The sequence below is a fragment of the Brevibacterium sp. FME37 genome, from assembly GCF_014897485.1.
Lineage (GTDB): Bacteria > Actinomycetota > Actinomycetes > Actinomycetales > Brevibacteriaceae > Brevibacterium.
Genome location: NZ_JABUYE010000006.1, coordinates 1 through 115,343, shown reverse-complemented (window position 1 = coordinate 115,343; position 115,343 = coordinate 1). Strand labels below are relative to the sequence as shown.

At 62.7% G+C, this 115,343-nt stretch carries 98 protein-coding genes (1 of these 98 running past the window's edge); 38 read left to right on the top strand and 60 right to left on the bottom strand.

All coding sequences use genetic code 11. The features are described from left to right. On the bottom strand, positions 1 to 466 hold the 5' portion of the coding sequence (bioB, locus tag INT29_RS09235; RefSeq protein WP_374701029.1) for a biotin synthase BioB. It extends 788 nt beyond the left edge of the window; 466 of the gene's 1,254 nt are visible here — the first part of the coding sequence; it begins with the start codon at positions 464 to 466; its stop codon lies beyond the left edge, outside the window. A 300-nt stretch (positions 467 to 766) separates the two neighbouring features. Between bioB and INT29_RS09230 the strand changes: the two genes are divergently transcribed. Then, positions 767 to 1,387, top strand: coding sequence for a hypothetical protein (locus INT29_RS09230; RefSeq protein WP_226841796.1), 621 nt, complete (start codon positions 767 to 769; stop codon positions 1,385 to 1,387). Between the two features lie 33 nt (positions 1,388 to 1,420). On the opposite strand, the gene INT29_RS09225 is transcribed toward INT29_RS09230, so the two are convergent. Beyond that, the gene (locus INT29_RS09225) at positions 1,421 to 2,956 is read right to left on the bottom strand and encodes a GMC family oxidoreductase (RefSeq protein ID WP_193071455.1); all 1,536 of its coding nucleotides are present in this window, start codon (positions 2,954 to 2,956) and stop codon (positions 1,421 to 1,423) included. 48 nt (positions 2,957 to 3,004) lie between these two features. After that, complete coding sequence (locus INT29_RS09220; RefSeq protein WP_101573129.1) at positions 3,005 to 4,771, bottom strand: aldehyde dehydrogenase family protein; 1,767 nt, start codon at positions 4,769 to 4,771, stop codon at positions 3,005 to 3,007. Between the two features lie 174 nt (positions 4,772 to 4,945). On the opposite strand from INT29_RS09220, the gene INT29_RS09215 reads away from it, so the two are divergent. Next, positions 4,946 to 6,097 (top strand): PucR family transcriptional regulator, encoded by a 1,152-nt coding sequence (locus INT29_RS09215; RefSeq protein WP_193071454.1) that lies wholly within the window; start codon positions 4,946 to 4,948, stop codon positions 6,095 to 6,097. Positions 6,098 to 6,172: 75 nt separating this feature from the next. Here INT29_RS09215 and deoC read toward each other — a convergent pair whose 3' ends face one another. The 7 genes from deoC to INT29_RS09180 form a co-directional block, all read right to left on the bottom strand. Then, positions 6,173 to 6,826, bottom strand: coding sequence for a deoxyribose-phosphate aldolase (gene deoC / locus INT29_RS09210; RefSeq protein ID WP_101573072.1), 654 nt, complete (start codon positions 6,824 to 6,826; stop codon positions 6,173 to 6,175). A 44-nt stretch (positions 6,827 to 6,870) separates the two neighbouring features. Then, positions 6,871 to 8,160: a thymidine phosphorylase gene (locus INT29_RS09205; RefSeq protein ID WP_193071453.1), complete on the bottom strand. Its 1,290-nt coding sequence runs from the start codon at positions 8,158 to 8,160 to the stop codon at positions 6,871 to 6,873. Between the two features lie 99 nt (positions 8,161 to 8,259). After that, positions 8,260 to 8,754 (bottom strand): cytidine deaminase, encoded by a 495-nt coding sequence (locus INT29_RS09200; RefSeq protein ID WP_193071452.1) that lies wholly within the window; start codon positions 8,752 to 8,754, stop codon positions 8,260 to 8,262. Positions 8,755 to 8,782: 28 nt separating this feature from the next. Next, a complete protein-coding gene (locus INT29_RS09195; RefSeq protein ID WP_193071451.1) occupies positions 8,783 to 10,081 on the bottom strand; it encodes an ABC transporter permease in 1,299 nt (432 codons plus the stop codon). 1 nt (position 10,082) lies between these two features. Next, complete coding sequence (locus INT29_RS09190) at positions 10,083 to 11,315, bottom strand: ABC transporter permease (RefSeq protein ID WP_193071450.1); 1,233 nt, start codon at positions 11,313 to 11,315, stop codon at positions 10,083 to 10,085. Then, entirely contained in the window at positions 11,312 to 12,910 is a 1,599-nt protein-coding gene (locus INT29_RS09185) for an ABC transporter ATP-binding protein (protein WP_193071449.1), read from the bottom strand. Before INT29_RS09185 ends, INT29_RS09190 begins: the two co-directional genes overlap by 4 nt. Positions 12,911 to 12,984: 74 nt before the next feature. After that, positions 12,985 to 14,052 carry a BMP family lipoprotein gene (locus tag INT29_RS09180; protein ID WP_257930183.1) on the bottom strand — a complete coding sequence of 356 codons (1,068 nt, stop codon included), beginning with the start codon at positions 14,050 to 14,052 and terminating at the stop codon, positions 12,985 to 12,987. 325 nt (positions 14,053 to 14,377) lie between these two features. On the opposite strand from INT29_RS09180, the gene INT29_RS09175 reads away from it, so the two are divergent. Together INT29_RS09175 and INT29_RS09170 are read left to right on the top strand one after the other, a co-directional pair. Further along, positions 14,378 to 16,237, top strand: a complete 1,860-nt coding sequence (locus INT29_RS09175) for an ABC-F family ATP-binding cassette domain-containing protein (protein WP_101573085.1) — start codon at positions 14,378 to 14,380, stop codon at positions 16,235 to 16,237. 45 nt (positions 16,238 to 16,282) lie between these two features. Further along, the gene (locus tag INT29_RS09170; RefSeq protein WP_101573087.1) at positions 16,283 to 16,627 is read left to right on the top strand and encodes a TraR/DksA family transcriptional regulator; all 345 of its coding nucleotides are present in this window, start codon (positions 16,283 to 16,285) and stop codon (positions 16,625 to 16,627) included. A 10-nt stretch (positions 16,628 to 16,637) separates the two neighbouring features. Here the strand turns inward: INT29_RS09170 and INT29_RS09165 are convergent, their stop codons facing one another. Beyond that, positions 16,638 to 17,306: a response regulator gene (locus tag INT29_RS09165; protein ID WP_101573089.1), complete on the bottom strand. Its 669-nt coding sequence runs from the start codon at positions 17,304 to 17,306 to the stop codon at positions 16,638 to 16,640. A gap of 11 nt (positions 17,307 to 17,317) precedes the next feature. Continuing rightward, a complete protein-coding gene (locus tag INT29_RS09160) occupies positions 17,318 to 18,517 on the bottom strand; it encodes a sensor histidine kinase (protein ID WP_193071448.1) in 1,200 nt (399 codons plus the stop codon). 273 nt (positions 18,518 to 18,790) lie between these two features. Between INT29_RS09160 and INT29_RS09155 the strand changes: the two genes are divergently transcribed. The 3 genes from INT29_RS09155 to INT29_RS09145 are packed head-to-tail and all read left to right on the top strand — an operon-like array spanning position 18,791 to position 20,903. After that, positions 18,791 to 19,711 carry an ABC transporter ATP-binding protein gene (locus tag INT29_RS09155; RefSeq protein WP_101573133.1) on the top strand — a complete coding sequence of 307 codons (921 nt, stop codon included), beginning with the start codon at positions 18,791 to 18,793 and terminating at the stop codon, positions 19,709 to 19,711. Continuing rightward, positions 19,708 to 20,520, top strand: a complete 813-nt coding sequence (locus tag INT29_RS09150; RefSeq protein WP_193071447.1) for a hypothetical protein — start codon at positions 19,708 to 19,710, stop codon at positions 20,518 to 20,520. The genes INT29_RS09155 and INT29_RS09150 overlap by 4 nt, the downstream gene beginning before the upstream one ends. 35 nt (positions 20,521 to 20,555) lie before the next feature. Further along, on the top strand, positions 20,556 to 20,903 hold the full coding sequence (locus INT29_RS09145; protein ID WP_101573095.1) for a hypothetical protein: 348 nt from the start codon (positions 20,556 to 20,558) through the stop codon (positions 20,901 to 20,903). A gap of 91 nt (positions 20,904 to 20,994) precedes the next feature. Here INT29_RS09145 and INT29_RS09140 read toward each other — a convergent pair whose 3' ends face one another. Then, complete coding sequence (locus INT29_RS09140; protein ID WP_101573097.1) at positions 20,995 to 21,837, bottom strand: isocitrate lyase/PEP mutase family protein; 843 nt, start codon at positions 21,835 to 21,837, stop codon at positions 20,995 to 20,997. A 423-nt stretch (positions 21,838 to 22,260) separates the two neighbouring features. On the opposite strand from INT29_RS09140, the gene INT29_RS09135 reads away from it, so the two are divergent. The 7 genes from INT29_RS09135 to INT29_RS09105 all read left to right on the top strand — a co-directional run bounded on the left by INT29_RS09135 (position 22,261) and on the right by INT29_RS09105 (position 28,827). Further along, positions 22,261 to 22,659, top strand: coding sequence for a hypothetical protein (locus INT29_RS09135; RefSeq protein WP_101573099.1), 399 nt, complete (start codon positions 22,261 to 22,263; stop codon positions 22,657 to 22,659). After that, positions 22,647 to 23,627, top strand: a complete 981-nt coding sequence (locus tag INT29_RS09130) for an ABC transporter ATP-binding protein (protein WP_257930184.1) — start codon at positions 22,647 to 22,649, stop codon at positions 23,625 to 23,627. The genes INT29_RS09135 and INT29_RS09130 overlap by 13 nt, the downstream gene beginning before the upstream one ends. Then, positions 23,624 to 24,412 carry a hypothetical protein gene (locus tag INT29_RS09125; RefSeq protein ID WP_193071446.1) on the top strand — a complete coding sequence of 263 codons (789 nt, stop codon included), beginning with the start codon at positions 23,624 to 23,626 and terminating at the stop codon, positions 24,410 to 24,412. Before INT29_RS09130 ends, INT29_RS09125 begins: the two co-directional genes overlap by 4 nt. Before the next feature lie 116 nt (positions 24,413 to 24,528). Continuing rightward, positions 24,529 to 25,695, top strand: a complete 1,167-nt coding sequence (locus INT29_RS09120) for a sensor histidine kinase (protein WP_193071445.1) — start codon at positions 24,529 to 24,531, stop codon at positions 25,693 to 25,695. Continuing rightward, positions 25,695 to 26,357, top strand: a complete 663-nt coding sequence (locus INT29_RS09115; RefSeq protein WP_101575001.1) for a response regulator — start codon at positions 25,695 to 25,697, stop codon at positions 26,355 to 26,357. The genes INT29_RS09120 and INT29_RS09115 overlap by 1 nt, the downstream gene beginning before the upstream one ends. A 141-nt stretch (positions 26,358 to 26,498) precedes the next feature. Beyond that, the gene (locus INT29_RS09110; protein ID WP_101575006.1) at positions 26,499 to 27,530 is read left to right on the top strand and encodes an acyltransferase family protein; all 1,032 of its coding nucleotides are present in this window, start codon (positions 26,499 to 26,501) and stop codon (positions 27,528 to 27,530) included. A 250-nt stretch (positions 27,531 to 27,780) separates the two neighbouring features. Next, positions 27,781 to 28,827, top strand: a complete 1,047-nt coding sequence (locus INT29_RS09105) for a homocysteine S-methyltransferase family protein (protein ID WP_193071444.1) — start codon at positions 27,781 to 27,783, stop codon at positions 28,825 to 28,827. Positions 28,828 to 29,103: 276 nt separating this feature from the next. Here INT29_RS09105 and INT29_RS09100 read toward each other — a convergent pair whose 3' ends face one another. After that, positions 29,104 to 30,246: an alanine--glyoxylate aminotransferase family protein gene (locus INT29_RS09100; protein WP_193071443.1), complete on the bottom strand. Its 1,143-nt coding sequence runs from the start codon at positions 30,244 to 30,246 to the stop codon at positions 29,104 to 29,106. Positions 30,247 to 30,332: 86 nt separating this feature from the next. Continuing rightward, positions 30,333 to 31,826, bottom strand: coding sequence for an NADP-dependent phosphogluconate dehydrogenase (gene gndA, locus INT29_RS09095; protein WP_193071442.1), 1,494 nt, complete (start codon positions 31,824 to 31,826; stop codon positions 30,333 to 30,335). A gap of 142 nt (positions 31,827 to 31,968) precedes the next feature. On the opposite strand from gndA, the gene INT29_RS09090 reads away from it, so the two are divergent. Next, a complete protein-coding gene (locus tag INT29_RS09090; protein WP_226841794.1) occupies positions 31,969 to 32,499 on the top strand; it encodes a gluconokinase in 531 nt (176 codons plus the stop codon). A gap of 51 nt (positions 32,500 to 32,550) precedes the next feature. After that, positions 32,551 to 33,954 carry a GntP family permease gene (locus INT29_RS09085; protein WP_180959113.1) on the top strand — a complete coding sequence of 468 codons (1,404 nt, stop codon included), beginning with the start codon at positions 32,551 to 32,553 and terminating at the stop codon, positions 33,952 to 33,954. A gap of 28 nt (positions 33,955 to 33,982) precedes the next feature. On the opposite strand, the gene INT29_RS09080 is transcribed toward INT29_RS09085, so the two are convergent. Genes INT29_RS09080 through rsmA form a run of 3 tightly spaced genes read right to left on the bottom strand, consistent with a single transcriptional unit; the run spans position 33,983 to position 36,605 of the window. After that, positions 33,983 to 34,759: a FadR/GntR family transcriptional regulator gene (locus INT29_RS09080; RefSeq protein ID WP_226841792.1), complete on the bottom strand. Its 777-nt coding sequence runs from the start codon at positions 34,757 to 34,759 to the stop codon at positions 33,983 to 33,985. Further along, positions 34,759 to 35,709, bottom strand: coding sequence for a 4-(cytidine 5'-diphospho)-2-C-methyl-D-erythritol kinase (locus INT29_RS09075; protein WP_193071441.1), 951 nt, complete (start codon positions 35,707 to 35,709; stop codon positions 34,759 to 34,761). The genes INT29_RS09080 and INT29_RS09075 overlap by 1 nt, the downstream gene beginning before the upstream one ends. Next, positions 35,706 to 36,605: a 16S rRNA (adenine(1518)-N(6)/adenine(1519)-N(6))-dimethyltransferase RsmA gene (gene rsmA, locus INT29_RS09070; protein ID WP_101574995.1), complete on the bottom strand. Its 900-nt coding sequence runs from the start codon at positions 36,603 to 36,605 to the stop codon at positions 35,706 to 35,708. Before rsmA ends, INT29_RS09075 begins: the two co-directional genes overlap by 4 nt. A gap of 196 nt (positions 36,606 to 36,801) precedes the next feature. Here rsmA and INT29_RS09065 point away from each other — a divergent pair, with 196 nt between their 5' ends. From INT29_RS09065 to INT29_RS09055, 3 genes are all read left to right on the top strand, one after another. Then, positions 36,802 to 38,073: a class I SAM-dependent methyltransferase gene (locus INT29_RS09065; protein ID WP_101574994.1), complete on the top strand. Its 1,272-nt coding sequence runs from the start codon at positions 36,802 to 36,804 to the stop codon at positions 38,071 to 38,073. A gap of 51 nt (positions 38,074 to 38,124) precedes the next feature. Then, positions 38,125 to 38,961: a sulfurtransferase gene (locus INT29_RS09060; protein WP_193071440.1), complete on the top strand. Its 837-nt coding sequence runs from the start codon at positions 38,125 to 38,127 to the stop codon at positions 38,959 to 38,961. A 653-nt stretch (positions 38,962 to 39,614) separates the two neighbouring features. Beyond that, a complete protein-coding gene (locus INT29_RS09055; RefSeq protein WP_193071439.1) occupies positions 39,615 to 40,490 on the top strand; it encodes a C40 family peptidase in 876 nt (291 codons plus the stop codon). A gap of 117 nt (positions 40,491 to 40,607) precedes the next feature. Here INT29_RS09055 and INT29_RS09050 read toward each other — a convergent pair whose 3' ends face one another. The 5 genes from INT29_RS09050 to INT29_RS09030 form a co-directional block, all read right to left on the bottom strand. Beyond that, entirely contained in the window at positions 40,608 to 42,242 is a 1,635-nt protein-coding gene (locus INT29_RS09050) for a glycoside hydrolase family 3 N-terminal domain-containing protein (protein WP_193071438.1), read from the bottom strand. Between the two features lie 82 nt (positions 42,243 to 42,324). Continuing rightward, a complete protein-coding gene (locus INT29_RS09045; RefSeq protein ID WP_193071437.1) occupies positions 42,325 to 43,905 on the bottom strand; it encodes a mannitol dehydrogenase family protein in 1,581 nt (526 codons plus the stop codon). Positions 43,906 to 43,954: 49 nt separating this feature from the next. Next, positions 43,955 to 44,908: a carbohydrate ABC transporter permease gene (locus INT29_RS09040; protein ID WP_101574990.1), complete on the bottom strand. Its 954-nt coding sequence runs from the start codon at positions 44,906 to 44,908 to the stop codon at positions 43,955 to 43,957. Then, positions 44,905 to 45,855, bottom strand: coding sequence for a carbohydrate ABC transporter permease (locus tag INT29_RS09035; protein ID WP_101575002.1), 951 nt, complete (start codon positions 45,853 to 45,855; stop codon positions 44,905 to 44,907). The genes INT29_RS09040 and INT29_RS09035 overlap by 4 nt, the downstream gene beginning before the upstream one ends. A gap of 89 nt (positions 45,856 to 45,944) precedes the next feature. Further along, entirely contained in the window at positions 45,945 to 47,303 is a 1,359-nt protein-coding gene (locus INT29_RS09030) for an ABC transporter substrate-binding protein (RefSeq protein WP_101574989.1), read from the bottom strand. A 173-nt stretch (positions 47,304 to 47,476) separates the two neighbouring features. Here INT29_RS09030 and INT29_RS09025 point away from each other — a divergent pair, with 173 nt between their 5' ends. The 4 genes from INT29_RS09025 to INT29_RS09010 all read left to right on the top strand — a co-directional run bounded on the left by INT29_RS09025 (position 47,477) and on the right by INT29_RS09010 (position 52,371). Then, the gene (locus INT29_RS09025; protein ID WP_101574988.1) at positions 47,477 to 48,466 is read left to right on the top strand and encodes a sugar-binding transcriptional regulator; all 990 of its coding nucleotides are present in this window, start codon (positions 47,477 to 47,479) and stop codon (positions 48,464 to 48,466) included. After that, the gene (gene xylB, locus INT29_RS09020) at positions 48,463 to 50,076 is read left to right on the top strand and encodes a xylulokinase (RefSeq protein WP_193071436.1); all 1,614 of its coding nucleotides are present in this window, start codon (positions 48,463 to 48,465) and stop codon (positions 50,074 to 50,076) included. Before INT29_RS09025 ends, xylB begins: the two co-directional genes overlap by 4 nt. A gap of 8 nt (positions 50,077 to 50,084) precedes the next feature. Next, positions 50,085 to 51,182 (top strand): ABC transporter ATP-binding protein, encoded by a 1,098-nt coding sequence (locus INT29_RS09015; RefSeq protein ID WP_193071435.1) that lies wholly within the window; start codon positions 50,085 to 50,087, stop codon positions 51,180 to 51,182. A 61-nt stretch (positions 51,183 to 51,243) separates the two neighbouring features. After that, positions 51,244 to 52,371 (top strand): glutamate--cysteine ligase, encoded by a 1,128-nt coding sequence (locus tag INT29_RS09010; protein ID WP_193071434.1) that lies wholly within the window; start codon positions 51,244 to 51,246, stop codon positions 52,369 to 52,371. 206 nt (positions 52,372 to 52,577) lie between these two features. Here INT29_RS09010 and INT29_RS09005 read toward each other — a convergent pair whose 3' ends face one another. The 9 genes from INT29_RS09005 to INT29_RS08965 form a co-directional block, all read right to left on the bottom strand. Next, a complete protein-coding gene (locus tag INT29_RS09005; protein ID WP_180959051.1) occupies positions 52,578 to 53,165 on the bottom strand; it encodes an NUDIX domain-containing protein in 588 nt (195 codons plus the stop codon). Further along, complete coding sequence (tsaD, locus tag INT29_RS09000; protein ID WP_193071433.1) at positions 53,152 to 54,231, bottom strand: tRNA (adenosine(37)-N6)-threonylcarbamoyltransferase complex transferase subunit TsaD; 1,080 nt, start codon at positions 54,229 to 54,231, stop codon at positions 53,152 to 53,154. The genes INT29_RS09005 and tsaD overlap by 14 nt, the downstream gene beginning before the upstream one ends. Continuing rightward, complete coding sequence (locus tag INT29_RS08995) at positions 54,228 to 54,857, bottom strand: hypothetical protein (protein ID WP_101574118.1); 630 nt, start codon at positions 54,855 to 54,857, stop codon at positions 54,228 to 54,230. Before INT29_RS08995 ends, tsaD begins: the two co-directional genes overlap by 4 nt. Next, positions 54,854 to 55,792, bottom strand: a complete 939-nt coding sequence (locus tag INT29_RS08990) for an aldo/keto reductase (protein WP_257930238.1) — start codon at positions 55,790 to 55,792, stop codon at positions 54,854 to 54,856. The genes INT29_RS08995 and INT29_RS08990 overlap by 4 nt, the downstream gene beginning before the upstream one ends. A gap of 150 nt (positions 55,793 to 55,942) precedes the next feature. Further along, positions 55,943 to 58,249, bottom strand: coding sequence for an HtaA domain-containing protein (locus INT29_RS08985; protein ID WP_193071432.1), 2,307 nt, complete (start codon positions 58,247 to 58,249; stop codon positions 55,943 to 55,945). Between the two features lie 89 nt (positions 58,250 to 58,338). Then, positions 58,339 to 59,688: a hypothetical protein gene (locus INT29_RS08980; protein ID WP_193071431.1), complete on the bottom strand. Its 1,350-nt coding sequence runs from the start codon at positions 59,686 to 59,688 to the stop codon at positions 58,339 to 58,341. Between the two features lie 2 nt (positions 59,689 to 59,690). After that, positions 59,691 to 60,536 carry a heme ABC transporter ATP-binding protein gene (locus INT29_RS08975; protein ID WP_193071430.1) on the bottom strand — a complete coding sequence of 282 codons (846 nt, stop codon included), beginning with the start codon at positions 60,534 to 60,536 and terminating at the stop codon, positions 59,691 to 59,693. Then, a complete protein-coding gene (locus tag INT29_RS08970; protein ID WP_193071429.1) occupies positions 60,533 to 61,699 on the bottom strand; it encodes a FecCD family ABC transporter permease in 1,167 nt (388 codons plus the stop codon). Before INT29_RS08970 ends, INT29_RS08975 begins: the two co-directional genes overlap by 4 nt. Further along, complete coding sequence (locus INT29_RS08965) at positions 61,699 to 62,883, bottom strand: heme/hemin ABC transporter substrate-binding protein (protein ID WP_319020869.1); 1,185 nt, start codon at positions 62,881 to 62,883, stop codon at positions 61,699 to 61,701. The genes INT29_RS08970 and INT29_RS08965 overlap by 1 nt, the downstream gene beginning before the upstream one ends. Positions 62,884 to 63,170: 287 nt before the next feature. On the opposite strand from INT29_RS08965, the gene INT29_RS08960 reads away from it, so the two are divergent. Then, a complete protein-coding gene (locus INT29_RS08960; protein WP_193071428.1) occupies positions 63,171 to 65,630 on the top strand; it encodes an LPXTG cell wall anchor domain-containing protein in 2,460 nt (819 codons plus the stop codon). Between the two features lie 141 nt (positions 65,631 to 65,771). Further along, positions 65,772 to 66,434, top strand: a complete 663-nt coding sequence (locus tag INT29_RS08955; protein WP_193071427.1) for a heme oxygenase (biliverdin-producing) — start codon at positions 65,772 to 65,774, stop codon at positions 66,432 to 66,434. A 28-nt stretch (positions 66,435 to 66,462) separates the two neighbouring features. On the opposite strand, the gene INT29_RS08950 is transcribed toward INT29_RS08955, so the two are convergent. From INT29_RS08950 to INT29_RS08925, 6 genes are read right to left on the bottom strand one after another with little or no spacing between them, the layout of a single operon-like run. Next, positions 66,463 to 66,924 (bottom strand): GNAT family N-acetyltransferase, encoded by a 462-nt coding sequence (locus tag INT29_RS08950; RefSeq protein ID WP_193071426.1) that lies wholly within the window; start codon positions 66,922 to 66,924, stop codon positions 66,463 to 66,465. A gap of 22 nt (positions 66,925 to 66,946) precedes the next feature. Next, the gene (gene tsaB / locus INT29_RS08945) at positions 66,947 to 67,630 is read right to left on the bottom strand and encodes a tRNA (adenosine(37)-N6)-threonylcarbamoyltransferase complex dimerization subunit type 1 TsaB (RefSeq protein WP_193071425.1); all 684 of its coding nucleotides are present in this window, start codon (positions 67,628 to 67,630) and stop codon (positions 66,947 to 66,949) included. After that, a complete protein-coding gene (tsaE, locus tag INT29_RS08940) occupies positions 67,627 to 68,277 on the bottom strand; it encodes a tRNA (adenosine(37)-N6)-threonylcarbamoyltransferase complex ATPase subunit type 1 TsaE (protein ID WP_193071507.1) in 651 nt (216 codons plus the stop codon). The genes tsaB and tsaE overlap by 4 nt, the downstream gene beginning before the upstream one ends. Beyond that, positions 68,277 to 69,503: an alanine racemase gene (gene alr, locus INT29_RS08935; protein WP_101574124.1), complete on the bottom strand. Its 1,227-nt coding sequence runs from the start codon at positions 69,501 to 69,503 to the stop codon at positions 68,277 to 68,279. Before alr ends, tsaE begins: the two co-directional genes overlap by 1 nt. Before the next feature lie 49 nt (positions 69,504 to 69,552). Then, positions 69,553 to 71,196 carry an NAD(P)H-hydrate dehydratase gene (locus tag INT29_RS08930; RefSeq protein ID WP_101574125.1) on the bottom strand — a complete coding sequence of 548 codons (1,644 nt, stop codon included), beginning with the start codon at positions 71,194 to 71,196 and terminating at the stop codon, positions 69,553 to 69,555. 10 nt (positions 71,197 to 71,206) lie between these two features. After that, complete coding sequence (locus INT29_RS08925) at positions 71,207 to 72,496, bottom strand: M20 metallopeptidase family protein (RefSeq protein WP_226841790.1); 1,290 nt, start codon at positions 72,494 to 72,496, stop codon at positions 71,207 to 71,209. Between the two features lie 54 nt (positions 72,497 to 72,550). Between INT29_RS08925 and INT29_RS08920 the strand changes: the two genes are divergently transcribed. After that, a complete protein-coding gene (locus tag INT29_RS08920) occupies positions 72,551 to 73,180 on the top strand; it encodes a GNAT family N-acetyltransferase (RefSeq protein ID WP_226841788.1) in 630 nt (209 codons plus the stop codon). 86 nt (positions 73,181 to 73,266) lie between these two features. Here the strand turns inward: INT29_RS08920 and INT29_RS08915 are convergent, their stop codons facing one another. Both INT29_RS08915 and glmS read right to left on the bottom strand, forming a co-directional pair. Next, entirely contained in the window at positions 73,267 to 73,737 is a 471-nt protein-coding gene (locus tag INT29_RS08915; protein ID WP_193071424.1) for a holo-ACP synthase, read from the bottom strand. A 75-nt stretch (positions 73,738 to 73,812) separates the two neighbouring features. After that, positions 73,813 to 75,687 (bottom strand): glutamine--fructose-6-phosphate transaminase (isomerizing), encoded by a 1,875-nt coding sequence (glmS, locus tag INT29_RS08910; RefSeq protein WP_101574127.1) that lies wholly within the window; start codon positions 75,685 to 75,687, stop codon positions 73,813 to 73,815. Positions 75,688 to 75,776: 89 nt separating this feature from the next. Between glmS and coaA the strand changes: the two genes are divergently transcribed. Together coaA and INT29_RS08900 are read left to right on the top strand one after the other, a co-directional pair. Continuing rightward, positions 75,777 to 76,814: a type I pantothenate kinase gene (gene coaA / locus INT29_RS08905; protein ID WP_101574128.1), complete on the top strand. Its 1,038-nt coding sequence runs from the start codon at positions 75,777 to 75,779 to the stop codon at positions 76,812 to 76,814. A 267-nt stretch (positions 76,815 to 77,081) separates the two neighbouring features. After that, positions 77,082 to 78,944, top strand: a complete 1,863-nt coding sequence (locus INT29_RS08900) for an ABC transporter ATP-binding protein (protein WP_193071423.1) — start codon at positions 77,082 to 77,084, stop codon at positions 78,942 to 78,944. A 316-nt stretch (positions 78,945 to 79,260) separates the two neighbouring features. On the opposite strand, the gene INT29_RS08895 is transcribed toward INT29_RS08900, so the two are convergent. The 4 genes from INT29_RS08895 to rplM all read right to left on the bottom strand — a co-directional run bounded on the left by INT29_RS08895 (position 79,261) and on the right by rplM (position 83,313). Then, positions 79,261 to 80,328 (bottom strand): hypothetical protein, encoded by a 1,068-nt coding sequence (locus tag INT29_RS08895; protein ID WP_193071422.1) that lies wholly within the window; start codon positions 80,326 to 80,328, stop codon positions 79,261 to 79,263. Positions 80,329 to 80,704: 376 nt separating this feature from the next. Continuing rightward, the gene (glmM, locus tag INT29_RS08890) at positions 80,705 to 82,057 is read right to left on the bottom strand and encodes a phosphoglucosamine mutase (protein ID WP_193071421.1); all 1,353 of its coding nucleotides are present in this window, start codon (positions 82,055 to 82,057) and stop codon (positions 80,705 to 80,707) included. Positions 82,058 to 82,318: 261 nt separating this feature from the next. After that, positions 82,319 to 82,834, bottom strand: coding sequence for a 30S ribosomal protein S9 (rpsI, locus tag INT29_RS08885; RefSeq protein WP_101574132.1), 516 nt, complete (start codon positions 82,832 to 82,834; stop codon positions 82,319 to 82,321). 35 nt (positions 82,835 to 82,869) lie between these two features. Beyond that, positions 82,870 to 83,313 (bottom strand): 50S ribosomal protein L13, encoded by a 444-nt coding sequence (rplM, locus tag INT29_RS08880; protein WP_101574133.1) that lies wholly within the window; start codon positions 83,311 to 83,313, stop codon positions 82,870 to 82,872. 316 nt (positions 83,314 to 83,629) lie between these two features. Here rplM and INT29_RS08875 point away from each other — a divergent pair, with 316 nt between their 5' ends. Then, positions 83,630 to 86,308 (top strand): hypothetical protein, encoded by a 2,679-nt coding sequence (locus INT29_RS08875; protein ID WP_193071420.1) that lies wholly within the window; start codon positions 83,630 to 83,632, stop codon positions 86,306 to 86,308. Next, a complete protein-coding gene (locus INT29_RS08870; protein WP_193071419.1) occupies positions 86,305 to 88,512 on the top strand; it encodes a hypothetical protein in 2,208 nt (735 codons plus the stop codon). Before INT29_RS08875 ends, INT29_RS08870 begins: the two co-directional genes overlap by 4 nt. Positions 88,513 to 88,525: 13 nt before the next feature. Here INT29_RS08870 and INT29_RS08865 read toward each other — a convergent pair whose 3' ends face one another. From INT29_RS08865 to INT29_RS08855, 3 genes are all read right to left on the bottom strand, one after another. Beyond that, on the bottom strand, positions 88,526 to 91,099 hold the full coding sequence (locus INT29_RS08865; protein WP_193071418.1) for a bifunctional metallophosphatase/5'-nucleotidase: 2,574 nt from the start codon (positions 91,097 to 91,099) through the stop codon (positions 88,526 to 88,528). A gap of 188 nt (positions 91,100 to 91,287) precedes the next feature. Then, positions 91,288 to 92,142 carry a tRNA pseudouridine(38-40) synthase TruA gene (gene truA, locus INT29_RS08860; protein ID WP_193071417.1) on the bottom strand — a complete coding sequence of 285 codons (855 nt, stop codon included), beginning with the start codon at positions 92,140 to 92,142 and terminating at the stop codon, positions 91,288 to 91,290. Beyond that, on the bottom strand, positions 92,139 to 92,750 hold the full coding sequence (locus INT29_RS08855) for a LemA family protein (protein WP_193071416.1): 612 nt from the start codon (positions 92,748 to 92,750) through the stop codon (positions 92,139 to 92,141). Before INT29_RS08855 ends, truA begins: the two co-directional genes overlap by 4 nt. 257 nt (positions 92,751 to 93,007) lie before the next feature. Between INT29_RS08855 and INT29_RS08850 the strand changes: the two genes are divergently transcribed. Beyond that, positions 93,008 to 94,162, top strand: a complete 1,155-nt coding sequence (locus INT29_RS08850; RefSeq protein ID WP_319020867.1) for a glycosyltransferase family 1 protein — start codon at positions 93,008 to 93,010, stop codon at positions 94,160 to 94,162. Between the two features lie 16 nt (positions 94,163 to 94,178). Here the strand turns inward: INT29_RS08850 and INT29_RS08845 are convergent, their stop codons facing one another. Then, the gene (locus INT29_RS08845) at positions 94,179 to 94,742 is read right to left on the bottom strand and encodes a cysteine hydrolase family protein (RefSeq protein ID WP_101574138.1); all 564 of its coding nucleotides are present in this window, start codon (positions 94,740 to 94,742) and stop codon (positions 94,179 to 94,181) included. A 238-nt stretch (positions 94,743 to 94,980) separates the two neighbouring features. On the opposite strand from INT29_RS08845, the gene INT29_RS08840 reads away from it, so the two are divergent. Next, positions 94,981 to 95,178, top strand: coding sequence for a hypothetical protein (locus INT29_RS08840; protein ID WP_193071415.1), 198 nt, complete (start codon positions 94,981 to 94,983; stop codon positions 95,176 to 95,178). Beyond that, positions 95,178 to 96,092 (top strand): hypothetical protein, encoded by a 915-nt coding sequence (locus INT29_RS08835; protein WP_193071414.1) that lies wholly within the window; start codon positions 95,178 to 95,180, stop codon positions 96,090 to 96,092. The genes INT29_RS08840 and INT29_RS08835 overlap by 1 nt, the downstream gene beginning before the upstream one ends. Before the next feature lie 14 nt (positions 96,093 to 96,106). Here INT29_RS08835 and INT29_RS08830 read toward each other — a convergent pair whose 3' ends face one another. The 8 genes from INT29_RS08830 to INT29_RS08795 form a co-directional block, all read right to left on the bottom strand. Further along, the gene (locus INT29_RS08830) at positions 96,107 to 96,745 is read right to left on the bottom strand and encodes an energy-coupling factor transporter transmembrane component T family protein (protein ID WP_226841786.1); all 639 of its coding nucleotides are present in this window, start codon (positions 96,743 to 96,745) and stop codon (positions 96,107 to 96,109) included. Further along, positions 96,742 to 97,512, bottom strand: a complete 771-nt coding sequence (locus tag INT29_RS08825) for an energy-coupling factor ABC transporter ATP-binding protein (RefSeq protein WP_193071413.1) — start codon at positions 97,510 to 97,512, stop codon at positions 96,742 to 96,744. The genes INT29_RS08830 and INT29_RS08825 overlap by 4 nt, the downstream gene beginning before the upstream one ends. After that, positions 97,509 to 98,210, bottom strand: coding sequence for a biotin transporter BioY (locus INT29_RS08820; RefSeq protein ID WP_193071412.1), 702 nt, complete (start codon positions 98,208 to 98,210; stop codon positions 97,509 to 97,511). Before INT29_RS08820 ends, INT29_RS08825 begins: the two co-directional genes overlap by 4 nt. 93 nt (positions 98,211 to 98,303) lie before the next feature. Further along, on the bottom strand, positions 98,304 to 99,884 hold the full coding sequence (gene guaA / locus INT29_RS08815; RefSeq protein ID WP_101574143.1) for a glutamine-hydrolyzing GMP synthase: 1,581 nt from the start codon (positions 99,882 to 99,884) through the stop codon (positions 98,304 to 98,306). A 44-nt stretch (positions 99,885 to 99,928) separates the two neighbouring features. Then, on the bottom strand, positions 99,929 to 100,366 hold the full coding sequence (locus INT29_RS08810) for a DUF3817 domain-containing protein (RefSeq protein ID WP_101574144.1): 438 nt from the start codon (positions 100,364 to 100,366) through the stop codon (positions 99,929 to 99,931). After that, positions 100,363 to 101,373, bottom strand: coding sequence for an SURF1 family protein (locus INT29_RS08805; RefSeq protein WP_193071411.1), 1,011 nt, complete (start codon positions 101,371 to 101,373; stop codon positions 100,363 to 100,365). Before INT29_RS08805 ends, INT29_RS08810 begins: the two co-directional genes overlap by 4 nt. A gap of 31 nt (positions 101,374 to 101,404) precedes the next feature. Further along, entirely contained in the window at positions 101,405 to 102,538 is a 1,134-nt protein-coding gene (locus INT29_RS08800; RefSeq protein ID WP_101574146.1) for a GuaB3 family IMP dehydrogenase-related protein, read from the bottom strand. A 151-nt stretch (positions 102,539 to 102,689) separates the two neighbouring features. After that, entirely contained in the window at positions 102,690 to 103,592 is a 903-nt protein-coding gene (locus INT29_RS08795; protein WP_193071410.1) for a LysR family transcriptional regulator, read from the bottom strand. Between the two features lie 226 nt (positions 103,593 to 103,818). Here INT29_RS08795 and INT29_RS08790 point away from each other — a divergent pair, with 226 nt between their 5' ends. Then, a complete protein-coding gene (locus tag INT29_RS08790) occupies positions 103,819 to 104,589 on the top strand; it encodes a LysE family translocator (RefSeq protein WP_193071409.1) in 771 nt (256 codons plus the stop codon). Between the two features lie 134 nt (positions 104,590 to 104,723). Here the strand turns inward: INT29_RS08790 and INT29_RS08785 are convergent, their stop codons facing one another. The 3 genes from INT29_RS08785 to panB form a co-directional block, all read right to left on the bottom strand. After that, positions 104,724 to 106,373, bottom strand: a complete 1,650-nt coding sequence (locus INT29_RS08785; protein ID WP_264298568.1) for a mechanosensitive ion channel — start codon at positions 106,371 to 106,373, stop codon at positions 104,724 to 104,726. 360 nt (positions 106,374 to 106,733) lie between these two features. After that, the gene (panC, locus tag INT29_RS08780; protein ID WP_101574149.1) at positions 106,734 to 107,585 is read right to left on the bottom strand and encodes a pantoate--beta-alanine ligase; all 852 of its coding nucleotides are present in this window, start codon (positions 107,583 to 107,585) and stop codon (positions 106,734 to 106,736) included. Further along, entirely contained in the window at positions 107,585 to 108,550 is a 966-nt protein-coding gene (gene panB, locus INT29_RS08775; RefSeq protein ID WP_374701037.1) for a 3-methyl-2-oxobutanoate hydroxymethyltransferase, read from the bottom strand. Before panB ends, panC begins: the two co-directional genes overlap by 1 nt. 263 nt (positions 108,551 to 108,813) lie before the next feature. Here panB and nadA point away from each other — a divergent pair, with 263 nt between their 5' ends. From nadA to INT29_RS08755, 4 genes are read left to right on the top strand one after another with little or no spacing between them, the layout of a single operon-like run. After that, positions 108,814 to 110,097 (top strand): quinolinate synthase NadA, encoded by a 1,284-nt coding sequence (gene nadA, locus INT29_RS08770; protein ID WP_193071408.1) that lies wholly within the window; start codon positions 108,814 to 108,816, stop codon positions 110,095 to 110,097. A 7-nt stretch (positions 110,098 to 110,104) separates the two neighbouring features. Then, a complete protein-coding gene (nadB, locus tag INT29_RS08765) occupies positions 110,105 to 111,892 on the top strand; it encodes an L-aspartate oxidase (protein WP_193071407.1) in 1,788 nt (595 codons plus the stop codon). Then, complete coding sequence (nadC, locus tag INT29_RS08760) at positions 111,886 to 112,839, top strand: carboxylating nicotinate-nucleotide diphosphorylase (protein ID WP_193071406.1); 954 nt, start codon at positions 111,886 to 111,888, stop codon at positions 112,837 to 112,839. The genes nadB and nadC overlap by 7 nt, the downstream gene beginning before the upstream one ends. Before the next feature lies 1 nt (position 112,840). Next, a complete protein-coding gene (locus INT29_RS08755; protein WP_101574153.1) occupies positions 112,841 to 114,055 on the top strand; it encodes a cysteine desulfurase family protein in 1,215 nt (404 codons plus the stop codon). Positions 114,056 to 114,276: 221 nt separating this feature from the next. Here INT29_RS08755 and INT29_RS08750 read toward each other — a convergent pair. Next, positions 114,277 to 115,343 (bottom strand): HNH endonuclease signature motif containing protein (locus INT29_RS08750; protein WP_193071405.1); only part of this gene is annotated, 1,067 nt, incomplete at its 5' end.

Here is a 115,343-nt window from a genome sequence, read left to right as displayed (position 1 = left end):
GCTGCGCCTGGCCATCCTTGAGGAATCCGAGACAAGCGCAGACCTCGACGTCGGGAGTGGCAGATTTGATTTCCTCAACCATTCCCGAGACGCGCTCGACATCCCGGTTCGACGGACCGCGGCCGGAAGCCACGAGACAGACGCGCGAGGCACCTCCGGCCAGGCCGAATTCCGCCTGGCGCTTGGCCTCTTCCTTGGGCAGCCAGGAATACTTGAGGATCTCCGCTTCGGAGCCTAGGCGCTGCGAACAATAGCTGCAGTCCTCCGGGCACAGCCCGGACTTGAGGTTGACGAGGTAGTTGACCTTGATGCGCTTGCCGAAGTGCTCGCGCCGCAGCCGGGCTGCGGCTGCGACGAGGTCGAGCAGATCCTCATTCGGGGACGACAGGATCGCGCGGGCATCGGAGGCAGTGGCCGGGGTGCCGGAGAGCACACTCTCGGCGAGTGACAAGTAGTTAACCATAATCCAATTATTGAACACTGTTCAGGAGAGAGCAAAATCGAGCTCTCCGGACGCAGCCGCATCCGCCACCTCCAGACGTCCTCCACCTTCGGAATGATCAATGGCCGGAAGAACGGCTTACAATGACACTTGAGCGCTTCGACGGACTCGTCACTTTCATCCCCTGGCTACGTGGCAGCACTCGACCCGGCACCCAGGTGAGCAAAGCGCCACTCGGCTCACCTCCGGTGGTGATAGTCTCCATCCGCCTGATGGCGTGGCAGCTCGGAGTGGGCGGCTCCCTGATGCGAACTGAAGATCTGGTTGACTTCGCCAGTCATATACCAACCGATCACCTCACAGCAGCAGGATCCTGACCAGGGTCTCCCGATCGTGATCCTCTCGAAGCCGGAAGAGGCTGGTGCCCTGGATGAGTCGTATGAGCTGGCCCGAGAGGTCGGTGCCGAACTCATCATCGCCAACGACCCGGATGTCGACAGGTTCTCCGCAGCTATCTCGGATTCTGCACTCGCGGCCGACTACAGTCAGCTATCCGGCGACGAGGCGGGCCCTCTGCTGGGCGAGGACATCACGAGCAGGCAGACCGGAGCTCCGGACGGCAGTGTCTTTACGAACTCCATCGTGTCCTCGCGTGGTCTCGCCGCTGCCGCACGTGCTCACGACATCCGTGCCTTCAACCCTCTCACTGGTTTCAAATGGATCTCCCGCGTTCCCGGCCTGCCCTTCGGCTTTGAAGAAGCCTTGAGCTACTGCGTGGATCCGACCGTCGTCCGCGACAAGGACGGTAATTTCTCCACCGCACCCCCCCCTGAGCTTCCGCCTCGAGGACGTCTCACTCATCATCGAAGCGATGACCCGTCTGTGAGAGAATCCGCCGACCACGCTGACCGGTTCATCTGTCGTCGATCACCGGCGATCGCCTGACCGATTCGGACATCCCTCAGGTCGCTTCCCTGACTACTTCCGCAGCAGTTCGGCAGCCTTTTCACCGATGACGACCGTCGGCGCATGAGTATGGCCGCGAATGATCTCCGGCATCACGGACGCGTCAGCAACGCGAAGCCCACTGACCCCCCGAACCCGCAGCTGCGGGTCGACGACCGATGACGTGTCGGTGCCCATCCTGGCTGTCGAAGTCGGGTGATAGAGCGTATGCGAGGTACCCTCGAGTGCGGCGGAGAGCCGCTCTTCAGCAGGAAGGCGTTCAGCACCGAGCGGCGCTATGTAGCGGCCGCTGGTGACAGCGGAGATCGACGGGGAGGCGATGATGTCGCTGACTATGCCCAGAGCCCGCAGCATCGTCGCCCGATCAGCACCTTCGGGATCGGAGAGGTACCCCGCATCGATGATGACCTTGTCGCCAGGATCGGCTGAAGCCAAGGTGATGCTGCCTCGGCTCTGTGGCTGCAGAAGAACCGGGCCGAGAGAAACTCCGTGGCTAGGGATCCCATTGAGCCCCTCCTGCACGTATGCGACCGGTGCGAAGATCACTTCGATGTCCGGAAGGGCCAGAGACTCTTTCGAACGTACGAATCCATATGCCTCAGCAACGTTCGATGTCAGCATCCCCTTACGCCGAACGAGGTAGTTGAGGACACTGCGGAGCTTTGTCGCGTCCTTGAGAGTACCGCTTTCAACCTCGAGGCAGAACAGACTCGAGAGATGATCTCGCATGTTCTTCCCCACCTCGGGAGCATCAACGAGGACCGGAATTCCGTGTGAATTCAGCTGTGCGGGGTCCCCGATACCGGAGAGCATAAGCAGCTGGGGGGTATTGACAGCACCAGCGCTGAGGACGACTTCGCGCCTGGCCTTCGTTTCGAAGCGCGCTCCATCGACCACATAGGAGACTCCAGTGGCGCTGTGCCCGTCAAAGAGCACCTTCTCAACCAATGCCTCGGTGCGCACCGTAAGGTTCGCCCGTCCCTTGGCTGGCTTCAAGTATGCCTGTGAAGTGTTGTGGCGAGCCCCTCTGAGCTGGGTCACCTGAGCCTGTGTGAAGCCTTCGGGCCGCGCAGAATTCGCTTCCTCGATTCGATAACCTGCCTCGGCCGCGGCGTTGAGGAAGGTTCGAGTCAGAGGTCGAGGGGCAATTTGAGCGGTGACGCTGATATCGGTGGCTTCGAAGGTCGGTGCCAATGCTTCCCACCCCCACGCAGGTCCGGCCAATGCGGCCCAGTTCTCATAATCAGCAGCGTACCCTGGCACCCACATCATTGCGTTGAGCGAAGAAGAACCGCCGAGTACTTTTCCACGCGGCCAGTACACAGTGCGGCCGTCCAGACCTGGTTGCGGAGTTGTCTCGTAGTTCCAATCGACAGAAGACTTGAACAGCTGGGAGAACGCGGCCGGGATCGAGATTTTGGAGTCCGTGTCCGCTGGGCCGGCTTCAAGCAGCAGCACCGAGACATCGGGGTCTTCGGACAGGCGCGAGGCGATGACGGCTCCGGACGAACCGGCGCCGACGACGATGTAATCAAATTGATCAGTCATAGGTGATGCTCCTTTGTGCACAGTGCACGATGACGGTCTGGAAAGTGTTCAGGCTTGGAATGCGTGGAAGAATATGCTGGGCAGCTTTGCCCAGCTGGGGCTGGCGGCGAATTCAGTCAGAGCCCGGCCAGTGCGGGCTGCGCTGCGTGCTGTGACGAACCACGGTGGTTTGGGAAACAGTGAGAACTCCCCACCGAGGACTGACCGGGGGAAGGGGCGGAACGGCCCGGAGACAACGGTCCGCTCGGTCTGCGGGATGAGCAGCATGTTGTGCACGACGCCGATCCCGCTCTGCACGTCTTTCAGCGAGTGCCCGGGGAAGGCGCCCCACGTGGCCTTGGGAGTGAGGAAAGCCAGGCCGGTCCACACATTGATTCCGATCGACCCGTAGCGCAGCCGTTCGATCTCGGCGTCGAATCGTGATCCCAACGCTTTGTGTGTGCCGGGGGCGATGATGACGTTCGCCCCCAGGGTGCCAGCGAGCCTGTCGTTGGCATAGTCAACAGCCGAACGGAGGAAAGCTGCGCTGTTTTCGCTCCGATGCTCGGCAGTGCTGTTTCCGGCAGAGATGATTTTGATGCCGAGAACCGCAGCGAAGTATTCGGTGGTTTCCACATCGGCAGGCTGATCAGAATCGATTGTGACCAGAAGTCGCTGCCCGTGGGAAAAGGACTCGACGTTCTCATGATCAGCCGCCGCCTGGTGCAGTCTGTTCTGGCTGCCTGCGTACCACGGAGTTCGCGAGTCGATGCGCTCCAGCGCATCTTTGAGCGCATGAAGGAACTCGTCACGTTGGCTCCAGTGCGCGTCGATGATGATTGTCTGAGCGGCGATGCAATTGTGGCCGGCATTGTGCAACCGCATAGTGGCGATGTTCTCCGCCTGGAATCTCAGGTCCGCTTTCGACCATGCGCCGGGCACAACGATGATAGGAGAGACTCCGCCGAGTTCGCTGGTGATGGGTTTGCCAAGGACCGGCGCATCGGAATGGTCGCTGCCGTGTTCGCCCCAGACGATTCGGTCATGGGTGGTGATGCTGCCGGTGATATGCACATGAGAGATGTCGGGATGTTCGCTCAGGTACTGACCGACCTCGGCGCCGCCTTGGACGATCCTCAGAAGATCGGCGTCGATAAGAGGGCCCAGCGCTTCCCGGTACACCGACAGGAGCGGCGCCAAGGAGGGGTTGATCTTGAGGAGACTGGCTCGATTGTGAGCGATGAGTTCCGTCAGCACATCCAAGGGCCCGATCGAGGTGATGTTGCCAGCTCCGAGGACGAGGCTGATCCCACCGGCCCTGCCGAGTTGCCTGGCTCCCAGCCCGGCGCCCGTACGCACTTCCTCGGCAGTGACACCAGGTAGGGTCCACACCCTCGCGGAGAAACCGTGGAACAGGACCGACTCGAGAAGATCGGCTGGCAGCACCTTCCAGGTCAGTCTGCCTCCGGCTGTCTTCGCCGGTTCGATCCCGTCCACCGGAGAGCTGCCGGCTGCCAACCGTCGCAGGCTCGCAGCGGCGGAAGAGAATCCAGCCAGAGCAGCGTACGGGCCGGACATCCATTCCTCACCGACCAGCTGAGACTCGGGGTCCACCCCTTTGATATCCGCAGCCGTACGAGTCCACCGAGTCACATTCCGGGCGATCGACTCATGTGTGCGTTCGAGCAGGCGTGAGCGTTGGGCCAACGACATGTCCGCCCAGGCCCGCACTCCTGAACCCAATGAGGTGATCGCGTCGTCCAGACGAACGGTATCCAAGGGATAGGCGGGCGCGCCGAGCCTCGCATGCGGCTGCGCAATATTGCCGGTAGTCATGTTCTCTGCTCCTCGTTGAGCCAGTTCGCTCGCAGGTTCCATCCTGCTCTGGCCGCTTCATTGCCTTCAGTGATGCCAGCATATCCACGACCGGTCGTCTTCCCCTATGGGCGGCGACCTAGACCTTGAGCGAAACCATTGTGCCTGCGCACAAGCAACAGTCACCCTGGCTTGATGAACCTCAACGGTGAGCAGAGCGGCTCCAGTCCAGCATCAGTCGGCACTCACCCTGCCTCGAGGCTGGATATCGACTGCCTTGCTCGCCTGATCGCCGATGACATCATCACCGGAGACCAAGCTTACGCAGAGAAGCACATCCCGATCGAGATTCTGGTCGACCTCATCACACCGAACATCCATTCCCTCCTCAACTATTTGGAAGGTGGGACTCTCGATCTCGGTCCTGCCTACAACACGGGACGGGTCAAGGCCGAACACGGGATGGAGCTGTCGGGTGTCCTCCATGCCTATCGCTTGGCCGGTTTGAGGTTGTGGCGGGAGCTGGCGATGACCCCGGATAGCGAGTACAGCGGCAAGGACGTGTTCCCTCTGGGCGCCGAATTGTGGACGGCTCTCGACGATCTCTCCACAGCTGCGGCCGAAGCTCACCGAGAGGCCACCGGGGCGCGTGAGCGCTGGGCCGAACAGTCTCGCATCGCCGCCGTCATCGACTTGCTCTCATCGACCGTGACATCCGAACGCCGAAATACCGCAGCCCACCTGCTGCAACTTGACGATCACTCGCGCTTCTTCGTCATGCTGACCGATGCACAGGCTTCGGGCATCGAGGTCCTGGGCGCGTGCACACATTGGGCTGAGATCGATGGTGGCCGAGTGTGTCTTTTGGCTCTACGCGACAGAACGGAGTTTCTCTCCACGACCAGTGGCGCCAGAGCAGGAGTCAGCGAGGAATTCCATTGCCTCGATGATGCGGCCGAGGCCGCGCGTCAAGCTCGCATCGCGCTGAAGTGCCTGAATGATCGGGCCGAAGGCATTTATCACTTCGGACAATCTCCGACGGATACCCTCATCTGCTCCCAACCATCACAAGCCCGACAGTTGGTCAGACGAACCTTTGCCGAGTTGCGCACCCAGCCACAACCGAATCGTGACATGCTCCTCGACACGTTCGAAGCGTGGGTCGAAAGTGGCGGCTCGCTCTCCAGAGCCAGCGAGGCTCTTTACTGCCACCGCAATACCGTGAACTATCGGCTGCGCAAATTCGAGACCTTGACTTCTCGGTCGATTTCCGACCCTGCAGATCTGACAGCGCTGACCACCGCCTTGCGAACCATCCGCCTTTTGGATTGGCCAGAGTCTGCCTGAGACTGCCCGGGACGCCAAGATCTGCCTGAGACCGAGTCCCGCAATTGGACGTAGCCTCACTCGTCGTATCTGAGCTCAGTCGCTCAGCTCGGCGAGGATTCCAGCCGATCCTGACAGCCCCAGACGAGACGCTCCTGCAGTAATCATCTCTTCTGCAGCTTCCACGGTGCGAATTCCGCCTGAAGCCTTGACACCGAGGCGATCGCCCACGGCTTCGCGCATGAGCGAGACGGCATGTGCGCTGGCTCCACCTGCGGGGTGGAAACCGGTCGAGGTCTTGACGAAACCTGCATCTGCAGCCTCGGCGCGGCGGCAGGCTTCGACGATCTGTTCATCGTTCAAAGCTGCGGTCTCGAGGATGACCTTGACCAGGGCGTTGCCGCTGGCCGCGACGACGCCACGAATGTCAGCCTCGACTGCGTCGAAGTCACCGGCAATGACCTGACCGACGTTGATGACCATGTCGACTTCGTTCGCACCGTCGGAGACTGCACGGGCAGCCTCGGCGGCCTTGATCTCTGGCTTGACCTGACCGCTGGGGAAACCGACGACCGTGGCGACGACGAGATCGCCGGAATCGGAGACGGGAAGCATCGACGGGGATACGCAGATCGCGAGCACACCAAGGTCCTTCGCCTCCGACACGAGTGCCTCGACATCGGCAGGGGTGGCTTCGGGCTTGAGCAGTGTGTGATCGATGATCGCTGCGACTTCGGCTCTGCTGGTCATGGTTGTCCTCCAGTGTGATTCGTGAATGTAGCTAGCAATGTGCTTCAGGTGATCTTCTCGAGCACGATCGAGTCGGAGACCCCGCTGAGGTCGCCGCCGATCTCGACGGCGTCTGAGAGGAATTCGATCGCGCGGGCGAAGCGTTCTGGGGTCGCCGTGTGCAGGGTCATGAGCGGCTGACCCGCCGTCACTGTGTCGCCGGGTTTGGCATGGAGTTCGATGCCTGCCACATCCTGGACCGGGTCCTCCTTGCGTGCACGACCGGCGCCGAGTCGCCAGGAGGCGACTCCCACGGAGAGCGCATCGAGTCGACTGACGACTCCGGATGCAGGTGCGGCGATGATTTCAGTGTTCTCGGCCACGGGCAGCACGGCCTCGGGATCACCACTCTGGGCCCGGATCATCCGCTTCCATACGTCCATCGCGCGCCCATCACTCAGCGCAGCACGCACATCCACGTCGGTCTTACCGGCCAGACGCAGCATCTCCTCAGCCAATGCCACCGTCAGTTCCACAACGTCAGAGGGCCCGCCACCAGCGAGGACGTCGACGGATTCGCGGACCTCGAGGGCATTGCCGACCGTGAGGCCCAGCGGGGTGGACATGTCGGTGAGCAGGGCCGAGGTTTCGACTCCGGCTGCTTTGCCCAGATCCACCATGGTCCGCGCCAGATTCTGTGCCTTACCCAGGTCCTTCATGAACGCCCCGGACCCCACCTTGACGTCGAGGACGAGTCCCTGCGTACCCTCCGCGATCTTCTTCGACATGATCGATGAGGCGATGAGCGGAATGCAGTCGACCGTCGAGGTGGTGTCCCGCAGTGCGTAGAGCTTCTTATCCGCCGGCGCCAAACCGGACCCGGCAGCGCAGATGACGGCACCGAGGTCCTCAAGCTGGTCGAGGATCGCCTCGTTGCTCAGGCCAGCCTGCCAGCCGGGAATGGACTCAAGCTTGTCCAGGGTTCCCCCGGTGTGGCCAAGGCCGCGGCCCGAGAGCTGCGGGACAGCGACATCGAAGACTGCGACCAGCGGGGCCAGAGGCAGAGTGATCTTGTCCCCGACTCCCCCGGTCGAATGCTTATCCGAGGTGGGACGTGACAGGGAGGAGAAGTCCATCCGCTCGCCCGAGGCGATCATCGCCTGCGTCCAGTCCGCGATCTCGCGCGGGGCCATATCGTTGATGAAGATCGCCATGGCCAGGGCAGCCATCTGCTCATCGGCGACGACACCGCGAGTGTAGGCGTCGATCACCCAGTCGATCTGTTCTCTGCTCAGGGTGCGGCCATCGCGTTTGGCGGCGATGACGTCGACGGCATCGAATGCCTCTACGCTCACGGTGTCAGTCCTTCGTTCTCGGGATGTGACCACTCCGGTGGTCACAGCTGATCGCCGAGGTGGTGCTGGGAGTGCAGGGCCACCTCGGCGATATCGGGGTCAGTGTTTGGCGGAGCCTGCACCTTGAGCATCAGGCTCCAGGTGAGCCGGGCCAAATGCTTCGGGCAGCACCACCGACATGGGGGCCCTGCCGCTGGGCATGTTGAGCATCATCTCGGTGCCGCCGTGTTCGAACAGCAGTTGGCGACAGCGCCCGCACGGGACCAGGGTCTGACCCGCACCATCGACACAGTCGAATGCCACGATCCGGCCGCCGCCGGACATGAACAGGTCGGAGACGAGTGAGCATTCAGCGCACAGTGTCACCCCGAACGAGGCATTCTCGATATTGGCGCCGCTGACGATTCGACCGTCATCGACGAGTGCTGCCGCGCCCACGGGATAGGACGAATACGGAACGTAGGCAAAGCGCATCGCCCGCATCGCTTCAGCTCGCAGCAGCGACCAGGTGTCCTCGCTCAGGTCGGCGACCGAAACGGGGGTGGGATCCACGCTCCACACGTGTTCAGAGGCTTCGACATCTGCAGAAGTCATAGGGGATACCTCTCTCTTCAGGGTTGGACTATTTCACGTACGGCACGCCTTCGGCTGCCGGTGGGCGAACCCGGCCGACGAAACCGGCGACGGCGAGAACCGTGACGATATAGGGAAGCATGAGCAGCAGCTCGTTGGCCACCGGGGTTCCGATGGACTGCAGAGTGTTGCCCAAACTCTTGGAGAACCCGAACAGCAGGGCCGCGAGAAGAGCGCCCTTCGGATTCCATTTGCCGAGAATCATCGCTGCCAGGGCGATGTAGCCCTGTCCGGCCGACATCTCCTTGCCGAAGGCCAGGCCCGATCCGACGGTGAAGAAGGCACCGCCGAGTCCTGCGATGGCACCGGCCATGAGGGTGTTGCGCACGCGGGTGAAGTTGACCTTGATGCCCACGGTGTCGGCTGCCTTGGGGTGTTCGCCGACTGCCCGCATCCGCAGGCCCCACTTCGAGCGGAACACGAAGATCTGGAGGGCGATGACGACGACGTACATGATGTAGACGAGGATGTTCTGGTCGAAGAGCACCCGTCCCAGGACGGGGATGTCGGAGAGCAGCGGGACCGGCAGGTTGGGCAGCTGCTGCCGGGAGTTCCACAGCTCAGGGTTCTGGGTGAGGACCGTCGAGTAGAGGAAGCTGGTGACACCGACGACGAGGACGTTGAGGACGACGCCGATGATGATCTGGTTGACCCAGTACTTCACCGCGAAGAATGTCAGGACCACAGCCACCAGGGCACCGGCGATCGGTGCTGCCAACAGTCCCGCATAGGGGTTCTTGACCACCGAGGCGACGACCGCGGCGAGGAACGCACCGGCCAGCAGCTGGCCTTCGATGGCGATGTTGATGATGCCGGAGCGTTCGCCGACGAGCCCGCACATGGCGCCGAAGATCAGCGGCACGGACAGTGCCAGGGCGCCGGCCAGCAGGGTGGTCAGCGGGATCACTCCGCCGCTGCCGCCGCCGGCCCAGGCGAGGAAGGAGACGACGAAGAGGATGCCGAAGACCATCGGGAACCATCCGGCCAGGGTGATCCGCTTCAGAGCGAAGTAGATCGAGGCTGCGGCCATCACCACGAGGATGAGTGAGAGGATCAGTCCAGCCACGGTCGAGGACACGACGACGTCGGGTATGGCGAAGAGGTCTCCGCCGGTTGCGATCCGGAAGGTCGTCTCCCCGTCACGGCCGATGAGGCCGAAGAAGATGAGCGAGACGAGAGCCAGGATCGAGTAGGTGATCGGGAATTTCCAGGCGATCGGGGTCAGTGCCTTGGCCTGGGCCGAGGACTTCGCTGCGGGTGTGGCAGCGTCCGTGTTCTGTGCGCTCATGTCAGGCCTCCTTCCGCTTGAGCACCGGTGTGGGCAACCGGAAGATCGACCTCACGAGTGGTGGGGCCGCGATGAGCAGGACGATGACCGACTGGACGACGAGGACGATGTCGATGGGCGTCCCGGTCTGGGATTGCATCAGGTAGCCGCCGGCCTTGAACGCGCCGAACAGGAGACCTGCGAGGAACGTCCCCAAGGGTTTGGACCGTCCCAGCAGGGCCACGGTGATGGCGTCGAAGCCGATCGAGCCGCTGATTCCGCCGGTGAGTTTGAATTCGGTGCCCAACACCTGAGCCGCTCCGCCGAGTCCGGCGAGTGCGCCGGCGACGACCATCACGAGGATCGTCACCTTCGACACGGAGATGCCTGCCGTCCGGGCCGCGTGCGGGTTGGCGCCGACGGCCTTGAATTCGAACCCGATCGTCGAGCGTTCAAGCAGCCACCATACGAAGATGGTGGCGAGGATGGCGATGATGAATCCGAAGTGCAGACGGAAGGGCGGCGGCAGAAGCAGGAACATCTGCGAGGAGTCGTCGAGTGTCCGTGACTGCGGGTTCGCCGAGGTGGTGTGCGTGAACCAGCTCTGCTTGAGCAGGTAGCCCAGCAGGTAGCCGGCGATGGAGTTGAGCATGATCGTCACGATCACCTCGTTGGCTCCGGTGCGTGCCTTGAGCACACCGGCGATGCCGGCCCAGATCGCACCGCCGATGATGCCGCCGATGGCGGCGATGAGCATGTGCACAACGGGTGGCAGATGCAGGGCGTAGCCGAGGTAGCCGGCGATGATTGCACCGAGGATGACCTGGCCCTGGCCGCCGATGTTGAACAGGCCAGAACGGAACGCCAGGGCGATGCCCAGACCGGTGAGGATGAGTGGGGTGGCGCTGACCAGGGACTCGGTCAAGGGCCGGATCGCACGCTCGGTGGTGCGGGCATCCCAGTCGAAGATCGCACCGCGAAACAGTGCGGAGTAGGCGTCGCCGACGGTGGAGAACAGGGTTGAGAAGAAGACCCCGGGGGCTGCGAAGATGTTCATCGCCGCTTCGACGACTTCGGCGTTGGACACGGCGATGAGGACACCACCGACGAGAAGGGCGACGACGATGGCCAGCACCGAAACCAACCAGGAACCGGATAGGATTTCTTGCAGCAGATTCGGTTCTTTGTCCGGCTGGGCTTCGGCGCTCGGAGGCGGGGTCGCCGACGGTGCCGCCGGGGAGATATCGGTTGTCATTTCGTCTCCTCCGCCGAGGTGGTGGCGCAGTTGTCATCGGATGCCGCGGTGGCGGCGTCGCTCTTCTCAGGTGCCGCGGTGGCGGCGAGAGCTTCATCGGCAGGGACGCCTGCCATCATCAGGCCCAGGGCTTCACGCGAGGTGTCGGCACCGACGATGCCGACGATGCGGCCCGAGTACATGACCGCGATCCGATCGGCGAGTCCGTAGACCTCGTCGAGTTCCGTCGAGACGATGAGGCAGGGTGTGCCGGCATCGCGTTCGGCGATGACACGTTTGTGAACGAATTCGATCGAGCCGACGTCGAGGCCGCGGGTGGGCTGGCTGGCGATGAAGAGGCGCAGGTCGCGGCCGAGCTCACGGGAGAGGACGACCTTCTGCTGGTTGCCTCCCGACAGAGTCGCAATCGGGTCGACGACGCTGCCGAGGCGGATGTCGAACTCCTCGACCTTCTTCTTCGCCTCGTCGTTGATGACAGCGGACTTGAGATTGAGGCCCTTGGCATACGGAAGACGGTCGTAGACGTCGAGGATCATGTTCTCGCGGATCGTGAACTCGGCGATGATGCCGTCGGTGGACCGATCTTCAGGAACGAACCCGATGCCGGAACCCAGACGGTCCTTGACGGACTTGCCGACGAGGTCCTTCCCATCGAGAGTGATCGAACCCAACCTGGGGTCGGTCAACCCGATGATCGTTTCGGCCAACTCCGTCTGACCATTGCCCTGGACGCCGGCGACGGCGAGGATCTCACCACGGCGGACGTCGAAGCTGACATCGTCGACGACGACGTTCTCGGCCTTGTCGACGACGGTCAGGCCGCGGACCTGGAAGGTGGCGTCACCGGGATCGGCGTCATCCTTCTCCGTCGTCAGGGATACGTGACGGCCGACCATCTGGCTGGCCAGCTCCGCCTCGGTGGAATCAGGGGAGGCCTCACCGACGATCTTGCCGCGGCGGATGACGGTGATGGAGTCCGCGATCGCCCGGACCTCACGCAGTTTGTGGGTGATGAACACGATCGAGGTGCCCTGCTCCTTGAGCTGGCGCATGATCGAGATGAGCTCGTCGGTCTCCTGCGGGGTGAGCACCGCGGTGGGCTCATCGAGGATGAGGATCTTCGCGTTGCGCGACAGTGCCTTGATGATCTCCACGCGCTGCTGGGCACCGACCGGGAGGTCCTCGATGAGGGCGTCGGGGTCGATGTTGAAGTTGAAGCGGGCAGAGATCTCCCTGACCTTCTTCCGTGCCTCGGCGAGGTCGATGAGTCCCATGGACTTCGTCGGCTCATAGCCCAACGCCACCGACTCGGCGACGGTGAACACGGGCACAAGCATGAAGTGCTGATGGACCATGCCGATCCCGGCAGCCACAGCATCACCAGGACCGGCGAAGGTCACAGGCTTGTCGTCGAGGAGGATCTCTCCCCCGTCGGCGTCGTAGAGTCCATAGAGGACGTTCATCATGGTGGATTTTCCGGCGCCGTTCTCACCCAACAGGGCGTGGACTTCGCCCGGTTCGATGGTGAGATCGATGTGGTCGTTGGCCACGAACGATCCGAACACCTTAGTCATCCCGCGAAGCTCGAGTTTCACTGCTTCCGGTACTCCTCACAAATTCGAAAACTGCAGGGCCGAAAGGACTCGGCCCTGCAGTTTAACCTATTCGCCTATTTGGGCGTGCTCTCAGATTCCACGGTCAGCGATCCGTCGATGATCTGCTTCTTGAGCTCTTCGACCTTCTTCTTCACGTCCTCAGGAACTTTGTCATCGAAGTCGTGGAAAGGAGCCAGTCCAACGCCTTCGTTCTCCAGCGTGCCGACATAGGGCTCGGAGCTGAACTTGCCGTCCTTGTCCTCGGCTATGGTGTCCTCGACCGCATTGGCGATCTGCTTGACTACCGAGGTGAGGATGATGTCACCGTATTCTGTTGACTTGTAGCCGTCGGAGTCGACCCAGATGATCTTCACGTCTTTGGCGTCTTTTGCAGCAGAAGCTGCGCCGAGGCCGACAGGACCCGCCACAGGCATGATGATATCCGCCCCTTGGGAGATGAGCTGCTTGGTCAGCTCCTGTCCTTGGCTCTGATTGTCGAAGTCACCGGAGAACGATCCGTCCTGCTTCTCCTTGTTCCAGCCGAGGAGCTTGACGTTCTTCTTGTTCTCTTCGTTGAATTTCTTGACACCGTCAGCGAATCCGTCCATGAAGATGGTCACCGAGGGGATCTGGATGCCGCCGAAGGTGCCGACCTTGCCGGACTCGGACGTAGCCGCAGCCACATAGCCAGCGAGGTAAGCGGCCTCAGCGGTGTTGAATACGAGGGGTTTGGCATTGTCCAGCGTCACCGGCTTGCCGTCTGCATCGGAGAAGGTTGAGTCGATAAGAGCGAAGTTGAGGTCAGTGTTGGCTTCAGCTGCTTCTTGGATATTGTCTTCCAATTTGAAACCAACGCCGATTGTCATGTTGCAACCCTGCTGAACCATCGTGTCAACATTCGGCTGATAGTCGGCGTCAGATGTCGATTCGACTTCGCTGGTCTGAATCCCCAGGTTGTCTTTCGCAGCGTCCAACCCATCTTTGCTCGATTGGTTGAACGATTGGTCGTCCCAGCCTCCGGCATCCGAAACCAAACAGCCGAGGTAATCATCCGCGCTATCCGACCCTTCGCCGGATCCGCAGGCGGAGAGAACGAGGGCAGATGCGGCGACAATCGACACCGCAGATACGAGCTTCTTCACGTTTACTCTTTTCTCAAGTTGCTCACGTCCAGCACTGGCGTCGATCGGGCGCAGAGTCCTCCGCCGAAATTGTGAAACCACTGGATGATCACTCATATTTCAATGAATTTTCCGTCAGTCTAATTCACCTCAGACCCAGAACAGGGTCCGCTAGCATCCGAATCGTCGACACCGATATGAAAACGCAACATAACTTCATGTTGACGTCAGCCCACCCCGACACTCGACCGCGGCGGACACCAGCTTCTGCTCCGGTCCCCGGCTGCCCGCTCGTTACCCGCGCATGCTGGTCCCAGGACCCTTGTGCACTAAACTGGAAGGCGATATGGCACATCTTCTCGGGGCTGAAGCCCTGCACCTCGAATACCCCACCCGCATCGTCTTCGACTCCGTCACGCTCGGCGTCGACGCCGGAGACATGATCGGCATCGTCGGCCGCAACGGCGACGGCAAGTCCAGCCTGCTGGGCATGCTCGCCGGCACCATCGAACCCGATTCCGGCCGCGTGACCTACCGCGGCGGAATGCGCCTGGGCATGCTCAGCCAACGTGACACCATGGACTCCGACGCGACCGTCGGCTATTCCGTCGTCGGCGACATGGACGACCACGAATGGGCCCGCGACGCCAAAGCCCGCGACATCATCTCCGGTCTCATCGCCGACCTGGATTGGAACGCCACAGTCGGCAGCCTCTCCGGAGGCCAGCGCCGACGAGTGGCTCTGGCGGCACTGCTCATCGGAGACTGGGACCTGCTAATCCTCGACGAGCCCACCAACCACCTCGACGTCGACGGCATCTCGTGGCTGGCCAAGCACATCAAGAACCGCTGGTCGAAGAACTCCGGTGCTCTGCTGCTGGTGACTCACGACCGGTGGTTTCTCGACGAGGTCTGCAACAAGACGTGGGAAGTCCACGACCAGATCGTCGAACCCTTCGAAGGCGGATACGCCGCCTATGTTCTCCAACGCGTCGAACGCGACCGAATCGCTGCCGCAACCGAACAGAAGCGCCAGAACCTCATGCGCAAGGAACTGGCATGGCTGCGCCGGGGTGCTCCCGCCCGGACTTCGAAGCCGAAGTTCCGAATCGAGGCGGCAAACCAGCTCATCGCCGATGTCCCGGAGGTGCGCAACCCGATCGAACTGAAGAAGATGGCGACAGCCCGACTCGGCAAGGACGTCGTCGACCTCCTCGATGTGTCACTGAGCTTCGGGGAACAGCAGATCCTCGACAATGTCACCTGGCGCATCGGTCCCGGCGAGCGCACCGGAATCCTCGGCCCCAACGGTGCCGGCAAGTCGACCCTGCTCAGCCTCATCTCCGGTGAGCTCGAACCGGATGAAGGCAGAGTCAAACGCGGGAAGACTGTGAAGGTCGGAGTCCTCGACCAGCAGTTCAAGGAGCTCGACGCCATCGCCGGACAGAAGGTCCGCGAGGTTCTGTCGGAGTCGAAGACGAGCTTCAACATCGAAGGCAAGGACTACACTCCGGCACAGCTGCTGGAGCGCCTCGGCTTCGCCAAAGAGCACCTCTCGGCCCGCGTCAAGGAACTCTCCGGAGGGCAGAAGCGCCGCCTGCAGCTGTTGCTGCTGCTCATGTCCGAGCCCAATGTCATCATCCTCGATGAGCCGACCAACGACGTCGACTCCGATATGTTGGCGGCGATGGAGGACCTTCTGGACTCCTGGCCGGCCACCCTCATCGTGGTCTCTCACGATAGGTACCTGCTCGAACGCGTCACCGATCAGCAGTACGCGATCCTCGATCATGGTCTGCGGCACGTGCCCGGAGGCGTCGACGAGTATCTTCAGCTGCGCGCCGAGAGTGCGAAGTCCGGTAAGTCAGGGAAGTCTGGTAACTCTGCGAAGTCTGGCGCGGCTGGGAAATCCGGCGGGAATTCGTCGAACTCCGGCTCTGGCAACGCCGCCTCGTCAGCCGACACCGGGGCAGAAGCGCTCTCCGGGTCCGAGGCGCGGGCAGCGAAGAAAGAGGTCTCCTCGATCGAACGCCGCATGGAGAAGCTGAGCAAGCGAATTGCTCGGGCCCATGACGAGATGGCCGACCACGACCAGACCGACTTCGAGGGCCTACAGAAACTCACCGCATCTCTGCAGGAGCTCAAGGACGAAATGACCGGGCTGGAAGAGCGCTGGCTCGAAGCCTCCGAGGCTCTGGACGCCTGATCGTCAACGAAGAAGTCTGCTGATCGTCAACGAGGAGGTTCTCTGATGGTCGACACCGACCGAATGCGTGCACTGCTAGACGCCGAAGAGTCCGACACCAGAAGACTCATCGCCTCACTGTCGTCGGACATCAAGGATCTCTCCGCTGCCCGCGAGGGTGACAACAGCGACGATGAGCACGACCCGGAGGGTGCGACGCTTGCCTTCGAACGGTCACAGGCAGACACTCTGCTGCGGCAGTCGAAGGAACGTCTGACCGACATCGCCGAGGCGGTGGCCAGGCTTGAGGACGGCACCTTCGGAATCTGCGTCAGCTGCGGGAAGCCCATTCCCGACGTGCGTCTCGAGGTCCGTCCGTACGCTCAGACCTGCGTCGCCTGCGCAAGCTGAGCGAATCGGTTCATTCCGATTGACGCCTGACACTGTGGTAGTGGGCGAGCAATGCGAGTTGAGTTCGATTAACACAGTCGAATTTCGACATCAGGCGTGAGACATGGCCTTTGATCGTTGCTTCGCTGAGATAGAGATAGGCGCCGATCTCAGCGTTGCTGCACCCGTCTGCCACTTGTGCCAGCACCTCCTTCTCACGGTCGGTGAGATCACCGTCATCGGGCTGTGGCGTCGTTGGCCGCTCTGGCTGGAGCTGTGATTGAACGAGTCTTTCCAGGCTTTCCGGTGAGAGCACAGCACCACCGGCAGCGATGACACGAATTGTCTGCACGAGTTGATCGGTCGGGGTGGTTTTGAGGAGGTAGCCGGAAGCTCCGGCGCGGAGCGCAGCGAGAACCTGAGCGTCACTGTTGAACGTGGTCATAACGAGCACTCGTGGCGGTGTCGGCATTCTGACGATCTCGGCAGTGGCGGCGACTCCGTCCACCCCGGGCATCCGGAGGTCCATGAGCACAACATCCGGGGTCAGACGCAACGTCTCTTCGACTGCCGCCGCACCGTCCATCGCTTCCCCGACTACGTCGATGTCCTGGGCAGGAGCCACGAGCTGGTTGAGGAAGGCACGGACCATGGGGTCATCGTCGACGATGATCAGCCTTGTTCGTGGGTCGTTCGACATCTGATCATTATTCACTGGCTGGCGCCTTCCCTGGAAACCGGTTGCTGCGGAAACTGTGCCGACAAGACAAATTCACCGGTTTCGTCGCAGTCGGCGTGGAATCTCCCGCCCAGCAATTCCACGCGGCGGGCAAGCGCGGACAGGCCGTTTCCCGACCCCGTCGTTGCAAGGCTGCTGCCGGTTGCCACCTCATTGCGCATCTCGAACCGAACAGAATCGTGTCCCACCACCAACGTGACGAATGCCCGAGTACCGGGTGCGTGCTTGTGCAGATTGGTCAGCCCCTCCTGAGTCAACCGTACAAGCGTTCGCGCGACGACTTCGGTAACGGTGGTCGAGTGAGCATCGGTCGCCAGCTCAATGCTTGGAGCCACATGCCGACTCTTTTCGACAAGCTCTCGGATCGCCTCAGTGGGAATCTCGACCTGTTTCGAAGGAGTGTCGCGCTGTTCTCCGGAACCATCAGGAGTTGCCGGTGTCTGCCTCAGAACACCAACGAACTCTCTCAGCTCTTCGAGGGCACTGCGTCCGGTGTCGCCCATTGTCGCGGCAATGCCGCGGAGGTCGGTGTCAGGAGCCGTCGCTGCGATGACATTCGCCTGCATGACCAACAGCGTGACATGGTGCGTGACCGTATCGTGGAGCTCCTCAGCGAGCTTCTCACGTTCGGCCCGTCTGATTTTCTCGTCTGCCAGCTCTCGTTCCTGCCGCGCTCTGTGCAATTGATCATGCTGAGCCCGCCTGAGAGGCAGCACAAGACTGACGCATGCTCCGGCGAGTATGGGCGCCGAGGCGGCGAGTACGGTGATGATCACGGGAGCGCCGTCGATTGTCATACTCACGGACGCACTGATGACCCAGCAGGTCAGCCCGGCAGCTCCGGTGACGAACTGTGCTGGTCGGGACGCAAATCTGACGAGGTTGGCGCTGACGATGGCTGTGGACACCGGCATCCACAGCAGAGCTCCCTGTGAATACAGCTCTCGCCACTCCGGCCCAAGTGCGAGCAGGAGTGTTCCGACGATGAAAGGGACCGTTCCAGCAGCTGCCGGTAGTCGGTCGCTGAAACCGATCAGAACCGCGCCCAGCATCTGCAGCACGAATCCCGCCACGAGGGCGTCAGTGTTCCCGCCCGGCAGCACCAGTGTCCCAAACAGCGTGTCGGCTACTGCCAGAACAGACAGTATCCCGAAGGGAATCCGCTCTTTCATACATCCCCCAAACCAGCAGATGGAATGCTCTGCCCGATAGTTCCCCATCAAACCACGGTTGGGCATCTGAGACATCACTTCGGCGAGGAACACCGAGGCGATGCGACGAATGATGGCGCTGCTCCCCTACCAAAGTAGGTTCTCCCGGCCGACGTCCTACTTTCGACTTCGGCAAATCCAACCGTAAAGCGCTGGTGTCAGCCGTTCGCACGCGATTTGATGGATGACGAACCCACGAAACATGTCCTCACACCGAGCTGGATCGGAGACAGTATGTCCATTGAAGTTGCCGCCCTGGTGAAGACATACGGGGAGGTTCGGGCAGTCGACAACCTGACTTTCACGGCGCCTTCCGGAAAGGTCACGGGCTTCCTCGGTCCCAACGGTGCCGGAAAATCCACCACCATGCGAATGATCATCGGCCTGGATCATCCGACATCCGGCTGCGCGACTATAGGCGGACGTCCGTTTTCTGATTTCACCAATCCGGTGCGTGAAGTGGGTGTCCTTCTTGATGCTGCGAGCGCGCCCTCGCGTATGAGCGCCCGGACTCACCTTCGCTGGATCGCCCAGGCGGCGCGGATTCCACGAGACCGGGCCGATGAAGTCATGGAGTTGGTGGGACTGGGTTCCGCAGCGAGCAGACGTATCGGTTCATTTTCTCTGGGCATGCGACAGAGGCTGGGGATAGCCGTGGCCATCCTCGGAGACCCGGGGACCATTCTGCTTGACGAACCGGTCAACGGTTTGGACCCGGAAGGGATTCGCTGGGTACGCGATCTGATGCGGAGCATGGCAGACGAAGGACGAACTGTGCTCATCTCGAGCCATCTGATGTCGGAGACGCAGCAGGTAGCTGATCGTGTGGTCGTCATCGCGCGGGGACGTCTCCTCAGGGACATGCCTACCAAAGAACTGATGAGCAACGTGCCAGGCGATGACACACGTGTTCGCTGCAACGATCCGGGCGCGCTGAGTCGAGCGCTCGAACGTCACGGTGCTCGTGTCAGACGAGAGGACTCAGCAGCAGTGGATCTCTTCGTTCGCGGTGTCACACCCGAGACGATCGGCGAAATCGCACTGCAGAGCCACGTCGTCATCCACCTTCTCACGCCGGTCGCAGCTGACCTGGAGGACGTCTTCATGCAGTTGACGTCAGCAGAGAACCTGCAGACAGGAAGGACTGCCGAATGATTGCGACTGCGCTCAATGTCCATGCAGACGCTCCGCCACGGATCACTGCGACCATAAGATCCGAATGGACGAAGCTGTGGGCCGTTCCCTCCACTCCCGTCCTCATCGTCATCACAGGCGTTCTCACGATGGGGTTCACGGCGCTGATCACGGTATTCGGTGGCGACGCTGCAATCGCTGCCCCACATGGCGAAAGCCAGTATCAGACGATCTTCTATGGAAGCGCCTTGGGGGTGTTCGCCTACGCGTTCCTGACGGCCGGATTCATGGGGTCTGAGTACCGAAGCGGGATGATCGCCTACACCTTGACCGCGACAAGCAGCCGGACGAAAGTGCTGCTGTCCAAGCTGATCATCGTAGCCGTACTGGGCTACGCGGCCGGACTGATGATCTCACTGGGCAATCTGGCCGTCACACAAGGCGGCCTGACGGCAGCAGGGCTTCCTCTGCTGGATCCGATGGCACCATCACTTGTCCGAGCCATAGTGGTGTTCACTGGAGCGGGGATGATGGTGCAGGGGCTTTTGGCCTGCATGCTGGCTGTTCTCTTCCGCAACGCCACGGCCGCAGTCATCTCCCTCGTGCTCGTGAACACACTGCCAGTCGTGGCAGCACAGTTCTTGGGAGAGTCCTATGCCATGAGCATTCCACGCCTGCTGCCGGGATCCCTTCTAGAGAGCCTCGCCGGCCTCTCTGTCCCTGGATCGGCCGGCTATCTGCCCTGGGGATGGGCAATGATCGGCCTCATCACCTGGCTGTCCGCCATTTTCAGCGTCTCACTCATCGTCATGCGCAAGCGCGACGCTTAAGGGACCCAAGGCACTGCTACTCGGGAAAGGAAGATATGAGTCTCAAACTGACAAGCGCACACTTCACCACCATCGGAGAACCGGAAGATGTTCTGCACACCGTCAGGAACGCACTTCAATCAGTCGGATATTCGTGGAAGGCAACCGGTTCGGTCTCGGCGACCGCCAGCAAAGCCGATGCTTCCAGCGCTGGAGAGCAGCCCCGCGGATCGGCGAAAACTCAGATCGAAATCGTTCTTGACGGGCCGATTCTCAGAACCAGACGCATCTCTCGAGGCAACCACAAAGGATTTGTCGGTGTGGTCCAAGTCCAGCAGGACCACCGTCGTGCGGCCAAAGCCGTAGAAAGGGCACTGTTGGAGGCTGGGCTTCTCAGCGACTGATCTTGGCACCTCCGCACCTGCCTTGCCTGCATCGTCCATACCGCTGTCTCGGCGCTTCCTTTCTGCTCTCAGCGGCCGTTGCCATCGTCGGCTATCTCCGTGTGGAAGCCTGCCGGGAATGACTCGCGCTCATGTGCTCATTGAGCACACCGTAGTCGAGCGCGCTGCTCAGTGCGGAATAGCTGCCGCATGAGACAAGCTCTGCTGTGGAGTCCTTCACGACCGCATATGCGGCCTGAGCGACACTGGAGCCAAGACTGATTCTCGCCGCACCGCATTCCCCCAACTCTCTGACGCTGAGGCTTCCCGGGCCGGCCATGACATTGACTGGGGCAGTGATTCCAGCTGTAAGAGCGGATACAGTCTCTGCAGACACAGCACCAGGAACGAAAATCCCGTCCGCGCCGGCGTCAAGGTAGCGCTCTGCGCGAGCGATCGCTTCCGAGATCTGCTCGGGCTCTGTCCCGAGTCCCGTCAGAAGAACATCTGTTCGCGCATTGATGAACAGCTTCGTCCCAGCGGCGTCGGCGGCCTTTCGTGCAGAATCGATCCGCGCAGCAAGGGCGTCGGGTGTCCGGAATCCGTCTTCGATGTTGACACCGACGACCCCGGCATCGAGTAGCGCCTTCACCGTCTCACCGACATCGTGTCGAGCCTCGGCATATCCACCTTCTATATCCGCGCTCACGGGTACTCGAACTGCCTCGGCAATGGCGAAGACAGCAGACAGTGCCGCAGATCGGTCAAGCTGGTTTCCATCCGGGACACCCGCAGACCAGGATATGCCGGCGCTTGTCGTCGCTATAGCCTGGATGCCTGCTGCTTCGGCGAGCAAGGCCGATCCGACATCCCATACATTGCTGAGGAGGAGAGGGTGCTCTCCGTGATGCAGAGCGTGGAAATGGTTCGTCTTCTCTGAGTGATTCGGTTTCATGCCTTCAGTCAAACAAGACTCGATGCTCATGTCTGGCGGATTTCGGACGTCACCGTTCCTCTCGGGGCCTATGCGGTGCCAACGCTTCGCAACTCTAGGAGGTCAGTCTCGACGAGCCCTGACTCGAGGGATTCGGCGACCCTAAATACGGACTTCGAGAGTCCCCGAAGAGTCCAGCGCAGTCCCGTGCGCACGACCATCGGGCCCACAGCCAGACGAAACCGATAAGCCGCGCCCGTTCGGCCCATCGCCACGTCATGACCGCGAACGTCCAGGCGCAGGATCGACGTTCCGACTCTGCCCAGTTCTCGCCGTTGGGCATTCGAGAAGACCGAAAGTCAGTCGAAAATACATACTTCGGTCGCAAACTTCGAAGCCTGAGGACGATTCGGAAGAGCCAATGACATTCTTAGGCTCGATGTCATGAACACATCAGTCATCAAATCCACCGAATACATCGCGGCTCTCCGCACTGAACTCATTGGTGCAGGGCCGGCAAAGCGTGCAGTCGCGCTGCTCAACCAGCGGACCCTCTTCCCCCATCGCGGGAAGGCGACCTTGACTTCAGGTCAATTGGAGCTGGCAGGCTGGGATGACAGAGGCGCAATCGCGATCAGCCCAACCTCGGTTCGTCGAGTCACCCGACAGTTCGACAGTCATTACGGTGCCTTCGTCGGCGGTGCCTCAGCCAAATGGGGAGCTCCCATCATCATCGAGCTCAAAGACGGGACCGCACTCTACGTTCTGTTCGACCATCGCGCGTTCCTCGAAAAGACGGACAACCCAGCGTGGGAGGACGCACTGCTGGGGTGGCTGTCGTGATTGAAGCCCACCATCTCACCAAGCGCTATGGCACGGCGACTGTGGTCGATGACCTCTCGTTCACGGTTCGGAGTGGGTCCATCACCGGGTTTCTCGGACCGAACGGTGCCGGAAAGTCGACCACTATGCGATTGATCTTAGGACTCGACCGTCCCAGTGAGGGCGTCGCCCTCATCGACGGCGAACGATTCCACAGTCTCCCTACGCCTGCTCGAACTGTCGGTGTCATGCTTGAGTCGGGTAGTCGGCAACCTCGTCTTTCCGCCCGCGCTCATCTGTCCTGGCAAGCCAAAGCAGCACGTCTCCCATCGTCACGAGTCGACGAGGTGCTCGAACTGACCGGACTCGCCGAGGCAGCGCGGAAGGAACTTCGCGATCTTTCACTGGGAATGCGCCAACGCCTCGGGATCGCGTCGGCGCTCCTGGGCGACCCCACACATCTGATTATGGATGAGCCGATCAATGGACTCGACCCTCAAGGCGTGCTGTGGGCCCGGTCGCTGTTCCAAGAGCTGGCAGCACAGGGGCGCACGGTGTTCATCTCCAGCCATCTTCTGTCCGAGATGGAAGCAGTCGCTGATCGAATCATCGTCATCGGCCAGGGGCGTTTGATCGTTGACTCCACGATGGACGATCTTCAGCATCAGGCTCGATCCAGTCACACCATCGCTGTATCTCCACAAGCTCTCGAACTCACACAAATTCTTGAGAAGGACGGTGCAAGGGTGGACGTGGCCGCAGACGACGAGAACAGAAGAACCCTGAATATCCAAAATCGTACGGCATCTCAGGTCGGAGAGATTGCCGCGAAGAACGGTCTCTCTCTTCATCGACTTGTCCAAGAGAAGTCAACGTTGGAACAGGCATTCATGCATCTGACGGCGGGAGCCCTCGAATATCAAGGCACAGGCCACAAGCCGCCGAGAGCACCCGTTGCCTCGACTGATAAGGATGGAGGCATCAAATGACCAGTTCTATCGAAGACAAGAAGAGGGGACTCCGCCCCCGATTGCTCGACTGCCTGACGAGCGAAATGGTCAAGGCTCTGAGCACCAAGTCGACGAGTGTCACTCTCGCGATCTCAATCGGAGTCTCCTTGTCCGTCACCGCGCTCATCAGTGTGTTCAATGACGGCAGCGCAGATCCGCTGTCGCTCAGCTTGATCGGCCCTTTCCTCGGGACATGGCCTTTGGTCGTCCTGGCTGTCAGCATCGTGGCAACAGAGTATTCGACCGACATGATCCAGCAGTCCCTTGTCGTGACGCCCCGACGCGGTCGACTCATCGCTTCGAAATTATTCCTTGTGACAGGTATCAGCCTGTTGGGAGGTCTGATTCTCGCTTTCCTGTGCCTTGCGTTGAGTCAGCTGATCCTCGCGGGGAGCGATAAGCCGAGCATAGGATTGGGTGATATTGAGACATTTCGAGCTGTCACCGTGACCGGTGCATTCGCCGTTGTCTACCCGTTGATCGCTGCGTGCCTCGCCTTCGTCACACGCAATGCAGCGGGTGCCGTCCTGCTCACTCTGTTGATCGCGTTTTTCCCAATGGTGATGGCCGAACTCGGGTCATCATGGTGGGCCGAGACCGCGGTGCGGTTCGCACCAGGTGGCCCCATGGAAAGTCTCACTGGCCAAGCACAGCCAGGAACCGTTGGATATATGGAGACCGGGCCAGCCGCACTGATCACAATTGCATGGCTCGTGGTGTTCGCCATTGCGGCATTCATCAGTCACATACGCCAAGACTCCTGAGCAGGGCCCCCTCTCCCCATGGAAGCGGATACAGGTCGCAATTCCGGGTGGCACACGGCAAGCTGGTATGACCGGCGCGGAGATCCGCGTCGGAAATTCCTACGTAGGGTCGACAAATGAGAGACATCATCGTCGTTGATTCTCATCGAGTCTCACACGAACGCTGGTTCGATGCCGGTGCGATGGCGGTTGCCGCCGTTATGGTCGCCGTGTGGGTGATCGACTCCAAACCCGAGCCGAGTTATGCTGGACCGTTCTTCTACATCGTGAGCTATACGATCGGACTCCTCAGCATCATTGCTCAGGCGTGGCGCCGCAAGTATTCCTGCATTCTGGCGGGCACTCTCATTGTCGGTTCAATCTTTCTGCCGGTGCTGTCCGGGCCCAGCCTTGTCGCTCTGTTCTCTGTTGCACGCCATCGGCCGTTGAAACCTACTATGTGGGTGACTGTGCTTGCCTTGGTCAGTGCTCCATTGCAGATTCTCGTGGGATCACCGCTCGCAGACAATGATTTCTGGAGAGGAGCCATACCGCTTCACCTAGGATGTCTTCTCGTCGTCGGGTGGGGCATGGCGATGCGCTCCCGCAGAGAGGTAGTACGCTCGCTCCAGGAACGTGCGGAAGGCTTGGCTCGGGAGCGAGATCTCGTGGCTGATTGGGCCCGACGTGTTGAGCGGGAGGAGATCGCCCGCGATATGCATGACTCGCTGGCTCACCGTCTGTCCCTCATCAGCATGAGTGCCGGGGCTTTGCATTATCGACAAGAGGAGATCCCCTCCGACTTGGCAGACCTTGCAGCGACGTTGCAGAAGAATTCCACCAGTGCCCTGGCAGAGCTGCGGTCTGTCGTAGGTGGAATTCGTTTAGGAAGAGCCGACGAATGCGCTTCTGCTATAGATCCTGGACAATTCAGCGTCGCGGATCTCATCGCGGATTCGCGCGCATCAGGGCAAGACGTCAAAGCTGAAATCTCGCTGGCTCCAGACCTTCCCCCGAGCATTGCACGCATCTCCTACCGAACGGTTCAGGAGCTTCTGACCAATGCACGCAAACACAGTCCCGATCATTCCGTCACCCTCGCCATGACGGGAAACCCTGAGTCAGGGCTTTCGATTCTGTCGACGAATGGACTGGAGAGCGGGACTGATGGGAACCCATTGGGAGGATTCGGTCTGCTGGGAATGGCAGAGCGCGTCAAAGTTCATGGCGGTCGGCTGTCCGCGGGTCGTACGGTTGCCGGTCGGTTTGAAGTAGAAGTCTGGCTCCCTTGGAAGGAGGACTGATGGAGCGTCCAGGAACTCCGATCACCGTAGCTGTCGTTGATGACGACCCCTACGTGCGATCGGCTTTGACTGCTGTCCTGTCTGCGACAGACGGATTGTCTCTGGTGGGCTGTTTCAGCGATGGGCTGGAGGTCGTCGAATTCGGTCCCAGGGATGTCGACGTGGTTCTCATGGATATTCGAATGCCTCAGATGAACGGTATCCGAGCTACCGAGGAGCTCAAACGACACACCGAGTCACCAGCGGTCATCATGCTCACAACCTTTCATCTCGATGAGGAGGTCACTGAAGCTCTTCGCGTTGGAGCGACCGGTTATCTGATGAAGGACACGGCGCCCACCGAGCTGGTGGAAGCCATTCGCAAAGTCGCACGCGGACAGACGATTCTCTCGTCGTCTGTGACTCGGCAGCTGATCGATCTGGTGCGTTTCAATGCTGATCGGCGGCAAGTCGCTCGGCAGCGGCTTGAGACGTTGACGCCACGAGAGTTGGAAGTCGCCGTCGCGATCAGCACCGGACAAGCCAATTCTGAAATCTCTCGGGAACTGTACATCTCCGTCCCTACTGTCAAAGCCCAAGTCAGCAGCATCTTCACCAAGCTTGGTGTGACCAGCCGATTGCAGATAGCGCTCATCGTACGCGACGCTCAGGCAACGCAATGAGGAATTACTCGTGCGGATCCTCGAATCGCGTGGCCGACATACCTGCGGTTGGTCTTGAAAATCCTGAACAGTACCTGACTTCCGCCTTACAGGGGGATGGGTTCTTTCTGCTTCGAGCGGCAGACACGCTATCGTGGCGTCGTGCCCACACGAGATCACCGCCTAGACCGCGCCAAAGGCATCCTCATCTTCGCTGTCGTGCTCGGCCACCTGCTGGCCAGGACGCACCCATGGGAAGATGGCGTTCTCAGCGCGCCGATGTACCTCATCTATTCGTTCCACATGCCGGCATTCGTGTTCCTGGCCGGGATCACAGCGAAGTCGACGCGACTTCCCGAACGAGTACTGACCTTCTTCGTACTGCTGTTCACTGTACTGCCCCTGATGTGGGGGTTCATGTGGTTCGTCGGTCTCGAACCTGACTACAGCTTCCTGACACCGTTCTGGTACACATGGTTCCTGCTGTCGATGGCGTACTGGATGATCACCGTGCCGTTCATCGAGCGTTTCCCACGGACCGTTCTGGTCACCTCGGTGGTGGTGGGGCTCTTCGGCGGCATCCTGCCGATCCTCGATACGGAGCTCTCAGCATCGCGGTCCATGATCTTCTGGCCCTTCTTCGTCGTCGGCAAGCTCTACGGCAAACAGATCCTCAACTGGGCGGGCAGTCTGCGCACCTGGCAGAAGCTGTTCTTCACCGCGGCGGCCCTTGGCTCTGTGGGCTACTTCTACCTCGACCAGGTCGACTACCACTGGTTCTACGGCAGCCTCAACTTCGCACATTTCAATGTCAGCGTCCCCGAAGGCGTCGGCCTCCGGCTCATCATCAACATCGGGTCCGTGCTTATGACGCTGATGCTGCTCATGTGGGTCGGTGAAAAGGACAACATCATCGCCAAGATCGGCCGGCACAGCCTCGCGATCTACGTCATCCACGGGTTCGTGGTCCGTGGTCTCCAGCCGGTTCTAGACGACAGCCAGGATGCGCTCAGCACCCCCATCGTCCTCGCGATCTGCCTGGCCTTGGCCCTGCTCACCACCTTCCTGCTGTCATGGTCACCCATCGAACGAGCGCTGCGCTGGTATTCATCGACTGTCACCAAGCTGCTGCTCATGCCGTTCGCGCAATTGGGTTCGCAGCCCGGCAAGCATTCGGACAAGGCTTCGTCGTAGGGCTCTGTCCCAGGCCCCTTTCCCAGGGCCTTGTCCCAGCGATTCGCGACCGCTGTGTAAGCGATTCTCAACCGCTGCATAGCGCCATGAGGCGTCTGATTCGCTGAGAATGACTCCGAGTGTCATATGACTCTTTTATGTCATTGTGACGTCGGCAACTCCTTCCGAGATGGTTGGATGCGGAGAGTTCGGGTTCTCAGCCTGAGCGAGTTCAATCGCCTGTCCTCTACCTTCCATACGGAGAGCACTCATGACCAGCAACGCTCTGACCCAACGCCTCGACGCCGGACCTGTCATCTGCGCCGAAGGATTCCTGTTCGAACTCGAGAAGCGCGGCTACCTGTCCGCTGGAGAATTCGTGCCCGAGGTCGCGCTCGAATTCCCTGACGCCCTGCGATCCCTGCACGTGGATTTCCAGCGCGCAGGCTCGGACATCGTCGAGGCCTTCACCTACAACGGCCATCGCGAGAAGATGCGGGTCATCGGCAAGGAAGATCTCCTCGAACCTCTCAACCGCTCGGCCCTGCAGATCGCCCGCAGCGTTGCCGACGCCAAGCCCGGCAACTTCATGGCCGGGAACATCTCGAACTCCAACATCTGGGACCCAGAAAGCCCTGAGCGTCAGTCCGAGGTCCGTGCCATGTTCACCGAAATGGTCGGTTGGGCTGTCGACGAAGGTGCTGACCTCATCATCGGTGAGACCTTCTACTTCGCAGGTGAGGCCATCGCCGCAGCCGAGATCGCCAAGGCCAGCGGCCTGCCCGTCGTCCTCACGCTGGCTCCCATGGCCTTCCAGGAGATGGCCGATGGCGTCGGCATTGTGGAGACTGCGCAGAAGCTCGAACAGCTGGGCGTCGACGTCGTCGGCCTCAACTGCTTCCGCGGACCTGCGACGATGCTGCCGTGGCTGAAGGAGATCCGCGCGGCGGTGTCCTGTCACGTCGGTGCCCTGCCCATCCCCTACCGCACGACGCAGGAAGAGCCCACATTCTTCAACCTCTCCGACCCCCGCGCCGAGGTGCCTTCCCCGCACAATCGCACCTTCCCCACCGCTCTCGATCCGCTACAGACGAACCGCTACGAGATCGGCGCGTTCGCGAAGGAAGCCTATGGCCTGGGCGTCAACTACATCGGCGTGTGCTGCGGGGCTACCCCGATGCACATCCGTGAAGTCGCCGAGGCGGTCGGGCTGACCACCGACGCCAGCCGGTTCTCGGAGAACATGAAGAACCACTTCATGTACGGCGACAACGAACGCCTCGCCGACAACGTCGTCGCCCTCGGCTCCACCGCCTGAGGCCAACAGTCAGCAGCACCGCGCGCCAGCAGCACCGCGCGCCCGTCGGCAGCGCGCCCCGCACCGGCAGCATCAAAGGTCTCCTGCCCAACGGGACGTTTCTGTGCTGAGAGCGTGCAGTGGAACTGCGGGTAGGAATGGTGGCCACGGGTAGGAACAATCGATTCCCCGCTGCGGTGGCCATCACGCACTGAGAGCGCCAAAGCTTCCCGTTGCACAGGGAGGTTTTGGCGCTCTCAGTGTGAGGCGAGGCTCTCGCAGCAGAACCCTGCGGGGTCAGCCCTGAGGCGTCACGCCGATCGAATCGAGTGCGGCTTCGAGGCGGGAGATGGTGCCGTCGATGTCGCCGAGTTTGTCGAGTCCGAAGAGTCCGATCCTGAAGGTCGAGAAGTCTTCCGGCTCATCACACTGCAGGGGCACGCCGGCCGCGATCTGGACGCCGGCTTCCTTGAAGCTCGCGCCGGTGGCCAGCTTCGGGTTATCCGTGTGGACGACGACCACGCTGGGCGAGGCGAACTCGGGTGCCGCGACCGAGGGCAGTCCACGATCGGCGAAGACCGTGCGGACCCGGTCACCGAGTTCGAACTGGGCGGCGGCGAGCTTGTCGAAGCCGCGTTCCTCGGTTTCGAGCATGAGCTTGGCGTTGTGCGCCAGCGAATCGGTCGGCATCGTCGCGTGATACGGCGCCCGGCCCTCTTCGTATTCGTCGGCGATGAACAGCCACTTCTTCAGGTCCATGGCGAAGCTCGACGAGGTGGATTCCTGGACGGCGGCACGGCCAGCTTCGCTGAGCATGACGTAACCAGCACAGGGTGAACCGCTCCAGCCCTTCTGCGGCGCGCTGATGAGGACGTCGACGCCCAGGTCGGTCTGTGAGGCCCACACAGCACCCGAGGCGATGCAGTCGAGGACGAAGACTCCGCCGACATTGTGGACGGCGTCGGCGACCTGGCGGATGTAATCATCGGGCAGGAGCATCCCGGACGCGGTTTCGACGTGGGGTGCGAACACGACGGCTGGGCGTTCGGCCTCGATCGCGGCGACCACCTCGGCGATGGGAGCAGGAGACCAGGCCGACTGGTGCTCATCACTGCTCGGCGATGCCTTGAACACGGTGGTCTCGCTGGCGATGTTCCCGGCGTCGAGGATCTGTGACCAGCGGAATGAGAACAGTCCGTTGCGGACCACGAGGCACTTCCTCCCGGTCGCGAGCTGCCGGGCCACGGATTCCATGGCGTAGCTGCCGCCACCGGGGACGATGGCCACGCTGTGAGCGTCGTAGGCCTCGCGCAGGACGCGGTTGATGTCCTGCATCACGGAGACGAATCGTCCCGACATGTGGTTCAAGGATCGGTCGGTGAAGACCACCGAGTATTCGAGCAGGCCGGCGGGGTCAACATCTTCGTGTGGCAAAGTCATGTCTCCAACATTGCCACGTTCATGAGATTTGGGCCACTACCGCCCAACTGCAGAGACGTCGCCCCTCAATGCAGAGGCTCAGGCCCTCATAGAGTCACTTCGCTGCGGTCACCGGACCACAGCGTGTGGAAGGTCCCGTCCCGGTCCGTGCGCCCATAGGTATGCGACCCGAAGAAGTCCCGCTGACCCTGCACCAGCGCGGCCGAGGCCCGCGAGGTACGGATGCCGTCGAAGTACGCCAGCGCCGAGGCAAGTGCTGGGATCGGAACACCGTGCACGGCGGCATCGGCGACCGTATCCCGCAAGGCCTGCTGTCCTGCGTTGAGTGAATCCTGGAAGTAGGGATCGGCCAGCAGCGAGCTCAGCGCCGGGTCCGCCTCGTAGGCTTCGGTGATTCTGTCGAGGAACCGGGCACGGATGATGCAGCCTGCCCTCCAGATCCTGGCGACCTCGCCGAGTTCGGTGTCCCAGCCGTATTCCTGTGCGCCCGCAGCGATCTCGTGGAAGCCCTGCACATAGGCCAGGATCTTTCCCGTGAACAGTGCCTGGCGCACGTTCTCGATGACCTTGTCACGATCGACGGGCGCCGAGGCGGCAGTCGAGGGGCAGTCCAACGTCGTCCCCGAGGAACGGAGGACGGAGGCCGAGGAGAGAGATCTGGCCGCGACCGCCTCGGCGATGGTGGCGACGGGAACACCCAGGTCGAGTCCGGTCTTCACGGTCCACCCCCCGGTCCCCTTGGCTCCGGCAGAATCGGCGACGATATCGACGAACGGCTGGCCCGTGGCTTCGTCGGTGTGGTCTAGGACCTCGGCGGTGATTTCGATGAGATAGGACTCCAGCTCTCCCCGATTCCATTCCCGGAAGACCTCGGCGATCTGGGACGGGGTGAGCCCGAGCCTGGTTCGCAGCAGCGCGAAGGCCTCGGCGATGAGCTGCATGTCGGCGTATTCGATGCCGTTGTGGATCATCTTGACGAAGTGACCGGCCCCATCCGCGCCCACATGGGCGATGCACTCCAGCTGGTTCGCCCGTTCGCCTCGCCCGTCGGCGGGTTCGGCATTCCCATCGTCGGGTTCGGCACGAGCGGCGATGGGTTCGAGGATCGGTCGCAGCCTCGACCATGCGGATTCGGTGCCGCCGACCATCATCGACGGGCCTTCGAGGGCACCGACCTCTCCCCCCGAGATGCCGACACCGACGAATTCGATACCGGACTCGGCGACAATCTCACCGCGGGTCATGGTGTCGGTGAACAGCGAATTTCCGCCGTCGACGATGATGTCTCCGGGTTCGAAGACCTGGACGAGATCGTTGATCGCCGAGTCCGTGGCCTTGCCCGCATTGACCATGAGGATCGCCACGCGCGGACCCGAGAGTCTGTCGGCCAGATCCGCCGGTGAGGAGGCGACGAGGAAGTCCGCCTCGGGGTGCTCAGCCGCTACGCCATGAGCTCGGTCGACGTCGCGGTCGTAGATGGCCACACGTGCGCCCGACCGGTCGGCCAGGTTCCGGGCGAGGTTTCGTGCCAGGTTCGAGCCCATCACTCCGGTGCCGATCACGCCCACTTCCGCGGTCATACCCATTCCTCTTCCTCGTGCCTGATGCTCGCGCCTGGCGGCTGCGCCTCACAGTACTGCCTGACAACACATGTCCAGGTTGACAGGTGCACCCGTCTCATTTAAATTTTTATAAATCTGATTTAATGAGTGCAGTTTAGCAATGTCATCATATTTTTACGAGAGGCCGATTGAGATGGACCTTCCCCCGCTTGTCATCATGGGGGTGTCCGGCACAGGGAAGACACTGATCGGCCGTCGCTTGGCTGCAGAACTCAAGCTCGCCTTCGTCGACGCCGATGACCTTCACAGCCCGGACAACAAGGCGAAGATGCACGCTGGGGTCCCTCTCACCGATGAGGACCGATGGCCGTGGCTGAGGAACGTGGCGAACGAGCTGAGCGCGACCCCGCCGCCCGTCGTCGCCTGTTCCGCACTGCGACGCAGCTACCGGGACTATCTGCGGGAGCAGGCCCCGGACACCTTCTTCGTCCATCTCACCGGGGACCGCGAGATCATCGTCGAACATCTCGCGCGGCGTTCGCATGAGTTCATGTCGCCGACTCTCATCGACTCGCAGCTTGAAACCCTGGAGGCCCTCACTGTCGAGGAAGCGCATTTCCTCGCTCCCATCAACCTCTCCCCCGCCGAGGTGTGCCGATACATCATGGAACGCCTCCCCTTTGCCGACTGACCCCTGCCCCGTGTCACCTGACCATTGCCGAACCTCAAGGAAGAGGAAATCGTGACCGAGATCGACCTCAACTGGACGCTGTCCGCCCCCGCACTGCTCGTCATCGCCGCCGCAGCCATCGCCGTGCTGTTGGTCCTCATCATCCGCTTCAGACTGCATGCCTTCATCGCACTCGTCATGGTCAGTGTGCTCACCGCCCTGGCCTCAGGCATCTCCCCCGGCGACCTCGTCCCGGTCATGTACGACGGCTTCGGCTCCACTCTGGCCAGCGTCGCACTCCTCGTTGGCCTCGGCGCCATGTTGGGTCGGATGCTCGAACTCTCCGGCGGGGCACAGGTACTCACGGATGCGCTCATCAAGGTCTTCGGGGAGAAACGGGCGCCCCTGGCTCTGGGCCTGACCTCGCTGCTGTTCGGGTTCCCGATCTTCTTCGATGCCGGTTTGGTCGTCATGCTGCCGATCATCTTCACAGTGGCCAAGCGCCTCGGCGGCTCTCTGCTGCTCTATGCCATGCCATCGGCGATCGCCTTCTCGGCCATGCACATCTTCGTACCGCCGCATCCCGGGCCTGTGGCGGCATCGGGCCTGCTGGGTGCGAACGTCGGCCTCGTCCTCATCTGCGGTCTCATCATCGCTGTTCCCGCCTGGTACCTGTGCGGGTATCTGTTCGGCCTCTTCGTCGGCAAACGCGTCGACGTCCCCGTCCCCTCACTTCTGGCACATGACCCGGCCGAGGAATTCGCAGATTTCAGGTCCTCACCGAAACTCTCAACGGTCCTGTTCCTACTGGCTCTGCCGCTCGTGCTCATCTTCCTCAACACCGGGCTCGACTTCGCCGGTGAGGCCGGCTGGGTCGACGCCGAGTCCACTGCGATCACCTCCTTGCGGATGCTCGGTGAAACTCCCATCGCCCTGCTCATCACTGTCTTGGCGGCGATGTGGCTGCTGGGGTGGCGCAAGAAGAAGGGCGTCAGCATGGTCGAGAACATCGTCGACTCTGCTCTGGGCCCGGTCTGCTCGATCATCCTCATCACCGGAGCCGGCGGCATGTTCGGCGGTGTGCTGCGAGCCAGCGGGATCGGTGATTCCATCGCGGACTCCCTGGCGGCGTTGGGGCTGCCGGTCATCGTGGCCGGATTCGTCATCGCAGCGATCGTGCGCGTCGCCCAAGGCTCGGCGACGGTCGCACTCACGACCGCTGCGGCCCTCATGCAGCCAGTTGTCGTCGGCAACCCGGACTTCTCGAGTCTGCAGGTCGTCGCCATCGTGCTGTCCCTGGCGGCGGGCTCCGTGGTCGCCAGCCATGTCAACGATTCAGGCTTCTGGCTCGTCTCCCGGTTCTTCGGTATGGATACCAAGACCACGCTGAAGACCTGGACCGTGGGCCAGACCATCCTCGGTCTCGTCGGATTCGCCTACAGCCTCGCCCTCTATGGAGTCGCGAGTACGTTCTGATCCCTGCATTCGGATCAGGCCGCAAGGATCAGTACGTCCTGAGGCGGGGCTGCCCCTCCCAGGCGTCTTCCATCTCGGTGAATGCTCGATCCATCATCTTCGTCATCGCGGCATGAGCCCGGTCGGGGTCCCCGTTGCCGATGGCATCGGCGACATCGAAGTGCCATTGCAGCGCATCCGGATGGGGGTATTTCGGCATCAGACCGGCCTGGGTGCGACCGCGCAGGATCTCGGCGACGACGGTGTCGAAGGAGGCGAAGAGTTCATTGCCTCCGGCTCGCAGGACTGCGCGATGGTAGGCGATGTCGACGTCGAGCACTGCTTCCACATCGCCCTTGCTTCCGCTGGCGCGCATTCTTGCGGCCAATCGCATGATCTCCTCGGCCGCATCGACTGAGGCGTGGATCGCAGCAAGGTACGCCGCCTGCGGTTCGATGGCGACCCGCAGTTCCGTCAGCGAGCGCAGCTGCACGGCCGGAGTGGCGACCATTCGCCAGCGCACCACCAGCGGATCGAGGATGGTCCATTCCTGCATCGACAGAATCACCAAGCCCAGGCGACGGATCGGTTTGACCATCCCCAGGGACTCCAGGACGCGCACCACTTCGCGCACCACAGACAGCGACACCTCGTAGCGCACGCGCAGCTCCTCGGCCCTGATGACCGTCCCCGGCGCCAGGGCGCCGGTGACGATGTCCGTGCCGACGGCGTTGAGCAGGCTCTCATGGAGATTGCCACCGGCTGTGCGACCGCCTATCGGCTGGTTGACTGCAGGCCCTGTGCTCGGATCCTCTACGTCAGCCATCAGTGGTGATCGATGACGTGGGCGCCGGGGGCCGGACCTGTGGTCCGCAGTGCCTCCTTGACTCCGCGCGTGGCCTGGAGCAGAACCGCAAGGTCGAGTGCATGGTGGGCGTCGCGGGCGAGGAAGCCGATCGTCGGGCCCGAGCCGCTGAGCAGGGGCAGGAGTGCACCGGCGGCACGGCCGGCCTCCATCACCTCGGCGAGTTCGGGCATAGCTGAAATCGCGGCATCGGTGAGGTCGTTCGCGGCTGCCGAAGCCAGGCTGTCCGGGTCACCGGCGGCGAGCGCGGTGAGGACCTCGGCTGGCACTTCGGCAGGCTCGGGGTCGGGTGTGAGCTCATCGAATCGTGCGTACATCGCCGGTGTGGACAGCTGCCCCGCCGAGGTGGCCATGACCCAGTGGAATGAGCCGCGGGTGAGGACGGGGCTGAGTTTCTCCCCGCGTCCGTGGCCGATCGCCGTTCCTCCGTGGAGGAGGAAGGCGACGTCGGCGCCGACGGCGACCGCGCAGTCGTGGAGGATCGACTCCTCGACTCCCCCGAGTAGGTGGGCGGCACCGCACAGCGCCGCGGCCGCGTCGGCCGATCCGCCGCCCATGCCGCCTGCGACGGGCACCTGTTTGTCGATGACGATGTCGAGGTCGCGCAGCACGTCGACATCACGTTCGTCTTCGAGCGCCGTGATGAGAAGATTGATGGCCTTACGGGCGAAGTTCGAGTCGTCATGGGGAACGTCGGCGTCTCCGTACCGACCGCCCACGACGATCGAACCGCTGCCGCCGGGGATGAGAGTCACGGTCTCATTGAGGTTGAGTGCTTGGAACACGGTGGCGAGTTCGTGGTATCCGTCATCGCCTGCCCCACCCACGCCGAGGTGGACGTTGATTTTCCCCGGTGCCTGCACCTTCACCGGTGTCTGGGTCGTGGGACGCGAGTGCAGCTGGGCGCTCATGATTGTGGGCTTTCCTGAGCTTCGGTGCCCTCCGCTGCAGTACCCGCTTCTGCGCCGGCCGCCGCGAGTCGTTCGAACTCGGTGACACCAAGGGCTTCGCCGCGCGTCTTCGGGTCGATGTCTGCGGCGCGCAGCAGGTCTTCGGCTTGCTGAGGGCTGCCAGCCCAGTTCGCCAGGGCCGCGCGCAGGGTCTTGCGTCGTTGGGCGAAAGCCGCGTCGACGACACTGAAGAGGCGACGACGCTGTTCGGGGTCACGGTGGGTGCGAGTCACGTCGATGTGGACGAGACCGGAGTCGATGTTCGGTGCCGGCCAGAACACGTTCTTGCCGATGCGTCCGGCCAGGGTGACGTCGCCGTACCACTGAGCCTTGACGCTGGGCACACCGTAGGTGCGTGATCCGGGGCCGGCGGCGAGGCGTTCGGCGACTTCGAGCTGGACCATGACGAGCACGGTCTTGAGGCTCGGGAAGATCTCGAGGAAATGCAGCAGCACCGGCACCGCGACGTTATAGGGCAGGTTCGCGACCAGGGCATCGGGTGCCGTCGGCAGCTCGGTGACCCTGAGCGCATCGGCGTTGACGAGCTCGAAGTTCGCAGGCTCGTCAGAAGCGGCCGTCTGCCCGTATTTCTTCACCGTCGCCGGCAGCCGTGCGGCCAGGACCTCGTCGATCTCCACAGCCGTGACATGATGCCCGGCTTCCAGCAGACCCAATGTCAGCGAGCCCAGGCCGGGGCCGATCTCGACCACGCTGCTGTGGTCCTGAAGCTTCGCGGACGTGACGATCGAGCGCACGGTATTGGGGTCGATGACGAAGTTCTGCCCCTTCTGCTTAGTCGGGCGCAGACCGATGTCGGAGGCGATTTCGCGAATGTCGCGTGCGGTCAATAACGTCACAGCAGACAACTTACAGCACTCGTTCGCAGGCACAATCACCGAACGCCCCTGTCGCCATTTCCTTATACTCCTGCAACATCGTCAGTCATGTGGCTAAGCGGTGACTGCCATACGACCGATACGACTAAGAACCGTCGACCATACATCCGAGACGCACCAGTCATCGGACCGGCACCAGGACGATAGGGTGAACAGTATGGATCCGCAGACACTCACCGAACTCCTTGACGTTTCCGTGCTCGACCGGCTCGACGGGATCGAGGACCTACCTGCGGACGAGCTTGCCCGATCGGCAGCTCTGCGCAAGGAGGGCTATTCCGCCGAGGTGACCGCCGGACTGCTGACTCAGGCACAGCTGCGTAAGGACGCCGTGAAGAAACTCGGCCCCTTCGCAGAGGACATGCTGTTCACACGCGATGGTCTGGCCCAAGCCACACGACTGCCCGTCGCCGCCCACCATGCCCGCCGCCTCCTCGGCGAGGGCAAGGACACCCGTGGCAACACAAACACCAATGACGATCAGAGCACCGATGCCGCAGCGGCCGACTCCGCACCCACGATCGCGGATCTGGGCTGTGGGATCGGCGCCGACTCCTTCGCCTTCGCCGGGATGGGCGCCCAGGTCACCGCGGTCGACGCAGACGAGGTCACCGCCGCGATCGCCAGCTTCAACCTCCGCCACCTGGGCAATGCCAGCGTCGAGCATGCCCGCGCAGAGGACGTCGACACCGCCGCATTCGACGCCCTGTGGTTCGACCCTGCCCGCCGCACGGTCGGCAAGGGCACCAAGGGCGGTTCCACCGCACGCATCTTCGACCCCGAAGACTTCTCCCCCTCCCTGTCCTGGGTCATCGACAAGGCGCTCGCGGCGAAATCCGCGGGCGTCAAGCTCGGACCGGCACTCGATCACGGCCTCATTCCCGATGAGGCCGAGGCGCAATGGGTCTCCCACCTCGGCGAGGTCGTCGAGGTCTGCCTCTACTTCGGCGAGGCCCGGCAGCGCCCCGGACGCAGCGCCCTCGTGATGGGTGATCGCACCCTCTTGGTCCACGAAGATGATCTGCCAGAGGACGATGAGGACGGTGTCGGCGAACTCGGCCAGTACCTGCTGGAACCCGATGGAGCGATCGTGCGCGCCGGACTCGTCACTGCACTGTGCGGACCGTTACAGGCTCGTCGCGTCCACCCGAAGATCGCCTACCTGACCACGGACGTCGACCCCAGCGGACCTGCCTCGGCCGGGGTCACCTCCTATGAGGTCACCGATGTGCTGCCGGCAAAGATCCCGAGCCTGCGCAAGGCCCTCATCAGCCGCGGCATCGGCTCGGTCGTGATCAAGAAACGCGGAGCTGATATTGTTCCAGACCAGGTCAGGCGTCAGCTCAAACTTCCGGCAGGAGACAAGGCGACACTGGTCTTCACGCGCCTCGGCGATCGCCATGTCGTCCTCCTGACTCAGCCCTGCTGAACCGACTCCCCCGCACACCGCCCTCGATCCCACCTCACTAGGAGAATCCCCATGAACCGCTCCGACGTTCTCATCACCGCCGACGAACTCCTCGCCCGCCTCTCCGACGACGGATCCACGCCGAGGCTGCTCGACGTCCGCTGGACACTGCAGAAGCCCGATGGCCGAGACGACTTCGCCGCCAGGCACATCCCCGGAGCCATCTACGTCGACATGGACACGGAACTCGCCGCGCGCTCGGATCACGACCCAACCAAGGGCCGTCACCCGCTGCCGTCTGCCGAAGCGTTCCAGGAGCAGGTCCGGACCTGGGGCATCGACCAGCTCACCGAGGTCGTCGTCTATGACGATAATTCCAGCCTCGGCGCTGCCCGAGCATGGTGGCTGCTGCAGTGGGCGGGAATGAAGGCACGTGTCCTCGACGGCGGTCTGAACGCATTCGTTGCAGCCGGAGGCGAGCTGACCGCAGGAGCCTGTGACCCCGTACAACCGAGCACCGTCACGATCACTCCCGATTCGATGCCCGTCCTCGACGCCGATGCTGCCTCAGCGTGGACCGGAGTCCTGCTCGATGCCCGCGCCGGTGAACGCTTCCGCGGAGAAACCGAACCGCTCGACTCCCGGGCCGGCCACATTCCCGGTGCCAGGAGCGCCCCGGCCGCTGAGAACACCGCCGATGGAAAATTCGTCGACGAGGAGAGTCTGCGTACGCGCTTCTCAGACCTCGGTGCGCTCGATCAGCCCGTCGGCGTCTACTGCGGCTCCGGCGTCACCGCCTGCCACAATGCTCTGGCGCTGGCGAGCCTCGGTGTTGAGACGAGCCTTTACCCGGCCAGCTGGTCGGGATGGTCCTCCGACCCCGCCCGCCCGGTCGCCACCGGGAGCTGAGACTCGCAGCGCGAGCCTGACAGCCCGCCCGCTGTACCCGCCTCACCTGCGGGCGCCAGCTCGCGAACAGGAGTGCCATCGCCAACGGTTGGTAAGCTCGTCTCGATCCGGTCGCTCAGATCGAGACGAACTTACCAACCGTTCTCCCAGCGCCGCACGGTCGCAGCGCCTCACGGTCGCAGCGCCTCACGGTCGCAGCGCCTCACGCTCACCGCACGGTTCGCGTGCTTGTCGCACACTTCGCGTACTCGCCACACTGTTCTTGCGGTCGCCACACTGTTCGCGAGGCCGTAGAAAAGTCATGGCGAAAGTGTCATCTTCGAGTTGTCATACAGACCTATTCGTTACATAAGCCCATCGACCATGACGAGAGATGGGTCATATCTATGCTGGAAACCTACGCCGAAACAAGCAACTGTTACAAAAACTTTGGTACTCAATAAGCCTCTGACCAGCATCTTCGTAAACGATCACGACAAAACCCCGTCTAATATAACGAAAACGTGACATTGGGTCACTGATTGGTTACAGTTGTGAAGGTCGGTCGCGAAAGTGCCGGCTTCACAGCGAGAACCGCACGCCACGCTCGATGTGAAATCTCTACGGACCACAGTGGCGGTTGGGAATCTTCCAATAGGTGACGAGAGGAAAACGTGGCAACTAAGCAGCATGGCCGCCGCGCCGCAGAAGCTAAGGTCAAGACCCCTTTGACCGAACTGACCGATATCCTGAGTGCCAATTCCGCCGTCTTCGGACGTCGCGCAGCCGTTGTTGCTGCCAGCGGTGGCCTGCTCACCGCAGCTGTCCTCCCGGCAGCCGGACAAGGAGCCGATGACAACGTCGCAGTCTCCGCTGAGTCAGACGCTCAGACACAGGTTGAGTTCAAGAATCAGACGGCGACCGTCGACGCTGGCGAGGGTTCGTCATCTAAGGACAAAGACAAGAAGCAGGGCGCTTCATTCGGCGCAGAAGTCGAAAACGTCACTGCTGAGGCAGCTCCTAAACCGAAGCCAAAGCCGAAGCCCGTCGAGACCGCCGAAGATAAGAGCGACGACGAAGCTGCACCGGCCCCGAAGCCCGCCGAGGACAAAGACGACTCTTCTGATTCCGCAAACACCGGTTCCTCGGACTCCGGTGACAAGGACAAGAGCAAAGACTCCGGCTCCGATGATGCCGGTTCGATCGACGGCTCCAAGGCCGAGCAGGTCATGGGCTGGGCAGCCAAAGGCGTCGGAACCCCATACGTCTACGGTGGAACCTCGCAGAGCGGCTGGGACTGCTCCGGTTACACCGCCTGGGTCTACAGCAAGGTCGGTGTGAACCTGCCTCGCCAGTCCGGTGCTCAGAAGGCTGCCGGCAAGGTCGTCTCGCAGTCTGAAGCCAAGCCCGGTGACCTCATCTGGCACCCCGGCCACGTCGGCATCTACGCCGGTGGCGGACAGATGTACGATGCCGGTTCCCCAGGTTCAGGCACCTCGAAGCGCAGCTACAGCTGGATGGGCAACGTCACTTTCATCCGCGTTCTCTGATCCAATACACATAAAGAAACCCTTCGTCCGGCTTGATGGTCCCAGCCGGATGAAGGGTTTCTTTGTGTCTGAACTCGGTTCCGCTGCTGTCCGAGGTCTCCGCTGCTGCCTGAAACCTCAGTTGCAGTCCGGAGCCTTATCGCTTCCCTCATAGTCGACAGGCAGTTTGCCTGAGGCACTGAGATCTCCCTTGAGCCATTTCGCCACGGCTTTCAGAGCATTGGGGTTGCTGTCATAGGCGGTAACCGCCGATTTTGCCGAGGTATTGCGCATCGTCCACGGTGCAGTAGTGCCCACCGCCACCTCGGCGGAGGTGTTCGGGCTCAGGCTCACACTCGTACCGCCGGACCCGACCTTCAGCCCCGCCTCCTTCGCCGCCTTGGTCAGCGCGGTCTTCTCCTTCTCGGCCCCGCCGACGATGGAGATGGAGTCGGTGCCCTCGAAGGAGCATTCGCCCTTGAGCACCGTCAGCGACTTCTCGGCCACATCGGTCAGAACCTTCTTCGGGTCCTCGGCACCGGCCGCCCCGGCGCCCTCAGAACCAGAATCCTCGGCGAGCGCCTTCTGAGTCTCGGCGGTGGCCAGCTGCATGGCAACCACGCGCTCGGCCTTCTTCACCAGATCGGCCTTCTTCAGGTCACCGTCCTTCATGGCCGTGACCACTGCTTGCTGGGCGGCGGAGGAATCCGGTGGCATCAGAGCGAGATCGGCACCGGCGGACAGGGCTTTGACCGTCTCTCCCCCATTCAGATTCTGGTTCACGGCCTTCATGTTGAGCGCATCGGTGATGATGACGCCGTCGAAGTCGAGGGTCTCCCGCAGCGAGGTGTAGGCGTTCTTGTTCAGCGTCGCCGGCGTCGTTTTCGCGTCGGGGAGGCCGATGTGTCCCATCATCACCATCGGAATGCCGGCCTTGACGGCGGACTTGAACGGCAGCAGGTCCGAGTCTTCGAGTTCCTTGATGTCCTTCTTCGACACCGGAAGGCTCTCGTGCGAGTCGACGTGGAGGCGACCGTGGCCGGGGAAATGCTTCGCGGAACTGGCGACACCGCCGAGGTGGTATCCGGTCACAGCCTGGGCGACGACCTCAGCGACGCCCTTGTGATCGTCCCCGGCCGAGCGCACGTTGATGGCCACGTCCTTCTCGCCGGTGGTGACATCAGCGTCAGGGGCGAAGTCGATCGTGAAGCCCAGGTCGGTGAGGTTCTGGCCCTGCACCTTGGTCGCGTTCTGCGTCAGCTCGGGATCTTGGGTGGCAGAGAGTGCCATCAGCGGTGGGAACGGAAGCGCACCGGTACTCAACCGCGACACCGGACCGCCCTCCTGATCGACGCCGATCGACACGGGCTGTCCCTTGGAGCGGGCACCGTCGACTGCCTCGGTGACGCCCTTGACCTGGTCAGATGTCGGATTCTCGGGCAGATTGTCGGCCATGATGATGACCCCGCCGAGGTGGTTGTTCTTAAGCATGCTGACCCCGGTCTGCGTGTCGGTGCCTGACCAGGTGCCGATGATGAGTGACCCAGCCAATTCCTCGGCGGAGAACGAATCGACGATTTTCTTCGCTTCGTCGGCGAAGTCCTCGGGGCTGATATCCGCGGGGTCGACGGCCTTGTCTGGTTCGGCCTTCTGCGCAGTTTGCGGGGAGCCGTCCCCCTCGGTCTTCTTCGGTTGCGGGTCGGAAGTTCCGCCGGAGCAACCAGTCAGGGCGAGTACGGCGGTCGCGGCGATGATGCCAAGTCTGGGGCGCATAGGCACCATGCTAATCGCCGAAGCTGAACCGACGAACTACGCCTGGCGGTGTGATTCGCTGCCGGCTCGGAGTCAGCTGGCCTCAGAGCGCTTCGTGGGCGGCGAGTCGTCGCACGGTCTCCTTCGCACCCTGTTCGTGCAGGGAGGCCAGCGCTGTCAGGTAGTGCCCAGTGAAGCGGGAGTCCTCGGCCAAGGGCCCGAAGAACTGTTCTTGCCGGACGAAGGCCAAAGCATCGGCCGCCTGTGAGTTCGCGACCTGCTGCAGCTGTGCGGCAAAACGGTCGACGATGGTGAACGGCGCTCCCTGCTCGTCGCTGCCCTCGGCGTAGCGGGCCCACGATGCGCAGATCGCAGCCGAGACCTCGACCGGTGCGCCGGAACCCAGATTGTCAGCGATGACGGGGACTAGCCATTTGGGGATGCGGTCGGAGGATTCGGCACCGAGTCGGGCCAGAGTGTCGCGGATCTCCGGATTGCTGAAGCGTTCGATGAGTGAGTCTTTGTACCCTTCGAGGTCGATGCCCGGCAGTGGTTCGAGGCTGGGCGTGCCTTCCTCATCCATGTATCTGCGCAGGTAGGAAGCGATATCCGAGTTCTCCATCGCTTCGTGAGCATAGGTGTAGCCGGCGAGGAGGCCGAAGTACGCCAGGCCCTGATGCCCGGAGTTGAGCAGGCGCAGCTTCATGTGCTCATAAGGTCTGACGTCGTCGACGACTTGGACGCCTGCCCGTTCGTACGTAGGCCTGCCTGCAGTGAACGCGTCCTCGAGCACCCACTGGAAGAAGGGTTCAGCGACCACGGGCCAGGCATCCTCGAGTCCCGCGTCCTCGCACAGCTCGGCCCGGTCGGCATCGGTGGTCGCCGGGGTGATCCGATCGACCATGGCGTTCGGGAACGCCACATGGGCATCAATCCAGTCCGCGAGTTCTGGGTCGACGAGGCGGGCGAAGGCACCGAACATCTTCTTCGCCACATGGCCGTTCTCCGCGATATTGTCACACGACTGCACGGTGAATGGGGGCACACCCGCGTCGCGGCGACGACGCAGGGCCTCGATGACATACCCGAAGACGGTACCCGGCAGCTGCCCCGCGGCCAGTGCTGCCACATCGGCGACGATCGTCGCGTCCTCGGAGATGAATTCCCCGGTCACCGGGTTGACGTTGTATCCGCCCTCGGTGACGGTGAGTGAGACGATGCGGATCTTCTCCTCACCGAGGAGGTTGATGAGCCCCTGCGGATCGTCGGGTCCGTAGCGGTAATCGATGATCGACCCGATCACCCGTCGTTGACGAGTGCCGTCGGGATGTTTGAGCGTCAGGGAGTAGAGGTGGTCCTGTCCGGCGAGCGCATCTCGCATGCGCACGTCGTGGGGCAGGACTCCGGCTCCCACGATTCCCCAGTCTGTGGCCTCTCCCGCGCTCATGAGGTCATCGAGGACCATTGCCATATGGGCCCGGTGAAAGCCGCCGACGCCGAAGTGAACGATGCCGGGAGTCACTGTGCTGCGGTCATAACCGGGTACAGTGACACCGCGTGCCGCAATCCGTTCAAGCGTCGATTCGCGCAGTGACAACAGATCAAGATCATCGTGTGCGCGGTCATCGCGTGCACGACCATCTTGTGCAGGGTTCGTGGCAGGTACAGCGTCTGTGGGTTTCATCATCTCTCCCCTGATCGTCGGTCGAGCCGGTCGGACATTCGGTTGAGCATCACTTCACTGCACCCATCGACAGACCCTGGACGAGTTTGTCCTGGGCGGCGATGCCCGCAACGAGCACCGGCACCGAAATGATCAGCGAAGCCGCGCAGACCTGGGACAGGAACAGTCCCTGGGAGGTGACGAAGCTGGTGAGGAACACGGGTGCCGTCGATGCCGCCGTCGAGGTCAGGACGTTGGCGAAGAGCAGTTCGTTCCACGAGAAGATGAAGCAGATGAGGGCTGTGGCCGCCAAACCGGGTGCGGTCAGGGGCAGCAGGATCTGCATGAAGACACGGGGAAGCCGGGCACCGTCGAGCTCGGCGGCCTCGAGCACCTCAACCGGCACCTCGGCGAGGAATGAGCGCATCATCCACACGGCGATGGGCATGTTCATCGCGGAGTAGATGATGATGAGCAGGAGCCAGGTGTCGAGGATGCCGAATGCCTGCGCGACCAGGTAGATGGGCAGCAGTCCCGCAACCATCGGCAGCATCTTGGTCGACAGCAGGAAGAACAGCACGTCTGACCAACGCTTGATCCGGCGAATGGCCAGCGAGTACGCGGCCATCGTCGACAGGACCAGCACGATGAGGGTCGAGACGATCGCCGCGACCGCGGAATTGATCAGCGCCGGCCAGGGGTTCGCACCGCTGCCTCCGCCGAAGAAGTTGCTGTAGGAGTCCAGGGTCAGGGGTGCGAAGAAGCTGGGCGGGTTCGTCGAGGCATCTGTTTCGGCATGCAAGCTGGTCAGCAGCATCCACAGCAGCGGGGACACGAAGAGTAGTCCCACGAGCCAAGCCAGGAGGCCGAGCAGAACTTTTCCGGTTCTGCCCTGCCCCGCACGCCTGGGCGCACTTGCCTTCTGACGCGGAGGACTGCCGTCTGCCGGGTCGGTGGTGGCCTGGCCGACAGGGTCTGCAGGCCCCGTGGATGCTGTCGATGCAGACATGTCTGAGGTGCTCATGAGTTCTCCTCCTTGAGCAGAGTGGACGCGGTTCGCAGTGCGAAGGTCGCGATGACAAGTGAGGCGATGACGACGATGACGCCGACGGCGGAGGCGACTCCGTAGTCTTGGGCAACGAAGAACTCCTGGTAGATGACATAGGGCAGGTTCGCGGTTCCGAGTCCGCCGGAGGTCATCGTGAAGACGGTGTCGAAGTTCTGCACGATGTAGATCGTGCCGAGCAGCGCCGCGAGTTCGATGTAGCGGCGCAGGTGCGGCAACGTGATGAATCGGAATGTCTGACCAGGTCCGGCACCGTCCACCAGAGCCGCCTCGTAGACGTCCATGGGTCGCGACTGCAGACCGGCCAGCATGATGAGCATCATGAACGGGGTCCACTGCCAGACGAGCACGATTCCGATCCCCAGCAGCGGGTGTGTGCTCATCAGGTCCGGCTGCGGCGCATTCTCACCGAAGACGGAGGTCAGCAACCCATTGACCAGTCCATAGGAGGGGTTGAAGATCGCATGTTTGAACAGCAGTGCCGCGGCTACGGGAACGACCAGGAATGGAGTGATCATCAGCGTGCGCACGAACCCACGTCCGATGAACTTGCGGTCGAGGAGAAGCGCGATGGCCAATCCCAGCACAGCCGAGACCAGCACAACAGAGACGGTCAGCCCCACGGTGACGAATACCGCACGCAGCAGATCCGCATTCGTGAAGACGGTGATGTAGTTCTGCAGGGTGCCGAAGCTGATGTCATCGGGGTAAGCGGCGTTCCATTTCATGAACGAGATGACGATCGTGATCGCGAACGGAATCTGCGTGACGAGGATGACGAAGATCAGAGCCGGCAGCATTGGGGCCCGCAGCGACCACCGCTTGCGAGCACTCGAGGATGCGGGGCTGGGCGAGGTGGGTGCGGGCGCTGCCCGAGTTCGGCGATCTTGCGCAGGAGCTGACATGGACGACCTCCGGTGATGGATGACAGTGGGTGGCAGTGTGGCCGGATGCTTGGGCGGAGACGCGATCGCCTCCGCCCAAGCCGCCTGAGTCACTTCTTGTACTTGTCTCCGACCTTCTCTGCTTCCTTCTGTCCCTTCTTCAGCGCCTTGTCCACTGTGGTGCGTCCGGCGATCGCCGAACTGATGTCCTCGGAGATGCCCGTCGCCAGATCAGCGAATTCGGGAATCGTCACGAACTGCACTCCGAGAGTCGGACGCGGCTGCACACCGGGGTTCTTCGGATCGGCCGAGTTGATGGCGTCCTCGGTCTGCTTGTAGAACGGTTTCGCGGCCTTCTGGTAGTCCTTGTTCTCGTAGGTCGAGGTGCGTTTGCCTGCGGGCACGTGCTGCCAGCCCAGTTCTTCGGCAACGGTCTCTTCATAGTCCTGCGACGAGGCCCAGGCGACGAACTGCTTTGCAGCATCCTGGTTCTTTCCTGCCTTCTGGATGCCCCAGGCCCAGGTGTAGAGCCATGAACTCGACTTGGTCTCCTTCACCGGAGCTGCGACGTATCCGACCTTGCCTTTGACCGGTGAGTCATCGGCTTCGAGGGTTCCCGTAGCCGCCGTCGAGTCGTACCACATCGCAACATTGCCCTGTTGCAGGTTGGTCAGGCATTCGGTGTATCCGGCCTGTGGTGCTCCTGATTCGCCGTGGTCGTTGATGAGATCGACGTAGAAGTTCGTCGCTTCTTTGAACTCTTTGGAATCAACCTGAGCGTCCCAGTTCTCATCGAACCAAGTTCCGCCGAAGGTATTGACCACGGTGGTCAGGGGCGCGAACATCTCGCCCCAGCCGGGCAGGCCGCGCAGGCAGATGCCTTTGGTTCCCTTCTCGGCACCGTCGACCTTCTTCGCCAGATCGGCGACCTCGTCCCAGGTGGGATTGTCCGGCATGGTCGCCTTCGCCTTTTCGAAGATGTCCTTCCGGTACATCAGGAAGGAACCTTCGCCGTAGAACGGCTCCCCGTAGATCTGGTCCTCATAGGTCATCGATTCGGCCATCGGCGCGAGGATGTCGTCCTGGTCGAACCCCTTGGCATCGACGACCCCCTCGTCCATCGAGGTCAGCCACCCGTTCTTGGCGTATGTCGGGACTTCGTAGTTCGACATCGAGGCCACATCGTAATTGCCCGCCTGGGCGGAGAACTCCTGACCGATCTTGGCGCGGACCTCGTTCTCCGGCAGCACCGTATAGTTGACCTTGATGCCGGTGTCCTTGGTGAAATGATCCGCGGTGAGCTTCTGCAGGTCCTGCATCTGCGGATTATTGACCATGAGTACGTTGACTTCTTCGTTTCCTCCGCCGCTCGAACTGCCTCCGGCGCCACCACACCCTGCGAGTGTGAGTGCTCCGACCACTCCGATGGCCGCCGCTGTGACAGCCCGGCTCGTGATCTTCTGCTTCATCGTGATTACCTTCCCTCGCCATTGCGGGATTACTGCCCGCCCTCGGGTGTGCTTGAAGAAATACATATGAGCATCAGTGCTCACATGTGCAATACTGTGTCATGATTTAATCAGATGTGCAATAGATCACAGATGAGCGGCGACGTGGCCGCAATCGACTCGAGAGGAGGGCCATGAGCACAGCACCCACCGCCAGACACCGCCGGTTCCTGGCTCAGCTGGCCAGAGAGCACTATGTTCAGGGCCGTTCGAAGGTGGAACTGGGCAAGGCCCACGGACTCAGCCGATTCCAAATCGCTCGCCTGCTGCAAGAAGCCGTCGACAATGGAGTCGTCACGATCACAATCGAAGCCGATGCCGGCGCCGACGAGGGCAGAGCCGAAGCGCTCGCGGCGACACTTGGCCTGAGGTCAGCAGTCATCGTCGACCTTGAACACGAGGGTGACGCCGCCCAGCGAATGGGACGTGCCGCACTCTCCTACGTCGACCGTCGTGCTCGCCCGGGGATGCGCATCGGGCTGGCCTGGTCACGCACACTCGACGCAGCGGCACAATTCGCTCCCGCACTCCCCCGCTGCACCGTCGTCCAGCTCGCCGGTGCACTCCAGCTCGGCTCGCAGCGTCCCAGTTCCGGGATCTTCGCTCGGTTGGGACAGGACGCCGCCGTGACCATGGTTCGGCTGCCGGCTCCTCTGCTGGTCACCGAGGCGGACACCGCCGCCGATCTCAGCGCCCTGCCCGAGATCTCCAGTGCCCTTGCCGCAGCGGACGATCTCGATCTTGCAGTCATCTCCGTCGCCGCCTGGGCGCAGGAGCAGTCCTCGGTCTGGGAGAAGTGCAGCCCCGAGCAACGCGCGGCAGGGTTGGCTGACGGAGCAGTGGCCGAAGCCTCCGGGCGCCTCTTCAATGCCGCCGGGGTCGAGGTCGACACCATCGACGATCGTGTCATCGCCGTCACCCTCGATCAGCTGCGACACGCAGCGACCACCGTCGGTGTGGCTCGCGGAGCGCAGCGCGCCGAGGCTGTTCGCGCAGCCTGCGCCGCAGGCATCCTCGACGTCGTCATCGTCGACGAGGCATTGGCCGGAGAAATCCTCGACCGCTCGGCGAACGAGGCACAGCCAGACGCGCAACCTGCTGTGCAGTCCGAGGAGTCCCGATGACTGCCGACCACGGAGTCCCGGTGCCTACCGAGCGCAATGCCCCACTGGCTGAAACCCCACTGACTTCAGAACGCGGCTTGGTCGCCGGAGTCGATTCCTCGACACAGAGCTGCAAGGTCGTCATCGTGGACCCAGACACAGGGCAGATTCTGCGCACCGGGTCGGCCCCCCATCCTGCTGGAACCGAGGTCGACCCCGAAGCCTGGTGGTTCGCCCTGCAGGAGGCAATCTCTGACGCGGGTGGCTTCACTGATATCGCCGCCGTGAGCATCAGCGGACAGCAGCATGGTCTCATCACTCTCGACCAGCACGGGCAGGTCATCCGCGACGCTCTGCTGTGGAACGATCTGCGCAGCGACGCGGCAGCTCGGGCACTCATCACAGAGATCGGGGCAGACGAGTTCGTCGACCGGGTCGGCGTGGTTCCTGTTGCATCGTTCACCGGGGCCAAGCTGCGGTGGCTGCGCGATCATGAGCCCGAGAATGCTTGCAGGGTGGCAGCCGTGGCCTTGCCCCATGATTGGCTGACCTGGCGCCTCCTGGGTTACGGACCGCATGATTCGGCCGCGCCTCGAGGTCCTGTCCTCGAGGCGCTCGTCACCGATGCCTCCGATGCCAGTGGAACTGCGTATTTCTCGGCGGTCACCGGACGCTACGACCTTGACCTCTTCCGCACAGCATTCGGTGCCACGGCGCGAGAGGCTGGTGCCCCCAAGGCTGAAGCGGCCGCTGACATCGCACCCATCATCCTGCCTCGTGTCCTGCAGCCCCACGAGAGTGCCGGTCAAACACCCGAGGGCATTCTCGTCGGCCCTGGCGCCGGAGACAATGCGGCAGCCGCATTCGGACTCGGAGCCGTACCAGGCGACGTCGTCATCTCGATCGGCACCTCGGGAACCGTCTTCAGCCCCACCGAACTCAAGATCAACGATCCGTCCGGAATCGTCGCCGGATTCGCCTCGGCCGACGGTGGGCGGCTTCCACTCGTCGCCACCCTCAACGCCGCCCGTGTCCTCGACTCTGCGGCAGCGGTGCTGCGAGCCAGCCATACCGACGTGGCTGCACTGGCCCTCGCCTCGACTCCTGGTGCCGATGGGCTCACTCTCGTCCCCTATTTCGAGGGCGAGCGCACTCCCAACCTTCCTGATGCAACAGCCCGCTTAGAAGGCATGACCTTGGCGAATTCGTCTCCGGAGAATATCGCCCGAGCTTTTGTCGAGGGCATGCTGTGCGGTCTGGCGGACGGGCTCCAAGCGGTGCTGCGACAGGGCCTGAGCGTCAGACGACTGCTCCTCATCGGCGGGGCGGCCCGCAACCCTGCAGTGCGCGAGGTGGCCAGAGACATCTTCACCGTTCCCATCGACGTACCCGAGCAGGCTGAGTACGTGGCCATCGGAGCCGCGCGGCAAGCGGCCTGGACATTGACCGGCACCTCACCGAGGTGGCAGGTCGAACTCGTCGCAACTCTGCACCCGAGACCATCACGGGTACGCGAGCAGTATCGCTCGTTCGCTCGCACCAGCGTCACCGATGACAACAGCCCTACCCACGAGAAGTCACACAATGATCACCGCAGATCGTCGGGTGCCCACGCACCCGTGGAAGGTTGAGATTCACTATGGCAACAGTCACTTTCGATAAGGCAATGCGCCAGTACCCAGACACGCTCACCCCGTCAGTCAATGAGATCAGCCTCGATATCGCCGATGGTGAGTTCCTCGTCCTGGTCGGTCCTTCTGGCTGCGGGAAATCCACAACTCTGCGTATGCTCGCCGGCCTCGAACCCGTCGACGGAGGGCACATCAGAATCGGTCAGGACGATGTCACCGAGGTTTCGCCTCGGGAGCGAGACATCGCCATGGTGTTCCAGAACTATGCGCTCTACCCACATATGAGTGTCGGGGAGAACATGGCCTTCGCACTCAAGATCGCTGGTGTGGCCAAGACCGAACGCAATGAACGGGTGCGTGAGGCCGCTCAGCTGCTCGACCTCGAGCCCTACCTCGACCGCAAGCCGAAGGCCCTCTCCGGCGGGCAACGACAGCGGGTGGCCATGGGACGAGCCATCGTGCGTTCCCCGAAGGTGTTCCTCATGGACGAACCACTGTCGAACCTCGATGCCAAACTGCGGGTGCAGACTCGTGCACAGATCGCCTCACTCACGCGCCGCCTCGGCGTGACCACTGTCTACGTCACGCACGACCAGGTCGAGGCGATGACGATGGGCGATCGGGTTGCGGTGCTCGCTGACGGGAGGCTGCAGCAGGTGGACACTCCGCGGGCGCTCTACGACCGACCCGCGAATCTCTTCGTGGCTGGCTTCATGGGTTCTCCGGCGATGAACCTCATCGATCTGCCGCTGCGTGACGGGGTGCTGCACATCGGTGAGTCAGAGATCGGACTGAGTGACGCGCAGCGCTCGCAGCTCACAGAGGATCAGGTGACGGCCGGAATCCGCCCGGAGGACTTCCGACTCGAGCCCAGTGGCGGTCTGGAAGTCAGGGTGGACCTAGTCGAGGAACTCGGCGCCGATGCCTATGTGCATGGTCGGGCAACAGAGGGTGCCGGCGACATTCCGATCGTAGCCCGAGTCAGTGGACGCACACGCGTGGTCAGAGGTGACCTGGTCAGGGCCGTTCCCAACTTCTCTCGCCTCCACCTCTTCGACTCACAAACTGGTGCGCGCCTGTCCGATGAGGCCGAACCTGCGGCCTGAATGTGGCGCTCAACAAACGGCCGAGGCAAGAAAATCGGGCGCGGAATACTATGATCGACCCATGGTCGATTTCGCACGCTCACCCCGCTCCACGCTTGGAGTCGAATGGGAACTGGCTCTCTTGGACGGGGACAGCCTTGATCTGACTCCCGCTGCCGATGTTCTCCTCGCCGATGTCGCCCAGTGTGCACCCGAGTTCGAGAAGCAGATCGTGGGTGAAATGCTCACGAACACGATCGAGCTCGTCACCGGCGTCCACAAGCAGGTCGCCGGTATCGCTGAGGACCTGGCCACGTCAATGGGTGCCCTGCGCACCCTGACCGACGGTCGCGGGATCGAACTCATGTCTGCCGGGACCCACCCATTCGCACAGTGGCAGTCACAGGAGGTCCGAGACAAGGACCGCTACCTCGAGCTCGTCGATCGCACCCAGTGGTGGGGTCGGAATATGCTCATCTTCGGCGTGCACGTCCATGTCGGCATCGACTCCCGGGACAAGGTCCTGCCGATCGTCAACGCACTCCTTGCCTACGTCCCCCATCTGCAGGCTCTGAGCGCATCATCACCCTTCTGGGGCGGAACCGACACCGGTTACGCCTCGAACCGGGCGATGATGTTCCAGCAGCTGCCCACCGCAGGTCTGCCGTTCCAGTTCGAAGCGTGGTCAGACTATGAGAAGTATGTCGACGACATGCTCACCACCGGCATCATCGACAACATCAATGAGATCCGCTGGGATATTCGTCCTGCCCCGCACTGGGGAACCGTTGAGGTCAGAGTCTGTGACGGGCTGCCCACGCTCGAGGAGATCACCGCGATCACAGCCCTCATACAGTGCCTCGTCGACGACTTCTCTGTCCGTCTTGATGCCGGCGAGGCCCTGCCGACGATGCCGGACTGGTTCCACGATGAGAATAAGTGGCGTGCTGCCCGTTACGGCATGGACGCCATCATCATCGAGAACGCCGAGGCTGATGAGCGCCTGGTCACCGAATGCTTGGCCGATGAGGTCGCACGCCTGACCCCGGTGGCCGAACGCCTGGGCTGCCTCAGCGAGCTGAATTCCATCACCTCGATCATCGACCGCGGTGTGCCCTACCAGCGGCTGCAGAACGTGTACAAGGACACTGAGTCACTTACCGAGGTGACCAGGTCCCTGATCAGCGACCTGCGCACCTCGTATATCTGAGCCCCCTGCCGTCTGGCAGCACCCTCGCAACTGCCGCCGGGAAGTATCACTGCGGCAACGCCGGAGCTTCGAAACACCTAGGCGTGCAGAGTGGTATCGGCGCTCCGGCGCTGTCTCGACGTTGCGCGGCCGAGTGCAGCGAGAACCAGCGTGCCCACAAGCACCTCCCGCGCTTACAGGCCCCCCGTACTCACAGGCCCCCGTGCTCACAGGTGCGGGCGAAGAAGTTCCAAGAGCACGGGCAGCGACGCGGCGACCCCGGAGTGCAGGTTGTAGTCGGTGAGTTCGTCGATGGGCACCCAGGTGAGTTCGATGCTCTCCGGGTCACTGATGATCGGTTCGAAATGACGCAGGGCCCGAGCGATGACCGTCGTGTACGACCAGTCACCGAGGTCGAGGACATAAGTGTCGAGAACCTCGATGCCTTCGCCCGCGAGGTCTGGCACACCGGCTTCTTCCCATGACTCGCGCACGGCCGCTTCGATGGCGGATTCGCCCAGGTCACGGGCACCACCGGGGAAGCCCCAGGTTCCTCCTTCAACGGACCACAGCGCACGGTGCTGCATGAGGATCCCGTGTTCGGGATCAAGCAGCATCAGCCCCGCCGCCCCGTTGAGTCCCCAATGCTTCTGCCCGTCCGAGCCGAGAGTCCATCCGTCACCTGATCGCCGAGGCGGTAGGTAGTCGGGCAGATCCTTCGAGTTCGGGCCGTAGGCGGTCTCATCGCGTGAGGCACCGCTGCGGTCGTGTGTGTAGGCGTTCTGGTCGCCGGCGTTCGGGTCAGACGAGGACATGATCGACATCCAATGAAGAGACTGCGGCAAATGACAGGTCGCTGGGTCCGATTCCGCGGCGGACGAGTTCAGCTCCGAGGGCTGCGACCATGGCCCCGTTATCCGTGCACAGGCTCAGTGGCGGCACCCGCAAGGTCATCCCGGCCTCGGCGCACCTGGCTCCTAAAACCTCGCGCAGGTGGGAGTTCGCGGCGACTCCCCCGCCGAGGACGACATGGTTGATTCCGGTGTCGGCTGCGGCCAACACAGTCTTGGTCACGAGGACGTCGACGACGGCGTCTTCAAACCCCGCGGCGATGTCGGCGACCCGCAGGTCCGTACCCAACGTCTCGGCCTTCGTGACCTCCCGTAGTGCTGCCGTCTTGAGTCCGGAGAAGGAGAAGTTGAAGCGACGCTCGGGGTCGCGCATGTCCTGCTTCTTCGCCAGCCCACGAGGGAACTTCACGGCGGTGCGATCGCCGGGGATTCCGCTGCCGTCGAGCTGTCCGAGAGCGGCCTTGGAGATGTTCGGCCCACCGGGGTAGTTCAGCCCCAGCAGGCGTGCGGTCTTGTCGAAGGCTTCACCGGCGGCATCGTCGATCGTGGCGCCGATGAGTTCGATGTCATCGACGACGTCGCCGATGCGCAGGATCTCGGTATGCCCGCCGGAGACGAGGAGCGCAATGGTCGGTGTGGTCAGGCCGTCGACGTCTTCGGCGATGAGGTCCACCGCCACATGCGCGGCGAGGTGGTTGACCCCATACAGCGGCAGGTTGAGCGCCGCGGCCAGGCCCTTGGCGGCACCGACTCCGACCATCAGCGCACCGCTGAGGCCGGGACCCGCAGTCACCGAGATGGCGTCGAGGTCGCCCAGCTCAATGCCTGCCTGATCGCAGGCAGAGGCAATGGCCGGTCCGATGGCCTGGACATGTGCCCGTGAGGCAACCTCGGGGACGACACCTCCGAAGCGAACGTGCTCATCCATCGACGATGAGACCGTGTTGGTCAGCAGCGTCCGTCCCCGAACGATCCCTACCCCGGTCTCGTCACACGAGGATTCGATGCCCAGCACCAGCGGTTCGCTCATACGTCGTTCGACCCGCCCTCACTGTCCTCGGGTTCGGGTTCTGCGGTGCCAGCAGTCGCCGCTTCAGCAGTCTCGGCTTCGCTGTGCTCAAGTTCGAGATCCGCGTAGAGCGCGAGCAGCTCTTCCTCAGTGGCTTCGACGACGTCGAGTCCCAGGGATCGGGCGAACAGCCGCATATGGGTGTCCCACATCGGTCCGAAGTCCGCAGCCTTGAGGCGAGCGCTCTCCACATCGGGTGCGGACTGGGTGAAGATCAGCAGGGTCGCGTCCCCGTCGGTGAGTTCGAGGGGCAGCAGCTGCACTCCGAGCACACCGAAGTCCTCGAGTTCGACGAGCACATGGTCTTCGACTTCGCTGCTGAGGATCTCACCGTGCAGTTTGGTCTCACCCAGATCGAAGGTGATCGCGGGATTGGCATCAGCGCCCGGGCTGCCTGCGTCGCCTTCACCATCGCCACTGCCATCTCTCGCAGCCTCACCGATGGCGAAGGCGGCGAACCATGAGTTCGCGGTCTCGGCGTCGACGAGCTTGGACCAGACGGTCGCAATGTCGACGGCCAGCGGCAGTTCGATGACGAGATCGGTGCCGTTCTCCCAGTTCACAAGGCGTGGGCTGGTACTCGTCATGCTTCCACCCATGCTTCGTTGAGGGCCGTGATCTCGTCATCGGCCAGCTGCAGTTCGGTTCCTGCGAGCAGTTCCGTGAGCTGCTCCGGCACCCGCGCCGAGGCGATGGTGGAGGGAATGAAATCGTGTGACAACTGCCAGGCCAGGGTGGTGGCGGTCATCGTGGCGTTGTGCGCCGAGGCCACGTCGTCGAGGATCTCAAGGGCGCGAAGTGCCTCTTGGTTATCGAGGAAGTCGGCAACTCGTTCACCGCGCACGCTTCCGGTGGCGTCTCCCCCGGTGTGCTTTCCGGTGAGGAATCCCGAGGCCAATGAGTGGAACGGAAGTTCAGCGATGTCATTCGATCGCAGGAAGGCCTGTTTCTGTGGGTCCACAGCACCGCGGGACACGAGATTGTACCGGTCCTGGACGACACGATAACGGGCCAGGGAGTATTTCGCGCTGATCTTCATGGCCGACTGCAGACGATCCAGGCTGAAGTTGGAGGCGCCGAGGTAGCTGACCTTCCCGGAGCGCACCAATGCGTCGAAGGTCTCCGCCACTGCCACCTGATCGACGTTCTCGTCATCGGTGTGGGCGTAGTAGACGTCGACGTGGTCCGTTCCGAGGCGACGCAGGGAGGCGTCGACGCATTTGCGGATATTGGCCGGGTCTAGGCCCTTGTGCTTCGGATGCATTCCCACCTTGGTCGCGATGACCATGTCATCGCGGTTGCCTCGCGAGGCCATCCATTCGCCGATGATGGTCTCCGACTCTCCGCCGGAGTTGCCTTCGACCCACACGGAATAGGCATCCGCTGTGTCGATGAAGTTTCCACCCGCCTCGGCGTAGGCGTCGAGGACTGCGAAGCTCTGATCTCGGTCCGCACCCCAGCCGAAGGGATTGCCTCCCAGATGCAGCGGGTGGACCATCAGATTTGTGTCAGCCAATTGCACTCTTTCCATGGCCCCAGCCTACCCTTTGGCCGACCTGACCAAAGGGTCCGGACCACGTTATGAGCCAACATGGCCCGGCCCCTTGTACAGCACAGCCAATGGCAGTCGCACCGGCGGGATCGGTCCGACTCAGGGCAATCTGGGCCCGACTCAGACGAGGTCCGAGGGGTCGAGCCCGATACTGCGCCTGATTCCCGACCGGATTCCGAAGCCGGCGACAACTGCCACAGCCAGTCCCGTTCCCATCACGATCCACACACGGACCGGAACCTCGGAAGCCGCGCGCTTCTCCTCGGCTTCCTGGGCGAAGACCGTGTCATCGTCGATATCCGAGCCCTTCTTCACAGTGTCGTCCTTCTTGCTGTTCGCCGACTGCTTCGCACCGGCGCCTGATCCTGTTCCGGATCCGGCCCCTGATCCTGCCCCGGCCCCAGCACCCTGTTGTCCCGAGCCTGCTGATCCGCCGCCACCCTGCTGCTGGCCCTGACCGCTTCCGGCTGCCGGTGAATAGTCAGAGGCCACCGGCGAGTAGTCGCCGAGGGCGACGGTCAGCGGTTCGGCGACCTTATAAGGATCGCGCACACCGCCGGAGGTGAACCAGTACGAGTACTGCCCGGTTTTGTGCTGGAAGTCGACGAAGTCCTGCGGGAATGAGCCCCAGTAGGCTGAGTTCTCACCGTTCTTCTCCGCCTGTGCCGAAGCATTCTCATCCGAGCCGCCAATCGAGCTGCCGGAGGATCCGGACTTACCCTTATCGTCGTATTTCACTCCGAGGAAGTTCGGCTGCGCGGTGATATGACCGTCGTCGAGGAGCGCATCGACGTCGATGTCATTGAGTTTCGCCATTGTCACAGTCGTTGGCTTGAGCTCAACCCACTTGGACGCGTCGAACATGTCGGCACCATAGCCGCTCAGCGACGCCTTGAGCGTGCCCTTCCCGTTCGAGTCCACGTCGAGGACCGGGTCTGTGGCCGACCAGTAGGTCATGCCGCCGTAGAAGGCGACGGTGAAGCTGCCCTTCCACTGCACGCTCACGCGGGAGTCGGTCGCTGTCACAGCCCCCTGAGTCAACTTGACCCGTGATTGTGTCCACGATCCCTTACGCGTGGTGGAGACAGTCTCACCGGCGGAATCGAGGCACTTATTCGCCCAGGTCGCCTTTTTGAACGCGGACCCGTCGGGCTTTTCGATGGTCACATTGCCTGCAGATGATTTGTAGACACCGTCCTTCTCAGTCCAGACCGCCGCTGCGCCCGTGTCTTCGGCCTTGCCCGCGGAGAGGAAGTTGCATCCACCATAGAACGCTCCGGCGTTGGCTTCTTGATTGAGCGACCAATAGAGCGTAGCTGAGCCGTCGCCGGTGGCACCCCCGCCGCTGCCGTCGCCCTTGCCATCCGAGTCTCCCCCACTATCCTTGCCGTCTCCGTCCCCTCCGTCGCCGTCGTCACTGCCTTCACCGCCGTCGCTTGGCTTGTCAACAGGTTTGCCGTAGCCGACCGTGACCGGGTTGGTCTTCTTCCGCGGCTGCAGAGTCGTCTCCGAACCGGCGGAGGTGAACCAGTACGAGTCTTGCCCGGTCTCGACATTGAAGTCGATCCAGTCCTGAGGCATGGCACCCCACCAGGACTCGTTCTCGGCAGTCTTCGGTGCTTGTGGGTTGCGTCCTTCCGTGTCGGTTTTCACCCCGAGGAATTCAGGAGTGAACTCGAACCCGTCGTCAGTGACGTCGACATCGCCCTTGTCGATGTCGACGATGGTCCCCTGAAGTGGTGTGAGTTTGTTCCAGATGCTGGGGTCATCCATGTCCGCGCCGTAGCCGGAATAAGTGCCAGTGATGGATCCCCTGCCGTTCTTGACCTCGAGCTTTGGATCGGAGATCGTCCAATAGGTCATGCCACCGTAGTAGACGAAGCTCCAGGAGCCGTCCCATTCGATCGTGGCGCTGTTGGTCTCGGGGTCGACGGTGCCAGTGCCGTTGACGATCCGGACGCTGTCACCCGTGTGGTTCTTCTCGGCTGCGGCGTTGGTCTTGCCGTTGACCGATGTGCCGTCAAGCGTTCGGCACTTAGTCTCATAGTTCGAGTATTGCGTTCCATTGGATTTGAGGATGGATGTATTGCCTGCCGTGAAGTTGCCGCCGGCATCGGTCTTGAACACCGCACCCGCGTCTTCGGCCTTCCAAATCCTCGCACTGCCAGCGTCTCCGGCTTCACCGGCGACGAAGAAGTTGCACCCGCCGAAGTATGATCCGCCGGTCGACTCGTCGTTGACCGACCAGTCGAAGACGGCGTCCTCAACGTCCCTCTTACCGGTCGGCTCATCCGTCGCACCGTCCGAAGAGCCGTCGGCCGCCGTCGTTTCCTGAGGAGTCGAATACGGGGCCGACATCGCCTGTGCCGGGGCAGCGAAGCCGAGACCCACCAGCCCGAGCGCGGCAATTCCGGCGGCTCCTCGCACGAATGCACTCCGTAAGAATGAGGAGATTCCAGTTCTCATCGTTCTTCGTCTTCCGTTCTCGTCCGCGTGGACGGTACGTGGTGTCGTTGTCATGATTTCGTCGTCGGCAGGGTTGTCGTCTCTGTGTTGTCCGCTGGGACAGACGACAGCACCCTGGTGTCCCTCTCTTCTGCCGGCTCTGTCGCGGCATGAGCCGGAGCGCCGCCGGTCGGATCTGTCCAACCGCGGGCCGCATCACCGTCGCCTTTCTTCTCGTCTTGGAAGAATGCGATGACCTGGGGAGGCAGTTTTCCGGTGCCGGCTCCCTGATGAGTCGACTGCGCCACAGCACGCTCGGACCCGCGTTCGAGCTTGGCCAGCTTCAGTTTCTTGCGGCGCTGCATCTTGATCCTCCGTTTCTGCAGCTTGTGCTTGGTCTTGATCCGCTTCTTCTCTCGTCGGTCGCGTTCCTTCTCCATCGCGGCCGGACTGACGCCGAGCAGGAGGCTCTTCACCGCGAGATACCCGCCGATGCCGAACCCGAGGCCGATCGCGATGATGCTGCCGAGCACGAGGACACCGGCCAGAATGGCGAAGAAGATCAGCCACGATGTGCTCATCGGAGGTTCACTCGCGACGGGCGCGACTACCGGAGTCTGGTTGCTGGTGTCAACGGGCGAGACTGCGTCGGAGCCGCCTGCAGCCGCTGCGGTTTCGGCGTCCTTGCCAGCGGTCGTCTCGGTATCGGTCGTCTCAGCATCGGTCGTCTCGGCATCGTGCTGCTTGGCCGATTCGTCTTTCTTCCCATCGTCTCCGGAATCCTTGTTCTTGCTGTCCCCGCCTCCGGCAGCACCTGCTGCGGAGAAGTCGACCGGGGTGAATGATTCGTTGTTCGCGTTCGTCACGCCGTGAGCGCCGATCGTGATGATTCCGCATTGGACCTCGGTGCAGTCCACCTGGGTCTCGTTCTGCGAGCGGTCGTAGGTCGTGAACTTCGATCCAGGTATCCTGATCGTCGCGTTCCAGGCACCGTTGCTCGCGAGTTCACCGCCGTTTGCTGCTTCGGCAGTGCTGCTGCCCGGGAAGGTCACGAAAACCTGGTACCCGGTCGGGTTCGTCTCATCGTCGTAGACGTAGCGGTAGTTCGTTCCCGTGGCTCCACCCTTGCTCGGCCGCCAGCTGCCGCCCGGGTCATCGACCCAGCCGAAGAGCACGTAGACGCCGCCGAATCCGTTCTTCACGGACTGGAATCCGGATCCCGAGAGGTCGAGTGAGAACTCCCCGTCGGCCTTCGGAGTCCCGGACACCGACACCTTCGGCGCGGCCTGGGCCGGGCTCGGGTTCGCCATCGTCGTGGCCAGCCCGAGGACCAGGGCCAACAGGCTCGCGATCGTAAACATGGTGAGGATCTTCTTCACCGGCGCCGAGGCGGTCGCCGGCTTCAGTGCTGTGTTGAACATGGTCAGCTGTCCTTTCGACCGGCTCGCACCGGCACCACGAGTGGTGCCCCGGTGTTCGGGTCGGAAACGATTGTCACGGGGTAGTCGTAGACCTCACTGACGAGGTCGGCAGTGAGAATGTCGGTGGGTGGTCCCTGAGCGACGATGGTGCCGTCGGAGATCACGGCGATCTGGTCCGCATAGGCACCTGCGAGGTCGAGGTTGTGGACGATGATGACCACGGCACCGCCTGTCGCCGCGTATTCTCTGGCCTGTTGCAGGACGAGCTCCTGGTGCCGGATGTCCATCGGCGCCGTGGGTTCGTCAAGCAGAAGCGCGGGTGTCGCCTGCGCGAGCACTCTGGCAAGTGCCACTCGTGCCTTCTCACCTCCGGAGAGCGAGGTGAACTTCCGGGCGGCGAACTGGACCGTCTCGGTCCGGGACATTGCTCCGGACACGATGAGGTCGTCGTGCCGTGATTCGCGCGTTCCGACCCACGGGGACCGTCCCATCTCGACGACCTCAAGGACGGTGAAAGGGAAAGCGAGGCCGATGTCCTGAAGCAGCACGGCACGTCGCATAGCAAGCTCCCTCGTCGACCACGAGTGCTCCACCTCGTCGTCGATGATGACTTTGCCGGCGTCGAGTTCGACGTCCGCGGTGATGACATTGACCAGCGTCGATTTGCCGGCACCGTTGGGCCCGACGACGGCCAGCACCTCACCGCAGCGGATGTCGAGGTCGATGCCCTTGAGGATGCGCTTCTCGCCGAAGCTGACTTCGGCCTCCTGGACGGAGATGATGGATCGACCTGCGACCGGGAATTCCGGACGTCGGGTCGAGGAACGATTCAGGGATATGACACTCATGCCCATCCTCCGGATTCTTTTCGACTGCGTCTGATGAGATAGAAGAAGAACGGTCCGCCCACCAGTGAGGTGAGCATCCCGATCGGCAGATCGGCGAATTCGACGAGTGTTCTCGCCGCCAGGTCGGCGATCGACAGGAGCACTGCACCGCCCAGCACACTCGCCGGAAGCAGCAGACGGTGACCGGGGCCGATGACCATGCGGATGATGTGAGGCACCACGAGTCCGACGAAGGCGATGATCCCGCAGAAGGCGACGGCAGCGGAGACGAGGAGTGCCACGATCACCATGACGATGATGCGCAGCCGTTCGACGTTGATGCCGACGTGTCGTGCGCTCTTCTCGCCCAGCGACAGGATGTCGAGACCCGGTGCCAGTGTCTGGGCGATGATGATGCCGAACACGATGAGCGGAAGGATGAGCCCGACCTGTGACCAGAGGCTGCCGTTGAAGCTGCCCATCTGCCAGAACACGATCTGCTCTCGGGCAGAGGTCGGCGCAGCGAACGTGATGTAGGCGATGGCCGCCCCCGCGATCGCATTGACCGCAACACCGGTGAGGACGAGAGTGATGACCTCGGTGCGTCCACCTGACCGGGAGACCGCGTAGACGATGAACGTCGTGAGCAGTCCGCTGGCGAACGCGAGCGCCGGAGTCGTGAAGCTGCCGAGGAAGCTCCACCCGAAGAGGATCGACGCACTGGCGCCGACGGCCGCACCGGAGGAGACGCCGACGACTCCGGGTTCGGCCAATGGGTTGCCGAAGACACCCTGCATCATCGAGCCGGCCACGGCCAGCGCGGCTCCGACCAGAACGGTCATGACCACGCGGGGGAAGCGCACCTGCCACAGTGCTTCCTCACCGAAATCGTGGCTGGGTCCCGGGAGCCAGTCGATGCCGACCTTGCTCAGCAGGGATCCGATCACTTCGAGGGGTGGAATGAAGAGCTGGCCGATGGCAGCTGAGAGTATGCAGGCAGCGATGAGCGCGAGGAAGAGCACGAGGAACAAGGTCCCTGCTCGGCCCGTGCGCTGTGAGCGGATGCGCTGCAGATCGACACCGTTGCCAGCGGACTCTTTGCCCGCGTTCTCGTTCGGATTCGTCGAGGCCAGCTGTTGGTCACGACGCAGAGGGAGATCCCGCGTTTCGATGGATTCACTCATCAGTCGTCTTCGTCCAGTTCTTCATTGATCTCTTTCAAGCGCTTGTCGATGGATGCCGGTGGATGTTCAGGGTGGTAGGCGAGCTCGGGGGCGTAGATCGATGTGCCCAAAGCTGCGATGACCTCGGCCGAACGTGGTCCGAAGCTCATCACCTCGTAGTCGCTCATGTCGATGATTCGCCTGTTCTCGCCCGCCGGCGTCTGCTTGATGCCGGGCAGCTCAAGTGCCTTGTCGACGCCTCCCACCGAGGCCAGGCCGAGGGTCATGACGATGATGATGTCGGGAGCGGCCTTGATGAGGGCCTCGGAGTTCGTCGGCGACATGCCCTTGAAGCCGACCTCAGCCGCCACGTCGCGGGCGGACACCGACTGGATGAGGGAATCGGCGCCGGATCCGACGCCGAACCAGTAGTAGATGCTTCCGCGCAGGTAGAGGAACACGGTGCGAGGTCGATCGGCGGGATCCTCCGGAGCAAGCTTCTCTACGGCCTTCTGTGTGCCGTTGATCTCGCGAACGGTGCGCTCAGCGAGCTTGTCGCCGAGCTCAGGTACGCCCAGAGCACTCGCCACTTCGCGAATCTGCGGTCCGGCTGAACGCACGCCGTCCTCATAAGAGGATGAGATGAAGATCACAGGAATTCCCGCGTTCCGCAGCTGCATCTGAGCGTCGTAGGGTCCGATCGTCGAATCAGTGAGGATCACGTCCGGGGACAGCGCCAACACTGCCTCGGCGTTGATCGCATGTCCCCCCTGAGTGATGAGTGGCAGCTGTTCGGCGCCAGGAACGAGTTGGGTGAAGTCGGTAGCGATATCGCGGCCAACGAGGTTGCAGGCGAGCCCGAGACCGACGACAGCAGCGGCGATTCCGCCGTTCTGGTTCATCGCAAGGATCCGATCGGTCTTCTTCACTGTCTGGCGAGCCCCGTCAGCGCTCTCGACGGTGACAGGCAGATTCGCCTCGTGCTCGGTGGTGTCGGATACCGGCGGGATCTCTTCGGACTGGGCGTAGGCTGTCGTCGGTCCCGTGATATCGGTCGGGTCAGGGAGCGTGGACCTGTCGACCTCGGGAACTTCGGGAAGGTTGGGTGCTTGACGCGCGGGTGGCTGCAGGCACTCGGTCTCACCTTGGGCGTTGATCGATCCGATGTTGTGCAGCCCGTTGTTCCACAGCAGAACGGCAACCACGCATCCGCCCGCAATCCAGGCGGTTCGACGGAACGAACGCCGACGATGGACTCGTCTCAATTGCCACTTCATCATGAGTTACCCGGGTATCTCCATCGGTAGCTTTAATAAGGCAAGGCTACCTTCATGAAGGTTAGGCACACCTTGGTTTTTTACGATATATCTGTGTAGTCTATTTATCGTTCAGCATTTCCACAACTTTTGCTGATGACGAATCCAGGTTCTATTCACGGACCTGGGACCAAACCTTTCAATGCCGTCTTCGGCAAGAAGATTGAGGAGAATCTATGTCGCAGAGGAGTGTGCGCGCGAGTGTCTCGAAAACACGACGCATCACACCAACACTGGCTGTCGGCGCCGCATGTGCGGCGGTCACCGGTCTGCTGGGTCTCGGAATGTCGGCGCCGGCATTTGCCGCGGACAAAACCGTCGATGACGCAGTCTTCGACTGGTCGGTCAACGATGAGTCCACGGGCGGATCGTATTTCGGCGGGTGCAACTTTCTCGTCGCAGGCGAAGCCGGGGACGCCGGCAGCGCGAGGATCTGGAACAAAAACGATGCCAACGAGGTCTACCCGACCGATGCTGACGGCAACTTCGTCGACGGCAACACGTCGATCGTCAAGACCAACGACAGGAAGTCGACGTTCGCCACGAAATGCCAGACCGGCGATGGAGTATCCGTCAACGGCAAGATCAATGCGCAGGCCGAGAACAATCACACCGGGGACCGGATCGAGATCAAGAATGGTACCGGAACCGTCGATCCTGATGGCAACAATGCCTCAATCCAGTGGGACGGCTCCTGGAGCTTCGCCTACTACGGGGGCATGACCTACTGGACGATCTCCGACCCGAAACTCGAGGTCAAGAACGGCAAGGGCACGATCACCGGCACCTACTCCGGCTACGGTGCGGACATGGATGACCCCAGCATCTGGCTGAAGCTCACGCCCCGTGAGGGCGACGTCGTGGAGATCCAGAATGGTGATGTCGATGTTACCGACGAAGGTTTTGAATTCACTCCTGACTACCTCGGTGTCGAGACCGACACCGAAGGACGCAATCCGCAGGCACCAAAGAACTCTGAGAATGAATCCTGGTGGGGTGCCATGCCTCAGGACTGGATCGACTTCAATGTCGAGACCGGTCAGGACTCGTACTGGTTCACCTCCGCCGGTCCGGCGACATCCATCCAGCCGCGCAAAACGACGAACCCAGTCACGGTCGAATACACGGCGAAGGCCCCAGCGTCCGATGTCGCGACTTCTCACTCCGTGAAGTCTGCTTCAGCTGCGGACGGCCTGGCCGTCAACGTCAAGGGCGAAGGCTACGACAACCTTCCCAACTCCAGCCTTGGCACTCCAGCGGCCGGCGTATACGCCGCGGTCGTCGACCGTGAGCTCGCCAGCGATGACATCACCGCAGGAAACACCGCCGGCGTGCAGTATGTGCGACCCACGCAGATCAACGACGGAAAAGTCGATGTCGACGTAGTCGCCGAAACCAACGCTCTCAGCAAGGACAAGGACTACGACCTCGTCACCTGGGTAGCCCATGGTCTCGCCCAGGGCGATGCGCTGCTCTACCGCGAAGCCATCAAGTTGACCGACGAGCAGAAGCAGGCTCTCTTCCCGGGCGATGACACGGACGAGGCAGCAGCCGAGACCGACGCCGCAGGAAACGACGATGGTGTTGAAGCCAGTGCCGAAACCGACGGCGCAGCCGACGGAGAAGAAGCAGAGGCCGAGACCGACGGCGCAGCCGATGGCGCCGAAGCCGAGACCGATGGTGCCGAAGCTGAAGCCGAGACCGATGGTGCCGAAGCTGATGGCGCAGAGTCCGACGATAAGGGCTCCGCTGACTCCGACGGCGCAGCCGACGTGTCCGAAGCAGCTGCCGAGGCTGATGGTGCCGCTGACGGTGCAGAGGCCGATTCCGCAGATGCAGCCGACGGATCGGAAGCCGAAGCCGATGACACGTCCGCAGCCGATGGCGCAGAGGCCGACGATAAGGGCTCCGCTGGTTCCGAAGGCGACACCGACGGGTCCGAAGCAGCTGCCGAGGCCGATGGTGCCGCTGACGGCGCGGAAGCCGACAGCGCAGCCGACGGTGACGACTCCGACGGATCTGACGACGGTGCCGATGACAAGCCTCAGACTCCCCAGATCGGCGACCAGACAGTCGGCGAGAACGGTGAGATCAAGGGCACAACGGCCCCGAACGCCGAGGTGACCCTTTCCTGGGCACCTGCAGGCAGCACTCCGCAGTCTGCGACCAACGTCACGGTCTTCGAGGATGAGGTTCCCTCCACCGGCACCGCAACCGTGACTGCCGATGACGAAGGAAACTTCACGGCCAAGGCCCCGTCGGAAGCTGGCGCCTACGCCTACTCTGCTGTGACCACGGTCGAGGGTGTTCCCTCCGATCCTGCTCAGTTCACTGTGACTGTGGAGCCTTCTGCTGATGATGGTTCCGCCGGTTCGGCCGGTGGAACAGAAGCCGCCGATGGAGGAGCTGGGCCCGCCGACGGCGGATCCGATTCCGCAGAAGGTGCATCCGACGGGACCGGTGGAACTGCGGGTGCAGGCGGCGAAGGCTCATCGTCTTCAGGATTCGACACCGGCAACTCTGACGGATCGAATCTGCCGCGCACCGGAGCCGAGCTCGCGACCCTGCCGATCGCAGCAGGTCTGATAGTGCTCGGTGCAGCATCCGTGATGTTCTCTCGGATGCGCAAGCGTTAGACTGCATCTCAACAAGGAATGTAGTCAACCAGTGAGATCGTCCCGGTTCGGTGTCTTCTCACCGAACCGGGACGGCCTCACAACCAACAATCTCATCACGAACCGATTGCCGGTTCATCGGTCTCTCAATGAGGAGTCATCATGACTGAAACATTCTCAGCTCGTCTCAAGGCCAGCACAGCCACGATCCACGACGAGGTCGAGCACACCAATTTCATGGTCGATCTCATGGAGGGCAGGCTCGACGCACACGCCTACGCGCTCCTACTCACGCAATACGCTCCTATCTATGCAGCCCTCGAAGCGAAGTCCTCGGAGTTCGCCGCGGATCCGATCTTTGCACCGTTCTATGACGCGGGTCTGTTCCGAACCGAGCGCATCCACAGCGACCTGCAGAAGCTGGCACACGACGGCTTGCCACTCACCAGCAGCGCCGAAGCATATGCGGACCACCTCAACCGGCTCACGAAACCGGAACAGCTCATCGCCCACCACTACACGCGCTACCTCGGGGATCTCTCCGGCGGACAGGCCATCGGCGCTCTCATGGGACGCCACTACTTCGTGCCCGCCGAGGCGCTGACCATGTGGGACTTCGCCGAGGTGGGCAAGACGAAGCCGTACAAGGACGCCTACCGCAGTCGTCTCGATGAAATCGGGGCGGCCGGTGGTGATGAACACTTGGTCATCGAGGAGACGATGACGGCGTTCAGGCTCAACGGCAGACTCCTCGCCGAACTCACGACCAAAGTTCAGGCTCCCGCCACTGCCACTGTCACTGCCACTGCGACTGCAATGTCTTAGTCCGCAATGTCGCAGACTGCGGAGGTTCCTAGGAGCGATAACGCATGAGGATCGCGTCGGCACCCGGGTAGTAGTCGGGGCGTCTGCCCCATTCGCAGAATCCGCAGGAACGGTAGAGTCCCAGCGCCGGTTCATTGTGCTCATCGACCTCGAGGTGCACCACTTCCGCTCCCCTGCTCTGGGCCCAGTCGATCCCAGCCTGCAGCAGCAGGCGTGCGATGCCCTTGCCCCGTCCCGCCTCGGTGGTGGCGATGGTCATGACGTCGCCTTCTCCGCCGCCAGCGGACATGACGATCCACCCGGCCAGCGCCGAGGTGGGTGTCCGTGCCGCGAACATCACCGTTCCAGCCTGCGCCTTCACCGCCCAGTAGTAGGCGTGCGTCCACGCGGTGGGGCCGAAGATCGCGGCATCGTTGTCCGCGACCTCCTCAAGCTCCCACCAGCGCAGTTCGCAGATGTTGGCCTGTTCGTGCACCGAGCCGTCACTCATTTCAGGCTGCTCATCGGTGTGCTCATTTCAGCGAACTCTGCCGAGCGGGCGTGGCTTTGGCATCAGGCTCTCGCAGGTATTCGGGAACCGGTTCGACCAGCTCACGACCGGCTGCGATCTCACGGGCTGCGGCCAGCGCAAGGTATTCGGCACGCGGGTCGACGATCTCCGGGACGCTGGGTACTCCGACTACCTCGGGATAGAGGAGGAATCCGCGACCGACACGGCCCCCGATGTCCGTCTGTCCCACAGCCGCGAGGACCTCGTCAACCTCGGCGGGTTTGGCGACGAAGGGCCCGGCCTGCAATGAGGCGTCGAAGCTCTCGTAGACGCTGAAATACACTTCCTTGCGTCGAGCATCAGCAGCGATGAGCACGGAGCCCGTCGTCTGAGCATTCTTTCGGCGCAGCTCCTCGGCGAGCGCGGCCTGCGACAGGAGTCCCCTGACCGGGATACCGCAAGCCTGGCCCACGGCGATGCCCGCAGCGATCCCGACACGCAGCCCGGTGAAGGGGCCCGGACCGATACCGGTGACGACGAGGTCGGGCCGGGCAGGATTCTCAAGCACCCGAGCCAGTGCCGGGCCGATGAACTCGACATGTCGGCGCTGGTCATCGGCCTGTTCTGCCGCCAGCACCGTCTCGGATTCGGTATCGACCAGAGCCACGGACGCGGCCTGGGAGGTGTCGATGCTGAGTATGATCACTGATTGTCCTCCTCGTCGACGGATCCTAATGGCCCGTCGAATGTGCTGATCTCAACCGCACCGGCCAAGCCGCGAAGCGATTCGCTCACCTGCTGCAGTCGTGCATCCCACGTGCTGCCATGGCCGTGCAGTTCAACGATCCGTCGTTCGTCCTCGTCAGCCTCGTCGTCGGCGTCCGCCGCAGCCGCGCCGTCGGCATCCATGCCGGCCACAGCCTCACCGTCAGTGCCTTCTGAGGCGTCAGAGGTATCGGCTTCGAGGCCGAACATCGGGGTGATCGTGAGCCCGAGGTAGTCTGTGCTCAGCTGTTCGGCGAGTCCGGCACCCCATTCGACGACGGTGATCGACTCCTCGAGTTCCGAGTCGAGGTCAAGGTCTCCCAGCTCCTCGGCGTCGGAGAGCCTGTAGGCATCCACATGCACCAAGGCAGGTCCGTCACCGAGCGAGGGATGCTCGCGGGCGATGACGAAGGTCGGTGAGGTGATCCGTCCGGCGACGCCCAGGGCCCGTCCCAGGGATTGCGTGAAGGTGGTCTTTCCCGCGCCGAGGTTGCCGCTGAGGATGAGGAGATCACCTGCCTGCAGGTGCCCGGCAAGCACCTCGGCGAAGGTCCGCATCTGCTCAAGTGACGTCAGCCGAAGCTCCATCACAGACCCGCACCTTGGTTGGGTTGTGCCGCACCCTGGGTGGGTTGTGATTCCACTTCCACGCGGTCGACGCGGGAGCTGATGCGGGTGACGATCTCGTAGTTGATCGTATCGGCCCAGTCTCCCCACTCGGTTGCGCTGGGACCGCCGGGGCCGAAGATGACGGCTTCATCTCCGATGGCGATCTCGCCGGCACCGACGTCGACGATCATCTGGTCCATCGCGATCCGGCCGACGACCGGATACCGGGTGCCGCGGATGGAGACCTCGGCCTTATTCGACGCCGAGCGGGCGATTCCGTCGCCGTAGCCGCCGGGCACCAGAGCGAAACGGGTGTCGGCTGCAGCGGTGAACGTGAACCCGTAAGATGCGCCGTGCCCGCTGGGGATGTCCTTGAGGTTGACGACCTGGGAGACCAGCCGCATCACCGGCACCAACCCCAGATCCTGCGAATCCTGATCACCGAGCGGAGACAGACCATACAGCGACAGACCGACCCGAGCCGAAGTGCCCGGGAACGGTGAGAGCGTCAGCGCTGCCGGTGAGTTCGCGATGTGGACGTCGAGTCGATCCGATTCGCCGAGGTGGCCCTGAGCACCGTCGAGCAGCGCTGTGAGTTCCCGGTGGGCCGAGTCGAAGATCTGCGTCTGCTGCCCGGTCTCGACACGCTCGGGTTCATCGGCCACGGCGTAGTGGCTCATAAGACCCACGATTTCGATCCCGGAGTCCCTCGCAGTCGCACCCGAGTCTGCGAGTTCCTGCAGGTACCCAAGCGCACGTTTCCAGCCAGCGGGGGCCAGACCGTTGCGGCCGAGTCCGGTATCGACCTTGAGATGGAGGCGGGCCGTGGTATTCGTGCGATGGGCCGCGTCGCGCAAACGGTCGAGGCACTCGACCGTGGACACGCCCAGCTCGATCGACTCCGCAACGGCAGCGTCGAGATCGGTGTTCGGCCCATACAGCCACGCCATGATGTTCACGTCATCGCCCAGAATTTCGCGCAGCCTCAGCGCCTCGTCGATCGTGGCGACGCAGAAGTCGCGCCAGCCGGCTGTGTAGAGTCCGCGGGCGACGATGTCGATGCCGTGACCGTAGGCGTTGGCCTTGACGACGCATTTGAGGCGGGCGGGTGCGAGCCGCTCGGCGAGGACTGCGGCGTTGGCGCGCAGTGCGGTCACGTCGATCTCGGCCTTGACCAGTGCCCCTGAAGAATCGGTTGATGTCACTGGATAAGAATACCGTGGACCGTCATCCCTCAGTCGAACAGGGACCTGCTCACTCGATGAGGGATCCACCGTGGATGAGTTCCCCTGCCACCTCGGCGACAGCATCGCCCAAGGCTCCGGCGTTCACGGACCGACGACCCGCGGCATTGTGCACCAGCACGCCGAGGCCTGCGATGTGGGCAAGCTCGCGTTCCGGGAGCGGATTTTCGGCCGAAGAATGCTGGTTCCTGGCGTGGAAAGTCGCCACCAGGGCACCGATGATCCCGGCCAGAACGTCCCCCGACCCGGCGGTGGCCAGGCTGGCGGGTCCGACTTCGGGGAGCACGCAGAACCCATCGGGAGCGGCGATGACCGTCTGGTGGCCCTTGAGCAGAACAATACAACCACTGGACTGTGCGGCTCGCTGCGCCCAGCCGATGGGGTCAGCGTTGATCCGGCTCGCGGTGATGATCTCGCCGAGCAGCCGGCTGAGCAGCCGCGCCAGCTCTCCGGCGTGCGGGGTCAGGACGACTGGCCTCTCGGCCAACCAGGTGCCCTTGAGCGATTCTGCACGGCCGACCATGTCCAGCGCCCCGGCGTCGAGGACGACAGGGACATTCGTATCCGCCAACTCGTCGACACAGGCGTGGACGTATTCGTCCTCCGGGTCGCCTGGGCCCATGACCACAGCATTCATCCGTCCCGGAGCGGTGACCACCTCGGCATGGAGGCCGATGACGTAGTCGGCGACCATCTGAGACCCCAAGGAACGGACCATGCCGACACCGCAGTTGACCGCCGAGGTGGTGGTCAGGACTCCCGCACCCGGGTACGCCTCGGACCCGGCGAGGATGCCGACGACTCCGCGGTCGTATTTGTGTCCGTCCGGTTGGGGACGGGGGAAGTCCACATTGAGATCATCGGTGTCGACCACCTCGGCGGTGGCCTGCTTCTCATCGAGTTCGAGTCCGATGTCGACGAGGTGGACTGTGCCGGTGAATGGGTCGACGCGGGGGTCGATCAGCACGGTTTTGAGACCGCCGAAGGTCACAGTGTGGTCGGCGTGGATGCGATCCTTCGCACCTGCTTCGTCTGGGGAGAGGTCGGAGGGGACGTCGACGGCGATGACCGTCTGTGTGATGTGCGTGCCGGAGTTGATGCTGGTGCTGGTGCTGGCACTGGCGTCCGCGCTGGACGAGCGTCGCCAGTCGCGGATGAGCGAGGCGATGTGCTCGGGAAGACCGGGACGGCCGCCGATGCCGAGGATTGCATCGAGGACGAGATCGGACCGATTCAGTTCCCGCAGGACATCGACGCGCAGGCGATCGGACACCTCCGTGTGCGAACGATCAGGCACCTCGGCGTCCGCGTCTGCGGTCTCTTCTGAATTCGGGAAGCCGATGACGACGGCACCGGCTCGACGTGCCGCGGCCAGGCCCTGATCGTGGGTGTGATCGAAGAGTGTCACGACGGTGATGTGCGCCCCGCGCTGGGCCAGTCCGGCGGCGGCGAAGAGCGCGTCCCCGGCATTGTTGCCCGGACCAGCGAGCACGCACACCCGAGTGCCGAAGATCTGGCCCCGAGTCGCTCGCAGCCTGTCGGCGGAGAACCGAGCCAGGGCTCGTGCAGCCCTGGCCATGAGATCGACGCCGGCGTCGAGGAGGGGGCGTTCGGCCTCGCGGATGACAGTGCTGGGGTAGGCGAAGACTGACATCAGTGGTTCCTCATTCCTGGGCCAGACGAGCGAGCTTGCGACCGGCCAGATGAGCCAGGAACAGTGCCTGATCGGCCAGACCTTCGTCGCTGTGTCGGGCTCGGGGCGAATGGTTGGCTTCGCGTTCCTCGACGGGCAAGTTCGGCACCGCCACACCGAAGTGGCCGTACGCGCCGGGAACCTGTTCGAGTACGCGGGAGAAGTCCTCGGATCCGGGGATCGGATTCGGGCGGACCACGGCACGGTCGGCACCGAAGAGGTCGGCGAAGGTCTCGAGGAAGAAGTCGGCTTCCTCGTCATTGTTGATCGTCGGCGGCAGGACTCGCTCGTAGTCGACCTCTGCTTCCAGGCCATGTGCGGCCACCAGTTCGGTGACCAGCTGCGGAAGCTCGGCCTCGGCACGGGTGGTGACTTCGTCGGAGAAGGAGCGGACACTGACGGCAAGCTGGGCGAAGTCGGGGATGACGTTCGGGGCGGTGCCGCCGTTGAACTGGCCGACGGTGATGACGAGGGGATCGAAGATGTCGAAGCGCCTGGTCACATACTCCTGGAGCTGACCCACCAGCATCGCACCGACTTGGATGGGATCGCGGCCGGTTGCCGGTCGGGAGGCGTGGGTGCCTTTGCCGCGGACGGTGATGGTCATCTTCGAAAACGCCGCCATGTACGAGCCGCGACGGCAGTAGGCGACGCCGAGGTCCTGGTCGGCGGAGACGTGAATGCCGAAGGCGGCCTTCACCCGCGGTCCTGCCGCGTCGAGGACACCTTCGTCGATCATCTTCCCGGCCCCGTCATAGCCTTCTTCACCGGGCTGGAACATGAAGACGACGTCGCCGGGCAGTGAGTCCCGGTCACGGTGGAGGAGCTTGAGCGCACCCACCAGGCCAGTCGTGTGCAGGTCGTGGCCGCAGGCATGCATCCGCCCAGTTGTGGCCGCGAAGTCGAAGCCTGTCGCCTCTGGCACAGGCAGACCGTCCATGTCTCCACGCAGCAGCACGGCGGGCACCACACCGGTCGAGTCCTTCTTCCGGTCGCCTCCGCGCAGCACGACGACGAGTGAGGAGAGTCCGTTGCCCTTCGTCACCTCGATGTCGAGGCCTTCGATGGCCTCAAGGACGAGTTTCTGTGTGATGGGCAGGTCAAGCCCGACCTCTGCGTTTTCGTGCAGGGCACGGCGCAGAGCCACAAGGCCACCTGCGATGTCCGCGGCATCCTCTGTAGTGGGGAGGTGGATGTCCGTGATGGTTGGACTCTGTGCGCTGTCGGCAACGGTTTCAGCGTAGTCGGGAAGTGAGTTCATGGTCCCGAGTCTATTACCGTGCCAGCTGCTCCAGGGTCGTGCTCTTCACCTGAAATGGATGAAGGAAGAAATAGCACCGCCAACTCCATCGACCGCTGCGGCATACTGATGACCATGGTCCATGAGGTCAACCATCAAGGAATGAACCATCCGCGCGCACATCAGAATCAGATCGCCTTCCGTTCAGAACGGCTGAGTCTGCGTCCGTGGGCAATCAGCGATGCGGCCTTCCATCGTGGGCTCTGGGAGGAGCACAACGAACGCGTTCCTGCCTGGCGGCGCATTTCGGTCGAAGGTGATCCGACTCATGCGGAGATGGAGGCCTGGATTCGCACCTGCAGACCAGCGCCGGAACCGGGGCTGCTCGTCGTAGAGAACAGACTGACAGCGGTCCGCATGGGATATTGCGGACTCGTTGACAACAGCGTGGGTCAGCCCGACGAACCGGAGTTGGCTTACGATTTCCTGCAGGAGTTCTGGGGACAGGGGTTCGCGACCGAGGCCTCCCATGTGGTCATCGATCGTGCACTGGAGATCGGCTACCGATGTTTAGCCTCCACTGTTCGCGTGTGGAACATCGCCTCGCTCCACGTACTCGGCAAACTGGGCTTCGTACTCACCGGGGAAAGGGAACACGACGCTGTCCATGGCGATTCGCTTCTGCTGCGACTATCGCTTCGATGACGGAAGAGTTCGCTCAGCTGAGTCTGCGCCGGCTATCGCGCAGACTGCTTCCTGCCCTCTGCCGTCGTGGCGGGCCGACGATGCGTCTACTGCTTCGGGATCTCACCCAATCGCGCACCCGGCCCGTACATCGACTGCGTGAAGTGCTCGACTTCCCCGTCCACGTCGGGACTCAGCGATGCCCCCTCGCCTTCGACGATGACGAAGGTCATGGTGAGGTTCGCATCATGGGTGATCGAGAGGTGGATGTTCGTGGCGCCGATGCGGTGGAAATGTTCGAGCACGAGACCCCGCAGGCGAAATGAGGGCGCACCAGATCTCGCGGGGACCACCTCGGCGGATTGCCAGGGCAGCCATCCGGGGAATCCGATGGCTTTCTTCAGTGCCTCCTTGGCGGAGAATCTAGCTGCCAAGGAGGCATCCGTCCGGCGTTTGCCGTTGCGTTTGAGCTGTTCGGCGGGGGTGAGCAGGCGATCGAGCAGTTCGGGGACACGCTCGATGTGCTCGGCGAAGCGCGGCACATCGGCTATGTCGGTTCCGATTCCCAGAATCGCCATGTCTCTCCCTTAGCTCTGCAGTCGCAGCCGCAGCTGTCGCGGGCGGTCCGGAGGCCTGCCCGCTTGCACTGAGTCTTACTCCACGGTCACGGACTTGGCGAGGTTGCGTGGCTGATCCACGTCGAGGCCTTTGGCCGTGGCCAGTTCCATCGCGAAGATCTGCAGCGGAACCGTGGTCAGCAACGGTGCCATGAGTGTCGTCGTCTGGGGGACGTAGATGACCTCGGACGCGAATTCCTGGACCTCTTCGTCGCCCTCTTCTGCTATGACTACGGTGTTGGCGCCTCGGGCCCGGACTTCCTGGATGTTCGAGATGACCTTGGCGTGCAGGGAATCGCGGCCGCGCTTGGACGGCACGACGATGATGACGAGCTGACCATCGTCGATGAGTGCGATCGGGCCGTGCTTGAGTTCACCGGCGGCGAAGCCCTCGGCGTGGATATAGGCGAGCTCCTTGAGCTTGAGCGCACCTTCCATCGCCACGGGGTAGCCGACGTGACGACCCAGGAACAGCACCGAACCGACATCCTGGTTCCGCTGTGCCAGTGCCTGGACCTGCTCCTTGTCGTTGTCGAGGAGACTCTGAACCTTCGCGGGGATGGTCTGGAGTTCGTTGAGGATGTCGCCGATCTCGTCGCGGAACTTGTTGCCGCGCAGCTGTGCCAGGTAGAGGCCCAGCAGGTAGCAGGCCACGACCTGTGAGAGGAAGGCCTTCGTCGAGGCGACGGCGATCTCCGGACCGGCGTGCGTGTAGAGCGCGGCATCGGATTCGCGGGGAATGGTGGATCCGAAGGTGTTGCAGATGGCGATGACCTTCGCGCCCTGCTGACGAGCGTGGCGCACGGCCATGGTCGTGTCCATGGTCTCTCCCGACTGGGAGATTGCGACGACGAGGGTCTTCTCATTGACCACGGGATCGCGGTAGCGGAACTCGTGGGCGAGTTCGACCTCGACTGGCACACGGCACCAGTGTTCGATCGCGTACTTGGCGACCTGGCCGGCGTAGGCCGCGGTGCCGCAGGCGATGACGATGATCTTGTCGATGGTCTTGAGCACGGTCTCGTCGATGTGCATCTCATCGAGTGTGAGCTTGCCGTCGATGTCGAGGCGGCCCAACAGTGTGTCCGCGATGGCCTGCGGCTGGTCGTGGATCTCCTTGTCCATGAAGGAGGGGAATCCACCCTTTTCCGCAGCAGCGGCGTCCCAGTCGACTTGGTATTCAACGCCGTCGACCTCGTTGCCGTCGTTGTCCGTGATGACCACGGAGTCCGGGGTGATGGTCACGACCTGGTCCTGACCGATCTCTACTGCGGTGCGCGTGTAGTCGATGAAGGCTGCTACGTCGGAGCCGAGGAAGTTCTCTCCCTCGCCCAGGCCGATGACCAGGGGCGAGTTGCGGCGTGCGGCGACGACCTGTCCGGGAGCGTCGGCGTGGACGGCCAGGAGGGTGAAGGCACCTTCGAGCTGGGTGGCGGTCGCGCGCATGGCCTGTGTCAGGTCGCCGGTGTCCTGGAAGTTCTTAGCCAGCTGAGCAGCCGCCACCTCGGTGTCGGTCTCGGACTGGAATTCGACGCCCTCGGCGATGAGGTCGCGCTTGAGCTGGGCGAAGTTCTCGATGATGCCGTTGTGGATCAGCGCCAGCTTTCCACCGTCGGCCACATGCGGATGGGCGTTGAGGTCGGTGGGTCCACCGTGGGTGGCCCACCTGGTGTGGCCGATGCCTGTCTGCGCCTTCGGCAGCGGGTTGGCCTCGAGCTCATCGGTCAACGCCGAGAGCTTGCCCGCCTTCTTCGCGGTCTCCAGATCACCGGCAGGAGTGACAAGGGCGACTCCCGCAGAGTCATAGCCCCGATATTCGAGCCTCTTCAGGCCGCTGAGCACCACATCGAGCGCCGAGTGATCAGCATTGTCAACGTCTGCTTTGGATACATAACCAACGATTCCACACATGAGAGGAATTTTACGCAATCGAGTCAAGAATCGTTGCATCGACCACCTCGGCGATCCATGAGGGCATGACGCATGACACAATTGTGCCCATGCCTCATGTCGATCCTATCCTTGACCGTGCGCGGCGCCTGGCCGGCCTCAACATCGGACGTAAGCCCGAGGTCGAACCGACGTCCCCGTTCTGGGAGTTCGATCGAGACGTCTGGGGCACGCTGGCCCAGGCCACTCCCCTGCCGTTGAAACAGCGCGACATCGAACGCCTGCGCGGGCTGGGCGACCGGATCAACCTCGACGAGGTGGCTCAGGTGTACCTGCCCCTGTCCCGCCTGCTCAACCTCTACGTCTCCGCCCGGCGGGCCAAACACGAGATGACCCGCGAATTCTTCTCACCGCTTCACGAGGTCGGCTTGGAACCGCAGGAAGCTAAACGGACCCCCTTCGTCATCGGCGTGGCCGGCTCCGTCGCCGTCGGCAAGTCCACCACCGCCCGTGTTCTGCGCGAACTCCTGGCCAGGTGGCCCGACACTCCCCGGGTCGAACTCATCACCACCGATGGCTTCCTCTACTCCAATGCCGAACTCGATCGCCGACGGCTCAACGGGCGCAAGGGCTTCCCCGAGTCCTACGACCGGCGCAAACTGCTGCGGTTCATCTCGGCCGTGAAGTCCGGTTCGCCCGAGGTCCGCGCACCCGTGTACTCGCACCACACCTACGACATCGTCCCCGGCGCCGAGGTGGTTGTCCGCTCCCCCGATGTCCTCATCGTCGAAGGCCTCAACGTCCTCCAACCCGCCCGTCCCCGCAGCGACGGGACTCTGGGCCTGTCGATCAGCGACTACTTCGATTTCTCCGTCTACGTCGATGCCCGTTCCCGGGATATCCGGCAGTGGTACATCTCCCGCTTCCTCAAGCTCAAGCACGGTGCCTTCCAGGACACGGACTCCTACTTCCACCGCTATTCGAAGCTTGATGACGACGAGGCGATCACCCTGGCCACGGAGATCTGGGATTCGATCAACTTTCCCAATCTGCGTGAAAACGTCCAGCCCAGCCGCGGCCGCGCCGACCTCGTGCTGCATAAATCCGCTGACCACACGATCCGCAAGGTCCAGCTGCGCAAGCTCTGAGGTCTGCGCGGGAGGACGCGCAGGCGCGACGGTGCGCATGAGCCCCTCGGGCGCACCGTCAGCGACCTGCCGGGCGTGAGGTCTCTCACGTCGGGTCCTGGTCCGAGCCGATGAGGAAATAGATTCCGTGTTGTGATAGTTGCACTCAGTGCATGCTTCGGAGCCTGCCTTGTTTCTGTGGTCTGGTTTCGAATCGAAGGACAGCTGTGTCCGTTTGCGTCTCTTCGACCCTGACGCATCGGAACACCACCAGGAAATGAGGCCGATATGAGTCTGCAGTCAGCACATAGGGTGATGTACACCTCTGTGTCGAGCAAGAAGACCCCGAAGACTTCCATCAAACCCGGGACCTATCGCCGCATCGCCTCGTTTGCGACCCGGCACAAGGCCAGGCTCATCGTCTTCCTCACCCTGTCCATCGGCACAGCGGTCATCGGCGTCCTCAACCCTGTCCTCGCCGGCAAAGTCGTCAACGCGATCACCGGTGGTGGACCCGTCGCGACCGTCGTCTGGCTGGCCGTGGCGATCGGAGGACTGGCGATCGCGGACGCCGCGATCTCGATCTTCAACAGGTACCTGTCCTCGCAGATCGGAGAGGGTCTCATCTTCGATCTGCGCACTGCGGTCTATGACCATGTGCAGAAGATGCCGATCGCCTTCTTCAACCGCACCCGCACGGGCGCCCTGGTCTCGCGCCTGAACACCGATGTGATCGGGGCTCAGCGGGCGTTTTCCAACACGCTCTCGGGCATCGTGTCGAACTTCGTGTCCCTGATGCTGACGGTCGGAGTGATGGTCACGATCTCCTGGCAGGTCACAGTGCTCTCGATCCTGCTGCTGCCGCTCTTCATCATCCCCACCAGACTGCTCAGCGGAAAGCTCGCGGACCTCCAGTTCCGGGCCGCCGACAACAGTGCGAGCATGTCGACGCGCATGACAGAACGCTTCTCGGCGGGAGGTGCGACTCTGGTCAAGCTCTTCGGCGATCCGAAGACCGAATCAGACGAGTTCTCCGATCGTGCCGATCAGGTCCGTGACATCGGCGTCAAGGTGGCCATGCTGCAGTCGACCTTCGTGTCCTCTCTGACACTGGTCTCTGCACTGGCGCTGGCGCTCGTCTACGGTGTCGGCGGCGTGCAGGCAGTTCTCGGTAACCTCAACGCCGGCCAGGTCGTTACCCTGGCACTGCTCCTCACCCGCCTCTACACTCCGCTGACAATGCTCGCCAATGCCCGCCTGGACATCATGAGCGCCGTCGTCAGCTTCCAACGCGTCTTCGAGATCCTCGACCTCGTGCCCCTGATCAAGGAACCCGCGAACCCGAAGTCACTGCCGAAGCGTGGCCTGGACGTGACGTTCTCGGACGTCGACTTCGCCTACCCCAGTGCCGACCAGGTCAGCCTCGCAAGCCTCGAGGACGTCTCCGTGCTCGATGCCCGCGGCGGGGAAGAAGTCCTGCATTCCCTGAACTTCACGATCCCTGCCGGTCACACCGTTGCCCTGGTCGGCTCTTCCGGTGCAGGCAAATCCACAATCGCCTCGCTCCTGCCCCGCCTCTACGATGTGACTTCAGGGTCGATCGCCATCGGCGGCGTGGACGTGCGCGAGCTGTCGTATGAGTCTCTGCGGAAGTCGGTGGGAGTAGTGACTCAGGACGGCCACGTCTTCCATGAGTCGATCCGTTCGAATCTGGCCCTGGTCAAACCCGAGGCCACCGAGGCCGAACTGCACCAGGCCATCGATCGCGCCCAACTGCACAATGTGATTGCGGTCCTGCCCGATGGTTTGGACACCGTCATCGGTGAGCGCGGCTACCGACTCTCCGGTGGTGAGCGTCAGCGGCTGACGATCGCGCGCATGCTCCTGGCCGCCCCGGAGGTCGTCGTCCTCGACGAAGCAACCTCGGCCTTGGACTCGACGAACGAGGCAGCGGTACAGCAGGCCCTGTCTCAGGCCATGAGCGGTCGCACCGCCATGGTCATCGCCCACCGTCTCTCCACGGTCCGTCAGGCCGATACGATCCTCGTGATCGAGGCCGGGCGCATCGTCGAGTCAGGCTCGCATGACGAGCTGTTGGCTCGCAGCGGCCGCTATGCCGAACTCTACGAAACACAGTTCGCCCCGAGCTGAGGGGCAGCGACGAGCTGAGGGGCAGCGACGACAGAGGCCGAGGTGAACTACACCTCGCTCGCCGCGCTGAATACTGCATGCTGAGCGCTGAGCGCTGAGCGCTGAGCGCCCAAGCCGAGGATTAAGCGCTCAGGCCTGTGGAAGGAGCGCCGCGTCCCCTAAAGCACACCCTTCGGACCGCGGGCAGTTCGCGATGGTGACCTGCACACCGCACAGCGGGTCCTCCCTGTTCCTTTGCACAACGCCCTCGATCAACACTTGGCTCGAATATGTCGTCGCCGGCGACGACATATTCGAGCGCACCGTTGATCGAGGATCATCGTGTCTCCGAGAGCCCATGCTTCGGCGTGTTTCCTACGGCCACCGTGCCTCGTGGACGTCTCTTCGTCTTCTGTTCGACAGCGGTTCTGATGCGAATGAACTGTTCAGCGGAGAAGATCTGCGACCATGTCAGCCGAAAGACCGTGTACCCGAGGTTGCGGAGGCGATACTCTCGACGTCTCTCGAGTTCGAATTCCTGCCTCGGATCTGCATTCTTCAGATAGTACTTTCCAGCACCATCGAACTCGGCAATGACTCCGGCTTGCTCGTTCGCGAAGTCCGTCCTCGCGACGAAATTGCCGAGCTCATCACGGATCACCACCTGCGGTTCGAATCCGGGTACGGAGTGCTCGACGAAGCGCACTGCGGTGATCGACTCGGCGATCGATTCTCGACGGGGATCGATATTCTCCAGCACCGAGGCGATCCGTGCCTGATGGGTTCTCGGCGGGCGGCTGCCGCAGTAGCTCACGAAGTCACCCGCGGACACGTGTGATTGGCGAACGGCCTCGTCGACTACGGCAACGGCGAATGCCAGTGGGAAATCACGGGCGATGTCGAACAAGGTACGCAGCACCGAAGTAGTGCGAATACCGTTGACCAACACCGTATCGTCGTCGCTGAGCTCTCTCTTTCGCAAAAGAATTGAAGCGCGGCACACACCGAATTTCGGATGCACTGCCTCCGCATAGGGGTTTGCGCCCTGGGCGAAGTAGGGAACCGACAGCCCATGGATGATCAGCGCACTTCGGTGCGAGAATACGGCATCCTGCGGTAGGTCATCGACGTACGATCTCACCATGACCCGCAGATCCTCTCCGGCCTTGAGCATTCCCTTCGATTCCTGCGGCAGGTTTGTGCTCTCGGCTTCGGCAATCGTGGCCACAAACAGGTGAGCAGGCTCCGCGCAGGTCCTCGTCACAACGTAAATGCCGCGACGGACGCGTCGCAGACAGCATCGTTCGGCAAGAGCGATCTGGTAGACATTCATTCCGGCGTTCTTGAGCTCCGCAGCGGACAGGCACGCAAACATGAGGCAAGCATCGCCGAACACTGTGATCATTACAACGGTGATGATCCAGGCTGTGGATCAGTCGTCACTCGAATGCACAGACAGCGGAAACGTCCGTCACACCCCGCCCCTCACTCCATAGGAGCACGAAGAGATTCTCCGGAAACCAACCGTCACCCGACACAATGCGGAGAAACCCGTGGCAGCCTTTCAGCGCGACCCAAACAAGACGACGCGCTGTCGAGACATTCGGTCCTCGATCAACGCGGCGTCAGAATATGTCGTCGCCGGCGACGACATATTCTGGCTAACTGTGGGTCGAGCAGACAACGTGACGCTGAGGCCGCACGGCTGAGCGCAACTGCAGCCGCTGAGGCCGCTGAGGCCGCTGAGGCCGCTGAGGCCGCTGAGCGCAGCTCCTGCGTGGCTACAGCCCCAGGTGCTCCTGAACATTGGCGGCCAGGCGTTCGGCCTGGGCCTGGGCGATGTCTTCGGTCTCGGCTTCGACCATGACGCGGATCAGCGGCTCGGTGCCAGAGGCCCGCAGCAGGACGCGGCCGGAGCCCTCGAGCTCGGTTTCGACGGCCTGAACCTCCGAGGAGACCTTCGGGTGATCGACCCCGTGCTTGTCGACGCCCTTGACGTTGACAAGGGCCTGCGGCAGCTGTGGAATCTCGGCAGCCAGATCAGCCAGAGTCCGCTTCGAATCGGCCATGCGCTTCATCAGGTGCAGGGCCGTCTGCACACCGTCGCCGGTCGTACCGTGGTCGAGCATGAGCACGTGCCCGGACTGCTCCCCGCCGAGGACGTAGCCGTCTGCGAGCATGCGTTCGAGGACGTAGCGGTCACCGACAGCGGTCTGGACGGTCTCGATGGAGTACTTGTCCATCGCGTGCTTGAGCCCGATGTTCGACATCACGGTCGTCACGAGCGTGTTCCCGGTCAGTTCGCCGAGTTCCTTGAGGCCGATCGCCAGGATGCCCATGAGCTGGTCACCGTTGATGACACGGCCCAAAGAGTCCACCGCCAGGCAGCGGTCGGCGTCGCCGTCGAAGGCCACGCCCAGGTCGGACTGGGTTTCCACGACGAGGCGCTGCAGCGGCTCCAGATGCGTGGAGCCGACGCCGTCGTTGATGTTGAAGCCATCGGGCTCGGCGGCGGAGACGATGACCTCGGCACCGGCCTGACGCAGTGCGGCGGGGCCGACGATGGAGGCGGCACCGTGGGCGCAGTCGACGACGACTTTGAGGCCGGACAGGGGACGTGTGCCCTCAGCGTCGAGGGAGCGTACGAGCTTCTCTGTGTATTCGTCGGCAGCGGCGGGATAACGGGAAATGCGACCCACCTCGGCGCCGGTGGGACGAACCCAGTCCTCATCGAGGATCTCCAGGATCGAGTCCTCGACCGAGTCATCGAGCTTCGTTCCGCCCGCTGCGAAGAATTTGATGCCGTTGTCGGGCATCGGATTGTGGGAGGCGGAGATGACGACGCCGAAGGCGGCACCGGTATCGGCGACGACGCTGGCGATGCCCGGAGTGGGCAGCATTCCCGCGTCGAGCACGTCGACTCCGGCGGAGGCAATTCCAGCGGAGATCGCGGCGGAGAGGAACTCACCGGAGACACGGGTGTCACGGCCGACAACGGCGAAGGGACGTTTGCCTTCCGGCCATCCGCGGGTGAGTACCCGCGAGCCTGCCACGGAGAGTTGGAGCGCCAGCCGTGCGGAGATGTCACGGTTGGCGAGTCCACGGACACCGTCGGTGCCGAAGAGTCGTGTCATGGAAAGTCCTTTCCTCAATTTCTCGTCGATTTTAGTCCATAGAGCCGCCGAGGCGTTCGTGCCGGACCGTGCAACGTCCGAAATCCGTGCGAGATATGTCGCCTGCATCGGTGCGAGGTGACGCCGCCGATGGCGGTGTGGCATATGAATGCACGAAATGCGGCCCCGAATCCGGTTCGGGGCCGCATTACGATGTTCATCGAGCTGAACTGTTGAGGACTGCACTTCAGCGGCAGACCAGGCGCAGTCCTGACAGCAGAATCAGCGCTTCGAGAACTGAGGTGCCTTACGTGCCTTCTTGAGACCGGCCTTCTTGCGCTCGGGGACGCGTGCGTCGCGGCGCAGGTAGCCTGCCTTCTTCAGCTCAGCACGGTTCGACTCTTCGTCGATCTGGTTGAGCGAACGGGCGATGCCCAGACGAACGGCTCCGGCCTGGCCGGAAGGTCCGCCACCGGAGATGCGCACGACGACGTCGAAACGTCCTTCGAGGTCCAGGAGACGGAAAGGCTCGTTCACGAGCTGCTGGTGCAGCTTGTTCGGGAAGTACTCTTCGAGAGTGCGTCCGTTGATGGTCCATTCACCGGATCCCGGGATCAGGCGGACGCGAGCGATTGCCTGCTTGCGGCGGCCGACTCCGTTGCCGGGAGCGGTCAGGGACTGTCCACGTCCGCCGGCGGTCTGTTCGCCCAGGCCTGCGGAATCGGGGGTCTCCGACGTGTATTCGGTTGCGGTTGGTTCTTCGACAGATTCTGTCGCAGTGGTGGTTTCTTCAGCCACGGTTCTCCTCGGTATGTCTAGAGCTGGGGCGCGCTTTACTGCGCGACCTGGCTGAGTTCGTACGGCTGCGGATTCTGAGCGGCGTGTGGGTGCTCTCCACCCGTGTACACCTTCAGCTTCTGCATCTGGGCACGTCCGAGACGAGTCTTCGGAACCATACCGCCGACAGCCTTTTCGACTGCGCGCTCGGGATTGGTGGCGAGAAGCTCGGCGTAGTTGACGCTCTTCAGACCGCCCGGGTAACCCGAGTGGTGGTAAGCGCGCTTCTGATCGAGCTTCGCACCGGTCAATGCGACCTTGTCTGCATTGATGATGATGACGAAGTCACCGGTATCGATATGAGGAGCAAAGGTGGTCTTGTGCTTGCCGCGCAACAGGCGTGCAACCTGTGAGGCAAGACGACCGAGCACCTGGTCAGTGGCGTCAATGACGTGCCACTGGCGCTCAATATCGCCGGGCTTGGGTGTGAACGTACGCAAAAGTAGCCTTCTTTTCGTATCTCTTGGTGTAGTGCTGATGACTCATCGGGTCGTGAGTCTGATGAGTCAAGGCACTCGTTGTCTTGAATCGGGTCTGTCCATCGAAATCGTCCCCTCACCTACGGGCCTGCAACGCATGAGGCTATGTAAGGGAGCACGACGGACACACACAACGACAATCAAATATACATGCATCCGCTCTCGCGGAGCAAACGCTCAGGCCAGTGCCAGAGCGGGTGGAAAGCTGAGCCGATACTATTGACCTGTGCCGCCTACATCCCTTCTGCCCACGCGCCTTCCCGCATACAGACTCCTCGTGCTGGGATCAGTTCTCGGGCTCCTGCTGCTCGTACTCGGTCCGGCACAGTCACCGGCCACCGCGGCGGATGAGTCACCGACTGCAGGCGGGGACTTCGCAACGACGGCGAGCACACCAGTGTCATCGACCACCTCAGCGACTGCGGGCACGGGAACAACGGATGCAGATTCGGATGCCGCAGGGTCCCCCGACGGCAAGACCATCGTCTACGGCATACCCGGCCTGACCATCAATGATATCGATCCGAAGCGCACACCGAACCTCTACGAGCTCTTCTCCAACGGTGCTGCAGCCAACCTCAACGTCCGCACCATCGGCTCAGCCACCTGCCCCGGTTCGGGCTGGCTGTCCATGGGTGCCGGCGCCCGCGCCCAGGCGGGTCCGCCGACCGACCCGGAACAAGAAGGAAGCAAGTCGACCTGCCCGTCTCTGAGCGCTCCGTCCACCGGCGAAGAGGCAGTGGGCAAGACAGCCGAAGATTCGGATAGCACCACGAAATCGAGTGGTGGAGCAGCCGTATCGGGTGATGAAGATCTCACGAAACAGCAGGTGAAGGGTACGACCACTGCAAGGATCGATGACTTCGAGTCCATCAAGGAGCCGAACATCGATTCTGGCTACTCGGTGGACTACGGGATGCTCGCTCGACTCGTGCGTGAACAGGGGAAGGCTGGCTCTGAAGGGACGACTGTGCCTCAGGGGACAGACGCAGCGGGACATGCTTCGCAGCTTCAGCCCTGCGTCGCCGCCGAGGGACCGGGCGCGGCCTACGCCGTCGCCGACGAGAACGGCGTTGTGGCCAACTACACGGACGATGCCGCCGCCACAGACTGCCGGCTCGATCTCGTTGACTTGGGCTCGATCGGCTCTTCGGCCTGGCTCTACGATCCAATCCCCAACTTCTCCTACACCGTCCCTGTCTTCTTCGACCGTGACGAACGCGTCGCCGAGGCCGACAAACGTCTGGGCGACAAACTGCAGCAGGTGAAGGAGAACGCAAAGCCGGGAAGCGCGGAGCCGACGATCATGGTGGCCGGCCTCGGCGACAGTTCGGGTCTGCCGCAGCTGCGCGCCTTCGTTGCCTCCGGTCCCGGCTACGAACCGGGCAGCCTGTCTTCACCCAGCACTCGCACACCCGGGCTCCTGCAGATCACGGACATCGCTCCGGGAATCCTTGACCAGTTCGGCATCTCCTCTCCCAGCGGCATCAAATTCGACAACACGCCCAGCGAGGACGATCCGCACAAGCGCATCGACGACCTCGTGTCCGAAGCGCAGAAGGCGACGTCGATCTATCAGCATCTGTCGACGTTCTCCCTCCTCCTCGACATCATCTTCTATGTCCTGTTCCTCCTGTGCGGACTCCTCCTGAGCCGCAATCTCCTCGGTCGCCGAGGCGGTGCGACGGTGGCTCCGAAGGTGCACCGATTCCTCGCCTGGGTCTCACTGGCCGTCGCGACCGTGCCGATGAGCGCGTTCGTGGCCAGCCTGTTCCCGTGGGCCAGACTGCCGCACCCCGGGTTCGGACTCAGCGTGTCGATCGCTGTCTCAGCAGCGCTCCTCTTCACAGCCTCTCTGCTCCCCCCGTGGGGTCGCACCTGGCGCGGTCGTGTGGCTGCACTCTCGCTGCTGAGTTTCCTCATCCTCTCCGCGGATCTCATCACCGGTTCGCATCTGCAGGGGAACTCGCTGCTGGGCTACAACCCGATCGTCGGTGGCCGCTACTACGGGCTGGGCAATCAGGGTGCGGCGATCTTCATCGTCAGCCTCTTCATCTTCCTGGGTCTTGCGATCTCCTGGCTGAGGGCTAAAGGGCATCGCCGGATGGTCTTCCTCCTGCCCCTCGTCCTTGGACTGTTTGCGGTCTTCGTGTCCGGGAACCCGGCATGGGGTGCGAAGTTCGGTGGCACGATCGCCACCTTGGCGGGCCTGCTTGTGCTGTTGGCACTGGTCAGCCGCATCCGCCTGTCCGTCTTCCGCCTCGTGCTCATCGGCCTCGCCTCCTTGGCAGTGCTGCTGGGCATCGCATTCCTCGATTGGCTGCGCGTGCCCGGGGCACGATCACACTTCGGGAACTTCTTCGACCAGATCGTGACCGGTGAAGCTCTGCAGGTGGTCGGTCGCAAGCTTGGAGCCAACCTCCACATCATTCAGATCAACCCGGGACTGGCGATCGTGACTCCTCTTGCAGTCATCGCCATCCTGTTCTTCCTCCGCTACCTGCTCCACTTCCCCAGCATTGCGCCCACCAGCCGCACGGGTCGACTGACGAACAAATGGCGCGGTCGCCTGCCGCAGGTGTTCGCGGACCAGGACATCCACTTCGGGTTCCTCGCCGCGGCCACAGGCATGGCGGTGGGTCTGGTTCTCACGGATTCCGGGATCGCCGTGCCTTCCACCGGTGCCATGGTGCTGCTGCCCTACCTGTTGGCCCTCAGCGCCGAACACGCGAACGAACCAGTCACAGACGGAAACCCAGATCAGGGCAGACCACGCCACGACACTCCAAGTGGGCGCGGTTCAGGTGGGCGCAGTTCAGGTGGGCGCGGTTCAGGTGGGCGCAGCCGCCACACCATCCTCATGGCTGCCAAGCCCGCAGCCGCCTCGCCTGCCGCCGACTCCGCTGCCACCGACTCCCCCGATGGTTCGACCGGGACCGGGAGGGATCGGACATGAGGGGCAGTATCTTCCCGTTGCGGGTGCTGCTGGGCGTCTTCGTCATCGCCCTGCTCGTCCTCGGCCTCCCGCCGGCTTCCCAAGCGAGCACGAACACGAACACGACCGAGAGCAACAGCACAACCGCCAATACCGCTGCCTCGGCCAGCAATACTGAGAGCACCACCTCGGCGAACACTGCCACGGACGCCCCACCTAAGACACCCGAATCGGGCACCGCACCGATCTTCATCGGAGTGTCCGGCTTCAGCTTCGAAGACCTCGACCCGCGCACCACCCCGAATCTGTGGAAGATGATGAAGTCCGCGCAGATCGGCACCATCACTCCACGCAGCGTGCACTCCAGCAGCTGCCCCGTCGACGGCTGGCTGGGTGTCGGGTCGGGCCGTCGCGCCGCCGACGAACCGCGGGAGGAGTGCCGTCAGTCTGCCCCACCGCTCGATGGCTGGGTCGCGGACTGGGACGTCTATCGCCAGGTGGCTCGTGGGGACAACTACGATGCCCTGTTGGGCGGACTCTCCGAGTCCGTACCGACGATCAAGGCTTTCGGCTCCGGTGCCGCCATCGCCGCAGCTTCACCCAACGGGCATGTCACTGGGTGGACTCCGGCCGGCGATGACCTCGCCGACAAGGCCACCCAAGCCTCGGAGGGTGGTGAGCTCTCACTCATCGACCTCGGAAACACGACCGCGGACGGATACTCCCTTAAGAACCTCGACAAGCGGGTCGGCACGATCCTTGCCGCCACAGGGTGGAGCGACGGCAACGCCGCCCAGGGACTGTCATCTGGGAAATCGCCGGTGATCTTCTCCTCCATCGCTGACGGTGCCAACGACGGCTCCTCGATGCAGGCGACGATGATGCTTCAACCCGGAGGTGCCCCGGGACTGCTGACCTCCTCGTCGACACGTCAGCCGGGTCTGGTGCAGGTTCCTGACATCGCACCGACGCTTGTCGAACTCAGCGGCGGTGAACCCATGGCCAATGCGGCCGGTGCTCCGATGACCTCTGACACCGGAGGCAGCTGGGAGTCTCGCTACCAGGCCGTTCTCGACCGTCAGGTGGCGGTGAAGACCCAGAACGAACTGTCCACCTGGTTCTTCCCCGTGGTCGCTGCGCTCATGATCGGCCTACTGGTCCTGGCCTGGTTCCTGCGTAAGAATCATCGCGATCTCATCCATTCCGGTGCCTACCGGCTGGGCACCGTCTTCGCCGCAATGCCGGTGTCGACCTACCTCGTCAACACGGTGCCGTGGGAGCGAGCGACCAACCCGGATATTGCGATGTTGGGAGCCCTGGTCGGCTGGTCGCTGATACTCGGAGCCATCGCCCTGCTCGGACCGTGGCGCGGGAACAAACTCGGGCCGATGCTCTTCATCTGCGTCGTCACAGTTCTCGTCCTGGCCTACGACGTGATCACCGGTTCTCAGCTCCAGATGTCGACGCTGCTGGGCGAGCCGCTGCTCATCGCATCGAGGTTCTACGGCATCGGCAACTCAGCACTCGCGCTCTACTGCTGCGCCCTCCTGCTGGCCGTCGCCGGGTTCGCATCGCTGACAACCCGGCCGATCGTGCGCATCCTCATCGTCACCGTGCCGGTCCTCGTGTCGAGCGTCATCCTGGCCGCCCCGGGGCTGGGCACGAAATTCGGGTCCGTGCCGACGCTGATCATCGGCGTCGCCTACCTCGTCCTCGCGGCCGCGAGCATCAGATTCTCACTCAAACGCATGGGCCTGACGGTGGGGATCGCCGGCTTCGTTATGCTGGCCGTTCTGTTCATCGACTGGCTGCGCCCGGCCGATCAGCGCACCCACTTCGGCCGTTTCTTCGATTCCATCATCAGCGGTGAGGCCCTGAGCGTGCTCGCCCGCAAGATCGGCATGAACATCGACATCCTGACCCAGTCATGGATGACACTCGTCCTGCCGCTCATCATCATCGGCGTGTTCTGGCTGGCGCTCGATCCGCAGCGCTTCTCACTGCAGGGCATGACCGACTCCTACACTCGGATCCCACTGCTGCGGGCCGGCATGATCAGCCTCGCCATCCTGCTGGGGGTCGGCACCATCATCAACGACTCGGGAATCGTCGTCCCCGCCGTGGGCATCCTCTTCCTCGTTCCCGTTCTCGTCCACCTCGAAACCTTCGATCCGAACCAGACGGCAGACAACGGCGGTCAGACGAAAGGCTTCAGTTCCGTCTGACCGCCGTCTGCCCTCACACGGCGGTTCTGCGCCGGCGCACCATGGTCACTGCCATGCTGCCGGCGACGATGAGTGCGAGTGCCGCCGCCACCAGGTTCAAGGCATCGAAGCCGGTGCGCGGCAAGTCCCCGCCGTCCTTCGAGCCGTTCGCGTTGTCTCCGCTTCCGTCCGCATTCGCCGAAGTGGCCCCGGAGGCGTCCGCGTTCGCACCGTTTCCGTTGGAACTTGCATTCGACCCGGAAGCGTTCGCCGATCCGTCATTTCGACCATCGGCATCAGCGTTTGATCCTGCACCGTCGGAGGTGCCGTTGTCGCCGGCTGCCGCGTTCGCCTCATCGCCGACCTGCGCCGTGGCTTCGAACTTGTGGCTGACCGGCAGCGGGTTGTCATCCCACCACTGCCCGTCTCCGGCCTGCAAACCCACCTCGACGGTGACCTCACCGGAGGCGTCCGCGGGGGCGGTGACGTTGATGGCGACATCACTGGCACCGGCCGGGATCGATTCCAAGGTCATGGTCTTCGCCGCAGCGTCCACCTTCACCTCGGGGCCCTTCGCGGTCGCCGACTTCGCGGTCGCCTGGGTTCCCGTCGATCCGGAATCGGCGGCGCTGACGGTGTAGCCCTCGGGCAGGTCAACGGTCACCTCCACGGGTCCTGGCACCTCCGTCTTCGCGGTGGTGTTGAGAACGAAGTCCCTGCTCTCACCGGGCTCGATACTCTTGCCGGGGGCGGCGAGATCGACCTCGAGCTGGCCGTTGTCGATGACGTCCATGGCCAGGTCGGCCTGACGTTCGTCCTTGTCCGGTGAAACCTTCTCGTCGGCTTCTGTTCGCTCTTCGAAGTAGTCGACCCAGGTCTCGAAGTCTGTGAGCCCGGAGAGTTCGAAGTCACCCTTGGCGAAGGAGAAGAAGTTGTCTCCCCCAGCGGCGAGGAAGCTCAAGGTAGCGACCCTGTATTCCTTGTCAGGGTCAAGCTTCTTGCCGTCGACCTCGACCGACTTCACGTGTTTGCCCTTTCCCGCCTCGGAGTCGTAGACGACTTCGAGTTCCTCGGAGATGCCGAGGTGGAGGAACGGACGCGAGGCATCGTCTGGTTGCCACTGCTCTTCGAACAGGCCGATGACATCGGAGCCCTTCATCGTCACGACACCATGGTCGTTGGCGAAGGGCAGGACCGAGCTGAGCTCGGCGGCGGTGACTTCGCACTTATCTTCTTCGTTGTAGATGTCCTCGCATTTGAGGTCTGTGCGCAGTCCGCCCGGGTTTGTGATGCCGAAGTCGGCGTCGTCGAGCTGGGTGCCCTCGACTCCGTCCTTGAGTGCATCGGCGACGAGGTTGCCCAGGGTGCTCTCCGCACCGCGATCCTCTTTGCCGTCCTTCTTCGCCCGATTGATGTCCTCGCTGATCTCACCGGCAACGACAGAGCCCGGGACCTTCGCCTTCTCGTCAGCGTCGGCGATGATCTTTGCAACCTCGTCGACGACGGGCGAGTCGTAGCTCTTGTCCTCCGTCTTGATGAGACCGGAGTTCTCGGTCGTCCAGTTTCCGTTCGCATCGGCTTCGAGCTGAACCTGGCCGACGTATTCGCCGTAGCTGCCGGCCTCGATCACGGGTCGTGTCCGCTCGGGTGCGCCGGGTACGGGTGCCTCGAACGAGTACGGCAGATGGGTGTGACCGGTGAAGAGCACATCGACGGAGGCATCCGCCTCGGTGACCAGCTTCTTGAACTCGGCATTCGAGGCTTGCGCATCCTCCAGGCTCTCGGTGTCTGAGGCGCCGAGGTGGGCCTCAACGACCGTCATATCCGGCTGTTCATCATCGGGCAGAGCCTCGATCTCACCGGCGACGCGGTTGACGGCCGCGGTGGGGTCACCGAAAACGAGACCGTCGATGCCATCGGGTGAGACCAGTGATTTGGTGTCCTTGGTGACCACGCCGATGACGGCAACCTTCACCCCACCCACGTCGACCGTCGTGTAGCTCTGAAGCCCGTCGACGAGGCTGCCGGGCTTCTTGTCGTAGACGTTGGCGGCAAGGTAGGGGAAGTCTGCTTCGGAGGAGACTCTGCCGGTCAGTTCGTCGACGCCCTGGTCGAACTCATGGTTGCCGACAGCCGAGGCCTGAGCGCCGATGGCGTTGAGCACGTCGATTGTCGGGGTGTCCTGCTGGGAGGAGGAGACATAGGTGGAGGCGCCGATGTTGTCACCGGCGGAGAGGAACCCGGTCCCGGCAGTGCCTTCCTGGGCTGCGTACTTTGCGCGCTCTTCTTCGACGACCGAGGCGAGCTGTGTGCCGGCCTCGGCGATGCGTCCGTGGAAGTCGGTGATGTTGAGCAGCTGGACCTTGGTGCCCTCGGCTGCCGCCTGAGCGGAAGTGCCTGTGTCTTCTTCGTCTTCGGCGTCAGTGCCGGCGGATGAATCGCTTGGGGATGTGGTGTTCGGGGATGACTCGGGGATGCTGACCTCGGCGGGTGCTTCCTTGGGGGAATCACCTCCGAGAGATGCGGCGGCAACAGGGGCGAGTCCCGGCAGCGTCAACATTGACACCGCAGCTCCTGTTGCCAGCATCTTCGTGACAAATTTCGACATGTATGTGTTTTCCTTCAGTCATGACATCCACTGCACAGCACCTGCGCTTGTGCCTGAGTGGATCAAGCAGACTTATTCTGCAGGGCCAAAGCGAACGATGAGTTACCTACATTTGAATGTACACAGGATTCTCACATCTGGATAGGGGAATTCTCTCAAAAAAACGAGAGTTTCCCTGTCATACCGGATTATTCCTGAGAGCGACGTGCCATCGTCTCGGCCGCGCGGGAGGCATAGAGCTCGGCCTCGGGGTAGCCCACCCCGGTGAGGACGAGCCCATGTGCGGGCGTGACGAACATGGGGTACGAGGGATCGATCCCGACATCCGCCTCGGAGAGAAGTTCCGCAGGCCGAGTCACCGGCCAGGTGCCGGACCCCACCTTGATCAAGCCTCCCACCAGGGCACGGACCATGTGGTGGCAGAATGCATCGGCACGCAGATCGATCATGATCACGGCGTCCTGGTCCCGGGTTACCTCGAGCTCGTAGAGGGTGCGGATCGTCGTTGCACCCGCCCGAGGTTTGCAGAAGGGAAGGAAGTCATGCAGGCCCTGAGCCTCGAGTGCGGCTTCGGCCATCGCCTCGGCGTCGAGTTCACCTTTGTGCTTCAGGGTCACCGGAGTCAGAAGTGGGTCGATGAAGGACCGGCGGTCGGCGAGTCTGTACTGGTAGGTCCGCCACAGTGCGGAGAATCGGGCGTCGAATGCCTCAGGGACTTCGGATGCGGAATGGATGATGATGTCATCGGTGTCGTCGGCGGTGAGGACGCCGCGCAGCCGCGAGAGGAGTGCCGCCTCGGCGGGTCGGGAGGAGTTGCCGATGAGCTTCTCGATGCCGGGTGCGGGCAGGTCGATGTGGATGGTCTGGCGTCTGGCGTGGACGCCCGAGTCGGTGCGACCGGCGACGATGGTGGCCACCTCGTCGCCGGTGATTCTGGCCAGCCCTGCTTCGAGTGTGGCCTGTACGGTACGCAGGCCAGGCTGCTTTGCCCAGCCATAGAATTCGGTGCCGCGGTAGCCGAGGTCAATGCGAAACCGCGTCATGATCCGGCCGGTCCTCGCTGGTCCTGAACTCCAGACTGCTCCTCAGGCTGCGCCTCGATGAACGGTTCGCGGGCCTTGAAAACATTCTTAAACAGCCGTGACACGAAATGCTCGCGCTGCCGGTGGTAGAGGTCGACGTTCGTGTTGTAGATGCGGGCCCCGGACAGGATGCGCTCGGACAGCACGGTCAGCTGCCCGTGCAGGAGGCCGATGGTGGTGTCGAGCTCTTCCCGGGGGCTCGTCTGCATCACCGGGGTCGATTCGTTAGAGATTGCCTTGTCGCTGAGCTGGCTGGGAATCTGTGCCGCGTCGTCGATGGCGCGAGTCAGCGCTCTCTCCGCGGCAGCTCCGCGAGGCCCGAACGGAGCACGCTCGGCCGAGGTGAGCGCGAGTTCGACAGAGCTGAGATCTCGTGTGGTCACCTGCTGCAGGGTCCCGATGTAGGCGGGTACGAGGGCGTGCCGGCCGCGGATTTCGACGAGCAGCTGCCGTTTGGCCTCATCGCAGAGTGAGCGAGCCATCGACAGCTGGTTGAACCGCAGGAATGTCAGAACAAGGGCGAGGATGACCAGGGCGAGCACACATGCTCCGACAATGAACCAGACCATTCCCGCTCCCCCTTTCACTTCCGTTCCCGACACTTAAGTTTACGCGGGGTTCAGACTCGCCGCGAACCTGCCGTCGGTTCCTCATGAAGGCGTGAGCCTGCCGTCGCCGGCAGTTCATTGGGAGTTCGGACGGCTGCTATCCGCGCGGCGCCGTGCGCAGCGACATCAACGGTCCGTGCGGCGATTTCGGCAGTTCGTCGCCGGAGGGTCGCCTCGATGTCGCCCGTCCTTCACCCTGGGGGCGTGAACTGAGTTCTGTGAGAGTAGCGATCATTGCAGAGTCCTTCCTCCCCAACATGAATGGGGTCACCCACTCCCTCCTCCGCGTCCTCGACCATTTGGCCGACCGCGGCGACGAAGTCCTCATCATCGCACCAGGCACGCGCCGCGACGGCCCGAAGGAGGTCGCCGGAGCCCGTATCATCCGTGTCCCTTCGATCGCCCTGCCGAAGTATCGTCGGGTCCGTGTGGCTCCCGGCGGAGTCAGCCGCATCAGACGACTGCTGGAGGCCTTCGCCCCCGATGTCGTCCACCTCGCCAGCCCCTTCGTTCTCGGCTGGCGCGGGGTGCTGGCAGCTCAGAGCCTCGACCTGCCGACAGTGGCGATCTATCAGACCGAGGTTCCCGCCTACGCCGCCCGCTACGGCATGCACGGCATCGAGGCCATGCTGTGGTCGCATGTGCGCAACATCCACCAGCACGCCTCCCTGACGCTGGCCCCATCGAGCTACACCCTCGATCAGCTCTCCGGACTGGGAGTCGCCGAGGTGGATCTGTGGGCACGTGGAGTCGATTCCTCCCGCTTCGACCCCAGTCACCGATCAGAGGCTTGGCGTCGGTCGGTGGCACCGAACGGTGAGAAGATCATCGGCTACGTCGGCCGGCTCGCGGCCGAGAAGCAGGTGGAAGACTTGGCCGTATTGGAGGATGTGCCCGGCGCGAAACTCGTCATCGTCGGTGACGGACCCTGGCGGGCTCGACTCGAACGCTCGCTGCCGAACGCGCATTTCGCCGGCTTCCTAGGTGGCGATGCTCTGGCTCAGGCGGTAGCCAGCTTCGACCTCATGGTTGCTCCCGGCGAGCTCGAGACCTTCTGCCAGACGATCCAGGAAGCCATGGCCTCAGCAGTGCCCGTCATCGCCCCCGCTCGAGGCGGCCCGCTCGACCTCGTCGACTCCTCCCACACCGGGTGGCTCTACACGCCGAAGGACCTGACGGCGATGCGCGGACATGTCATCGACCTCCTCGGCGATGAGGCGAAGCGTCGAGCGTTCGGTGTCGACGGCCGCCAGCAGGTGCTGCGCCGCAGCTGGAAGAGCGTATGCTCACAGCTCATCGGCCACTATTCGCGAGCGATCGAGAATCCGCACCCGCAGGTCCTGGGCCGCGGCTTCACCGTCCAGACAAGCTGAGAGGCTCACTCACCTCTCAGGCCTGCGCGGACCATTCGGCGACAGTGAGCACGGTGGCCTGCTTGGGGAAGACTTTCTGTGTAAGCACCCGGTGGACTTCTTCGTCTCGATCGGCGCAGGCGTCGGAGAGCACCGTCAGCCGGTAGTCGAGGTCGGCCGCCTGACGAACGGTCGAAAGGACCACTCCGCTGGTGACCACACCTGCAAGGATCAATGTGTCGGCTCCGTAGCCGCGCAACATCACCGCGAGATCGCTGCCAGCGAAGGCGCTGATACGACGCTTCGTCACGATCGGCTCGCCCTCGTGGCGGCCCAACGTGTCGTGGATGCTCGTCGAAGCATGAGCCTCATCAAGATCACCATGGGCAGCAATCTGCTTGAACGATGCAGTCTCTGGAAGTTCAGGATGACCATTCCGCAGAGCAACGCGCACCCAGACGACGGGAATCCCCTTCTCTCTCGCGGCAGCGACCGCATCACGGGCACGCTCGAGGACACCGGTCTGGGTGAAAGCCTCATCCCCGGCGATGCCGTTCTGGAAGTCCATGGCGAGTAGGACGGGGCGGTGTGTTGCAGTCATCGTGTCTCCTTCGCAGTACTGCGCGACAGCCGAGTTATCTGCTCGTTGAGACATGAATCGGTTGCCGTTCTACCGCCGAGGATACTCTTCGTTCGAAGCACCCGTCACCGAGGTCTGCTTTGGGCTTCAGACGAGGTTCGGTCTTTCCCGTTCGTCCCGTTCGACCTGCGGGACTCGCTCAGCGGTTGAAGATAGCTGACCTGGCAAGTCGATACAGGAACCTGGAAGGATGGCCACCATGCCAAAGGTCTATCCGCAAGAATTCGGTGACACCGTCGTCCCCGCCGTACTGGGTCGGGGCAAAAGGTCTGGAGCCACCCAGTTCGCCGAAGAGTGCCGAGTCCTGCGCAGCAAGGCCGGGTATCTGTCGCATGCGAAACTGCCGCTAGAGGGTGCCATCTTCAAGGTTTCCGACACATTAACCAGGACACGCTGATGTTGCTCATCATCATCGGCGCCACGTTTCAGGGCGCGGCCAATGCTGTCGTCGGCCTCACCGTCAGTCCAGGATCGATGTTTCTCTTCCTCGGGTGTGCGTTCCTCGTAGCGTCAATCACCGGGATGCTCCTCAAGGCCACGCACAAGACTGCCGATGCGAAGATCGGAACGGCGGACGCTGTCGCGTTGAACCTGGCAACCGCAATCACTTTCGGTGCTTTCTATCTTGCACTGATCTGGATTCCAGCTTCGTTGGCTGCGGGAGCCGAAGCAGCGGCAGCCCCGCTCGCGGCGCTTGTCATCGCCAGTTTCAAAAATCGTCTGCCACCTCTTCGCCTCTGGTTGATCTCCATCACGATCTTCCTCCTCTCAATCGGGTTCGGCTGGTCACAGCACATGACGGGGGCGTCGGCTCCCGGGCTCGGCACGATCATAGGAATGCTGCTCGGCGTCATTGCAGGAATCGGGCTTGCAGTTCTCGCGACGATTTCGCGCAGCCTTTCCACACAAGGCGTCTCAGCATATTCAATCTTGGCAGTGCGCTACCACGCCACCTATATATTGGCGTTCGTCTGCGCCGCGGCGAGCTGGCGGGAGTACCCTTCCCTAGCGCATGCCGGATCACTGGTGATGTGGTTCGTCCCTCTCGGGCTCGCTGCCGTCGCGCTGCCACTCATCATGATCCAATCCGGGATGATGAGAACATCAGCCACCATGACGTCAGCCATCATGGCATCAGTCCCAGGGATCAGCTTCATCACAGAAACGGTCATCTTCCCAGGAAGAAGCTCAATCAGTTCCTGGATATTGCTTGTCGCTCTCATCCTCACCGTCTGCTTCTACGGTCGAACAGAACACCGTGCGCCAAAGACCGTCAGCCGAAAACTGACCGTGTCAGATCAGCAGACATAGCCTTCTCGGCCTGTTCAGTCCACGATCCCGCGGGCATCGAGTGCTCGGCCTGTGTCCTGGGCGTACTTCACCGAGCGAAGGATCGCAGGGACGACCCTGGCCTTGATGCTCGAGTCGAGGCCGCGGGCTCGGGCGGCACGGTCGGCCTCCCCCAGAAGTCCGGAGATGTGGGAGATGGCGCGCACCATGAGGCTTGCGGTCAGTGCGATCGTATCCGGGCTGGCGCGAAGATGACGCAGGGGCGAGACGATGACGGTGAAGGTGTCGAGCAGCTGCGCCACGGTCGTCGTCAGGGTCAGCAGCAGCGCGGCCTGCACACAGGCGAACACGGTGCCGCCGACGGTGAGGCCGGCTTGCAGCGATCCGAAGAAATACTGCATGACCACGACAATGAGGATCAGGACCCCTGCATAGAGCCAGGTTTTGAGAAAATGGTGCAGCTTCAATCTGGCGCTGAAGCCGAGAACCACGAGCACGGCGAACATCGACCAGTTGATGATCGGGTCACGAAAGATCAGTGCCACGACTCCGATCAGGGCGATGACACCAAGCTTCACCCCGGGTGCTGTTCTATGCAGCCAACCGGGCGTGTGCGCCACCTTGCCGAACAGCTGCGGTCGCGGTCGGATACCGGCACGGGAGCGGCGACTCATGAACAGTCGCTCATGATCAGCTCACGGTACATTTGCGTCGCCTCGGCGGGGGCCGAGTCGTGGACGATACGGCCGGAATCGACGACGAGAGCACGGTCGGCCAGCTCGGCGAACTCCAAGTCGTGGGTCGAGAAGATCACGCGCACACCGCGACGAGCGACAAGGTCTGTGAGAAGTTTGCGCAGCTTCTCCTTGTTGCGCAGGTCCAGCAGCGTCGTCGGCTCGTCGAGGACGAGGATCTGCGGGTCGACAGCCAGCACAGCGGCCAGTGCCACTAGCTGCCGCTGACCGCCGGAGAGTTCATAGACGCTGCGATCGGCCAGCTCAGCGATGCCCAGTTCCTCGAGCACGGCTAGGGCAGCTCCCCGACGTTCCACCTTCGGCACACGCTTGCGCAGGGAGAGTTCGATGTCCTCCAGGGGGGTCGGCATCACCAACTGCGCAGCCGGGTCGGTAAAGACGAAACCCACACGCGAACGGACTTGTTTGGCGTCGACGACCGGGTCGAGACCGTCGATGAACACCTGGCCCGAGTTCGCGGTGACCAGCCCATTGAACAGCTGCAGCAGTGTGGACTTCCCAGACCCGTTGGCGCCGATGATGGCAACTGTCGGCTCGTCCACAGTGACGTTGACGTCGGTGAGGATCGGGCGGTAGACGTCGCCCGTTGGGGTGTCATCGAGGACCCCGACCGAGACCTCGGAGAACGAGATCTCCCGTGTCCCCTCCCCTGCTGAAGCAGGACCGCCCTTTCGTCCGAAGATCACTGCGCCGCAGCACCTTCGGAACCAGAACCTGCAGAGCCAGCGCCGGCAGTCCGCGCGTTGGGCACCGGCGTCGGGACACCTCGGCGACGGAGGACATCTGGAAAGGCCCGGTGGATGAGGAGGGCAACGGAGACCGCGAGGACGTTTTTGATGATGTCGCCTGGCCAGTACATGAGGTCCGCGACCGCTGCCACGCCCAGGGGCAGGTCGGCGTTGATCGACATCCCGAGGATTCCCAGTGGGTGATTGAGAAGCAGACTCGACCCCAGCGCGCCGAGGAACAGTGCGATCCACAGCTTCGATCCGCGGAAGCGGCGAATGGCCCAGCGGGCGACGAAGCCGGTGGCTAAGGCGTAGAGCGTGAACGAGGTGATGTAGCCGGCGCTGGGTCCGGCGAGCACGCCGATGCCGCCGCTCATGCCGGAGAAGATCGGCAGACCCAGCAGCCCCAGGACGACGTAGAGCAGAACTGCGGCCCCGCCGCGCCAGGGGCCCAGCACCAGACCGCAGAGCGCGATGGCGAAGGTCTGCAGGGTGATCGGCACACCGGCGGGTCCCACCGGGATCGGCGGCATGATCGCGAACGCCGCCAGCAGAGCGGCGAAGACCGCGATCAGTGCGATATCGCCGGCCCTGCCCGCCGAGTTCGCTCGCGGGCCCCTCGCCGAGGCGGGACTGTCGGTGTGCGCATATGACATGAGTTCTCCGATGGTTAGGTGATGCCCGAGGCTCATTCGGGCATCACCCACCCTAGCTGAACACTGTTCAGGAATTGCGGTCGGGGACCAGAATCATTCCCATTCGATGGTGCCCGGAGGCTTGGAGGTGACGTCGAGGACGACCCTGTTGATGTCGTCGACCTCGTTCGTGATGCGGTTCGAGATCACCGAGAGCACGTCGTAGGGAACGCGTGTCCAGTCAGCGGTCATCGCGTCCTCACTGGAGACTGGGCGCAGCACGACCGGATGGCCATAGGTGCGCCCGTCGCCCTGGACACCCACCGAGCGCACTTCGGCCAGAAGGACGACCGGGCACTGCCAGATCTCCCCGTCGAGGCCGGCCTTGGTCAGCTCTTCGCGGGCGATGGCGTCGGCGCGGCGCAGGATCGACAGACGATCCTCGGTGACCTCACCGATGATGCGGATTCCGAGTCCCGGACCGGGGAACGGCTGGCGGGAGACGATGGCATCGGGGACGCCGAGTTCACGGCCGATGGCGCGGACCTCGTCCTTGAACAGGGCACGCAGGGGTTCGATGAGTTCGAAGGTGATGTCATCGGGCAGGCCGCCCACGTTGTGGTGGCTCTTGATGTTTGCAGTGCCCGAGCCGCCACCTGATTCGACGACGTCGGGGTAGAGCGTGCCCTGGACGAGGAACCCGATCTCTTCGCCCTCGTCCTTGGCCTCCAGTACGAGGTCGGCTGCGGCTTTCTCGAAGGTGCGGATGAATTCGCGGCCGATGATCTTGCGCTTGGTCTCCGGGTCGGTGACACCGGAGAGTGCGGACAGGAACTGCTCACGTGCGTCGATGGTGACCAGGCGCACGCCGATCGAATTCACGTAGTCGTTCTCAACTTGTTCGCGTTCGTTCTCACGCAGGAGTCCGTGATCGACGAAGACGCAGGTGAGCTGGTCACCGATGGCCTTGTGGACCAGTGCGGCGGCCACGGAGGAGTCAACTCCTCCTGACAGGGCGCAGATGACCTTCTTCGAACCGGCGCGGGCGCGGATCAGTTCGATCTGCTCGTCGATGACCGAGGTGTTGGTCCAGTCGGCGCTGAGTCCGGCGACATTGAAGAGGAAGTTCTCGAGGATCTGCTGTCCGTACTCGGAGTGGAGGACCTCGGGGTGCCACTGCACGCCGGCGAACTTGCGTGCGGCACACTCGAAGGCCGCGACCGGGGTGTCCGCGGTCGAGGCGAGGACATCGAAGTCAGCGGGCGCCTCGGCGACCGAGTCACCATGGGACATCCACACCTTGTAGCTGTTCGGCGTCTCGGCCAAGAGCGCACCGGTGCTGGCGACGGTGACTGGGGTCGAGCCGTACTCGCGTTTGTCGGTCTTGGCGACCGTTCCACCCAGGGCCGTCGACATGAGCTGGAAGCCGTAGCAGATGCCCATGGTGGGCACGCCGAGGTCGAAGACGGCGGTGTCGAATCCGGGGGCGCTTTCATCGTTGACGCTCGACGGTCCACCCGAGAGCACGATGGCGACTGGATTCTTGGCTGCGAACTCCGCGGCCGGGGCGTCATGGGCGATGATCTCGGAATACAGTCCGGCCTCGCGGATCCGTCGGGCGATGAGCTGCGCGTACTGCGCACCGAAATCGACCACGAGGACAGGAGGCACCTGTGTGCTCTGGGTTTGCGTCATGACCTAATTCTAAACACCGGGCTCCCAGTGCCCAACTACTGGCCTCAGCTCTTGGGAGCGACCACGACGGCCGCCGCCAATTCTGCTTCGACCTGACGGTGGATTCGACGCTCGAGGATGAACGACATCACCGGGACCACGCCAGCCAGAGCCAACACGATATAGCGGCCCAGGGTCCAGCGCATCTGCTGATTGAGCCAGAAACAGCCGATGAGGTAGACCACGTAGCACCAGCCGTGGCAGATCGCGATCGCGGCTGCCAGGTTGAAGCCGCCGAAGTTCAGTGCCGTCGCGGAGTCAGCGGCGATGAGGTACTTGTAGACCATCTCGACGGTGAGGATGAGGAGCATCGTTCCGGTGATGATGGCCATCACACGATAGAACTTCAGGGCATTGCGCGCCGAGGTGAAGCGTTTGACGCTCCACACATTGCTGTCATCGAAGTCGGGGCGGGAATCCAGGGACTCGGGTTCTTGGCTCACGCTCGGTTTCCTCCGGTCGGGGTGGTGTTGGTCGAATTGGCGGTGGCATCGGTCGAATTGGCGGTGGCATCGGTCGAATCGGCGTTGCCGCCGGCAGCGGATCTGCCGCGGCGGGTGCGAGGTTTCTTCGCTCCATGCCTGTGGGCAGGAAGCCCGGTCAGTCCCGACATCACCTCGGGATCGATCTTGGACTGGCCTGCAGACTTCACGACAACATACTCGTCGCGGTTCACCGGATCCTGAGAATCGGAGTCATCATCAAGGCGGCGGCGCATGAAATCATCGCGCAGCAGCTGCCACCACATGTACAGGGCCATGCCTGCGAAGATCAGCCATTCGATCGCGTAGCCAGCGGACTGCATATCGAATCCACCTTCGTCCCGCGTCATCGTCGGCGGCACGAAGGACAGTCCGTCTGTCGCGATGGAGGCTGCGTCACCGGTGGCTTCTTCGGGGATGAGGAACCCCGAATAGGTCAGCAGGTCGGGGAACATGTTGATCAGCTGCGCTGTGGAGACGCTGCGCACCTGCCCCTCGGGCAGTGAATTTCCGGGCATCGGACCCTCAACGGGACCGATCTGCGCCTTCATCTTGACTGGGCCCTCTGCCGCACGGGAGTCCATGGCGGTCTTCTCATCGGTGGTGAAGCCGCGCAGAACCGGAATCGCGATGGTCTTGTCGTCGGCGTTGGCACCGGCCGAATCGCCGAGGCGGGCATCATCGGGTGCGAACATCGTCACCACCCAGAAGCCTTTGTCCCCATCAAGGACGCGTCCGGGGACGACGACCTGATCGTCCGGGAGCCAGTGTCCGGACAGGCTCACCCGCTGATCGGCGAGGATGCCCGGCATGGGCGCTTGGGCCTCCATGACGTCGTTGAACGGTTCGATCTCCTCGACTTTCGCCGAATCGACAGCATCGTTCTTGTGCTGAGCCCGTTCAACCTGCCATGCCGAGAGTCCGACGAAGCAGGTGACCAGGGTGAGCACGATCAGCAGGGACCCCAACCATTTGGGGGTCAGCGCCAGGCGGAACAGATCAAACCACCGATCCAGGCTGATAGGGCGAGACGGTGACGTCCACGCGCTGGAATTCCTTCAGGTCGACATAGCCGGTGGTCGCGAGTGCACGACGCAGGGCACCGGCGAGGTTGAGTTCGCCGATAGCGGTGCGTCCGGGGCCGAAGAGAACCTGCTCGAGACTGCCCACGGTTCCCAGCTCCACGCGGTGTCCGCGGGGAAGTTCGGGGTGATGCGCCTCGGCGCCCCAATGCATTCCACGGCCAGGGGCCTCGGTCGACCTAGCCAGAGCAGTGCCGAGCATGACGGCGTCGGCACCGACGCCGAAGGCCTTGACGATCTCACCGCTGCTGCCCAGTCCGCCATCTGCGATGACGTGGACATAGCGTCCGCCGGATTCGTCCATGTAGTCACGCCGAGCAGCGTGGACATCGGCGATCGCGGTGGCCATCGGAGCGTGGAGACCCAGGGTCTTGCGTGTCGTTGCGGCCGGCCCCCCGCCGAAGCCGACGAGGACACCGGCAGCGCCGGTACGCATGAGGTGCAGGGCCGCGGTGTAGGTGGCGGCACCGCCGACGATGACGGGAACATCGAGTTCGTAGATGAACTGTTTGAGGTTGAGCGGCTCCGTGTGCGAGGACACGTGCTCGGCGGAGACCGTGGTGCCGCGGATGACGAAGATGTCGACACCTGCGTCGATGACGGTCTTGTAGAACTGCTGAGTCCGCTGCGGGGTCAGGGCACCGGCGACGGTGACTCCTGCTTCCCGGATCTGTTCGAGGCGGGCCGTGATGAGTTCGGCCTGGATGGGTGCGGAGTAGAGTTCCTGCATCCGCGACGTCGCCATCTCAGCAGGCAGCTGAGCGATCTCGGCCAGCAGCGGAGTGGGGTCCTCGTAGCGGGTCCAGAGGCCCTCGAGGTCGAGGACGCCCAGGCCACCGTGCTTGCCCAGGGCGATCACGGTCTCCGGCGACATGGCGGAGTCCATGGGGGCTCCGATGAATGGGAGGTCGAACTTGTAGGCGTCGATCTGCCAGTCCAGGGATACGTCTTCGGGATCTCTGGTGCGCCGAGCAGGGATGACGGCGATATCGTCGAGTGAATAGCCGCGACGACCGCGCTTGCCTTTGCCGATTTCGATTTCAGAACTCACCCGAACAGCCTATCCCACCGCCCTGACGCCGGGGACTCAGCCCACTATGAGGAACGGTGAGTCTCCCTGGGCAGAACGGGTATCTCAGCGTAGGCAGGACGGGGCCTCGGCCTGGGCAGAACGGGTATCTCAGGGCGGGAAAAGCGGTATCTCAGCGTGCCAGGTAGTCGGCCGCGACCGCCTCGGCGGCGGTGACGAAGGAGCGCACGTGCGGCAGATGCGCCTCGCGCTCGCGCACATGCATGACGACGCGGCGCACGGGGGTGGGGTCGGTGAGGCCGACCGCGGTCAGACCCGGCCGCAGCTGGGCAGACGACAGGCGCGGCAAGACCGTAATCGCCAGATTCGAGGCGACGAGGGCGAGGGCAGCGAACTCGTCTTCCGAGGCGGCGAAGGTCCGGGGTTCGAACCCGGCGGCAGCGCAGGCGAGGTCGACGACCTTGCTCGTCGGCCCAGCCCACAGGTCATAGTCGACCCACCGCTCGTCTTCGAGATCTTTGAACGGGACGGAGTCGAGCCTCGCGAATCGATGCCGGTCCGAGACCACGACTCGGTAGTCATCGTCGAAGAGGACCGTGCGCGTCATTCCCGGCAGGTGGACCTCGTCGTCCTGGGGAACTTCGCTGCGGATCTCGATCGTGCAGTGGCTGCGGCGGACCTTGGCCGGTTCATTGAGTTGGATGTCGAAGCGCATGTCCGGGTGTTCCAGGGCCACCGACTCGATGATTCCCGGCAGCAGTCCGGCGTTGAATGAGGTGAACGCTGCGATGCGCATACGGGGCCGACTTACGGTGCGAAAACTCTCCACGAGGCTGTCGAGTCTGCTCAGGCCGGTGAAGACGTCGGCAGATTCCTCGGCCAGGCGCTTGCCCAGATCTGTGATCTCGATGCCGCGCCCTGACCTGCGGTAGAGGGGGACGCCGACGGATTTCTGCAGCGTCGTGATGTGCTGGCTGATGGTGGCCGGCGTGTAGTTGAGACTCCTGGCGGCGTCGACGACGGAACCGGTGGCCACGACGGCCCGCCAGATGCGCAGTCGGTTGAGATCCCACATGCGTTCAGACTAGCCGATGATCGTTCGGTAGCGCCGAATGGTTGTTAGCAAATGATTGCTTTTCTCAATATGTTTATTCGGGGTGCTGTACGGCAGACTTGAGGCAGAGCTCGTCGTGCCCGGTACATCCCTGTCCGTGCGCATTGCATCGGGCCGTCATCGTGCAGCGTCGCATTTGCCACTGAGACCAGGTCAACTGCCTGGTCTCCGTCCTTGAAGGAGCACCATGACCGGAGCCGAGCTCATCACCATCGCCGGGGCCGCGACCGCTCTTGCCGTCACCCCCGGGCCCGAGACGATCCTCACGGTTCGCCTCTCGGCCCTGCGCCGCAAGGCCGGGCTGATCTATTCGCTCGGAACCGCCACCGGCATGACGATCTGGATGATCGCGGCCCTGACCGGAATCTCCGCCCTGCTCACAACTTTCCCTTCCGCACTCATCGTGCTCAAGGTCGTCGGCGGACTCTACCTGTGCTTCCTCGGCGCCCTGGCGGCTCGGCAGGCCCTGCGGATCCGCTCCGAACTGCGCGGGATGCCTCCGCGCGGCCAGGTCAGTGAGATCGCGGCAGCCACCGATGATCTCACCGAACTCGAAAGCGCTGAGCTTGAAGCCGCGCAGTCCGAGGCCGCCGAGGTGGGTGTCGGCTCCTCTGCCGACGCGAGCACCGAATCCGGTGCGAAGAAATCATGGGGACAGCTGCGGTCCGTCATCTCATATCGCCGAGGCCTGATCTCATCGTTGAGCAACCCGAAGGCGGGACTGTTCTTCCTCGCCGTCATGCCGACATTGGTTCCCTCATCTGCGGCGGGAGCCGATTACCTGCTGCTGGTCTCGGTCGTGGTCGGGCTGATGCTGGCCTACCAGATCCTTCTCGCCTTCATGGCCGGTATGGCCGCGGCCGCCCTGCAGAGAAGAAGCACCGACTTCTACATCGAAGCCGTCTCCGCCGCCGTTCTCGTGATCATGGGCGTCGCCGTCATCGCCATCCCGATGTAGTTCCAGCCGGCGGTCGGGGCGCCGACTGGGCACGCTGGCAACAGTCGCAGACAGACAAAGGTGCGGGCCGGGGGAAATTACCCGGCCCGCACTTTTCTCGTGTCATGCAATATGACCTGAACCTGTCATGGCTCTCAGCTGGCAGGCGGTACGGGACCGCTGCCGTCTGGACCACCGAGTGGACCTGTGTCTTCGGGTCCACCGCGGCGACCGGTGTCGTCGGGACCGCCCAGTGGGGTGTCGCTCCCGGCACTGGCGCCGCCGTGGCCGACGGTTCCGGCTGAACCATGTCCTGCGGTTCCGGCTCCACCGTGTCCGGTGCTGCCGACTCCGCCGGTTCCGATTCCGCTGTTTCCAGCACCGGTGGTGCTTGCGCCGCCAGCGCTGTTGGCACTGCTGGCACCGCTGGCACTGCTGGGGTGACGGTCAGCTCCACCGTCATTGTCGACAGCGGCCTCGACATCGACCTTGTTGAGCATCTTGGCTGCGGCATCGCGACCACCCAGACCGAAGGCCAGGGCAGCGGCGGCGGCTCCGCCGATGACCACGGCACCGAAGGCCAGGTTGATGATCGAATCGGCCAGCCCCATGTAGCGCAGACCCATCGCGATGAAGAGTGCAATGGCCGAGTACCGCAGGACCTTGCTGGCGGCGGAGTTCGTGATGAACTTGCCGATCAGTGCTGCGATGAGGAAACCTGCGGCGATGATTGCGGCACCGAAGAGGACGCTGCCACCGAGGTCGAGGATCTCATTGAGGATGTTCGTGATCTCGGGGAACCCGAGCAGACGCGTCGCCATGATTGCGAAGAAGATCATGATCGCAACCTGCACGATCTTGGTGATCACGCTTGAGGCGCTTGTGCCTTCGGGAACGATTCCGATGGACTCGACCGCACGATCCGTGCCGACTCCACGCAGAACCTCTTCGAGCAGGTTACCGAGGAACTTGGCAATGACCATGCCGATCGCCAGCAGGATGCCTGCCGCAATGATGAGCGGAATGGCGTTGAGGAAGATCTCCAGCATCTGCTGTGCCGGCTGCGAGATCGCCGCGATGCCCAACACCTGCAGTGCCGAGATCGAGACAACGATGATGATGACCCCGAAGACGAGGTTGCCGACAAGGGATGAGATCTTGGCGTTCGCCTCAGCGTTGGGATTACCGGCACCTGGGTGGTCCTGCTGCATCGGCTGACCCGGATGACCGGGCTGACCCTGGTAGCCCTGCTGACCTGGCTGACCCTGCTGGCCGGGATGGCCCTGCTGGGGCTGGCCGTAGGCAGCCTGCTGTGCGTTGACATTGTTCTGCTGCGGCGCGGTGCCGGCGGCAGTCTCGGTGACACCCGTGGCGCAATCGCCGAATGAACGGAACTTCGACGTCAGCTTGGTCAGATCCACGGCATTGAGTGCCGTCTGAACCAGCTGTTTGGCGATCTTGGCGAAGACGAAGCCGATGAAGAAGATGAAACCTGCACCGATGATGTTGGGCAGGAATCCGAAGATTCCGTCGAGCAGTCCCTGCAGAGGACTGAGGACCTGATCGAGGTTGAACAGCTGCAGCACAGCGATGAGACCGAGCAGCCAGATGATCAATCCGCCGATCTGACCGATCGACTTTCCGATCTGCCGACCGTCGCTTCCGTCACGCTGCAGTGCCGGTATCTTCGTCACCAATTTCCCGATCGCCCATTTGACGATTGCAGCAAGTATCCATGTGACGATGAGTATAAGAATCGCCAGTCCCACTTTCGTGAGGACCGACCATATATCTGCGCTTTGCATTTCCGCCATCTCCTTCGGCTACGGCGAACTAGCAGTCCCTTTTTTCGCGGTTGCTGATTTGGAGTCTATTCACAACGGACACTCAGAACAAGGGCTAGCGGAGAGACGACGTCGGATAATGGAACAAACTATGCTGTGCCCAGAATCCCGTCCACAGGCGTATTTCAGTAACTTAACAATTCCTATATATTCAGGTCACGTTTACGCATCGGATAGGGTGTGATGCTCGTTTTTTGATTTCTCCACGGCAAACACCGACGGTGTTATCCGATAGACGAATGTTGGGGAATTTCACGCTCGATAGTCGAACTCACCGGGCCGTGACAGCCAAGTTCGCAGACACGGTGGCGTCGAATTCGCTCACGCAGAACGGTGAAATTCAAGCGCCACATTGTCGATGAGGTGAGTGCCTCCAACAGTCGCCGAGACCAGCAGCAGGGCCTGTCCTGCGAAGTCCTGGGCACACGGTCGAAAGGTCGTGGCGTCAACGAGGGCGAGATACACGAGGTCAAGGTCTCCTCGCTCAGCAGCTGCCTGAAGCACCGTCTCTGCTGCCGCTTCGACTCCAACCGGCGATCCGTCAGAAGCCGCGTCGGCTGCGGCATCCAGAGCACGAGGGATAGCCAAGGCTGCCGCTCGATCGGCCGGCGCCAAGTATTCGTTGCGGCTCGACATGGCTAATCCGTCGTCGTCGCGGACCACGGGCAGACCGATAAGTTCGATGTCGAAGTTGAGGTCAACGATCAGGCGTTTGACCAGGCAGAACTGCTGGATGTCCTTGAGCCCGAAAACCGCCGAGTCCGGTTTCGTCAGGGTGAAGAGCTTGGCCACCACCGTCAGGACTCCGTCGAAATGCCCGGGTCGCGCCGCGCCTTCATACACGGCGCCCATTCGTCCCGAGGAGACGGTGGCTTCGGGGGCCGAGGGGTACATCTCCCCCAGTGCCGGAGCAAACACGAAGTCCACTCCGGCTGCCTCACAGACGTCCAAGTCGGCCTGGAAAGGACGTGGGTATTGGAAGAAGTCTTCATCGGTTCGAAACTGCAGCGGGTTGACGAAGATGCTGGTCACGACCGCGTCCCTGGATGCCCGAGCCCGGTCCATCAGCGCCTGATGACCCGAGTGCAGTGCACCCATCGTCGGAACCAGGGACACGGTGCCCGTCTGCTGTTTCCGCCAGGCGCGCAGAGCTTGGATTCCGCCGACCTCCATCAGTCGAAGCTCCGCTCTGGTTCAGGGAATTCGCCGCTCTTGACCTCGTCGACGTAGCGGCCGACGGCATCGGTCAGCACCGAATGCAGGTCGGCATATCGCTTGACGAACCTGGGTGCCTTCCCTGTTCGCAGGCCCGCCATGTCCTGCCACACAAGCACCTGGGCATCGCAGTCGGCACCGGCGCCGATTCCCACGGTCGGGATCGCCATCTCTGCGGTCACCTGCCCAGCCAAGCCGGCTGGAACCATCTCCATGACCACGGAGAATGCCCCCGCCTCGGCGACGGCACGGGCATCGGCCAGCAGCGCATCACCGGCGCCACCACGGCCTTGGACCTTGTACCCGCCGAGGTTGTGCTCGGCTTGGGGCGTGAAGCCGATGTGAGCCATCACCGGGATGCCGGCGGTGGTGATCGCCTTGATCCGCGAGGCCACGGCCACGCCTCCTTCGAGCTTGACCGCGTGGACACCGGCTTCCTTCATGAAGCGCACGGCAGTCGCAACCGCCTGCTCATCGGAGATCTCATAGCTGCCAAACGGCAGGTCCGCGACGATGAGCGCTCGGGAGGTCGCGCTCGAGACGGCTCGGGCCAGCGGAATAAGCTCATCAACGGTGACGGGCAGCGTGGTCTCATGGCCGTAGACATTGTTGGCCGCGGAGTCACCGACCAGCAGCACCTCGACTCCGGCTTGCTCGAACAGTGCCGCCGTGTACTGGTCATAGCTTGTCAGCATCGCCCAGCGACGGCTCTCTGACTTGGCTTTGAGGAGGTCAAGAGTCCGGACCCGCCGAGGCGGAAGTGTGGCCGCACCAGCCGAAGCTGCACTCGCCGAAGCGGTACCGGCAGTGGGTGCGCTGGGAGCGGCCTGGCTGGAACCGCCCCCGTAGGGCGGAATCGTCTCGTCTTGATCAGCCACGGAATTCTCGGGCTGTGCGGGTGACTGTTCATGAGGCAAGGGCATGGGCATCCTCTTCGGTCGGCCTTCGTCTGGGTGGCGACGCATCGTCAGCGTCGCATGTGCACAAGTCGGCGGCAGGCGGTGGTGCCGGCCGAATCGTGCGGGTTCGCGTTCGGGTCGACTCGGATTGCGAGCCAGTTTCCAGACTAGATCATCGACCCCGGTCTGCCGCACATCGGTGTTTTACATTACGAGCGATGATCATTAAGCTCAAATCTGCGCAAAACTTTTTTGGGACGCACTATTCCACTCTGTGAAGGACGATGATGACCACAACAGCTTCGATCGAGCTCACCCTCAAGGACATCTCCACAACCGGTTCGGACGACGAAATGTGCTCGACAGACCTTATCGACGCCCCGTGGGATGTCGACGTCAAACCTGGTTATGGGCCGGGTGCCTCGATGGACGATCCGATTCCCTCTTCGGCTCCGCGCCAGGGTGAGATTCCACGGGAGTACAGGGACGCCTCGGCGGCAGAATTGGACGAACGGATCGTGGCGGCCAAGACCGAGCTCGGCGATCGGGTCGTCATCCTCGGCCATCACTATCAGCGGGTCGAGGTCGTCGAGCACGCCGACTACATCGGCGACTCCTTCATGCTCGCCAAGGCCGCGCAGAACCACCCAGAGGCCGAAGCCATCGTCTTCTGCGGCGTGCATTTCATGGCCGAGACCGCGGACCTGCTCTCCACCCCGGAGCAGTCGGTGATCCTGCCCAACCTCGCTGCAGGCTGCTCGATGGCAGACATGGCCGACATCGACCAGGTCGAGGACTGCTGGGAACAGCTGAATGACCTGCTGGGCGCCGAGCCCGACGCCGATGGCAAGGTGCCCGTCATCCCCGTCACATACATGAATTCTTCGGCCGCGATCAAGGGGTTCTGTGGCCGCAACGGTGGGATCGTGTGCACCTCATCCAACGCCGAGGTGGTCCTCGAGTGGGCCTTCGAGCGCGGTCAGCGCGTGCTCTTCTTCCCCGACCAGCACCTGGGCCGCAACACCGCACTGAACATGGGCATCGACCTGGACGCCATGCCACTGTGGAACCCCGCTCGCCCACTGGGCAACAACTCCCCCGACACCATCGAGGATTCGAAGGTCATCCTGTGGCAGGGATTCTGTTCGGTGCATAAACGCTTCACCCCCGCACAGATCGAAAAGGCGCGCATCGATCACCCCGATGTCCGCGTCATCGTCCACCCCGAGTGCCCGCAGGAGACCGTGGCCGCGGCCGACGAATCCGGATCGACGGCCTACATCACGAAGGCCATCGCCGAGGCAGCTGAGCCCACCACATTCGCGATCGGCACCGAGATCAACCTCGTCCAGAGGCTGGCTGCTGAGCATCCCGAGCACACCATCTTCTGCCTCGATCCCGTCGTGTGCCCGTGTTCGACGATGTATCGCATCCACCCCGGCTACATCGCCTGGGTCCTCGAAGCCCTGCTCGAGGATCAGGTGATCAACCAGATCACGGTCGACGCCGAGGTGGCTGATCCGGCTCGTGTGTCCCTGGAGCGGATGCTCGCCGCGAAACCCCGGATCTGAGCGGCGCATGAGTCACGTACTCATCATCGGGTCCGGGATCGCGGGCCTGACCGCGGCCCTGCGACTGGCGGGCAGACACGAGGTCACCGTGGTGACGAAGGACCGCCTCGGCGAGTCGAACACTGCCCTGGCACAGGGCGGGATCGCCGGAGTGCTCAGTGCCAATGACACCGTAGAATCGCATATCGCCGACACGGTGGCCGCCGGGGCTGGGCTCAGCGACGGCGCAGCGGTGCGCGTTCTGTGCAGCGAGGGACCGGAGCGGATCCTCGAGCTCGCGGCTGCTGGTGTCGCCTTCGACCGCGACGAGACAGGTGACTGGGCGCGCGGTTTAGAGGGCGCACACTCGATTCCGCGCATTCTCCACGCCGGAGGAGACGCCACGGGAAAGGTGATTGTCGAAGCCCTGTCGAAGGCACTACGCGCCGCCGTTTCCGTGGGCACTGTGCGCCTGCTCGAGAACACGATGCTGCTCGACCTGGTCACTTGCCCTGCCGAGTCTGGTGCAGGGTCTGCGACTGGCTCTGATGCCCAGCCTGATGCCGGGTCTGGTGCAGGTACAGGGTGCGAAAGCGATGCCACCGGTGCTGTGGGCAATCGCGAAGTCACCGGAGTGCAGGTGCTCCGGGACGGTGTGCAAGAGCAGCTCACCGCCGATGCCGTCGTGCTGGCCACCGGCGGGGCAGGTCAGCTCTATTCGCATACGACGAACCCCGCGGCTGCTGCCGGAGACGGACTGGCCGCAGCAATCCGTGCGGGTGCAGCCGTTGCCGACATGGAGTTCTACCAGTTCCATCCCACCGCGCTGGCCGGATCCGGATTCCTCATCTCCGAAGCTGTCCGTGGTGCCGGAGCTCTTCTCCTTGACACCCATGGTCATCGCTTCATGCCGGACATCGATCGCCGAGGTGAGCTGGCGCCCCGTGATGTCGTTGCCCTGGCGATCCACCGGAGAATGGCTGCCCAGGATGGTCGACCCTGCTACGTGGATGCCCGAGCTGTACCCGAGGTGACGGCCCACTTCCCCAGCATCGCTCGCGGACTGGCCGCGCACGGCTTCGATCTGGCCACCGACCTCATTCCGGTCACCCCAGCAGCCCACTACTTCATGGGCGGCATCCGCACTGACCTTGACGGACAGACCAACATTGCTCGACTCTTCGCCGTCGGCGAAGTCGCCTGCACCGGTGTACATGGGGCTAACCGTCTCGCATCGAATTCACTGCTTGACGGAGCTGTCTTCGGAGCACGAGCCGCCGCAGCCATCGACGAAAATCTCGCTTCCGCGCAGTTCCCGGAAGCGAACCCCACACCGAACCCCACGCGTGAGGCTCACGTCAGGAGATTCTCTCGTGGCATATACGAAGCTTCTACTGCAGAGGACACAGGCTCTTTTTCAGAGAGCGCAGTCTCTCGTGAAGAACTCCAGGCTCTGGCCTGGGCTCACCTCGGCATCGAACGCAACGAGCACGGACTGCGGGCGCTGCTCGACCACCTCGGCGAGGGTGACCGAACCACTCCACGCACCGTGGGTGCACACGCACCACAGGTACCGGCACAGGTACCGGCACAGGTACCGCAAGCGCCACCAGAACCACAGGAAGCGGTAGGCACAGCACAGGAGCTGGTCGAACGTTTCGAGACTGCCAATCTCGCGCTGATCGCCCGGTCCATCGCTTCTCATGCGCTCGCGCGGAGGGAGAGTCGTGGGGCCCACACACGCTCAGACTTTCCCGACACCTCCATACTTTCCGGATCCACCACCGCCCTGCTTCAGGAGGCTGTTTCATGCTGACGACCGCGACGATCGAGTCCGCTCTTCGCTTGGCGCTCGATGAGGATGCCCCATGGGGAGACATCACGGGTGAGACGTTCGTACCGGAGCACGCCGTGGCCTCTGCGGTCCTCAGCGCGCGTGAGGCCGGCGTCTTCGCTGGGGGCGAGGTCTTCGCCAGAGCGTTCTCGCTCGTTGACGCCAGTGTCGAAGTGGACGTCAGTGTTGCCGACGGTGCTGTCTTCTCCCCCGGTGACCGACTGGCGACGGTCTCAGGGGCCGCCCGAACGGTGCTGCGAGCCGAGCGGATCGCGTTGAATTTCTGCCAGCGGATGAGTGGCATTGCGACTCAGACCAAAGCCTTCGTCGATGCGGCTGCGTCGAACACGACGGGTCACCGTGTGCGCATTGTCGATACCCGCAAGACGACCCCTGGACTGCGTGCCTTCGAGAAGCATGCGGTGCGCTGCGGAGGCGGGCACAACCACCGGTTCGGACTCTCCGACGCGGTCATGGTCAAAGACAATCATCTCGCTGTTCTGGCTGGTGAGGGCGCCGATGTGGCGGCTGCGATCCGCTCGGCCCGTGCCCGGCTATCGCACACGACGACGATTGAGGTCGAGGTCGACCGTCTCGAGCAGATCGCACCGGTGCTCGACGGTGGTGCCGACATCATCATGCTCGACAACTTCTCCCTGGCCGATCTGCGGGCGGGAGTCGACCTCATCGCAGGACGTGCGATCGTGGAGGCCAGCGGCAATGTCACCCTCGACACCGTCGCTGATATCGCCGCCACCGGAGTCGACGTCATCTCATCCGGAGCGCTGACCCATAGTGTTCGCGCAATCGATTTAGGACTCGACCTGGACCTCGACCTTGAGGCCAGCACCGATGCGGACTTTGAAACCGACGCCGGCCGGGAAGCCACCATCTGCGTGGGGCCCAGCATCGGCGCGGGGTCGAACTGAGATGGCACTCGATCAGCAGTCCGATTCGAGCAGACCGCTCTACCTCGACACCGCCTCAGCGGCTCCCGTTCGCAGAGAGGCCCTCGAAGCGGCCTGGCCGTACCTGACCGGCGTCTTCGGTAACCCATCGAGCCATCACGAGGTCGGCCACACCTCGGCCGAGGCGTTGAAGGACGCCCGTCGTCGGGTCGCGAAGGTGCTGGGCATGCGCAGCACCGACATCATCTTCACCAGCGGCGGCACCGAATCCGACAATCTTGCGATCATCGGGATTTCCCTCGGGGCTGGGACCGGTGGCAACACCGGCTCCGGCGAGAGTGCGAACTGTCGGTCACCTCGGCGGCATATCGTGACGTCTGCCCTCGAACACGAGGCGGTGCTCGCATCGGTGGACTTCCTGGTTCGCTGGCACGGCTTCGAAGTCACGCAGGTACCGGTCGGATCCGACGGAATGATCACCACGGAGGCCCTCCGCTCGGCTCTGCGCGAGGACACTCTGCTGGTCAGTCTGGGCTACGCCAACAATGAGATCGGTACTGTGGCTGACATCGCAGCCCTGGCAGATGTAGCCCATGACGCCGGTGCCTTCTTCCATACGGATGCGGTGCAGGCAGCGGGTTGGCTGCCGCTGAGCGGACTCGGTGTGGACGCCATGAGCTTGGCCGGGCACAAGGTCGGTGCGCCGAAGGGAATCGGCGTTGCCGCAATCCGGGCGCGGATCCCTCTCGAACCGCTCATCCACGGTGGCGGTCAGGAGTCAGGACGCCGGTCGGGGACGGAGAACGTGGCCCTGGCCGTGGCCTTTGCCACCGCCTTGGAACTCGCCGAGGCGGAACAGGTAGAGGCCGTTGCACGTGTCCAGGCCATTCGTGACGATTTCATCGCGAAGGTGCTGGCTTCTGTTCCGGGCGCTTTCCTCACCGGCAGCGAGTCGTCGCGTACACCGAATCATGCCTCGTTCTGTTTTTCAGGCACCAGCGGTGAGGCAGTGCTGCTTGAGCTTGAACGCCTCGGTATCACTGCCTCGAGCGGTTCGGCATGCGCCGTCGGCTCGGATGAACCGTCTCATGTGCTCACTGCATTGGGCATCGACGATGATGTCGCTAAGACAAGTGTGCGTTTCACCTTCCCCGCATCCTTCGGCGCTGAGGATGGCCGTCGAGCAGCGGAATCCGTATCTGCGGCGGTGGAGAATTTGGCTCTCAGCTACAGCTGAGCGTTAGACACGTCTACACGTCTACACCTGAATGGTCATTCCGCCGACGGGCTACTTGTCACTGACGCAGGTGAGTCATTCGCTCTTGTCGAAGAGTGTCAGATAACTGTGCCCGAAGGCTGTCCGACAAGTCGGTATGGACAGTGTCAGATAACTGTGTCCGAAGACTGTCCGACAGGACTGTAGGCAGTGCACAGATGTGCCACCGAACTAAGGGCAGGTCATTCGTCGAAGAGTGTGTCGATGACGTCTTGAGCCACGAACTTCGCATGCAAGATCGGTCGCCTACCAGGATCGATCGAGGCAGGAGGCACCCACGCCGGACGACCATCCTGAAGCATCACTGTCTCCCAATCCGACCTGTCCAATAAATGGTGATGGGCCGAGCAACTCAAAGTCATATTGTTGATATCGGTCCTGCCACCTTGTGCCCACTCCACAATATGGTGGGCATCGCACCACCCCGGCGGAGCATCACAACCAGGGAACGTACACCCCTGATCACGAGCAGTCAGGACCGCGATCTGCTTCGCATTCGCGAACCGATTCTCCGTGACCACCTGCATCGTCTTCGCCTTCTCCGAGATCAGCTCGAAGAACACCGCCCCATTCAAACCATGACGAACAAGTTCGCTGATCGGGACCGGATTCTCAGTCCCCGTGGTACCAACCCCGGTTCCATTCGCAAGATCTTCTGCTGTGGCTGTCACGACGAGTGCGTATTGCGAGCCCTGACCAGTCCGCGTCATATCGATGCGCCCGATCAACGTCGCGAAGCGTTCGTAGATCCACTCCTGAGCACTCAACCGCTGCCCCGACACGTCAACGAGAGTTCCATCCTCGAGAACACCGGACTCCGAGTCGGCTCCAGCACCACTCACAACGGAACTGCCTTGATCGGTCTTCGCGATCTTAGTTCTCTGTGTCAGCAACCCGTTGAGCTGACCACCGGTGACGGGGTCGAGGAGACCCGTGATCTCCCAATCCCCGTTGTCACACGCATGCATGTTCACTTTGTACTTGGTCCGGTCCGTGGCATCGACGGGTTCTTGACCATCGGGATCGATATGGGCCAGGATGCGGGCGAAGATGGCACGCAGGTCATAGACCCTGACACTGGGAGCCTTGTCAACCAGTGTTGTTTCGGCATAGTCACGATCGGCTTGGCTGACCCAGGTGGGCAGCTTCTTCAAGCAGTCTTTGATGACTCTGGCCTGGTCGGCTGAGAGCCGGCCTTCGTTGAAGGCATCGGCGACGATAGGACAGACCGGTGCCTGTGGCTGACCGG

Excerpts from the sequence above, each read along its gene's own strand:
- INT29_RS09225 (WP_193071455.1), bottom strand. The coding sequence starts at position 2,956 with ATGACTGATCAATTTGATTACATCGTCGTCGGCGCCGGTTCGTCCGGA.
- INT29_RS09220 (WP_101573129.1), bottom strand. The coding sequence starts at position 4,771 with ATGACTACCGGCAATATTGCGCAGCCGCATGCGAGGCTCGGCGCGCCC.
- INT29_RS09215 (WP_193071454.1), top strand. The coding sequence starts at position 4,946 with ATGAACCTCAACGGTGAGCAGAGCGGCTCCAGTCCAGCATCAGTCGGC.
- deoC (WP_101573072.1), bottom strand. The coding sequence starts at position 6,826 with ATGACCAGCAGAGCCGAAGTCGCAGCGATCATCGATCACACACTGCTC.
- INT29_RS09200 (WP_193071452.1), bottom strand. The coding sequence starts at position 8,754 with ATGACTTCTGCAGATGTCGAAGCCTCTGAACACGTGTGGAGCGTGGAT.
- INT29_RS09195 (WP_193071451.1), bottom strand. The coding sequence starts at position 10,081 with ATGAGCGCACAGAACACGGACGCTGCCACACCCGCAGCGAAGTCCTCG.
- INT29_RS09190 (WP_193071450.1), bottom strand. The coding sequence starts at position 11,315 with ATGACAACCGATATCTCCCCGGCGGCACCGTCGGCGACCCCGCCTCCG.
- INT29_RS09175 (WP_101573085.1), top strand. The coding sequence starts at position 14,378 with ATGGCACATCTTCTCGGGGCTGAAGCCCTGCACCTCGAATACCCCACC.
- INT29_RS09170 (WP_101573087.1), top strand. The coding sequence starts at position 16,283 with ATGGTCGACACCGACCGAATGCGTGCACTGCTAGACGCCGAAGAGTCC.
- INT29_RS09165 (WP_101573089.1), bottom strand. The coding sequence starts at position 17,306 with ATGTCGAACGACCCACGAACAAGGCTGATCATCGTCGACGATGACCCC.
- INT29_RS09160 (WP_193071448.1), bottom strand. The coding sequence starts at position 18,517 with ATGAAAGAGCGGATTCCCTTCGGGATACTGTCTGTTCTGGCAGTAGCC.
- INT29_RS09155 (WP_101573133.1), top strand. The coding sequence starts at position 18,791 with ATGTCCATTGAAGTTGCCGCCCTGGTGAAGACATACGGGGAGGTTCGG.
- INT29_RS09150 (WP_193071447.1), top strand. The coding sequence starts at position 19,708 with ATGATTGCGACTGCGCTCAATGTCCATGCAGACGCTCCGCCACGGATC.
- INT29_RS09145 (WP_101573095.1), top strand. The coding sequence starts at position 20,556 with ATGAGTCTCAAACTGACAAGCGCACACTTCACCACCATCGGAGAACCG.
- INT29_RS09140 (WP_101573097.1), bottom strand. The coding sequence starts at position 21,837 with ATGAAACCGAATCACTCAGAGAAGACGAACCATTTCCACGCTCTGCAT.
- INT29_RS09135 (WP_101573099.1), top strand. The coding sequence starts at position 22,261 with ATGAACACATCAGTCATCAAATCCACCGAATACATCGCGGCTCTCCGC.
- INT29_RS09125 (WP_193071446.1), top strand. The coding sequence starts at position 23,624 with ATGACCAGTTCTATCGAAGACAAGAAGAGGGGACTCCGCCCCCGATTG.
- INT29_RS09120 (WP_193071445.1), top strand. The coding sequence starts at position 24,529 with ATGAGAGACATCATCGTCGTTGATTCTCATCGAGTCTCACACGAACGC.
- INT29_RS09115 (WP_101575001.1), top strand. The coding sequence starts at position 25,695 with ATGGAGCGTCCAGGAACTCCGATCACCGTAGCTGTCGTTGATGACGAC.
- INT29_RS09105 (WP_193071444.1), top strand. The coding sequence starts at position 27,781 with ATGACCAGCAACGCTCTGACCCAACGCCTCGACGCCGGACCTGTCATC.
- INT29_RS09100 (WP_193071443.1), bottom strand. The coding sequence starts at position 30,246 with ATGACTTTGCCACACGAAGATGTTGACCCCGCCGGCCTGCTCGAATAC.
- gndA (WP_193071442.1), bottom strand. The coding sequence starts at position 31,826 with ATGACCGCGGAAGTGGGCGTGATCGGCACCGGAGTGATGGGCTCGAAC.
- INT29_RS09090 (WP_226841794.1), top strand. The coding sequence starts at position 31,969 with ATGTCATCATATTTTTACGAGAGGCCGATTGAGATGGACCTTCCCCCG.
- INT29_RS09080 (WP_226841792.1), bottom strand. The coding sequence starts at position 34,759 with ATGGCTGACGTAGAGGATCCGAGCACAGGGCCTGCAGTCAACCAGCCG.
- INT29_RS09075 (WP_193071441.1), bottom strand. The coding sequence starts at position 35,709 with ATGAGCGCCCAGCTGCACTCGCGTCCCACGACCCAGACACCGGTGAAG.
- INT29_RS09065 (WP_101574994.1), top strand. The coding sequence starts at position 36,802 with ATGGATCCGCAGACACTCACCGAACTCCTTGACGTTTCCGTGCTCGAC.
- INT29_RS09060 (WP_193071440.1), top strand. The coding sequence starts at position 38,125 with ATGAACCGCTCCGACGTTCTCATCACCGCCGACGAACTCCTCGCCCGC.
- INT29_RS09050 (WP_193071438.1), bottom strand. The coding sequence starts at position 42,242 with ATGCGCCCCAGACTTGGCATCATCGCCGCGACCGCCGTACTCGCCCTG.
- INT29_RS09045 (WP_193071437.1), bottom strand. The coding sequence starts at position 43,905 with ATGAAACCCACAGACGCTGTACCTGCCACGAACCCTGCACAAGATGGT.
- INT29_RS09040 (WP_101574990.1), bottom strand. The coding sequence starts at position 44,908 with ATGAGCACCTCAGACATGTCTGCATCGACAGCATCCACGGGGCCTGCA.
- INT29_RS09035 (WP_101575002.1), bottom strand. The coding sequence starts at position 45,855 with ATGTCAGCTCCTGCGCAAGATCGCCGAACTCGGGCAGCGCCCGCACCC.
- INT29_RS09030 (WP_101574989.1), bottom strand. The coding sequence starts at position 47,303 with ATGAAGCAGAAGATCACGAGCCGGGCTGTCACAGCGGCGGCCATCGGA.
- INT29_RS09025 (WP_101574988.1), top strand. The coding sequence starts at position 47,477 with ATGAGCACAGCACCCACCGCCAGACACCGCCGGTTCCTGGCTCAGCTG.
- xylB (WP_193071436.1), top strand. The coding sequence starts at position 48,463 with ATGACTGCCGACCACGGAGTCCCGGTGCCTACCGAGCGCAATGCCCCA.
- INT29_RS09015 (WP_193071435.1), top strand. The coding sequence starts at position 50,085 with ATGGCAACAGTCACTTTCGATAAGGCAATGCGCCAGTACCCAGACACG.
- INT29_RS09010 (WP_193071434.1), top strand. The coding sequence starts at position 51,244 with ATGGTCGATTTCGCACGCTCACCCCGCTCCACGCTTGGAGTCGAATGG.
- INT29_RS09005 (WP_180959051.1), bottom strand. The coding sequence starts at position 53,165 with ATGTCCTCGTCTGACCCGAACGCCGGCGACCAGAACGCCTACACACAC.
- tsaD (WP_193071433.1), bottom strand. The coding sequence starts at position 54,231 with ATGAGCGAACCGCTGGTGCTGGGCATCGAATCCTCGTGTGACGAGACC.
- INT29_RS08995 (WP_101574118.1), bottom strand. The coding sequence starts at position 54,857 with ATGACGAGTACCAGCCCACGCCTTGTGAACTGGGAGAACGGCACCGAT.
- INT29_RS08980 (WP_193071431.1), bottom strand. The coding sequence starts at position 59,688 with ATGTTCAACACAGCACTGAAGCCGGCGACCGCCTCGGCGCCGGTGAAG.
- INT29_RS08975 (WP_193071430.1), bottom strand. The coding sequence starts at position 60,536 with ATGAGTGTCATATCCCTGAATCGTTCCTCGACCCGACGTCCGGAATTC.
- INT29_RS08970 (WP_193071429.1), bottom strand. The coding sequence starts at position 61,699 with ATGAGTGAATCCATCGAAACGCGGGATCTCCCTCTGCGTCGTGACCAA.
- INT29_RS08960 (WP_193071428.1), top strand. The coding sequence starts at position 63,171 with ATGTCGCAGAGGAGTGTGCGCGCGAGTGTCTCGAAAACACGACGCATC.
- INT29_RS08955 (WP_193071427.1), top strand. The coding sequence starts at position 65,772 with ATGACTGAAACATTCTCAGCTCGTCTCAAGGCCAGCACAGCCACGATC.
- INT29_RS08950 (WP_193071426.1), bottom strand. The coding sequence starts at position 66,924 with ATGAGTGACGGCTCGGTGCACGAACAGGCCAACATCTGCGAACTGCGC.
- tsaE (WP_193071507.1), bottom strand. The coding sequence starts at position 68,277 with ATGGAGCTTCGGCTGACGTCACTTGAGCAGATGCGGACCTTCGCCGAG.
- INT29_RS08930 (WP_101574125.1), bottom strand. The coding sequence starts at position 71,196 with ATGTCAGTCTTCGCCTACCCCAGCACTGTCATCCGCGAGGCCGAACGC.
- INT29_RS08925 (WP_226841790.1), bottom strand. The coding sequence starts at position 72,496 with ATGAACTCACTTCCCGACTACGCTGAAACCGTTGCCGACAGCGCACAG.
- INT29_RS08920 (WP_226841788.1), top strand. The coding sequence starts at position 72,551 with ATGGATGAAGGAAGAAATAGCACCGCCAACTCCATCGACCGCTGCGGC.
- INT29_RS08915 (WP_193071424.1), bottom strand. The coding sequence starts at position 73,737 with ATGGCGATTCTGGGAATCGGAACCGACATAGCCGATGTGCCGCGCTTC.
- glmS (WP_101574127.1), bottom strand. The coding sequence starts at position 75,687 with ATGTGTGGAATCGTTGGTTATGTATCCAAAGCAGACGTTGACAATGCT.
- coaA (WP_101574128.1), top strand. The coding sequence starts at position 75,777 with ATGCCTCATGTCGATCCTATCCTTGACCGTGCGCGGCGCCTGGCCGGC.
- INT29_RS08900 (WP_193071423.1), top strand. The coding sequence starts at position 77,082 with ATGAGTCTGCAGTCAGCACATAGGGTGATGTACACCTCTGTGTCGAGC.
- INT29_RS08895 (WP_193071422.1), bottom strand. The coding sequence starts at position 80,328 with ATGATCACAGTGTTCGGCGATGCTTGCCTCATGTTTGCGTGCCTGTCC.
- glmM (WP_193071421.1), bottom strand. The coding sequence starts at position 82,057 with ATGACACGACTCTTCGGCACCGACGGTGTCCGTGGACTCGCCAACCGT.
- INT29_RS08870 (WP_193071419.1), top strand. The coding sequence starts at position 86,305 with ATGAGGGGCAGTATCTTCCCGTTGCGGGTGCTGCTGGGCGTCTTCGTC.
- INT29_RS08865 (WP_193071418.1), bottom strand. The coding sequence starts at position 91,099 with ATGTCGAAATTTGTCACGAAGATGCTGGCAACAGGAGCTGCGGTGTCA.
- truA (WP_193071417.1), bottom strand. The coding sequence starts at position 92,142 with ATGACGCGGTTTCGCATTGACCTCGGCTACCGCGGCACCGAATTCTAT.
- INT29_RS08855 (WP_193071416.1), bottom strand. The coding sequence starts at position 92,750 with ATGGTCTGGTTCATTGTCGGAGCATGTGTGCTCGCCCTGGTCATCCTC.
- INT29_RS08845 (WP_101574138.1), bottom strand. The coding sequence starts at position 94,742 with ATGACTGCAACACACCGCCCCGTCCTACTCGCCATGGACTTCCAGAAC.
- INT29_RS08840 (WP_193071415.1), top strand. The coding sequence starts at position 94,981 with ATGCCAAAGGTCTATCCGCAAGAATTCGGTGACACCGTCGTCCCCGCC.
- INT29_RS08835 (WP_193071414.1), top strand. The coding sequence starts at position 95,178 with ATGTTGCTCATCATCATCGGCGCCACGTTTCAGGGCGCGGCCAATGCT.
- INT29_RS08830 (WP_226841786.1), bottom strand. The coding sequence starts at position 96,745 with ATGAGTCGCCGCTCCCGTGCCGGTATCCGACCGCGACCGCAGCTGTTC.
- INT29_RS08820 (WP_193071412.1), bottom strand. The coding sequence starts at position 98,210 with ATGTCATATGCGCACACCGACAGTCCCGCCTCGGCGAGGGGCCCGCGA.
- guaA (WP_101574143.1), bottom strand. The coding sequence starts at position 99,884 with ATGACGCAAACCCAGAGCACACAGGTGCCTCCTGTCCTCGTGGTCGAT.
- INT29_RS08795 (WP_193071410.1), bottom strand. The coding sequence starts at position 103,592 with ATGTGGGATCTCAACCGACTGCGCATCTGGCGGGCCGTCGTGGCCACC.
- INT29_RS08790 (WP_193071409.1), top strand. The coding sequence starts at position 103,819 with ATGACCGGAGCCGAGCTCATCACCATCGCCGGGGCCGCGACCGCTCTT.
- INT29_RS08785 (WP_264298568.1), bottom strand. The coding sequence starts at position 106,373 with ATGCAAAGCGCAGATATATGGTCGGTCCTCACGAAAGTGGGACTGGCG.
- panC (WP_101574149.1), bottom strand. The coding sequence starts at position 107,585 with ATGGAGGTCGGCGGAATCCAAGCTCTGCGCGCCTGGCGGAAACAGCAG.
- panB (WP_374701037.1), bottom strand. The coding sequence starts at position 108,550 with ATGCCCTTGCCTCATGAACAGTCACCCGCACAGCCCGAGAATTCCGTG.
- nadA (WP_193071408.1), top strand. The coding sequence starts at position 108,814 with ATGACCACAACAGCTTCGATCGAGCTCACCCTCAAGGACATCTCCACA.
- nadB (WP_193071407.1), top strand. The coding sequence starts at position 110,105 with ATGAGTCACGTACTCATCATCGGGTCCGGGATCGCGGGCCTGACCGCG.
- nadC (WP_193071406.1), top strand. The coding sequence starts at position 111,886 with ATGCTGACGACCGCGACGATCGAGTCCGCTCTTCGCTTGGCGCTCGAT.
- INT29_RS08755 (WP_101574153.1), top strand. The coding sequence starts at position 112,841 with ATGGCACTCGATCAGCAGTCCGATTCGAGCAGACCGCTCTACCTCGAC.